The organism is Streptomyces sp. NPDC014991, assembly GCF_043080665.1.
Classification (GTDB): domain Bacteria; phylum Actinomycetota; class Actinomycetes; order Streptomycetales; family Streptomycetaceae; genus Streptomyces.
The window spans coordinates 338367-453709 of the sequence record NZ_JBIBVY010000003.1; the positions used below are offsets into that span (position 1 = coordinate 338367).

The following is a 115343-nucleotide window of genomic DNA, read 5'->3' on the forward strand; positions in this document are numbered from 1 at the left end:
CCGCCCCTGCCGGGGCGGCCCTCCGCGCTGCCGGGTCCCGCCGGTTCCGCCCGTGCACCTGTCCACAGAGATCCACGACCGTCCCCGTGGACCGCCCCGCCGCCGATCGGCGGCGCGTAGGGTCGGCAGCGAAGGTATCCGAAGGAAGGGGCCAGGCCATGGCGCAGGAAGTACGCGGCGTGATCGCACCGGGGAAGGACGAGCCCGTACGGCTCGAGACGATCGTGGTCCCGGATCCGGGGCCCGGCGAGGCCGTCGTAAGCATCCAGGCCTGCGGAGTCTGTCACACCGATCTGCACTACAAACAGGGCGGCATCTCGGACGACTTCCCCTTCCTGCTCGGCCACGAGGCCGCCGGTGTCGTGGAGTCGGTCGGTGAGGGCGTCACCGACCTCGCCCCCGGTGACTTCGTCATCCTCAACTGGCGTGCGGTGTGCGGGCAGTGCCGGGCCTGTCTGCGCGGCCGGCCCTGGTACTGCTTCGACACCCACAACGCGCGGCAGAGGATGACTCTCGCCGCCACCGGGCAGGAACTCTCCCCGGCACTCGGTATCGGCGCCTTCGCCGAGAAGACGCTCGTCGCGGCCGGCCAGTGCACCAAGGTCGACCCGTCCGTCTCCCCGGCGGTCGCCGGGCTGCTGGGCTGCGGGGTGATGGCCGGCATCGGCGCCGCCATCAACACCGGAGGCGTCGGCCGGGGCGACTCCGTCGCCGTCATCGGCTGCGGCGGCGTCGGCGGCGCGGCGATCGCCGGGGCGAACCTGGCCGGCGCGGCGAAGGTCATCGCCGTGGACATCGACGACCGCAAGCTGGACAAGGCCCGCACGCTCGGCGCCACCCACACCGTCAACTCCAAGGACACCGACCCGGTCGAGGCGATCCGCGAACTGACCTGGGGCTTCGGTGCCGATGTCGTCATCGAGGCCGTCGGCCGCCCCGAGACCTACCGACAGGCCTTCTACGCCCGCGACCTCGCCGGCACGGTCGTCCTCGTCGGCGTCCCCACCCCCGAGATGAAGCTCGAACTGCCCCTGCTGGACGTCTTCGGCCGCGGTGGCGCCCTGAAGTCGTCCTGGTACGGCGACTGCCTGCCCTCCCGCGACTTCCCCATGCTGATCGACCTCCACCTCCAGGGCCGGCTCCCGCTGGACGCGTTCGTCACGGAGACCATCCAGCTGGACGAGGTGGAGAAGGCGTTCGAACGGATGCATCACGGTGACGTGCTGCGCTCGGTGGTGGTGTTCTGATGGCCGCCCGCATCGAACGCGTCGTCACCGCGGGTCAGTTCACCCTGGACGACGGCACCTGGGACGTCGAGAACAACGTGTGGCTCGTCGGCGACGACCACGAGGTGATCGTCATCGACGCCGCCCACGACGCCGAGGCCGTCGTCCGCGCCGTCGGCGACCGCCGGCTCACCGCGATCGTGTGCACCCACGCCCACAACGACCACGTCAACGCGGCGCCGGAACTGGCCGACCGCACCGGCGCCGTCATCTGGCTGCACCCCGACGACCTGCCGTTGTGGAAGCTCACCCACCCCGACCGCGATCCCGACCGGCACCTCACCGACGGCCAGGTCATCGAGGCCGCCGGCGCCGACCTGACCGTCCTGCACACCCCCGGACACGCCCCGGGCGCCGTCTGCCTGTACGACCCGGGGCTCGGCACCGTGTTCACCGGCGACACTCTGTTCCAGGGCGGCCCGGGCGCCACCGGCCGTTCCTACTCCCACTTCCCGACGATCATCGACTCCATCCGGGACCGGCTCCTCACCCTCCCACCGGAGACGAAGGTCCTCACCGGCCACGGGGACGCCACGACCATCGGCGCGGAGGCATCCCACCTGGAGGAGTGGATCGCGCGCGGACACTGACGGGCACCGGACGAATTCCGGGCGCGGCACACGGGGGCGACCCTAGGATCACCCCATGACCACACAGACGACCGACACCCTCCACGGCGTACGGATCCTGCACTGCGCTCCCGACGGCCCGCTCCTCGACGGCGAGAGCGCGGCGCTCGACCTGATCGGTGACGCGTTCGGGCACGACGCACAGCTGGTCGCGGTACCCGTGGAGCGGATCGCCGACGACTTCTTCCGGCTGCGCTCCGGGGTCGCCGGCGCCGTCGTCCAGAAGTTCGTCAACTACCGGCTGCGCCTCGCCGTCCTCGGTGACATCTCCGGGCACGTCGCCGGAAGCACGGCCCTGCGCGACTTCGTGTACGAGTGCAACCAGGGCCGGCAGCTGTGGTTCCTCGCGGACGCCGCGGAACTCGAGGCACGACTCGGCGGCTGAAAGCAGACAGAAGATGTCCGGGTTCCCCGGAACAGTGGTGGACGACAGCAGTCGCACCGCACGGGAGGACGGACATGTCAGGACCGCTGGAAGGCAAGGTCGCGCTGGTCGCGGGGGCGACCCGGAGCGCCGGCCGGGGCATCGCCGTGGAACTCGGCGCGGCCGGCGCCACCGTCTACGCCACCGGCCGCAGCACCCGGGCGCGCCGTTCGGAGTACGACCGTCCCGAGACGATCGAGGACACCGCCGACCTCGTCACCGCGGCCGGCGGGCACGGCATCGCCGTACCGGCCGATCACCTGGAGTCGTCCGCCGTCCGCGATCTGGTGGCCCGGATCGCGGACGAGCAGGGCCGGCTGGACGTCCTCGTCAACGACATCTGGGGCGGCGAGAAGCTTTTCGAGTGGGACGCCCCGGTGTGGGAGCACGACCTCGACAACGGACTCAGGCTCCTCCGGCTCGGCGTCGAGACGCACCTCGTCACCAGCCACTTCGCGCTGCCGCTCCTGCTGCGGCACCCGGGCGGCCTGGTCGTGGAGGTGACCGACGGCACCGCCGAGTACAACCGGGACACCTACCGCATGAACCTCTTCTACGACCTCGCCAAGGCGTCCGTCCTGCGTATGGCCTTCGCTCTCGGCCACGAACTCGGCCCGCGGGGCGCCACCGCCGTGGCGCTCACCCCGGGCTGGCTGCGCTCCGAACACATGCTCGACCTCTTCGGTGTCCGTGAGGACAACTGGCGCGACGCAACGGCGCGGGAACCCCACTTCGCCATCTCCGAGAGCCCGTGCTTCACCGGCCGTGCCGTCGCCGCCCTGGCGACCGACCCCGACGTGGCCCGGTTCAACGGCCGGTCGCTCTCCAGCGGCGGCCTGGCCCGGGTGTACGGCTTCACCGACCTCGACGGCAGCCGTCCGGACGCCTGGCGGTACCTGGCCGAGGTGCAGGACGCGGGCAAGCCGGCGGACGTCACCGGATACCGGTGAAAGGCCGCCGCCGGAGCCGTACTGTCGGCCCATGAGTGATCCGACCCGCTTCGCAGGACACGCGATTCTCGTCACGGGCGCCGCCCGCGGCATCGGCGCCGCCGTCGTCCGGCGGCTGGCCGAGGAGGGCGGCCGGGTCCTGGTGACCGACCGGGACCTGCCCGAGGCCGAGCGGACCGCGGCGACAATGCGCCGACAGGGCCTGGCCGTCGAGGCGTTCGCCTGTGACGTGGCCGACCGCGCCGCCGTCGAGGCGGCCGTCGCCCGCGCCGTCACCGTGTTCGGCTCACTCGACGTCCTGGTCAACAGCGCCGCCCACTGCACCGCGGACGTCCCCTTGTTCGAGGACGAGACCGACGAGGCGTGGACACGCGACCTCGACGTCACGCTCACCGGTGCCTACCGCTGCTGCCGCGCCGCCCTGCCGCACCTCGCCGCCTCCGGCCGCGGTGCGATCGTGAGCGTCGGCTCCGTCAACGGCCTCCAGGACTTCGGCAACCACGCCTACAGCGCCGCCAAGGCCGGCCTCGGTTCCCTCACCCGGACCCTCGCCGGGCACGCCGCCGCGCGGGGTGTGCGGGTCAACCTCGTGGCACCGGGCACGGTCCGCACCTCGGCATGGGAAGGGCGCGACGACGAACTCGACGCCGTACGCCGCCTGTACCCGCTCGGCCGGGTCGGGGAGCCGCAGGACATCGCCGCCGCGGTCGCCTTCCTGGCCTCCCGCGACGCCGCCTGGATCACCGGGACCACCCTCGTGGTCGACGGCGGCCTCACCACCGTCAACGCCGGTTTCCACGCGGCCGTTCACCGGCCCTGACCGGCCCCGGGCCGCCGCCTCGTACCTCTGTACGGCCGTGCGGTGACGAAGTTCACCGTTTCGTCACAGGGTGACCGGAAACACAACCCTTGCCCGCCTGCCCGGGTCTAGTGGTGCGAGACCGTGGGAAATCGCCTGGGAAACACCCGGTGGAAACCCCGGGCGATCAAGAGGACAAGGGGAGGCCGTCATGGGGGACATACGCAGACGAGGCGCCGTCGCACTGGGCGTCACCGGACTGGTGGCGCCGCTCGCGCTCGCGCTCACCGCGGCACCGGCCCAGGCCGCGAGCTGCACCTCGCAGACGGGGCCGTACCAGAAGCAGGTGGAGAGGTTCCTGGGCCGGCCGGTCGACGGAAAGCAGTCCGCCGCCGACTGCAAGGCCGTCCAGGCCTTCCAGACCAAGCACGGCATCACGCCGAACATCGGCTACGCCGGGTCCGTCACCTGGGGCGTGATGGACCTCATGAACAAGCAGAAAGCCGTCGGGAACAAGCCGAACAAGGACGGCAAGTGCCCGGTGAACAAGGGCCGCATCGCCTGCGTGAACCTCACGCTCCAGCTCAGCTGGATCCAGGACGGTGCGAAGCTCGTCCACGGCCCGGTGCCGGTGCGCACCGGCCGCGACGGCTACGAGACCCGTACCGGTCTGAAGAAGATCTACTGGCGGGACATCGACCACGTCTCCAACCTCTACGACGTGCCGATGCCCTACAGCCAGTTCTTCAACGGCGGTCAGGCCTTCCACTCGGTGGGCCTGAGCATGTGGAACCCGCCGGGCTCGCACGGCTGCGTGAACATGACGCCGACGGAGGCCAAGGCGTACTGGTCACTGCTGAAGAACGGCGACGACGTCTTCGTCTACGGGCGCAAGCCGGGCACCTGAGCCGCGGCGGACCGCGCCGGCACCGGGCGCGCCCCCGGATCCCGGCGGGCGCGCCCGGTGGCGCGAGCGGGGACCCGGTATCGGAACCGATATGAAGTACCCCTTCCGGCCGACACCTTGACGTGATGAGCAACACGGTCCGTAATGTCCGTATTCGAGGTGCTTACACACGGCGCCTTCACGTCGACCGGCATATGCTTCACAGCATGTCCACCACTGTTGCAACCGCCTCCGAGCGATCGGCCGCGGAGGTCAACGAGGAGATCCGGGCCCTGTGGCGCCGGTCGGGCGGGACACTGAGCACCGAGCAGCGCGCGGAATACCAGCGCCTCGTGTTGGAGTGGGCCGCCGCGGCCCCGCCGTCGCACCGGGCGGCCTGACCGACCCCGCGCGCACCGCGCCGTACCGCCCAGGGCACCCGTGAGCGCACGGGTGCCCTTCTCGCAGCACCTCCGGCCCGGCACCGCACCGGGCCCCTCCCGCCCCGGCGTCACGCCGGGGCCCGGCCGGCGTCTCGTCAGCCCCACGTCGCCGAGTAGTACCGCCGGTACGCCTTGCGGTCCTGCTCGGACCGGATGAACCGGGTCGCGACCAGCGCGATCAGACTGCCCGCGATGACCAGCAGCCCGGGCCCGATGTTCCGGGTGTCCGTCAGCCGCGCCAGCAGGGTGCTGCCCTCGGACGTGCCCGTGACCGGCGCCGAAGTGCCCGGCGAGGCCGCGTTCGGAGCCATCGCGCCCTGCGCCGCGGAGGCCGACGGCGCGGGGGAGGGCGCCGCACTCGCACCGCCACCCGCACCGCCCGTGTCCTGCGCCGACACCAGCAGCCGTACACCGAGCGCCGTCAGCGCCTTGGTCACCGGCTGGAAGAACGTCGTCCCGCCCGCCGTGCAGTCCCCGTTGCCGCCCGAGGTGACCCCGAGCGCGATGCCCTCCGAGAACAGCGGGCCACCGCTGTCTCCCGGCTCGGCGCACACGGTGGTCTCGACGAGTCCGGTGACCGTGCCCTCCGGATAGTTGACGGTCGCGTTCAGCGCGGTGACCCGGCCGTCGCGCAGGCCGCTGGTGCTGCCGCTGCGGAACACCCGCTGCCCCACCGCCGGATCGGCCACCCCGGTGATCCGCACGCCCTTCCCGCCGCCGACCGCGACGATTCCGGCACCCGCGCCGGCCTTGCCGGAGGCGTACTGCACGAGCGAGAAGTCGCTGCCGGGAAAGACACTGTTCACGGTGCTGCCCAGCTGCCGGTCACCCTGGTTGTCGGCGAACCAGGTGGATCCGGCGGGCCCGCAGTGGCCGGCCGTGAGGATGAAGTCGGACCGCCCGTTGGTGACGTTGAACCCCGCCGAGCAGCGGCCGCCCGTCGACAGGATCGGCAGGGCGCCGTTCAGCCGCGTGGTGAACGCGCCCTTCGTACGCTCCATGTGCACGAAGCTCCCGATCCCCGCGGCCACCCGGGTCAGCCGGGACCAGTCGCCGGTGGACACCGTGCGGTCCGCCCGCACCACGACCCGGTTGGTCCGGTAGTCCACCGCCCAGGCCGTGCCCGGCACCCGCGGCGCCGAACCCAGCGACGCGGTGGCCGACTTCAGCTCGTTCATGCTGTGCGGCACGACCTTCGCCTCGGCCCCGGCCCGCCGCACCGCCCGCGCGGCCGCGTCGTCGGTCACCGCCACCACCGGACGCCCGTCGGCCCCGACCCAGCTGCCGGCCGTACGGGCGGTGCCGAGCCGCGCGACCAGAGCGGCTCCGGTGTCGCCGGTGCCGCCGGTGGCGCGAAGCACTCTGGCGGAGCCGGACGGTGTCTCGCTGGCCATGGCCGCCTGGGTGACCATCGTGCCCCCCAGGAGGAGTCCGCCGACCGCCGTCAGCCGTGTCAGTCGCCGGACGACCCGTCGTCGTGCGTGCCGCATACATGGCTCCCGAAGCCGAACCCGAACGCACGCCGCCCGTACCGGCAGCGCGGGACCCCCGGGTCGTCGGGGGCCCGCCCCTCCATACGGCGCCCGGGGCCACGGCGTTCACCACCACCGGCGAACTGCCCCCGCCCGCTCGGTGCTCGCGCCGCACCCCGCCGGCCGCGACGGCCTCCTCCGGCTGCCCGACAGCCCCCGCCGCAGACGGCCGCACCGCGACCCGACGGGGTTCTCCCCGAGCGGCCCCGACTCGTCACGGGCGATCTCCGGCAGGCGCGCCCCGAGCCGCCCCGTGCCACCCCCCGTCCCGTTTCCGCTCCCGTCCCGAACGCCTATCTTGGGCCTCATGACCAGCATCCCGCCCGGCACCCCCGGCGAGCCGGATCCGCTGCGCGCGCTCGGCCTGGAGCGGCTGCGACGCCGTACGAGCATGAAATGGCGCACCTACCCCGATGACGTGCTGCCGCTGTGGGTGGCGGAGATGGACGTGCCGCTCGCCGAGCCGGTCGTCCGTGCCGTCACCGACGCACTCGCCCTCGGCGACACCGGGTATCCGGCCGGCACCGCCTACGCCGAGGCCCTCGCGGCCTTCGCCGCCGAGCGGTGGAACTGGGACGGGCTCGCCGTCGAGCGCACCGCCATCGTGCCGGACGTGATGCTCGGCGTGGTCGAGATGCTCGGACTGGTCACCGGGCCCGGCGATCCGGTCATCGTCAACCCGCCGGTGTATCCGCCGTTCTTCCAGTTCGCCGAGCACATGGACCGCCGGGTGGTGCAGGCCCCGCTCGACGCCGGTGCGCGCATCGACCTGCCCGGTCTGGAGGAGGCGTTCCGGGAGGCGGCCGCCGGGCCCGGCCGGGCCGCGTACCTGCTGTGCAGCCCGCACAACCCCACCGGCACCGTACACACCGCGGCCGAGCTGACGGCCGTCGCCTCCCTCGCCGAGCGGTACGGCGTCCGGGTCGTCGCGGACGAGATCCACGCCCCGCTCGTCGCCCCCGGCGTCACCTTCGTGCCGTACCTCGGCGTGCCCGGCGCCGCCCGCGGTCTGTCCCTGATGTCGGCGTCCAAGGGATGGAACCTGGCCGGCCTCAAGGCCGCGCTGGCCGTCGCCGGACCGGAGGCCGCGGCCGACCTCGCGCGCCTGCCCGAGGAGGTGAGCCACGGCCCCAGCCACCTCGGCGTCATCGCGCACACCGCCGCCCTGCGCGACGGAGCCGCCTGGCTGGACGCCCTGCTGGCCGGACTCCTGGACAACCGGCGGCTGCTCACCGGGCTGCTCGCCGAGCACCTGCCCGCGATCCGCGCGTACCCCGCCGACGCGACCTGTCTGGTCTGGCTCGACTGCCGGGCCCTCGGCCTGGGCGACGACCCCGCCCAGGTCTTCCTCGACCGCGGCCGGGTGGCCCTCAGCTCCGGTCTTCCCTTCGGCACCGGCGGCGCCGGGCACGCACGCCTGAACCTGGCGACCTCCCCCGGGATCCTCACCGAGGCGGTACGGCGGATGGCGGCGGCTGTGCCCTGACCGGGCGCGCCCGCCGGCCCGCCGCCCTGTGGCCTCCCGGGGCGGCGGACGGACTCCTAGACTGCCGGGCATGGACGACACGCGGCTCGACCGGCTCGGCTCCGGCAAGTACCTGCTGGTGACCAGCTACCGCAAGAACGGCACTCCGGTCGCCACCCCGGTGTGGGTGGTCCGGGACGGCGACGCGCTCGGCGTGTGGACGGCCGCCGACAGCTGGAAGGTCAAGCGGATCCGGCGCCGCCCCGACGTCCTCGCCGGTCCCTGCGACGCACGCGGCAACCCCACGGGCGACCAGCTGCCGGCCACCGCCGAGATCACCCGCCCGGAGACCACCGACCGCTACCGCAGCCTCATCGCCCGCAAGTACGGCGTCCTCGGCCGGCTCACCCTGCTGGGCAGCCGGCTGCGGCGCGGCCGGGACGGCACGGTCGGCATCCGGGTGACCCTCGCCCGGTGAGGGCCACCCGGGACAGGCGTCCTACGACGCGTTCAGCACCGACCCCGTCAGCTCCGGACCACCGGGCCGGGGCTTCCCGGTCTCCGGGTCGAGCTGCCGGAACCGCACCGACTCCGCCGGCTCACGGATCCGGTCCTTCACCGTCGGCACGGTGATGTCGGCGCTGGTGCGCCCGGGCGCGATGTCCGCCCACAGGTACAGGCCGTCCACCCCGGACAGCGGGCGCGCGGGATCGGGCGACGCCCCGGCCGTGTCCCGCAGCCAGCGCGCCGGGACGTCCTTGGTGGACAGCTCGGGCGCGGTCGCCGGCGCGACGCCGAAGAACACGTTCATGTCCACGTCGACCGCCTCCGACAGGGACACCCGCCACTTCAGCGTCTGTCCCTCGGTCACCTTGCCGGCGACGGGCGTGACGGACACCGTGGGTGCCGGGTCGTCGTCGTGGACGGTGATCCCGCCCAGGTAGGAGCCGACGACCGCCCCCCGTACCGCCTTGACCAGCACGTCGTACGACACGTCGGTGCCGTACCGGGTGTTGCCCTTCACCTCGACCGGTACGTCGACGCCCTGACCGCCCGGACGGACCGTCACCAGGCGGTCCTCGGCCCTGCCGGTGGCGGGGTCGAAGACGTACACCCGGACCTGACCACTGCCACCCGTGCCCGTGACCTGGACGGGCACCCGGTAGGTGCGCACGCCCGTGTCACCCTCGTCCACGGTCGTCCGGCCGACGTCCACGCGCGGCAGCGCGTCGGTGCGCACCGCGGGCGTCCCGGGCCGCCAGCCCCACGCGTCCATCAGCCAGGCCCGCCCGGACGCCGAACGTGGCGTCAGCTCCAGGGACTTGACCGAACCCAGAGCGAGTCCGGCGCGGGTGGCCGCCGTCAGCGGCACCCGGATCTCCCGCGCCCAGTAGGAGGCGGTCCGTTCACTGCCCGGCAGCCCGTCCACGTGGACCCGGCCGAGCTTCGCCTTCCGGCCCGAGGAGTCGGTGAGGGACACGTCCAGCCGCGTACCCGTGGAGTTCGGCGGCACGAACAGCCGCAGCGCCAGCGCGTTCGACCCGGACAGGGACACCGGTTTCGCCGTACTCACCCGGACCGGGGCACCGGCGCGCGTCCAGTGCAGCGCGACCGCGTGCCGGCCGGACTCCCGGTCGGTCACCCACTGCGCGAAGTGCGGCGACTGCCCGCGCGCTCCCTGGTTCAGGCAGGCCTTGGCCGCGGTGGGCGACACCGCGTCGCACAGCCGGCCACCGGTCACGGACACGCCTGAGTCCGGCAGGAGACCGCCGCCCCGGCGGGCCCCCACCGCATGGCTCAGGATTCGCGCCGGGTCCGCCGACGGCGCCCGCTTCCCCGAGCCGTCCAGCAGCGGCCGCACGCGGTCGTCCCCGGCGAGGAACAGCCGCGCGGCGGCGGCGATGTACGTCGAACCGGCCCGGTGCTGCTGGTCCGCGGTCAGCCGGGTCGCGGCCCGCTTGCCGCACACCGGGTCGCGCCGCCCGGGGTCGTCGGAGAAGTCGTCCTCGGCGGGCGCCGCGGCCTGACCGGGCGTCCACTCGGAGTTGAAGAAGTTGTGGTTGGCGCCGATCACGTACACGGCGCTGTGCAGCGCGGTGCCGTTGCCGACCGCGCGCGTGCCGTCGACGTACACCTCGCCCTGGAGGTCGGACACGTCACCGTCGCAGCCCGGCAGGATCGTCACCGACGGCACGTCGGGCACCGGGTTCTGCCCGAAGACGGTCGGGCCGATCAGGACGGTGCCGCGGACCTTCCAGCGCACCGGCCCGTGGTAGCCGTCCCTGTCGGCGGGCGGTGGCGTGAGGCTGTCCAGAGCGGCCCGGTTGACGCCCTCGCCGCCCCGCGAGTGGCCGACCAGCAGCACTCGGGACAGGTCGGCGCGAGGCGCCTCGCGCACCACCGCCGGTGCCGTCGCGGGGTGTTCGGTCCAGTCGGCCCAGCGAGCCAGGTGCAGCCGCACCAGCGAGGACCGCGCCTGCGCGCCACCGTCCTCGGCGGCGAAGTCCTGCCCGTTGATCCCGTTGGCGGCGACCGACACGGTCAGGTAGCCCTGGGAGGCGAGGAGTCTCTGGTCCCGGAGGTAACCACGGTGACTGGGCACCGGCTTGGTGCCGCCCGGGCACGGCCAGTCACCGGTGGTGTCGTCGCGGCCCTTGTAGCAGACGGTGTGGCGGCCGTGCAGGAACAGGGCGAGCGGGCGCTTCCCGGAGGTGCCGACCGGCGCGACGACCACCGCGCGCATCTCCACCGGCTTCGAGAAGCCCGGCAGGCGGACCGACTTCAGCGTGTACTCGCCCGTCCTGGTGCGGTACGAGCCGGGCTTGCCCGGGTCCACGCCGTTCGCGGGGAGCGGGGCCGGCAGCCGTGGCGCGGACGCGGTCCCGGCGCGGTCCCGCGCGTCCAGCCGCCGTCCACCGGACCAGACTTCCAGCCCGCTCAGCCCCGGTGACCGCCGCCCGTCGAGCGGCAGCCGGAAGGTGCGCCCGTCCGTGCCCGGCCGAGGCACACCCAACAGGCGCCCGCCCGAACGGAATTCGACCCGCGCGTCACCCATCGGCACGGGCCGGTCCGACCGCCACACCAGCTGCGGCGCCGGACCCCGGCCGGCCAGCCGCCAGCCCGGCGGCAGCGGCCCGTCATCGGTGACCGCCGACGTTCCTCCTGACAGCCCCTGCCGGGGCTGGGCCACCGCCACCCCCGGGGATGCTCCCGCCACCGCGAGTAACGCGGCGGCGGCCACCCCTATGTGCCGGGCACGGAACACTTTTCCTCCTCGAACCCCTGCTTCGGGCGCCCGGGCCCGCCGGGACGCCCCTCGCCCCCGGAGGATGAACAGCGGCGGCTGCGGGTTGCCTGTGCGCGGGAGGTGATGGATCACATCAGGGACGGCGGGGCGCGCGAGTGTGTGCGGCGGGGTGCGGAGGCTACGGGTGCGGCGAGGGGCCGGAGGTGGTGACCACAGCTGCCGGTGCCGGGACGTGCTCACCGGCCGGCGGCCCGGGCGGCGTCCGGTGCCGGTGTGCGGCCGTCAGAAGGTCCGAGGGACGGGTGCCGTCAGGTCCAGGCCCGGTAGGGCTCGTCCAGCAGCTGGAAGACCGGTTCACCGCGCACCGGGTCCTTCGCCGTGGACAACCGGACCCGGTCCCCGCTGTGGATCCCGACCGGCGGGCCCATGACCCGGCCCCGTACGACGAACCCCTCGGCCATCTCAATCAGCGACACGTTGCGCGCCGCGGGCGTGTTGCGGTGCACCACGGTGGAGTGGCGGACCGTGCCGACGCCCTCGCTGCGCTCCGTGCGCAGTTCGCTGCCCTGGCACACCGGGCACAGCAGCCGGTGGTAGGTCGCCGTGCCGCACCAGGTGCAGCGCTGGAAGAGGATGGCGTCCTGGGAGTCCGGGGAGACGGGGTCGAGAACACCCGTCCCGGAACCGGCCGCCGCATGCGCGGTGCTTGCTGAGTGGTGGTACACGCTGGTCAACTCCCTGCGCTCGGCCGGAATGCCGTGTGCCCGGCGCGGACCGTGCACGCGGATGCGCGGTTGCCGTGCCACCGCGCACGCCGACAGGGTATGGCACTGAGTGTCACTCGTAAAGGCACTCCGTACCCAGAATTGTGGGCGGTGGCCGCGTCGGGGATCAGCGGCGGCCGAGCGCCGTCTCCAGTTCCTGCACCACCCGCCACAGCGGGGCGTCCCGGCGGGAGACCAGCACCACCACCTCGTCGGACTGTTCCACCCGCTCCCCGGCTCCCGCCGGTCCTGACCGGGCGGACACCGCCGGGGTGTCCGCCGGCCGGCCGTACGTCCGGTGCACGTAGCCCAGCGCGTGGTCCACCGCCGTGCCCGGATCGCCCGTGCCGTCCGACCGCAGCCAGGAGCGCAGCGCGTTGTTGTGCGCGGCGACCACCGCCGCCGCGATCACGTCGGCCCGCAGGGTCCCGTCGGGCCGCCCGGCGAACCGGCCGCGCAGATACTCGGCGAGCGCGCGCTCGTAGCGCCACACCACCGACAGCTCATAGGCACGCAGGCCCGGCACCTGCCGGGTGAGGCGGTACCGCTGCACGGAGAAGGTCGGGTTCTCGGCGTACATCCGCAGCACCAGCCGGGCCGCGTCGCACACCCGCCGCACCGGCTCGTGCTCCGGGCCGCCCGCGCCGAGGAAGGCGGTCATGTCGGCCAGGCAGCGCTCGTGGTCGGGGAAGACCACGTCCTCCTTGGAGGGGAAGTAGCGGAAGAACGAACGCCGGCCGACGCCGGCCAGGGCCACGATGTCGTCCACCGTGGTCTGCTCGTACCCGCGTTCCAGGAACAGCCGGAAGGCCGCCGCCACCAGGGCGTCCCGCATCGGCGGCTTCGCGGCCGGTGCCGCGCTGCTGGAGCTCATGAACGGGAACGTAGCACCCGGAACGCCTCCGTGACACTCGGTGCAGCACCAGCGGCTTTCCGGGGGAACTGAGTGCTTCTGTGGTGGGCGGCCGGCTCGTGGAGCACGGCCCCCGGGCGGCTGCCGGGGGCGATCTCGAACGCCCGCAGCCTGCGGCGTAACCTTTCTCCACCCCGCTGGCACCGGCCGCGCACCGCCCCGAGGAGATACCCCATGCCCGCCGCCCGCCCCCGCCTGCTCTACGTCACCGACCTGGCGTACCGGGCCCGCGGGCGCCGCTACTGCGACGAGGACATCCACCTCACCTCCCGGCTGCGCGCCCACTTCGACCTGGCCCTGTGCCACCCGCTGGACGCGGCGGCCCTGATGCCCGGCCACGACGCCGTCGTCGTCCGCAACAGCGGCCCCGTCCTCGGCTACCCGCGCGAGTACGACGCCTTCCGCGCCCGGGCGCTGGCCACCGGAGTCCGGGTGTACAACCCGCTCACCGGCAAGGCGGACATGGCCGGCAAGCAGTACCTCCTCGATCTGACCGCCGCCGGGTTCCCCGTCATCCCGACCGTCGACCGCGTCGAGGACCTGCACCGGCTGCCGCCCGCCGCGCGGTACGTGGTCAAGCCCCGGCTCGGCGCGGACTCCGTCGGCCTGCGGACCGTGTCCGCGAGCCGGATCGCCTCCGTCACCGCCGGCGACGTACTGATCCAGCCACGCGTCGACTTCGTCCACGAAGTGTCGTTCTACTACGTCGACGACGACTTCCAGTACGCCCTGTACGCCCCCGACCCCCGGCGCCGCTGGGAGTTGCGGCCCTACGCGGCGAAGGCCGCCGACCTGGAGTTCGCCCGGCGCTTCATCGACTGGAACGACCTCGGACACGGCATCCAGCGCGTCGACGCCTGCCGCACGGCCGACGGCGGCCTGCTCCTGGTCGAACTGGAGGACCTCAACCCCTACCTGTCCCTGGACGTGCTGCCGGAGGAGGACCGCGAGGCCTTCGTCACCGCGTTCACGGCGTCCCTCAACCGGTTCGTGCAGGGAGCGCCCAGCCCGGTCCGAGGGTGACCCGAGGTCCGTGCCGTTCGCGGGACGGGCACCCGGCGGGGGAGGGGCGGCCCTTGAACGGGTCCGCCGTGGGCGCCGTATCCGAGTGCGGGAACCGCGCGAGCCCCGTACCCGGGGGACGGAAGGAGAGCCAGGTGCCGACACCGCCCGACCCCGAACAGTCGCCGTCCCCACCGGCGTTGGAGCCCATCCGAGTGGTGCGGACCCGCCGCTTCGACGCCCTCGCCGAGCTGATGCGGGAGATCCGGCCGGACCCGGTGACGTACGAGCCCTCCGGTACGGCACCCGCCCCCCACCCGTCTCCCGCCGAGGAGGAGACCCGGGAACTCCCGCCCGTGCCCGCCGCCGGGCCCCCGAAGTCACCTGCCCGGGGCGCGTCCGGCCTCGGCCCGGTCCGGCCCCCGAAGTCACCCGCCCGGGGCGCGTCCGGCCTCGGCCCGGTCCGGCCCCCGAAGTCACCCGCCCGGGGCGCGTCCGGCCTCGGCCCGGGACCGCGCCGGGCCGCCGTCGCCGTGGCCGTCGCGGCAGCCGCCCTCGCCGGTTTCGGCTGTGCCCTGCTCCTCCCCGGCCGCCAGCAGGCCGCCGCGGCCCCGCCGGCCTTGCCGCCGAGCACTGCCTCCGCGCCCACCACGGCCACCCCACCCGCCACCGCGTCCGCCCCGCCCCCCGCCGCCACCGCGCCGGACCCCGACGGTCCCGGCACCCTCCGCCAGGGCGACACCGGCCCCCCGGTCACCGAACTGCAGCGGCGCCTGCTGCGCGTCCCGGACGTCTACCGCGACGGCACCACCAGCGGCACCTACGACCCCACACTCACCGAGGCCGTGGCCCGCTTCCAGCTCTGGTACGGGATCAGCGGCGACGAGAAGGGCGTCTACGGCGACGACACCCGCCGCGCACTGGAGTCACGGACCGGCGCCGGCGAGGAATCATGAGCGGCGCACCGGGAACAAGCAGCGACGGCCGCACCCGCGGGCGGCACGGGCCGCCTCGGTGAAGCGGGAACGGCGGGACGGCGGCGGAACGGCGTGGCGGACGGAGGTGCCGGGGTGGACCGGACGGATCGGGTGGACGAGGGTGCCCACGTGGACGACAGCGCCCGGACGGACCGGGACGGCCGGAGGGGCACGGGCGGTCAGGGGGACGCCGAGGGCCAGGGGGACGTGCAGGATTTCTTCGCGCGGCTGGATCCTGACATGTGCGTGGTGACAGCGGTCGCGGACGGCGAGCGGGCCGGCTGCCTGGTGGGCTTCGCCTCGCAGTGCTCCCTCCAGCCGCCCCGGTTCGCCGTGTGGCTGTCCAAGGCCAACCGCACCTACCGGGTGGCCCGGGCCGCGCAGTACCTCACCGTCCATCTGCTCACCCGCGACCAGCGTGACCTCGCGGAGCTGTTCGGCGGCGAGACGGGCGACGAGACCGACAAGTTCGCGCGGATCGCCTGGCGGGAGGGGCCCGGCGGCACCGCCGTCCTGGAGGACACGGCGGCCTGGCTCTCCGGCACCGTGCTCCACCGCACCGACGGCGGCGACCACGTGGGCTTCGTGCTGGACCCGGTCCAGTGGGGCACGGGACGGGAAGGACCGCTGCTGCGGCTCTCCCAGGCCGTCACCATCGAGGCCGGCCATCCCGCGGGCTGACGCCCCCGGAGCAGGGACGGTACGGCCGCGCCGTCGAACGACACGACTCAGGCCACCGTCGCGTCCTGCTCGTCCTCCACCGGCATGCGGATGTCGAGCACACACACGTCGTCCCGCCGCTCGTCCGCCAGCATCGTGGCGAGCAGTGCGTCCAGGGAGCCGGACTCGCCGAGGCCGTGGGCGCGCACCGCCTCGGCCAGCCGGTCGAAGCCCGCGTCGAGCCCCTCACCGGGACGCTCGACCAGACCGTCGGTGTACAGCAGCAGCCGGTCTCCGGGCTCCAGACGCAGCTCCGCCGACTCGTAGACGGGGGAGCCGGTCGCGCCGAGCAGCATGCCGCCGGGCCGGTCGAGGTAGCGCACCTCGCCCCGGCGCACCAGCAGCGGCGGCGGGTGCCCGGCCTGGGCCCAGGCCAGGACGCGCTCGCCGGGGTCGTAGCGGGCCAGGACCATGGTGGCGGTGCTCTGGCTGTCGCGGGAGTGCAACAGCAGCTGGTTGAGCCGTGCCAGTGCCCCGGTCAGCGAGGAACCGGTGCTGACCATGCCCTTCGCGGTGAACCGGAGCTGAGCCATGGTGGCCACGGCGCCGATGCCGTGGCCCGCCACGTCGCCGACCACGAACAGCGCGTCGTAGTCGGGCAGTTCGATGGCGCTGAACCAGTCACCGCCGACGTGGATCCCGGACTGCGCGGGCAGGTAGGCGACCTCGACGCGCAGCCCGGCCAGCTGCACCGGCTTGCTGGGCAGCGGCAGCAGGGCGTGCTGGAGCCGGGTCGCCAGCTCCCGCTCGGCCTGAAGGATGCCGCGCTGGAGCAGCATCGCGCGCTCGCTCTCCACCAGCGCCAGCTCCGCGCTGCGCTGCGCGGTGAGGTCCTGCACGAAGCCGTGCACCTCGACCGGGGTGCCGTCGGGTGCCGTGACGGCCTCCGCGACCATCCGCAGATGCCTGACGCCCGCGGACGTCTCGACGCGGAACGGCACGTCGAACGGGCGCGCGTGGCGGACGAGTCCGGCGATCGCGTGGGCCAGCGGGTCCGCGTCCTCCGGTACGGCCAGGCCGGGCAGCTTCTCCAGCCGGACCGGCGGCCGCCCGGGAGGACGGCCCAGCACGGTGTACGTCTGCGAGGCCCAGGTGATCTCCTGGGTGATCAGGTTCCAGTTGGCCCAGCCGAGATTGCCCAGCCGCTGCACGTCCGCCAGGCGCTGCTCCTGCCGGTCCGTCCCGTTGTGGCGCAGCCAGGTCACCACCAGGCCGCCGCCCAGCGGGGCCGCCCGTACCGAGAAGGTGGCGGTGACCGGCACGCCGTCGATGACGTCCCGGTAGGCGAAGGGCTCGCCCTCGAACGGCACCCCGGTCGCGAGCGCCCGGAGATAGCCCTGCCACAGCGGTTCCCCGGCGACCGACGGGTAGCTCTCCAGGATGTGGCTGCCGACCATGTCACGGCCGGTCCGGCCGAACACGTCGACCGCCCCGGGGGTGGCGGCGTCGATGCGGTAGTCCTCCACCTGGCCGGAGGCGTCCCGCAGCGGGGTCAGCAGGGTGACCGCGCCCGGCAGCGCGTCGAACACCGCCTGCACGGTCTGGGAGACGGTCTCGGCGGCATGCTCCCGCGGCCCGTCGAAGGCCCGCAGCCGGCCCGCGCCCAGCCGGGCCATGGCCCGCAGCAACTCCCGCTGGCGAGCCGTGAACGGACCATGGTGCCGGCGGAGCACGCCGAGGGCGACGGACGCCGCGTCCCCGGCCGGCACGGGCAGCCAGGCCCGGGAGGGCCAGTGCTCCGGGGGGTCGCCGATGAGCTGGTACCGCGCGCTGTCCGCGGCGGGATCCTCCAGCCAGCGCGGCTCCCCGGACCGGAGCGCGTCCAGCGCGGCGACCCCGGTCATCGGCGGTACGTGGCGCCACTGGACGGCGAGGGTGGCGTCGACACCGGCGTGCCCGATCAGCCCCAGCCCGCCCTCGGGCAGCCGCTCGTAGAGCAGCACCGCGTCGGCGCCCAGCTCGGGTGCGAGGTGTTCCAGGAGGCATTCGGCCAGTCCCTGCGGCGAACCGACCCGGACCAGGTCCCGGCCGGCGTGCCCGAGCACCTCCGCCAGGTCCACCGTGCCGGCGGGCGGGGGCGCCCAGGATCCGGCGTCGGCGGGCGGGGCGGGTTCCGTGGCGCTGCGCGGGGCCGGTTCCGTGGCGGCGGGCCGGTCCGGGCGCGGCAGGCTGCCCAGGGTGAGCCAGCACTGTTCGAGGAGGGTGCGGTTGCCGTCCTCGGCCCGCCGCGTCAGCTCCCTCTGAGCGGCGTCCGGCATGCACCCGGTGAGGGCCATCAGCACGCCCTTGGCCCGCTCCAGCACGGCGGAGGTCGCCGCCCGGTCCCGCAGCCGCTCCATCTCGGCACGCTGCCGGGCCACGACCTTGGCCAGCGCCGCCACATCGGCGCTGGTGCCGGGGTCCATGGGGGGCACGGGCTCGCTTGTCACGCGACGAGCATTGCACACCTGGGGCCGTTCGATCACTCGTCTGCCAGGTCCAGGTTTATATGACCGTCGTACAAGATTTCTGACCGTGGGAGCGGGCCGCGCGAAAGGGGGTGAACAGGCCCTGTGGAGGGGCGACGCAGGCACGCCGGCCCACGGCGACGGGAGGTCCAGCGGTGGGGATCAAGGGGTGGGCCGCCCCTGGGGCAGCGGGGCGAGCGGGCCGGGCGGGCTCGCGGAACCGGCGGACACGCGCCGCGGCGCGGGCAGGGCGCGGCGGCTCGGGCGGCGGCGCCGGCAGGATCCAGCGGAGGCAGGGCAGGGCAGGGCAGGGCAGGGCAGGGCAGGACGGGCCGGGACGGACGGGTCGGCTCAGGGCGGGGCGGCCGGAGCCGGAGGGCTCAGCGGCTCGTGCCGCGGCCGGCCAGTGCCTCGCTCACCACGCGGACGCTGCGGGCGATGTGCTGGAGCTGGAGGACCTCGGCCGCGTACATCTTGATCGTGTGCTCGATCACCGATTCCGGCAGCCCGAGCACCGGCAGTTCGGCCCGCGCGGTCTGGAGGGCGGTCCGGGCCACCCGGATCTCCTGCTGTACCTGGATCTGCGCGTGCCGGGCGAGCAGGACGGGGTGCCGGATGAGCGCCGGATAGCTGGAGTAGCGCGCGGGGATCAGTTCGCGCAGCCACTTGGCCGCCGAGCGTTCCCAGTCGTACGAGCCCGGCGTCTTGACCTGACAGGGCCAGTCGGGGCTGATGCGCGTGCTGGTCAGGGGCATGATCATCGCTTCCGGTGTGCGGCGTCGGGAGGTGGTCGACGGGTTCGGGGCGGCCACGGCCCAGGGGATGGCCGGGGCCGCCCCGGGCGCCTCGCGCAGGCGACGCGCCCCGGAACACCCCGGGCGCCGACATGGGTAGGGGACGGCGGCTGGGGTGTCCGTGCGGGGCCCCGGGTGTCGGTGCTGACCGTGCCCGGAGCCGGCCGGGTGCGATCCGTGAGCAGTATTTATATATGCGGTCCAGTTTGCAAGACGTATGAAAACATTCATGCGCGGTCTGTGGTGAATCATCCCTGTTCAGGAGGTGGGGGACCGCAAGATCTTCACGTATGTGCGGCACGCGCGGAAGGATCGGCCGCCGGAACAGCCCTTCGCGAAGGCTCGGCGCGGTGACAGCTCCCGCGGGAGCCCCGCTTGCCGCGCCAGCCTCCGCGGCGGGCCCGGTTCAGTCCCGGAGGAAGAACTGGTGGTGGTCCGAGAGCTGCTCGTACTTCTCCAGCCGGGCCTGCGTGCGCTCCGGATCGGCGTCGGTCATGGCCTGGAGCAGCGCGGCGGCCAGCACCCCGGGCGCGGAGTACGAGTCGAACACCAGCCGCGAACCGGTGCCGGTGGCGAACGCGACGTCGGCCTCGTCGGCCAGCGGTCCGAGCGCCAGGTCGGTCACCAGGGCCACCCGGAGACCGGCGCCGCGCGCCACCCTCAGGGCGTTGAGCGTCTCCTGCGAGTGACGGGGCATGGCGAAGGCCAGAACCCAGGTGCCGCCGGCCTCACGGGCCTGGAGCAGCGCGTCGAAGGCCACGCTGCCGCCCCGCGTCACCAGCCGCACGTCGGGGTGGATGCGGCGGGCGGCGTAGCCGAAGTACTCGGCGAGCGACACCGAGATGCGCAGGCCCAGCACGGTCAGCGGGGTGGACCGGGACAGCTCCCGGCCGACGTGGATCACCCGGTCGGGGTCCGCGAAGTCGCGCCGCAGGTTCTCCAGGTTCTGGATCTCGGCGTCGACGGCCGCCTGGAGCTCGTTGGCCCGGTTCTCCTCGCCGGGCCCGCCGGCCAGACCGCTGAGCGCGATCGACTGGAGCCTCTCCCGCAGTGCGGGGTAGCCGCTGAAACCGACGGCGGCGGCGAAGCGGGTGACGGACGGCTGGCTGACCCCGACCCGGTCGGCCAGCTCGGTGATCGGCAGGAACGCGGCCTCGGTGATGTGCTCGATCAGGTACTGGGCGATGCGCCGCTGCCCCGGCGACAGACGGGGGCCGTCGAACAGTTCCCGGAGCCGGGAGGTCGGGGAGGCCTCGGCCTCGGGCACGGTCTTGCCCGACGTGATCGCTGATGCCTGTGCGCGTGCCTGCTGCGGCGAGGGCACCGGTCGGCCTCCTTCGTCTGCCCGAACACTCAACATAGCTCACCGGCGCCGTGACCAGGGGGTTGAGTCAGCGGGCTCACCGTCGGAAGAGGCTGATGGAATGGCCGACCTCGCCGGCCGGACGGCTGCCGGCGATCAGCTCGGCGAGCCTCCCGCGCGCCTTGGCGACCGCGGAGTCGGACACCACCAGCAGTCCGTGCACCCGCTCCGACGGCACCCGGCGTGGATCGGCGGCGTGGATGCCGTAGTACGACGGCACTCCGCTGCCCTTGTACACCAGCCACACCCGCTCGCCCGGGTACCGCTGCCGGAGCCGGTCGGCGAGCCGGCCCAGGTCCTGTCCCCAGTCCACGTTGGAGTCGTGCAGCAGACGATGCGTGTGCACCGGGCCGCCGAAGGCCTCGTTCGCGTACGGCAGGTAGTACGGGAAGGCCCGCAGCGAACTCACCGCCGCGTAAAGGACGAGGGCACAGGTCAGCATTCCGCCCCAGCGGCTTCCCCGCCCCGGCTGCCGGTGCCCGTGCAGCGCGGGCAGGCAGCCCGCCGTCACCGCGAGGAACATCGGCATGAACAGGGCGTACCGGGTGCCGAAGTCCCGCGCCCCGGTCATCGCCACCGCCAGCAGGACGAGGGGCGGCAGCAGCAGGTACGGCGCAGCGGACCGCAGCCGCCGCACCGCCACGACCGCCACCGTGCCGGCCGCGCCCAGCGCCGCCAGCCCGAGGGGCGTCTTCACCAGCAGGGCGGCGGGCAGGTAGTACCAGAGCGAACCGGTGTAGACGTGCCCGAACAGGTAGCCCTGCCAGGGATAGTCCTCCAGCCCGAACTGCACCCGCATCCCCGCCCGGTACGCCTCGGGCACCGGCAGCAGGTCCACCAGCTGCCCGCGCAGCCCGTGGACGGCCGGGACGGGCTCGGCGGGCGTGAACCGCAGCCGGGGATCGACGGCCAGGTACGCGGCCCAGACGACGGCGAGCGCCACCAGCGCCACGACCGCGCCGCCCGCGAGCGCCGCCCCCACCGTCCGCCGCCGCCCCGTGAACCACGCAAGGACCGGCCGGGCCGGCCGGAAGCCCGGGAAGGCCGGGAAGAACCGGCGTGGGACCGGGCCGGACCCCGCGGCCGGAGCGGACCGGTGGGCGGCCACCACGGACACCGCCGCCAGGACCGTCAGCACCGGCACCGCCGGCAGCGCGCTCATCTTCGTCGCCACGGCCGCCCCGAGCGCGGCCCCGGCCGCCGGCAGGTACGGGACGGGCCGTCGCCGCGCCCGCCACACCAGCCAGGCCGACGTCAGCACGAACCCGGCCGCAGGCACGTCCAGGGTGGCCAGCGAACCGTGGGCGATCAGATCGGGCGAGAAGACGTACAGGGCGAGCGCCACCAGTCCACCCGCCGGCCCCGCCACCTCCCGGGCGAACGCGAAGGCGACCAGCCCGCACAACAGGGTCAGCGCGATCACCGGCAGCCGCGCCCACAGCATCACCCGCCAGGGATCGTTGCCCGACGCGTACAGCAGCCGCCGGCCCGCCTCCCCCTGGCCGCCGGTGTACGCCGGGTCGTAGTGCGGGTCCGCCACCGCCACCCCGGCCGCGATCAGGAGTTTCCCGAGCGGCGGATGCTCGGGGTTGTAGCGCACCCGGTGCGCGTGCAGGTAGTCGGTGGCCGTCGCCACGTACACGGGCTCGTCGATGGTCGGGGTCTGCTGAACGGCCGTGGTGATCATCGCCGCGGCCATCTGCGCCAGCAGCAGTACGACCAGGAGCGGCGTCAGCCGGCGCCCGTGCCGGCGCAGCCGTGCGTACCGGGCGGCCCCGGCCCGCCGTACCGGCTCCGCGGCCGGGGCCGGGGCCCCGGGAGTGAGGACCAGGTGCTGTTCGCGCGTCATCGTCCGCCCCACGGTGGCACCGGCCCGCGCGCCGGACCAGCGCCCGCGGGCCCGGTCACGGTCCTGCCGACGCACCGCTCCCGCCACCGCTGCACAAGTCGTACCGGCAGACCCTCTGCCGTACACACCGGTACGGCCCACGGCCCGTCGCGGTTCACCCCGCCCGACACGAACCGGCGGCACGACCGGGACCGGCAGGGCGTCTTCCGCGGTCGGGGCCGTCTACGGGGGGCACGCACGAGCCCGGTTCCTGACCGGCACGGCCGGGCGGGGCCGTCCCGGCCGGTAGCGGACCCGGCGGGGCCGTACGCGCGAGATGCTCACCCGTACGCCGCGGTCCGGCGCCGACGCCCGGGCGTCAGCTCGCCGGGGGCAGGGTGGTGGCCGGCAGCACCAGGTCCGCTCGCTCCCGGGTCGCCGCGACCAGGTCGGCGTTGCGCTGGTCCGTGCCCCGCACCCAGGCCACGGCCGCCTCGTGGTCCTTGCCGAACTCCTCGTGCCGGGCGATCAGCCGGCGCACCCGCTCGTCCTCGTCGGTGTCGCAGAACCAGACCTCGTCCAGGCACGGCCGCACCCGCCCCCACGCCCCCTCCCGCACCAGCAGGTAGTTGCCCTCGGTCACCACCAGCCGGGCGGCCGGCGGCACCGGGATCGCGCCCGCGACCGGCTGCTCCAGCACCCGCTCGAACGCCGGCGCGTACACCACCTCGGCGGTCTCCTCGCGCAGCCGCCGCAGCAGCGCCGCGTAACCGGCCGCGTCGAAGGTGTCCGGCGCGCCCTTGCGGTCCCGGCGGCCCAGCCGCTCCAGCTCGGCGTCGGCGAGATGGAAGCCGTCCATGGGCACCTGCACCGCCCACGGCGGGCCGTCGCCGTTGAGGGCGTCGACCAGGCGAGCGGCGAGCGTGGTCTTGCCCGCGCCCGGGCTGCCCGCGATGCCGAGCAGGGCGCGCCTCCCGCTCCCGGGCAGGGCGCGGGCACGGAGGAGGAGGTCGTCGAAGGTCAGGGACACGCGGGCAAGTGTCGCATCGCCCGTTCGGCAAACATGTGGCGTGCGCCACCCACTGGAGCGCTCCCGACGGGGAACAGTCCTGGGTATGACTCAGCTCGGTCTGCCCGACACCATCCAGGCCTGTCTCTTCGACCTCGACGGGGTCGTCACCAAGACGGCCGTCGTGCACGCGGCGGCCTGGAAGGAGACGTTCGACGCGTTGCTGCGCGCCTACGACGGCGAGCAGGGACGGCCGTTCGACGACGCCGACTACGACGAGTACGTCGACGGCCGCCCCCGCGCCGACGGCGTCCGCGCCTTCCTCGACTCGCGCGGTATCCACCTGCCCGAGGGCGGCCCGGGCGACCCTCCCGACGCCCGCACCGTCCACGGCGTCGGCAACCGCAAGAACGACCTGCTGCTGGAGAAGATCCGCACCGGCGGCGTCGAGGCGTACGAGGGCACCCTGCGGTACCTGGAGGCGGTCCGCGCCCGGGGGCTGCGCACCGCGATCGTCTCCTCCAGCGCGAACTGCCAGGACGTACTGCGCGCCGTCGGAGCCGAACACCTCTTCGACACGCGTATCGATGGCGTGGTCGCCGCCGAGCGGAACCTGCCGGGCAAGCCGCACCCCGACACGTTCCTCGCCGCCGCGCGTGACCTCGGCGTCGAGGCGTCCCGCGCCGCCGTCTTCGAGGACGCCCTGGCCGGTATGGACGCGGGCCGCGCCGGCGGCTTCGGATACGTCGTCGGCGTCGACCGGGTGGGCCAGACCGACGCGCTCTACAAGCACGGCGCCGACACCGTCGTGCGGGACCTCGCCGAGCTGGGAGGCAAGCAGTGATCACCGAGGGGGCCTACGCAGTCGAACCGTGGACCGTCCGGGAGACCACCCTCGACCTGGACGTCCTCGCCCAGAGCGAGTCGGTGTTCGCCCTGTCCAACGGGCACGTCGGCTGGCGCGGCAACCTCGACGAGGGCGAACCGCACGGCCTGCCCGGCAGCTATCTCAACGGCGTCCACGAGGTGCATCCGCTGCCCTACGCGGAGGCCGGCTACGGCTACCCCGAGTCCGGTCAGACCGTCATCAACGTCACCAACGGCAAGGTCCTGCGGCTGCTGGTGGACGACGAGCCGTTCGACCTGCGCTACGGCCGTCTCGTCGCCCACGAGCGCGTGCTGGACCTGCGCCGCGGTGTGCTGGAGCGGACCTGCGAGTGGATCTCGCCGGCCGGCTCCACCGTCCGGGTGCGCTCCACGCGGCTGGTGTCGCTGACCCAGCGGGCGGTGGCCGCGGTCGCGTACGAGGTGGAGGCCGTCGGCAGCCGCAGCCGGGTGGTGATCCAGTCGGAACTGGTCGCCAACGAGAGCCTGCCGCAGCCCGACGGCGACCCGCGCGCCGCGAGGGCGCTGAAGTCGCCGCTGGAACAGGAGGACGGCTTCGCCGCCGGCAACCGGCTGCGGCTGGTGCACCGCACCCGGCGCAGCGGCCTCAGGGTCGCCGTCGCCGCCGACCACGTCGTCACCGGCCCCGACCGCACCACCACCCGCAGCGAGAGCGGCATCGACGTCGCCCGGCTGACCGTCACCTCCGTGCTGGAGCCCGGACAGACGCTGCGGGTGGAGAAGTTGGTCGCCCACGGCTGGTCCGGCACCCGCTCGCTGCCCGCGATGGCCGACCAGGTCGACGCCGCGCTCGCCGCGGCCGGGCACGACGGCTGGCAGGGCCTGCTGAGCGACCAGCGGGCCTGCCTGGACGACTTCTGGGCCCGCGCCGACGTCGAGGTGGAGGGCGACGAGGAGATCCAGCAGGCCGTCCGCTTCGCCCTCTTCCACGTCCTCCAGGCCGGAGCCCGCGCCGAACAGCGCGCGATCCCCGCGAAGGGGCTCACCGGCTCCGGGTACGACGGGCACGCCTTCTGGGACACCGAGATGTTCGTGCTGCCCGTGCTCACCCACACCGCGCCCGCCGCCGTCGCCGAGGCGCTGCGCTGGCGGTACAACACCCTGGACGAGGCCCGCGAACGCGCGGCCCAGCTGGGGCTCGCCGGGGCCGCGTTCCCCTGGCGGACCATCGCCGGCCCCGAGGGCTCCGCGTACTGGCCGGCCGGCACCGCCGCCTTCCACGTGAACGCCGACGTGGCCGACGCCGTCGTCCGGTACGTCGAAGCCACCGGTGACACCGCCTTCGAGCGGGAGACCGGCGTGGAGCTGCTGGTGGAGACGGCCCGCTTGTGGCGATCGCTGGGCCACCACGACCGGCACGGCGTCTTCCACCTCGACGGCGTCACCGGCCCCGACGAGTACAGCGCGGTCGCCGACGACAACACGTACACCAACCTGATGGCCCGGCAGAACCTGCGCGCCGCCGCCGACGCCGTCGAACGCCACCCGCGCGAGGCCCGGCGGCTCGGCGTGGACGAGGAGGAGAGCGCTGCCTGGCGGGACGCCGCGGACACCATGCACCTCCCCTACAACGACGAACTCGCCGTTCACGAACAGCACGCCGGTTTCACCCGCTACCAGCGCTGGGACTTCGCCGGCACCCGCGCCGACCAGTACCCGCTGCTGCTCCACTTCCCCTACTTCGACCTGTACCGCAAACAGGTCGTCAAACAGGCCGACCTCGTGCTGGCCATGTACACCTGCGCGGACTACTTCGAGCGGGAGTACGACGAGGAGCAGATCGCCCGGAACTTCGCCTACTACGAGCCGCTCACCGTGCGCGACTCCTCACTGTCCGCCTGCTGCCAGGCCGTCATCGCCGCCCGGACCGGCCATCTGGACCTCGCGTACGCCTACACCACCGAGGCCGCGCTGATGGACCTGCACGACCTGGAGCACAACACCCGGGACGGACTGCACATCGCCTCCCTCGCGGGCACCTGGATGGCGCTGGTCGCGGGCTTCGGCGGCATGCGCCGCGACGGCGACGGGCCCCGGTTCGCGCCCCGCCTGCCCGAGCGGCTGAGCCGCCTCGCCTTCCACCTCCAGTTCCGCGGGCGCCGGCTGCGTGTGGAGATCGGCGCGGACAAGGCGACGTACGCGCTGCTGGACGGAGCGCCGTTGACCATCCGTCACCACGGGGAGTCACTGACGATCAGCACCGACGAACCGGCCGTCCGGGCCATACCGCCGATGGTCCGCCGCGCCGCCCCGGACCAGCCGGCCCACCGGGCACCGAACGGCGGCTGAGCCGGTCGGCTGCCCGCCGGGTGTGGGGGGCGTGCGCGTCCGTCGCCGGGTGCGGGGCGTCTGCGACCGGTCGCGCAGTTCCCCGCGCCCCTGGGAGCGTCCGGCCTGGGCCTGGTGGCGGGGGTGTGCCGCGTCGGTGCGGGACGTTCCGTGGACGGTTGCCCATTTCCGTGGTCCCGCCGCGGGCCCTGTGCCGGTAGGGCCCCGGTTTGTCAGCGTGTAGGGCCGTCGGCCGGATGGTCGTATCCGCCCCGCGCGGGCGGACGGACCGGGCTAGCTTGGCGGTGGCTTCCCGGTTCCCTGCCCGCCCCGTACGGGCCGGTGAGCCGTGGGGGAGCAGCGTGAGAAAGCTGTAGGCGAGAAGCGGTGATCCATGACCGGCAGCACGGACGCCCCGCACGCCGGCGCGCGCCGTGAGCGCCGCGCCACGTACCCGGCGACCGCCGGTGGTCGCACCCGGGTCCGCGCCACCGCCCCGCTCGCGGCTGTCGCCGCCGTCTTCACCCTCGCCCAACTGGCCTTCTTCGGCCCCGGCACGGGTCTCGGCTGGGACGAGACGGTCTACGTCAGCCAGGTCGCCGGCCACGCCCCGGCCTCCTTCTTCAGCGCCCCGCGCGCCCGGGGTGTCTCCCTGCTCGTCGCGCCGGTCGCCGCCTGGTCGTCCTCCACCGTCCTGCTGCGCATCTACCTCGCGGTCCTCTCCGGCCTCGCTCTCTACCTGGCGTTGCGCGCCTGGCGGAGCCTGTTCCCGGTCCGCGTCCTGGCGCTCGCCGGCGCCCTCTTCGCCTCGCTGTGGGTGACCTTGTTCTACGGCCCGCAGGCCATGCCCAACTACTGGGTCGCCGTGGGCGCGCTCACGGCCGTCGCCTGCTTCCTGCGCGCCGGGGCCGGCGGCGCCGGGACGGACCGGGCCGCCCTGGTGGGGCTGGCCGCGAGCGCGGCGCTCATGGCGTGGATGCGGCCGACGGACGCCGTCTGGACGGCCCTTGCGCTGCTCGTCCTCGGTGCGGTCCGACGCCACCGGCGGGCGCTGCTCGTGCTGCTGACCGGACTCGCCGCCGGCGCCGCCGAGTGGGTGATCGAGGCGTACGTGCGTTACGGCGGCCTGGCCCGGCGGCTGGCCGACGGCTCGGCGATCCAGGGCGGCCTCGGCTGGCACCTCGCCGTCGTCGACCAGCTGCGCAGCCTCGGCGGGCGGACCCTGTGCCGGCCGTGCACCGGCGGTCCGCCCCACCCGGCCCTCACCGTCTGGTGGTTCGTGCTGCCGCTGCTCGCCGCACTCGGCCTGGCCGTCGCCGTCCGCGCCCGGCGCACGGCGGCCACAGCCCTGCCGCTCGCCTGCGCGGCGACGGCCGCCTTCCCCTACCTGTTCCTGATCGGCTACGCGGCACCCCGCTTCCTGCTGCCCGCCTACGCGCTGCTCGCCGTCCCGGTCGCCGACGCGCTCGTTCACCTGACGACGCTTCCCCGCTCCTCCCGCCGCCCGGTCACCGTGACGCTGGTCTGCGCCGGGCTCGCCGCCCACCTCGCCGTACAGCTGGCGGTGCTCGTGCACACGGCCGGCAACACGGCCGCCGCCCACCGGACCTGGTCCCGCACCGCGGCCGAGCTGAACCGTCTCGGCGTACGCGCGCCCTGCCTGGTCACCGGCGAGGAAGCCCTCCCTGTCGCCTTCCAGGCCGGCTGCGCCTCGGCCGCCACGACCGGTCCCAACGCCAACGCCACGGACGACGGCATCACCCGCACCGCCCGGCGTCTGCCGGTCGCCACGCTGGTGCCCGCGGGCGGCTCGCCGCCCGGATACGCCCGCGCCTGGACGTCCGTGCCGCTGGGGGGCGTACGGCTGTACCACGTCGTACCCGGACCCCGCCGCTGACATCCGCCCCCGCCGCTGCCCCAGGCATGGGGCAGGCATGGGGAAGGACTGCCGCGCGCTTTACCGCACACGGGGTTGCATATGCCGCACGGACGGCACAAGGCTGGGTGGTGACCGCCCCTGGCTCCGCTCCGCTCCTCCCCGCCCCGCCGACGCCCAGCCCTCGGCCCGGCACCGCGTCCACGGCTTCCGACGCGGCCGGAGCGGATCAGGGGCGGCTCGGCCACGGCCCGGGTGACGATGGGGTTAATGATCCTCTTGCGGGTTACGCGGTGCAGGACCCGTGAACCGCGAAGGAGGCGACCATGAGCGACCAGTCCGAGCAGACCCCCATGGCGGACGACGCCTACCAGCCCACCGGAAGCAACGAGGAACAGGAGGACGCCGCACCCCTGGACCTTCAGGACGCGGTGGGCGAGCGCACCTACGACGACATCCTCGACGAGGGCTACTCCCCGCCCGAACGTCCCCTGGGCGTCACCAAGCACGGCATCACCGCCGCCGAGCAGCACGAGGGGGAGAGCCTGGACGAGCGGCTCGGCCAGGAGGTCCCGGACGTGACCCCGCCGGCCGGTGACGAGATCGGCGACCTGCCGGGCGGCGAGGGCGAGCCGGTCGACTCCGAGGCCGGAGACGCCCGCGCGGGCCGCCTGGTCGCCCCGGACGAGGGCGCCCACACCGACACGGTCAAGGAAGAGGTCGCCGAAGACGTGGGCATCGACGGCGGAGCGGCAGGCGCCGAAGAGGCGGCCGTCCACGTGATCCCGGACGACACCGTCCTGCCGGAGTGACCGCCGGCGCCCGCGACCGCCGGCACCCGGCCCCGGTCACGGCGCACGAGGCCTCACGCGCGCGACGGCGGTACCGGCCGGGCGTCCCCCCGCCCGGCCGGTACCGCCGTCCGTCTCTCTCGGGTTCCCCGGACCGCCCTAGGGCAGCAGCTTCTCGACGGCCGCGGAGCCCTCGGACTCCAGCTTCTGCCGCGCCCAGTCGAGGTTCTTTGGTGTGACGTCCCTGCCCGCCGCCATCACCAGATCCTCGGGGGTGACGTCCCTCGAGGGAGCGGAGTGGAGCAGGGCGTCCGGGGTGCGGACGTCGTCCGACGACGACCGGGACTCTTCGGGTGTGGATGTCGACATGATGCCTCCTCCTCGGTCCGGATGACCGCATCCGTGCCGGTGCCTCTCGAACGGGGCACCCTCCACCATTGCCCGCCGCGGCGCACCCTGCATCCGGAAAGCGCCGGGGGCGGCGAGGAAGCGCCTGCCCACGCCATGCGAGCCCACTCGCTCCTAAGCTGGATAACACCCGTGAGCGGGAGACGGCCGTGAGCGGGAAACACCCGTGAGCGGGACGACGCCCGCATCGCGGGACAAGGCCCGTACCGAACCGGGAGGCCGCCGATGGCCGAGACGCCGTTCCCCGAGGACACCGCCCTCGGCCGCCGCTACCTCCCCATCGCCGACCACGGACTCATCGGCGATCTGCGCAGTGTGGCCCTGGTCGGCACCGACGGCACGATCGACTGGTACTGCTGCCCGTCCTTCGACGCCCCGAGCGTCTTCGCGGCGATCCTGGACGCCGAGCGCGGCGGCCGGTTCGAGCTCGCCGCCACCGTGCCGGCCCGCACCAAACAGTTCTACTTCCCCGACACCAACGTGCTGATCACCCGGTTCTTCACCGAGGACGGCGTCGGCGAGGTGCAGGACTTCATGCCCGTCGGGACGGAGGGCTCCGGCGAGACCGGCCGGCACCGGCTCATCCGGCGTGTGGTCTGCGTCCGCGGCACCGTGCCCTTCCGGGCGCTGGTCGCCCCGCGCTTCGACTACGGAGCCGCCCCGCACACCCTGCGCACCCTGGACGGCATGGTCCTGTTCGAGTCGCCCGACCTGTCCCTGACGCTCACCTCCACCACGGCCCTGGAGTACGACGAACGGGACGCGTGGGCCGACTTCAAGCTCGACGAGGGCGATTCCGCGGTGTTCGCCCTGGACCAGGCCGGCGTCCGGATCGCCCCGCGCGGCTGCGCCCACGCCGAGGCCGAGCACGAGTTCACCGCCACCGTCGCCTACTGGCGGCGCTGGCTCCACCAGTCCCGCTACCGGGGCCGCTGGCGCGAGATGGTGCACCGCTCCGCGCTCACCCTCAAGCTCCTCACCTACGCCCCCACCGGCGCGATCATCGCCGCCCCCACCACCAGTCTGCCCGAACAGCTCGGCGGCGAGCGCAACTGGGACTACCGGTACGTGTGGGTGCGGGACGCCGCGTTCTGTGTGTACGCGCTGCTGCGGCTCGGCTTCAGTGGCGAGGCGGAGGCCTTCATGCGGTTCGTGACCACGCACATCAGCCCAGGCTGCGGCGACGGCACCGGCCCCTTGCAGATCATGTACGGCATCGACGGCCGCACCGACCTGCCCGAACGTGAGCTGCCGCACCTGGAGGGGCACCAGGGCTCCGCACCGGTCCGCGTCGGCAACGCCGCCGCCGGCCAGCTCCAGCTCGACATCTACGGCGCGCTGATCGACTCCATCTACCTCTACGACACGTGGGCCCAGCCCATCTCCAGCGGCCAGTGGGACGACGTGTGCCAGTTGGTCGACTGGGTCTGCGACCACTGGGACCAACCCGACGAGGGGGTGTGGGAGACCCGCGGCGGGCGCAAGAACTTCCTCTACTCGCGGCTGATGTGCTGGGTCGCGATCGAGCGGGCCATCCGCCTGGCCAACCGGCGCGGTCTGCCCGCCGACCTGACCCGCTGGCGGCAGGCCCGGGACACCGTCTACCGCCGGATCATGGACCGCGGCTGGTCCGAGCGCCGGGGCGCCTTCGTGCAGTACGAGGGCAGCGACGTCCTGGACGCCTCCCTGCTGATGATGCCGCTCGCCAAGTTCATCGCCCCCACCGACCCCAAGTGGCTGTCCACCCTGGACGCCCTCACCGACGACCTGGTCTCCGACTCCCTCGTCTACCGCTACGACCCGCAGGCCAGCCCCGACGGACTCCGCGGCGACGAGGGCACGTTCTCCATCTGCTCCTTCTGGTACGTCGAGGCGCTCGTCCGGGCCGGCCGCCTCGACGAGGCCCGCCTCGCCTTCGAGAAGATGCTCACCTACGCCAACCATCTCGGCCTGTACGCCGAGGAGATCGGCCGCACCGGCCGCCAACAGGGCAACTTCCCGCAGGCGTTCACCCATCTGTCCCTGATCAGCGCCGCGTTCAACCTGGACCGCGCCCTCGGCTGAACCCGGACGGCTGTCACCGCCGTGTCACAGCCCACTCGCGTCCCACAACCGCACCCCCCGTCCCCGTCCGGCTACAGCCCGGACGACGGCTACGCCAAGGGCTGGTCGGCGTACTACGCGGGCGGCCCCGAGGGCCTCGCCTACCGGGGCGACCTGCACGGCGGGCTCGGCTCGGCCTCCGGCGACAGCAACGCCGACGGCTACGACGACCTCGTCGTCGGCCGGCTGAGCACCGTCGACGAGGCCACCGGCGACGCGGACGCGCCCGGCGGACCGGTCGGCGTCCACTACGGACCGGCCGGCACACAGGGCCCGGGCACCGCCCCGCAGTGGTGGTCGCAGAACTCCCCGGGCGTCCCCGGCACCGCCGAGAAGGGCGACGCCTGGGGCAACGACCTCTCGGTCGCCGACGTGGACGGCGACGGTTACGCGGACGTCGCGGTCGGCGCGCCCGGCGAGGACATCGGCACCGTCACCGACGCGGGCGCGGTCTGGCTGCTGCGCGGCTCCCGTGAGGGCCTCACCGGCACCCACGCCCAGTCCTTCGACCAGAACACCCCGGGCATCCCGGGCACCGCCGAGGCGGACGACGCCTGGGGCGGCCAGGTGCGCCTGGTCGACACCGACGGCGACGGCCGCTCCGGGCTGGTGGCCGCCGCGCCCGGCGAGAACGCGGGCGACGGCGCGGTGTGGCTGCTGCCCGCGAGCGGCGACGGCTTGCTCGCCGACGGCTCCCGTTCCCACGGCGCCGCCGCTCTCGGCGGCGCCGCCCACGGTGCCCGCTTCGGCGCGGTGATCGACGAGTAGCCGACTGTCCGGATCGGGCGGTGTGTCCGCGGGGCGCCACGGGTACCCGGCAGCCCCGCAAGCCCAATCGCCCGCAGGGTCGACAGAGGGAGGAGACCCCGGATGACCAGCACCAGCGAGACCGGCGACGTCACCGGCACGCGCGACAAGGACTACAACCTGATCTGGTACGTCGAGGCGTGCCTGAGCAACGCACTGCGCCTCGAGCAGTACATCCAGGACGCCGAGCGGGAGAAGGACGACAAGGTCGCCGACCTGTTCCGCAAGGCCCAGGCCGACAGCCGCAAGGGTGCCGAGCTGGGCAAGCAGCTGCTGCGCTCGCGGCTGAGCGACGACTGACGCCACCGCCCCACCCGGGCGGCCGGGCCTGGTGACCCGGGCCGGGCGGACCGGGTCACCGGGCCCGGCGGACCGCGCCCGCGACCGTGCGCCGCGTCCGGACATGACCCCTGACGGCCATGCCGGCCGCGGCCACTTCCGCGTCACCCGCCCGCCGGGCCCCGCCGTACCCGTTCCGCGTTCTCCTGCCGGACGGCGCCCCTCCGCGGGGCCGGCCCGGTCAGCGCGGCGCGCTCACGGCAGTGGCTGTTCCGCCCAGATGACCTTGCCGTGCGGGGTGTAGCGGGTGCCCCAGCGTTCGACGAGCTGGGCGACCAGGAACAGGCCCCGGCCGCCCTCGTCGGTGGTCCCCGCGTACCGCAGATGCGGGGACGTCGTGCTGTGGTCGGAGACCTCGCAGATCAGCGTGCGCTCGCGCAGCAGCCGTACCCCGATCGGGCCGCGCCCGTAGCGGATGGCGTTGGTCACCAGCTCGCTCAGGACCAGCTCGGTCGTGAACGCCAGCTCCTCCAGGCCCCAGCCGGCCAGTTCCCGGGTCACCGAGGCCCGTACCTCGGACACGGCCGCCGGATCGGACGGCACCTGCCACTCCGCGACGCGGTCCCCGCCCAGCACCCGGGTACGGGCCACGATCAGCGCCACGTCGTCGCTCGGCCGGGCCGGAAGCCGGTCCAGCACCGTACGGCAGGTGTCCTCCGGTGACGCGCCCGGCGTACGGAGCAGGGCGTCGCGGAGCAGGTCGAGCCCCTCGTCGATGTCCCGTTCCCGGTCCTCCACCAGACCGTCGGTGTACAGCACCAGCCGGCTGTCCTCCGGCAGTTCCAGCTCCGCCGTCTCGAACGGCAGCCCGCCCAGGCCCAGTGGCGGACCCGCGGGCAGGTCGAGGAACTCCACGCTGCCGTCCGGGCGCGCCAGCGCGGGCGGCGGATGACCGGCCCGCGCCATGGAGCACCGCCGGGACACCGGATCGTAGATCGCGTACAGGCAGGTCGCGCCCGTGACCACGGCCGCACCCGTCGCCGGGGTCTCGTCCTGGTCGATCCGCCCGACCAGCTCGTCCAGCAGGGCGAGGAGTTCGTCGGGCGGCAGATCGAGCGAGGAGAAGTTGTGCACGGCCGTACGCAGCCGGCCCATGGTCGCCGCCGCGTGCAGCCCGTGCCCCACGACATCGCCGACGACGAGCGCCACCCGCGCGCCGGACAGCGGCAGCACGTCGAACCAGTCGCCGCCCACCCCGGACTGGGCCGGCAGATAGCGGTAGGCGATGTCGAGCGCCCCCTGCTCCGGCAGCGTCCGTGGCAGCAGGCTGCGCTGGAGGGTGACCGCCATGCTGTGCTCGCGGGTGTACCGGCGGGCGTTGTCGATCGACACCGCCGCCCGTGCCACCAGCTCCTCGGCGAGCGCCAGTTCCTCCGTGTCGAACGGCTGCGGCTTCTCCGACCGCCAGAAGTTGGCCAGCCCCAGCACCAGAGTGCCCGCCCGCAGCGGCACGGTGATCAGCGAGTGGATGCCGTACGCCAGGACCTGGTCGGTGCGCTCCAGGTCCTGCGCGCGCCAGCCGGGCGAGGCACGCAGCCGGGGCTCCACCACCGACTGGCCGGTGACCAGGCTGCGGGCCTGCGGTGAGGTGGGTACGAACCGGATCCGCTCGCCGACCGGGTACAGCGGGGCGTCCTTGCGGATGCCGGCACAGGCCGCGCGGCGCAGCGCCGTCCCCGGCCGCGGCTCCTCCCCGCTCAGCACCGCGTCGAACAGGTCCACCGTCGCGAAGTCCGCGAACCGGGGCACCGCCAGCTGCGCCAGTTCCTCCGCGGTACGCGTCACGTCCAGGCTGGTGCCGATGCCCACCCCGGCGTCGTACAGCATGTTCAGCCGCTCCCGGGCCACCTCCGCGCGGCCGGACACGGCGCGCAGCTCGGTGGAGTCGCGCAGCGTGGTCACGCTCCCGGCCGGGCCGCCGCGCAGGTCGGTGGGCCGTTGGTTGACCGCCAGCAGACGGTCCTTGACCAGGTGCACCTCGTCCGTGGCGATACGCCCGGAGGCCAGCAGTCCCGCCGTCTCGTCGTCCAGGCCCAGCTCCAGGACATGCCGGCGCTCGGCGTCCTCGGGCAGGTCCAGCAGGCGGTGCGCCTCGTCGTTGGCGAGCAGCAGCCGCCCGTCGCCGCCGACGATCAGCACGCCCTCCCGGACGGCGTGCAGCACCGCGTCGTGGTGCTCGTACATGCGGGTCATCTCGTACGGTCCCAGACCGCGGGTCTGGCGCAGCAGCCGCCGGCTGACCAGGGCGGTGCCCGCGGTGGCCAGCGCGAGCGCCGCTGCCGCCGCCGCGAGCAGCAACGGCAGCTGCTGGTCGGCGGCCCCGCCCACGTGCGCGGTGGTGACCCCGACGGACACCAGGCCGACCACCTTGCCCGCGGGGTCCCTGACCGGGACCACCACCTGCACCAGCGGGCCGATGGTGCCGAGGATGTGCTCGGTGACCGTGCGGCCGGCTAGGGCCGGGGCGATCGTGCCGACGAACTTCCTGCCGATGCGGTCGGTCCTGGGATGGGTGTAGCGGATGCCGTCGGTGTTCATCACGACCACGAAGTCCACGCCGGTCGCCTTGCGGGTGGCCTCGGCGCGTGGCTGGAGCAGGGCCGTGGGGTCGGGGGAGCGCAGGGCGGCGGCCGTGCCGGGCGCGTCGGCGAACGTCTCGGCCACGGCCAGGGAGCGGTTGGTGGCCTCGAGGTCGCTGTCGTGCCGCACCTGGAGGAGCTGCGCCACCACGGCCGAGAGGACCAGCAGCAGCACGATCACCACCTGGAGCAGGAACACCTGCCCGGCCACGCTGCGTCCCGACATCGCCGCCCGCAGCATCCCCGGCCGGGTGCGGTCCGTGTCGTTCCCGTCCCGCGGCGGGTCCTGCGGTGCGCGCGGGTGCCCGACAGAACGGGACGGCCGGGTCGCGGGCCGGCCGGGCAGTCGCACCATGCGCCATGTCTACACTGCCCGGCGCCCCCAGGCGAGACCGTCACCCGCGCTGCCCGCCGCTGACCGGGAATCGGCGGCCGGCGACCGACGTGTCCGGGGCGGCGGGGTGCGAGCGGGTCAGCCGTGCGGCATGGGCGGCGCGGCCGCGGGGGCCGGCCCGGCATGCGGTGCGGAAGCCGGGCGGCGGGCGGCGAGCAGGAGTGCCACGTCGTCGGGGCGGTCGGTGGCGTGCCGGGCGGTCGCCGTGAGCCGGTCGGCGACCCCGGACAGGGACCGCCTGCCGGACCGGCCGGCGCGGACGCCGGCCCGGGCGAGCGCCAGCCGGAGCGTGGCGATGCCGTCGTCGATGTCGGCGCCCGGCCGCTCCACGAGTCCGTCCGTGTACAGGGCGAGGATCGCGTCCGGCTCCAGCAGCACCTCGGTGACCGGGTACCGGGCGGCCGGATCCACCCCCAGGACGACACCGCCCGGTATGTCCAGCCGGCGGGTGCTGCCGTCGGGGGCGCGCAGCAGCGGCGGCGGATGGCCGGCGCGGGCGATCCTGGTCCGGCCGGTGAGAGGGTCGAGGCGCAGGTAGCAGCAGCTGGCGAACTGGCCCGGGTCCAGGTCGATCAGCAGGTGGTTGGTGCCGCTCAGCACCTCGTCCGGCGGCCAGTCGCCCAGCGCGAACGCGCGGACGGCGCTGCGCAGCTGCCCCATGGTGGCCGCCGCCTGCACCCCGTGCCCCTGCACATCGCCGATGACCAGTGCGAGCCCGTCCCCGGCCCCGACCACGTCGTACCAGTCACCGCCCACGTCCAGGCCCTGCGTACCGGGCAGATAGCGGCCCACGGTCTCCACCCTCGGGTGCGTCGACAGCCGGCGGGGCAGCAGGGCCTGCTGGAGACCGCGCGCCAGCGCCGCCTCGCTGTCGTAGCGCTGTGCCCGCTCCATCGCGTGCGCGATCAGCCCGGCGAGCGCGGTGAGGACCGTACGCTCTTCCGTGCTGAAGTCGCGCGAGCCCTCGAAGCCGAGGATGCAGGAGCCGACCGGCCGGCCGGAGGCGATCAGCGGCAGGAAGGCCCGGGCGCCCTCGTGGGCGTCGAGCGCGATGCCCGGGTAGGCGGCGGCCAGCTGCCGCATCGACTCGAAGAACAGCGGCCGGCCGGTGGTCAGGGTCTCCACGCCCGGCAGGTGGGCGTCCAGGCCGACCCCCTCGAACGAGGTGAGGAAACCCTGCGGGAAGCCTGTCTCCCAGGCCAGGTACAGGTGGCGCTCCTGAAGCAGGTAGATGGCCAGGCGCCGGCCGCCGAACGCGGGCAGCAGCTCCTGCATGACCACGGCCGACACCTGCCGGGCGGTCACCGCGTCGGTCAGCGCGATGGCGAGGGCGATCGGCCGGTACAGCGGCGCCAGCGAGTGACCGGCCACCACCGGGCCCTGAGGGACATGCGTCTCGGGGACCGTCGCCATCGCGGTCTCCATGCGGCTGGCCGGGACGAGTGTGCAGGTCAGCAGGTCCGCGCCGGGGTGCACCGACACGGCCAGCCACTCGTCCGCACCGGGCTCGTCCCGCTCGCCGGCCGGCCGCCGCGCGTGGAAGTGCACCGGGTCCTGGGCGAGCAGCGCGCCTCGCAGATGATCGTCGTACGGCGGCCCGGAGAGCCACGGCATCGCCTCCCACAGCGCGCGCCCGAGCAGCCACTCCCGCTCCCGGCCCGCGAACCGGGCCGCGGCCGGATTGGCGTACACGATCGACCCGAGCCGGTCCAGGCAGAACACGCCCTCCGGCAGCAGATCGGCCGCGCCGTCCGCGGAGGCTCCCGGGCCGAGGTCGAACACCACCCCGCGCACCGCATCGCACCCCGCCGTACCGGTACCGCCGCCGGACGCGGGCCACAGATCGAGCAGCCGCGGTGTGCCGGCCCCGGACCGCAGGTCCAGCGGCGTGCCCGGCGGTGCTCCGGCGGCGGCATCGCGCAGCGCGGCCAGGATCCGGTGCGTGTCTGCCGGGGCCACGGCGTCCGCGAGCGCCGCCTCCGTCCCCGCGAACTCGCCGGGACGCAGGCCGAGCAGCGCGTGCAACCGGTCGTCCGCACAGACCGCCCGTGTCACCGGGTCCCAGCTGAACCGTCCCGCGGCCGCCCGCGCGGGCCGGCTCGCGGGCGGCCGGACGCTCAGCGGCTCCGCGTCCCAGGCCACCGCGCTCTCGTCGCCGTCGGCCAGGGCCCGCAGACCGGTGCCGAGGCCATCGGCGAGCCGGGTGAGCAGGTCCTGGTCCAGGAGTCCGTCGAAGGTGTCCGCCACCGACGGGCGCAGCACCGTGAGGACGCCCAGCGGTTCGGTCCCGCCCGGCACCGGTACGTGCACCGAGCCGAACGGAAACGGCAGACCGGCCGCGAACTGCGGATACCGGCGCATGGTCTCCGTGGCGTTCGGCAGTACCACCGGCACACCGAGCCGGTAGGCGTCGGCGACCGGGAAGGGGCGGCCGACGTGCAGTCGCCACCAGGGCCGGAACAGCGGGCCGGGCAGTCCCACGAGTACCGCGAGGCGCAGCGTGCCCGGGGTGCGGGACCGCAGATACACGCCCGCCACCCGGGCGTCGGCCGCCCCGAGCGCGCCGGTCGAGGCGTCGGCCAGCAACGCGGCCAGCCGGGCCCGCGTACGGACCGCCCGCTCGCCGCTCCCAGCCATCGGCCTACCCCGTCCCGTGCGCCTCCGGATGGATGACATGGATGACACAGCAAGAATGCGCCACCAGGCACGCGGAACGCACCTGGGCGGGGGAGGGAGCCGGGGCCGGAGCGGACCGCGCCGGCGGGGCGCCGCTGCGCGTTCCGGCGTACGTACCGCGTTCCTGCGCGTCGCCCGGTGGTCTCACACCTGTGCCCCGCCCGAGTGGCGGCGCCGAGAAGCCACTCCTAGTAATGGACTCCGTGACGCCGCAACCGCACACGGGGCCAGGTGCGCGGTCGCGCCCTTCCCCTGGAGCCGAGATGACCATGCGCTCTTCGTCCTCCCGTCCCGACGACTTGCTGATACCTCCGGCACCGGCCACCACCGGCGTTCCCAGGCTCGCCCCCCGTCTGGTGACACGGCCGCCACGTCCCCCCGGGGAGCCGCCCCGCGCGGAGGACTCCGCGCACGGCTCCGCGTACGGCGACCTCCTGCGCGACCTGGTCCACGCGGCCGTCGCCGACCGTCCGCTGGAGGACGTCGTCCGGCTCATCACCCTGCTGGAAGAGTCACCCGAGCACGCCCGGACCACGGCCGACGCGCTGCGTGCGGTCGGGGTGGACCGGTCCGTGGAGGATGTCACCCGGCTGGTGACGCTGCTGACCGAGCCGCCCAGGGGGAACGACAGCGCCGACGAGGCGATCCGGGCGGCCGCGGAGCACCGCTCCCTGGAGGACGTCTCCCGGCTTATGCAGCTGCTGAACCGCGCTCCGGTGGAACCCCGCTGCGGGGAGGCGGCCGTGCGGGCGGTGGCCGAGCACCGGCCCGTCGAGGAACTCGCCGAGCTGATCGGCCGTCTGGCCGCGGACCGCGGGAGGCGGGAACGCCCGCTGCCCGAGCCTGCGCCTCCCGGGGCCGCCGCCCCGCGGCCCACGCCCGGCACCGAGGCACCGGTTTCCGAGCCCGAGGGACCCGGCCGACCCGCCGCCGACGACAGTCCGGCCGATGAGCGCGCCGCGAGGGATCGAACCGCGGGGGATCGGACAGCGGGGCATCAGGCGGCTGGTGATCAGGCGGCTGGGCACCGGACGGCGGGGGAGCGGTCGTCGAGGAAGGACTTGGTCGGGAAGCAGGCGGCCAGGGAGCGGTGGGACAGGAAACGTGCCGGGTACGGCCGGGGGCCGGGGTCCCAGGCGTGGGCCGCCCGTGGCGCCGCACCACTGGTGCTGCTGTGCGGGGCGGCTCACGCCCCGCGCTACTGGGCCGGCCTGCCTCAGGGCGTACTCGGGGCCACGCTGCTCGCCTCGGCGCTGTGCGGGCTGCTGGCGCTGGCCATGACCGCGCGGGCGGCGCCGGCCCGGCTCGTCGCGGCGACGGCCGCGGCCGGTGTCACGGCGGCGCTCGCCGCGGGACAGGCGCTCGGCGGACGCCTCGGCGTGCCCGACCCGGCCCGTCTGGAGGCGGCGACGCTCGCGCCGCCCTCGATCGCCGGCCTGACAGCCGCGACGGCCGCACTCGCCGCACTGACGGTCGTGCTGACCACCCTGACCGCGGGCAGCAGTCGCCTGGTGGACGGGGGCCGTTGAGCCGGCCCCGGGCGCCAGGGCCGGTCCACCCCCGCACCATCCACGGCACCGCGAGCCCCGGTCACCCCGCCGGTCAGGGTTCGGACGGGCCGGGTGGCAGTGGTCGGGCTGCGCGCAGGCTGCGCAGCGCGAGGAGCAGGACGCCGATGTCGTCCAGGTAGACGGGGTCGGGCAACAGGTCGGTGGGCAGCACCAGATACGCGACCGCCCCCCAGAACACCCAGCGCGGTCCCGTCGGCAGCCCGGCCCGCCGCAGCGACCGCCGGGTCCGTACCAGCCGGACGAGCAGAGCGACGGCGAGGGCGAGCAGCGCCGCCGCGGCGACGGCCGCGACGACCAGCACGGTGCCGGACGTGTCCATGCGCACTCCTTCCGCCTCCTTCCGCCCCTTCTGCCCGTCCGATGCCGGGCTAAGCCAACCGGCCGTCCGAGCCACCGGAACCGCCGGAGCCGCTGGAGGCACCAGCGCCGGCGCCGTCCGCCACCGTGCCGTCCGCCGTACCGCCGGCCGGAGCCTCGTCCGGGGAGGCGCCCGCGGTGGACTCCGGCCGCTGGCGGCCCTTGGCCGTGAACCTCAGCCGCTCGAACGTCCTTGTCAACTGGTGCAGCGCGACCGGCGTCCGCGCGGTGGGCCGCTGCTGCTGCGGCAGGGCGGCCGCGGGGACGTCCCGGTAGGCGGACAACGCCTCCAGCGCCTGCTCGGCGGCCTGCTTGTACAGATCCCGGGACTTCGTCATCGCCTCCAGCGCCTCGGCGTACATGGCGACGAGCCGCCGCTCGCGCTCCAGTTCCTCCCTGACGGTCCTCAGGGTCCAGTTGTCGCGCAGGTCGGTCAGCGCCTCCTCGGCGCCCTGCGGCATGGGCCGGGGCTGGGCGGTGAAATGCCGTAGCGCCGCGATGAGTTCGACCGGCTCCGAACCGTCCAGGAACACGTTGCGCACGCTGTGTTCCCGGCCGTCGTAGTCCTTGGGTGCCGGGTCGGGGGGCAGCAGCACCGCACCACCGCGCGGCACCTCGACGCCGAGGTCCTTGAGCGCCCAGTTGACGGCCCGCAGCTGCTGCGGCGCGGCCCGGTGCTCCACCACGCGGTCCCGCAGGCCGGGGGGCAGCAGCCGGGTCAGGGGCAGTCTGCCCCGCTCGTCCGGCGTCATCGCCTCGTGCACGACCAGGTTGACGCACCAGGCCTCGCGGGCCGCCTCCCGCAGCCGGCGGCGCATCTCCTTGTCGTCCGGAGGCAGCGCGTTGGGTTGCCGGAAGCGCAGGCCGGGGACCGTGGCGTGATGGTCCCAGGAGTCGTCGGTCCCGTCCGCGCCGCCCCCGGGCCAGAACAACGTCGCGGGCGAGGGCCATGTGTCGTCCCACGGGCGTTCCGCCTCCGCGACGAGCCGCCACTCGTGGTCCTGCGGCCGGCTCGGATGCGGTACGAGGGTGAGCCGGGCCCGAACCGTCACCGTGGCGCCGGCCCGCCAGCGGGCCTCGAAGACCCGCCTGGCCGGGTCCTCGCCGGCGGGTGGCTCGGCGAAGTCGTCGATGTCCCCGCTCTCCTTGCGCCGGTGCAGGATGCGGCGGACGACGTCCTCGGGGTCGGGGCCGGTGTGGCGGCCCCGGGCCGCCCAGACGGATTGCGGGATGGTGGCGCGGTCGCCGGCGGAGTTCGACATGAGCCAATCTGCTGATGGGGGCGGGTGCGCCTCCCAGTATCACCGCTCGCCCCGGCGGTACGTCGGCCGGGGCCCGGCGCCGCGCGCCCGGATGGAGGTGCGCCCGCGCACGGGGTGCGCGCCGTGCGCCCGGGATGCGCGCGGTACGCGTCACACGACCGTGGCGCACCCGTGCCGCGCCACCGTGCACGGCGTCGACAATGGTCCGGCGAACGGGGCCCGCCCGACCATCCGCTCAGGGGCGGGCCCCGTTCACCCCGCCGGGGCTCAGTGCGGGAACACCCGGGGCTGCCGCTGCCGGGGCACCTCGTCGTGGAACGCGGCGACGACCGAGCTGATCTGACGCATGAGGACGGTGCCCTCCAGCCGGCCGAGACAGGGATCGGCGTGCGCCAGGGCGGGCAGGTCGACACAGAGGTACAGCGCCATCAGCGGGTTGACGAACAGCTCGCTGCCGCGCGTGCGTTCGGTGAACCGCACGTCGCCGAAGTCTCCGCGCCCGGCTACGGCGACGGATCCGTGCACGATGCTCGGACGGCTCGTGTGGCAGCGCTGGGCGTGCGCCACCGCGTCGAGGTAGGCGGCGCCCTCCGCGCTGTCGCGGGGCAGCGAGAACGCGCCCAGGCAGCCGCCGTCGCGGTCCAGGGCGGCCAGGTTCTCCAGGACCAAAGAGTGGTTGACGCCGCGTCCACTCCGAAGCCCAGGCAGGCCACCAGCCGCTGCGGGACCTCCGTGAGCCCGGCGACGGCGGCCAGGATCGCCATGTCCTCCTCGGGGGTGCCCGGACCGTGTTCGTCGCCGCGCATCAGGATGTCGGTGCCGCCGTCCACCAGCACGACCGCGTCCACCCCGCCCAGGTGCGCGAGGAGCGCCCGGTAGGCGGCGCGCAGCGGCTCCACGCCGGTGAGGGGGAAGGCGTACACGGTGTCGGGCAGGTCCTGGGACCGCAGCCACCGGGCGAGCGCGCGCCCGGGGAAGCAGTCGCCGCGCAGCGGGGTGTCCGGGCGGACGGCGGCGACGTCCTCCGCGACCCAGCTGTCCGGGCCGAGGCCGTACCGGTCGGCGAAGGACAGGTCGGCCAGCGACACGTCCTTGCCGGCCGATCGCGGCGCGAGGGCGAGGGGCAGCCCCGCGCAGACGTCGAAGCCGCCGCCGGCCCCGGCGACGAGCACGCGACGGGCCTCGCGCAGGCGGCCGAAGAGGGCGGGCTCGGACAGGGAGAACACCGCAGGACCCTGACAGGGCCGTTACCGGGGGCCGGCGGACTTTTCCCGGGCTCCGCCCCGCCCGCCCACCCCGACCGTCCGCCGGGCTCTCGCGCGTCCCTCGGGCCGCGGCATCCGCCGGCCGGCGCGGGAGCGGCGGGGACCCGCGCGGCCCCTTCGCCCGGCGGCTGCCGTCGGTGCCGTCGCGGGAGCGGTCCGCCGTCCGGCCGGGGGCCGGACGGCGCGGGGGCCGGTGCGCCGGCCCCGATGAACCCGGCCGGGTGCGGCCTTACGCGCCGCTGGCCCGCAGCATGTCCTCACGCTCGACGATCTTCACCCGCTCGCGGCTCTGCGGCTCGCCCAGGGCGCGCTCGGCGGCGTCCAGCCGGTACCAGCCCTCCCAGGTGGTGAAGCGGACGTCGCGCTCGGTGAGGAAGGCGTCGACGGCCTCCGGCTCGGGCGTGGCCGGGGTGTCCAGGCGGCCGTTCGCGTAGTCGTCCAGGAGGTTGGCCACGGTCTCGTTGGCGTCGCCCTTGGTGTGGCCGATCAGACCGACGGGGCCGCGCCGGATCCAGCCGGTGACGTAGGCGGACGGCAGAGGGGTGCCGCCTTCCTCGATCACCCGGCCGCCCTTGTCGGGGACGGTGCCGGAGTCGATGTCCCAGGGCAGCTTGGGCAGCTTCTCGGAGAGGTAGCCGACCGCGCGGTAGACCGCCGTGACGTCCCAGTCCTTGAACTCGCCGGTGCCCTTGACGTTGCCGGTGCCGTCCAGGGTGGTGCGCTCGGTGCGCAGGCCGACGACCCTGCCGTCCTCGCCGAGGATCTCCGCCGGCGACTCGAAGAAGTGCAGGAACAGCTTGTGCGGGCGGTTGCCGACGTCCCGGATCGCCCAGTTCTCCAGGGTCTTGGCGACCATGTCGGCCTGCTTGTTGCCACGGCGGGTCTCGATCGAGCCCTCGTCGTAGTCGATGTCCTCGGGGTCGACGATGACCTCGATGTTCGGGGAGTGGTCCAGCTCGCGCAGCTCCATCGGGCTGAACTTCGCCTGCGCCGGGCCACGGCGGCCGAACACGTGGATCTCCACGGCCTTGTTGGCCTTGAGACCGTCATAGACGTTCGGCGGGATCTCGGTCGGCAGCAACTCGTCGGCGGTCTTGGCCAGGATGCGGGCGACGTCGAGGGCGACGTTGCCGACACCGAGCACGGCGACCTTCTCGGCCTCCAGCGGCCAGGTGCGCGGGACGTCCGGGTGGCCGTCGTACCAGGAGACGAAGTCGGCGGCGCCGTAGGAGCCGTCCAGTTCGATGCCGGGTATCGACAGGTCACGGTCGGCCATGGCGCCGGTGGAGAAGATCACCGCGTCGTAGAAGGCGCGCAGGTCGTCCAGGCTGATGTCGGTCGGGTAGTCGACGTTGCCGAACAGGCGGATCTGCGGCTTGTCGAGCACCTGGTGCAGGGCGGTGATGATGCCCTTGATGCGCGGGTGGTCGGGCGCGACGCCGTACCGGATCAGGCCGAACGGGGCGGGCATTCGCTCGAAGAGGTCGATGGACACACCGGGGTCGGCGGCCACCTCGGACTTGAGCAGGGCATCGGCGGCGTAGATCCCGGCGGGGCCGGCTCCGACGATGGCTACCCGCAGGGGGCGCGGCATGATCAGGTTCCCTTCGAGTGTGAACGGCGACTCGAACAGGAAGCCTAAACTAAGGCAGACCTAACCAGGTACAGGGGTCCGGCCTATGACCTCATAAGGCGATCTTATGGGGTGTCGAGGCCCGGCTTATGGGCCGGGTACCGAAGACCCGACCCACCCGTCACTCCGGGTCACGCGGGCCGGACGACGCGGTGGATCGCCGCCTCCCCGGCCCCGTAGACCGACTCCTCGCGGATGGTCGACCCCGGCCCCGGGGCGTGCACCATCATCCCGTCACCGACGTAGAGACCCACATGCCGGTCGTCGTCGAAGAAGAGCACGAGGTCACCCGGTTCCGCACCGGCCACCGCGACGGGGGTGCCCGCCAGGGCCTGCTCGTGCGCCGCGCGCGGCAGCATGACTCCGGCGGCCCTCCACGCGGCCTGGACGAGGCTGGAGCAGTCGTACGAACCCGGCCCGGTCGCGCCCCATACGCACGGCCTCCCGACCTGCGCCCGAGCGAACGCGATCGCCTTGGCGGCGCGCAGGGCCCGGGAGCCGGTGCCGATGCCGGCGACGCCGACGGACGTGGATGCGGCCGGGTGGGGGTACGAGCCCGTGTCCGCTGCGGAGGTGGCCGGGTACGCGTACGAGCCCGTGTCCGCTGCGGAGGTGGCCGGGTACGCGTACGAGCCCGTGTCCGCTGCGGAGGCGGACGTCGTCATGCCGGGGGCCGTCATGGCCGGGTAACTGCTCGTGCCGGCCGCCGGGAATGCCGCGACGGGGAGAGCGTCGGCGGTCTGCGTCACGGCGGGCGCCGCCATGGCCGGAACGTCGGGCACGGCCGCCGCTGACGGCGTCTCGGGCAACGGCGGAACACCGGGCGCCGCCGTTGACGTGGCCCAGTGAGGCGGCTGGGCGCCGGTGTTCCACCCTGCCTGCGTGAACGCGGGCCGGACGGGGTCGGTGGTCAGCGCGGGTCGGGAGGTGTACCGGGTGAGCAGGTCGCGGGCCGCGGTGAGTTTGCGCCGGCTGTCAGCCTTGGACACGGTGGGGGAGGGGCGACCCGGCGCGGCGCCGGGCAGCGGTCTGGGGATCTGGACCGGGTTCGCCTGGGCGGTGGGCGGCGCGGCGGCCGGGAGCAGGGCCGTCCCGGCGGCGCCGACACCGGCCGGCGCCTGCTCCGCGAAGTCCGGCAGGCCCACCGAGCCGCCTGCCATCGCCAGTTCGGGCATACTCCGGCCGGTCGCTTCGACGGTCATCAAGTCGAGGTGACCGAGCTGGCGTTGAGGCAGTGCCGTGTTGGGCAGTTCCTGTCCGCCTTCCAGCATCGCCGCCGACCGGCCTACCGCACCGACCGCCACCGGCCCGCCCGTCGCGTGCCCGCCGCCCGGCACGCCGGTGCCCTCGGCCGACCACGGATTGCCGGCGGATCCACCCGTCAGCTCGCCCAGCGCCTGCCCGCCGCCCGGCTGGACCCCCGAACTCCCCACCGGCAACGCGCCGATCGCGCCTCCCGCCCCCCGCTCCAACGCCCTGGGCGGGTGGGCCGAGGGCCCCGGGGGCAAGGCCTCCCGAACGCCGCCTGCCAGGTCACCGTCCCCGTCGCGGCCCTGGGGACGCGTCGGGACGGTCGGGCGGTCGGGCAAACGGTCGGGGGGCAGTAGGGCGGGGACGGTCGGGCCGAGCTTGGCACGGGCCGCGTCGAACCACTGCCGGGCCATCGTGTCCAGCGCCGGCTCCGGGCGCCGGCCCGTCCGCTTGGCCAACGGGACGCCCCGCGAACGCCGCTGGGCGGCCATGGCCCGGGTCGCGTTGAAGTTCCCGGTCGCGTTCTCGGCCTGGTCATAGAGCGACTCGATCCGTTGGCGAACCTCGTCGCGGCTCTCCGGCGCCATGGAAGACGTGCTCCTTCCTCGCCCCGCAGGGCAGTTGGGCCGCTCGCCGGTACCGAGCCGGCCGGGCCGAGCGTCAACCTAGCCAACGTGTGTACCTCGTGTGAAGGTTGAGGCGTGGAATGTCCGATACGTATTTGTGATGTTCGCGATGACGTTCGAGTGGGAAAAGGCGGGTCTCATGGTTTCCTGTGAGACTCCGGTGAATCTGCGATTCCGTTGAACGCGACGGCCTCGCCCTCCGTATGAAGCCGGGGAACTCCATGCCCGACCGGCGAGCACACACAGGGGACGACCTTGGTACGCAACAGGCGCAGACGTCCGACCGGCGCACGACGCGCGACTCTCGCGGCGCTCGCCCTGATGCTGGGCGGAGCCGGCTTGGCCGCGGCGAACGTCTACGCCTCGGCCGGCGAGGGCTGGGGCGACGGATCCGGCACGGACTCCACCGGACGCGTGCTGTCCACGGGCATGGCGACGATCGACTGCCCCGATGTCGGCAGCCGGCTGACGGCTGTCCCGGACGCGGCGCGCCCGGACGTCGACCGTGAACTCGCCCTGCTCGACCAGCAGACCGCGGCGGCTTACCGGCAACTCCAGCAGTGGGGAAGCGGCGGTGGCCAGGACACCGGATCCACCACGGACGCGATCACGAATCCGCTGAAGGAGAAGCGGTCCGCCTCCATCGGACGCATCACCGACGCCCTCGGCCGGGCGGGGGAGCACCCGCGGGGCCTGGACGACCTGGCCGCCTGCACCTTGCGCCCCGGCGACACCGGCCGGCCCACGGCCGGCCCGAGCGGTACCGGCCAGGGGCAGGACGGTACCGGGCAGGGCCAGGGGGAGGGTCAGGGCCAGAACGGGGCCGGTCAGGCCGGCAACGGGCCCGTCGTCTCCGACTACGCGGACATCACCGCCGTACAACCCGACGCGGCCGCCACGCCCCCAGGGGCCGACGCCTCGCGCGGCACCTTCACCTCCGACTGCGGCGTCAACGCCAACGGCCTGTTCAACTCGGACAACGTCATCGTCGCCCCCGGCGTCTCCAACGGCGCCCACCACTTCCACGACTACGTCGGCAACCAGGGCAACAACGCCTTCGCCGGCGACGACGACCTGGCGAAGGCCGCCACGAGCTGTGTCGACCAGGGCGACAGGTCCACGTACTACTGGCCGGTGCTGCGCCTGCAGAACGGCAGGCAGGAGCGGGACGCGGGCGCCCCGGGCGGCGGTACGGAGGGCAACGCCGGCCAGATCGTCACCCCCAAGGCGGTGACGCTGACGTTCGTCGGCAACCCGCGTGACAAGGTCACCGCCATGCCGCGCCTGCTGCGCATCATCACCGGCGACGCCAAGGCCTTCGTCAACGGTCCCGGCAACGCCAACGCGTCCTGGAGCTGCACCGGTTACGAGAACCGGCAGCTGAAGGACAAGTATCCGCTGTGTCCGCAGGGCAGCGACGTGGTGCGCACCTTCCGGTTCCAGAGCTGCTGGGACGGCCGCAACACCGACAGCGCCAACCACCGCACCCACGTCGCCTTCGCGACCGTCGACGGTTCGTGCCCGGCCGGTTTCCGCCCCATACCGCAGCTGGTGCAGCGCATCGTCTACGGCGTCGCCGCACCGAGCCTCGCGGACGGCGGCCGTACGGTCCCCCTGTTCGCGGTGGACTCCTTCCCCGAGCAGCTGCACAAGCCCGTCACCGACCACGGTGACTTCATCAACGTCTTCGACGAGGACCTGATGCGCGAGATGGTCGACTGCATCAACTCCGGCCGCGCGTGCGGCCCGTCCGGAGAAGGCGGCGGCAGCGGAGGTGACGGCGACAGCGGCACCGGCACCGGCGGTGACGGTGCGACCGAGGCGCCCGCGACGCCCACGGCGGATCCCGGCGGCCCGGGTGTGACCGCGGCGCCCACGGCGACCTCCGGGTCCCCGGCGACCGCCGCCCCCGGTCACGGCACCACGGCCGAACCCGGCGGGAATCCCGCCACCGAACCCGGCGAGGGCCCCGCCACCGAACCCGGCGGGGATCCCGCCACGGAGCCCGGCGGAAGCGCCACCTCCGCGCCGAGGCCGTCGGCCTCCCGTCCCGCCGAGGCGCCGAGGACCGAGGCGACCACCGCGCCGGCCCGCACCACCAAGCAGGACGGGGCAGGTGCCGCCGGCGGAGACGGCCGGGCGGGCGGGGCCGCTCCGGCCGGTTCCACCCCTTCCCGTTCCACGTCGGCCCGGCCGGCCCCGTCCGCGCCCGCGTCCTCGGCGTCGGACCGGGCCACCGCCGCCGCGTACGTCCCGCCCGTGACCGCCCAGACCCCGCCCCGAGCGGCCGGGGGCGGTCTGGCGGAGACCGGGGCCCAGCTGTGGCCCGCGGCCCTCGGCACGCTGCTCGCCCTGTCGGGCCTGTTCATGCTGATCCGCGCCCGCCGCCTGCCCTACTGACCCCGGCCACCCACGGCGAGCGGCACCTGACGACACCGGTCCGGCAGCCCCTACGGCGGCCCCCCTCCACCCCGAGGGGGCCGCCGCGCCACACGCTCACCAATTCTCTTGTGAGAGCGCTCCCAACGCGTCCAGGATGCCGGTGTGTCTTCTCTCCCTCCGCATCCCGCACCCGCGATCCGCCCCTACCGCCCCGCCGACCGCGAAGCCGTGGCCGACGTCTGTGTCCGCACGGCGCACAACGGTGGCGACTCCCGGTCGGTCTACCCCGACCTGAGGCTCATGCCGGCGCTCTTCGCCGAGCCGTACGTCCACTTCGACCCGGACCTCGCCTTCGTGCTGGACGACGGAACGGGCCGGGCGGTGGGTTACATCGTCGGGACCGCGGACACCGAGGCCTTCGTCAGGGACTTCCGGCAGGCCTGGATCCCCCGGCTGGCCGGCCGCTATCCCGAGCCCACCGCGCCGCCCCGCACGCCCACCGAGGAGATGGTCCACCTCCTGCACCGGCCGGAGCGGATGCTCGTACCCGAACTCGCCGGCTATCCCGCCCATCTGCACATCGACCTGCTGCCGGACTGGCAGCGGCGGGGCTACGGCCGCGGGTTGCTGCACGCCTTCCTGGCCGCCCTGTGCGGGCGGGGCGTGCGGGCGGTCCATCTCGGCATGGTCACCGCCAACACGGCCGCCCGCGCGTTCTACGACCGGCTCGGATTCCACGTGATCCCGGTCGCGGACGCCGGCCCCCTCACCTACCTGGGACGGGAAACGGCCGTGCACTGAGCGCGCCGCGGGACGACGCGGCCCTCAGGCGAGTTCGAGGGTCCGCTTCGCGAGGTCGTAGGCGGGCCGCATCTCCTCGTGCTCCTGGGTGTCCATGCCGCCGAGGTGCAGGACGACCGGCCCGTCGGGCGTGCTGACCGCGAAGGCGCTCTCCTTCTTGGTCTCCTCCAGCAGTTTGCTGGTGTAGAGGTACTCCACCTCCACGGCGGAGACGCCACCGCCGGTCGTGAAGGAGTGGTACTTCGCCTTGCTGACGTCGTCCTCCGCGGCGACGAACGCGCGCAGCACGCCGCCGGCGTCGGCATCGCCCGTCCTGCCGGTCCACACGCGCAGGAAGCCGATGTTTCCGGCGGGCTTGGCGTCGATCTCGCAGGCCGCGGTGACCGGCCCCTGCCGGAGGAGGCTGTCGGCGAGCGCCCCGCCGAGGTCGTCGTCGGGCTTCTCCGACGCCTCGGACAGCTCTTTCCGGGCGTCGATCGACTTGGCCTTCCAGTGCCGGGCGATGTCGAACGTGACGGGCAGTTCGCAGGCGGAACCCGTGGCGCCGATCGTGTCGCCGCCCGGACTCGTCCTGGCCGGCGCCGACGCCGGCGTGCCGGAGGTGCCGGGCCGGCCCTTGCCGCCCGTCCCGCCCGACCCGGCGCATCCGCCGAGCGCCGTCGCCAGCAGGGCCGTCCCCACCGCCATGCCCACCGCTGTGCTCCGCACGATCCCCATGACCCCCACCTTGACCTGCACCTGCGTCTCCCCACTGTTCGGCGGGTCACTGTAGCCGAGCGGCCGGACAGCGGCCCGCCGGATGAGCGCCGGAGCCCTTGCTGACAACAAGTCGACATTACCCAACCGTGACCTCCATGAGGCTACCGCCGGTAACTTACTCAGAAGTAAGGTCCGTGCCAGCCACTCCGGAACCCCCTGCCCCACCCTGCCGCCCAGGAGGTCCGCCATGTCCGTGCGCACCCGTGTGCCCGCAGCCCTCGCGATCGCCGTCGCCGCCTGCCTCGGCGCCCAGACCGCCGCCGCACTCCCCGCCGAAGCCACGGACACCGTCGTGTCCCGCGGCGTCACCATCCCCGCCTTCTACACCCCGCCCAGCGCGCTGCCCGCCGCCGACGGTGCCCTCGTCCGCAGCGAGCGGCTGCCGCTAGCGCTGAGCCTGCCGGGCCTCGACGGACCCCTGCCCGGCCGCGCCACCCGGCTGATGTACAAGTCGACCGACTCCGCGGGGCAGCCGGTCGCGGTGACCGGTGCCTACCTGGAACCGGCCGCCGCGTGGAAGCACGGCGGACCACGCCCACTGGTCGCGCTGGCCCCCGGCACGATGGGCCAGGGCGACCAGTGCGCCGCCTCACTCGGCCTCGAACACCCGCTGACCCTCAACGGCCGTACGGTGTCCGTCGGTTACGAAGACCTGGCGATCTACCGCCTGCTCGCCGAGGGGGTGGCCGTCGTCGTCACCGACTACGCCGGACTCGGCACGACCGACAGACTGCACACGTACGTGAACCGGCTCGACGGCGCCCACGCCGTGCTGGACGCGGTCCGCGCGGCACGGAACCTGGAGGGCGCCTCGGTCACGGAGGCCTCGCCCGTCGGGCTGTACGGCTACAGCCAGGGGGGCGGTGCGACCGCCGCCGCGGCCGAACTCCAGCCGTCCTACGCCCCCGACATCACCCTGGCCGGCACCTACTCCGGGGCACCGCCCGCCGATCTCGCCAAGGTGACCGAGGCGATCGACGGCAGCGACCTGGCCGGCGCCCTCGGCTGGGCGGTCAACGGCTTCCTCGAGTCCGACCCGGCGCTCAGGCCGATCGCCGACAGGCACCTGAACGCGGCGGGCAGGGCCGCGCTGGCCGACCTGTCCACGATGTGCGTCGGCGACGCGATCCTCTCCTACAACTCCGCGCACAGCACCGCCTGGACGACCGACGGGTCCTCCCTCGCCGACGTCGTCGCAGCCGAGCCCGCACTGCGGGACTTCCTCGACCGCCAGCGCATCGGCACGGCGAGGCCCACCGGTCCGGTCCGGGTGGCGACGGGGATCAACGACGACCTCGTCCCGCACGCGCAGGCCCGACGGCTGGCCGTCGACTGGTGCCGCAAGGGCGCCGACGTCACCTATGTGCCCGTCGCCGCAGCCCCCTTGGGCCGTGCCCTGCTCAACCACTTCGCGCCGCTGCTGGCCGACCAGGGCGACGCCGTCGACTGGCTCACCGACCGGCTCGCGGGCCGGCCCGCCGGCTCCACCTGCCGGTTGCTGCCCCTGCAGCCCTGACCGGCGTCACGGCGCCGCGCGCCGGGCGTGCAGGAACAGGTGAGGCTCCGGTACGGCGTCGGGGTGGGCCGGGGTGAACACGGCGTGGTCCTCGGCCAGTACCGTCAGGCCCGCCCGGGTCACCAGGTCCCTGAAGGCGCCGGCGGCGAAGCTCGTCACCCGTACCGGCTGCCCCATGAAGAACCCCGCGACGTCCTCCACGTCGAGGGGGACGGTGGCCAGTGCGGCCAGTCCGCCGGGCCGCACGGCGCGGGCCAGCTTCGCCACGACGGCGGCCTGCTCGGCGCGGGACATCTGGAGCAGCGGGAAGTACGCGCACACGGCGTCGAACGACGCCTCGTCCAGAGGCAGTTCACGGATGTCGGCGAGGCGGAAGTCCGCCGCGGGCACCTGCCGGGCGGCCAGCTCCGTCATCACCGGGGAGACATCCACGCCCAGCACCCGGTGCCCGGCCTCCGTGAGGGTCTGCGCGGTCGGCCGTCCCGTCCCGCTGCCCACGTCCAGCACCCTGCCGCCCGGTTCCAGCCGCTCCAGCAGCCACCGCAGCGACGACCGGTGCGGCTCGGACGCGGCGAACGCCTCCTCGTAGGCGACACCCAGCGCGTCGAAGACCTCGGCGGCCGGTGCCGGGCGATCGTCCTTCGCCACCACGTCCCCTTCCGTCGCCGAGTGCGGGCTGCCGGACACCGTCCTACCCCCGGCGGGTGTCCGTGACGCCTGCCGGCACCCGGGCGTTTGCGAGCAGCGGCAGGCGCACGGCAGGGTGCGGGGCGTGCCTACCTTGCTGATCGTCCATCACACGCCGTCACCGAACTGCCAGGCGCTGCTCGAAGCCGTGGTGGCGGGCGCGACGACACCCGAGATCGAGGGCGTCCGCGTCGTGCGCCGGGCAGCCCTGTCCGCCACGGTTTCCGACGTGCTCGAAGCCGACGGCTACCTGCTCGGCACGCCCGCGAACCTGGGCTACATGTCCGGCGCCCTGAAACACTTCTTCGACCAGATCTACTACCCCTGTCTGGACGAGACCCGGGGCCGGCCGTTCGGCTACTACGTCCACGGCGGCAACGACGTCACCGGAGCCGTCCGCGCCGTCGAGGCCGTCACCACCGGTCTCGCCTGGCGCCGGGCGGCCGACGCGGTGACCGTCACCGGTGAGCCGGGCAAGGGCGACACGCAGGCGTGCTGGGAGTTGGGAGCCACGCTCGCGGCGGGCCTGATGCCGGACGGCTGAGGTGTGTCCGGCGCCGGCCGCGCGGCCGGTGGAGTGATCCTCGTGCGGTTGCGCACCGTGACCGGCGTGGGCCGGAGCGCGCCGTCAAGCCGCTCTGTTAGTCCTGTTCGTGTGTTCATAGGACTATCAGGGAGGTGCTGGCGTGGCCCACGGGGCACGTCTCGCCGTGGTCCTGCCGCTGCTCGCGGCCGTGTCCGGCGGACCGGTCGACCGCGCCGTCGCCGACGGTGCGGGAAGCCACGGGCTCGCCCTGGAGGTCGACGTCGACACCCGGCCGGGTACCGGGGCGACCCACCCCGGCATCCGCGTCGGCCACCCGCTGGTGAAGACGTACCGACTGGTCAACCGCACCGGAGCCGACCTGTACGACGTACGGCTGAACGACCCGGGGCTGCCGGACGCCAGGATCCGCTGCCCCGGCGGCGACGACCACCTGCCGATGCTCCGCGGCCTGGACTCGGCCACCTGCACCGCCTGGGCCACCGCCCGCGAGGGCACCTGGATCGCCGACGTCACGGCCGTCGGCCGCATCCCCTCCCTCGGCCGGCAGTCCTGGGCCACAGCCCGGTCCGGATACGCCGGCGTCGGCGGCCGGCCGGCGCTGTCCGAGACGATCGAGACCCAGGTGGAGGTACCGGGCCGGCCGCTGGCCCCCGGCCCGGTCACCGTGCTCTACGACGTGTCCAACACCGGCAACCGCACGGTGTTCGACCTCCGGCTCACCGATCCCGTGCTCCAGCCGCCCGGCATCGTCTGCCCGGCCGGCGACGACACCGTCCCGAGCCTCGAACCCGGGGACTCCGTGCGCTGCCGGGCGACCGTGGAACGGCCCCCCGGCCAGTACTTCAGTGAGGGGCACCTGACCGGGACCGACCGGCTCAGCACCCTCCGGCCCGACGGCTGCCCGAAGCGGCCGCCGCTGCTGACGGCCGACGCGTCGGGCTCGTTCACGCTGTACCCGCCCCCGCCACCACCGCTCCCGGTACCACCGCCCCCCGCCCCGGCACCCTCCGCACCCCCCGCGATCCCCCCTGCCGCTCCTCCGCCCCCGGCCCCGCCCGCCGTCCCCGCTCCGCCCCCGGCGCCCCCGGTCCTGCCCGTGCCCCCCGGCGTCACCTTCCCCCCACCACCACCCCTGCCACCCCCCGGCGGGCCCGCGCCCGTACCCGGCGTCCTCGCTCCCGGCACGGCGCCGGGTACGGCCGCGGGCCCGTCGGGGGCCGCTGCGGGGGTTGGGGCTGGGGGTGCCGTAGCTGGGGCCGCGGCCGGAGCGGCGGCGGGTGTGGGTACGGCTGCAGGGGCGGGGGCTGGGGCTGGGGCTGGGGCGGGGGCTGGAGCTGCGGCCGTGGCTGGGGCCGGAGCGGCGGCAGGTGCGGGTGCGGGAGCGGGTACGGCTGCAGGGGCAGGGGCTGGAGCTGGGGCTGGGGCAGGTGCTGGAGTTGCGGCTGGTGCTGGTGCTGGTGCTGGTGCTGGAGTTGCGGCTGGTGCTGGTGCTGGGGCAGGTGCCGCTGCCGGAGGTGGGGTTGGGGTAGGCGCCGGGGCTGGAGCGGCCGGTGCGGGTTTCGGGGCGGGAGGTGCCGGGGCAGGGGGTGCCGGTGCCGGTGCCGGTGCCGGTGCCGGGGCGGGTGCCGGAGCGGGAGGTGCCGCACCCGGAGCGGGTGCGGGTGCCGGGGCAGGGGGTGCCGGTGCCGGGGCGGGTGCTGGAGCGGGAGGTGCCGCACCCGGAGCGGGTGCCGCGGCGGGTGCCGGGGCAGGAGGTGCCGCAGCGGGGGCGGGTGCGGGTGCCGGGGCGGGAGCTGGTGGTGCTGCTGGTGCGGGCGGCGCGGGGGCGGTTGGCGTTGCAGCGGGCCCGGGCGCGGGCGCGGGCGCCGGTGCGGCAGCCGCAGGAGGAGCGGCGGCGGCCGGTGGCGGGGCGACGGCGGCCGGTGGCGGGGCGGCGGCCGGTGGCGGAGGCGCCACCGGAACCGGGGCCGCCGGCGCGGGAACGGGCGCAGCCGCCGGGGCAGGGACGGGCGCCGCGGCCGGCGCGGGTGCTGCCGCCGGGGCAGGAGAGGGCGCCACGGCCGGTGGGGGTGCTGCCGCCGGGGCAGGAGAGGGCGCCACGGCCGGTGGGGGCGGGGCCACCGGCGGTGAGGGCACCGGAGGCGAAGCAACCGGGGGCGAAGCAGCCGGCGGCCAGTCGACAGGCGGTCAGCAGACAGAGGGCCGGTCCACCGGTGGCGAGGCGACCACCGGTCAGGGAACCACCGGTCAGGGAACCACCGGTCAGGGAACCACCGGTCAGGCGACCGTGCCGGGCCAGCCACCGGGGCGGAACTCCCGGACCCCTCCCCGGCGGTCGGGCAACCCGTCCATCATGTCCCGCTTCATCAGGCCCGGCGGCGGTCCGACCGGGCTCGGCCTGCTCGCCGTGCTGTTCCTGATGCTGATCCCCGCCGCCCTCGCCGCCGCCCTCCTGGGGTCCCGGCGCATCGGCCCGTGACCGGCCGCACCATGAACCCCGCTGCCCGCCACCCGACGCCCAGCCCCCCCACTCACCCAGCCACCCCGCCGCAGAACACCGACAGGAGACCGAGTCGATGATCGAGATCTTCGCCGTCGTGCTGGGGATCGCCGTGGTCGCCGCAGGCATCGTGGTGATCCGGCATCACTACTGGCCCCCCGCCCCGGACGCGGAACCTCGTGAGGACGTCGCCGAGTACATCTCCATGATGGTCGGCGTGCTCTACGCCCTGGTGCTCGGTCTGTCGATGGTGTCCGTGTGGGAGTCCCGTTCGGGCGCCGAGGGCCACGTGCAGGCGGAGGCGAGCGCCGCCCACCAGATCCGCCTGCTGGCCGCCGGGCTACCGGCCGCGCAGGCGGAACAGACGCGCGGTGCCGTCGACCTGTACGTGCACACCGTCGTGTCCGCCGAGTGGCCCGCCATGACGAACGGGCAGCCACCGGGCCGGCGCGGCTGGGACCTGCTGAACGACCTCCGGGCCGCGAGCCAGGTCCCCGTCGACGCCACCCCGGCCCAGCAGGCCACGCTCCAGGAGTCCCTGGCCCAGCTCAGCACCCTGGACGACGCCCGGCGCGGCCGGGAGGCCGACGTCGGCAACAGTCTGTCGCCGGTGCTGTGGTTCGGGCTGATCGTCGGCGGTGTGCTGACCGTCGCCTTCATGTTCATGTTCGGGGTGCGCAGGAGCCTCACCCATGTGGTGATGGTGATGGGCCTGACGGGTCTCATCACCTTCACCGTGCTGTTGGTCTACCAGCTCAACCACCCCTTCAACGGCATGTTCGCCGTCGACTCCACCGCCTTCTCCCGCTACTTCCCCGGCGCATGAACACGAGCCGGCCCGTCAGCCTCGTCAGCCCCGTCAGCGCCTCCGCGGTGACCGCCGCCCCGCGGCCTCCGTGGTCAGCCGGCCGGTGAGCCGTCGTTCGTCCGGCCAGCGCACGTCGTACGCCCAGCCCCAGCGCTCGAACCGGGCGATGAGCCAGGCCGTGAGATCCGGCTGGCCCGCCAGGCCGCCGTGCCGGGCACTGCCGGGGTCGGCGTGATGGAGGTTGTGCCAGCCCTCGCCGAAGGTCAGCAGCGCCACCCACGGCACGTCCCGGGACTGGTCGCGGGTGCGGTAGTGCCGGGCACCGAAGGCGTGCGCGACGGAGTTGACCGACCAGGTGACATGGTGGACGACGGCGTACCGGACGAGGCTCGCCCAGAAGAACGTGACCAGCGCGCGGTGCCAGTCGTGGGAGACCGCCAGGACCAGAGCGGGCGGCAGGCCGAGGGAGACGGCGATGATCACCGGATAGCAGCGGTCCAGGCGGCGCACGTCCGGGTCGGCGAGCAGATCGGGCGCGTAGCGCGGATGGTGGGAGCGGACGGGCGAGGAGGAGAACCAGCCGACCTGGGCGTGCCACAGTCCCTTGGCCAGAGCCCGCCGGCTGGTGCCGAACGCCCACGGCGAGTGCGGGTCGCCCTCCTGGTCGGCGTACTGGTGGTGGCGGCGGTGTTCGGCCACCCACAGGGTCACCGGGCCCTCCAGGGCGAGGCCGCCCGCGACACCGAGCGCGATCCGCAGCGGCCGTTTCGCCCGGAACGACAGATGGGTGAAGTGCCGGTGGTAGCCGGCGGTGACGCCCATGATGGACAGCGCGTACATCCCGGCGCCGAGGACCGCGTCGTACCAGCGTGGCCCCCAGCCGCCGGCCAGGGCGGCCGGGACCGCCAGCGCCAGGACGGCGAGGGGGCCCACCACGAGGGTGAGCAGGTAGCCGGTGCGCAGCGGGCGGCCCACCGGGACGGTGTCCGGAAGCGGGGACCGCAGGCCCTCCGGGCGTTCGGCGGACGTGGTCACGACACGCCCTCCGCCGCCAGATGGGGGACCGGGGCCGTCGGGGGAGTGCAGGGGGTCATGTGCGGCGATTATGCGGCAGTCGTACGACCTCACGGTCAAGACTCGGCGGGCCGCACGGCACCCGTACGCATCCTCTACCTGGATGGATGAAGGTGCGGGCCCGCTCGCCCTGGCCGACGATGAGGGCGAGGCCGCGCCCGCCGACGCGGCCCCGCCCCTGTCCCCACGTCGTCGAGTCGAGGGAGCGTCGGATGCGAGCGGACGGCACCGCACCCGGACGGCCCGTGCCGGACGGTCAGGACGTCCAGGAACTGCTGCGACGGTGCGCGCGGGAGGTGGTCGACGTCGCCGAGGGCATCCGCGCGGTGTCCGCACGCACCAGTACCGTCCTGTTCTCCCCGGACCTGGCCGCCTCCGCGCGCCGGCGCCCCCGCACCGGCCTCGCCGCCCGCTGGGCACTGCTGCGCGCCCTCACCAACAGGCAGGGCCTGGGCGGCTCGGCCATCACGGCCCCCAAGGGCATGGGCCACGTGCTGGGCGCGGCCGGGGAGGTGCTGGGCCGGGAGAGCCTGGCGGCGCTGGTGGCCGTCGGCTCGCTGCGGCTGAGGATCGCCGCCGTGCTCATCGACCACCCCGAGTTCGAACGCGATCCGGGCATGCGCCGGCTGACGGAGGCCGTCACCGCCGACCGGGACCTGGAATCGGTGCGGGCGCTGCGCGCGCTGTTCCGGGACCAGGGAGCCCAGCGCGCCCTGTCCGGGCTGGCCCCGCTGTTGGCCGAACTCCTGGCCATCCGCGCCCTGCTGGACGAGGACCCGCAGAACGACGAGACCGGCTGGGCGCTGGCCGGTGGCCGTGCGCTGTCCGCCGACCCGCTGCACGGTGTCAGCGCCGCCCGTCTCGCGAACCTGGACAGGGGCGAGGGCGCCGCCGAGGCGGTCGAGCTGACCGACCAGGAGAGACAGGTCATCGCGCCGGAAGGCTCCTTCCTCGGTTTCCTGCGCAACATCGAGATGCTCTCCACCGACGGGCGGATCCTCGTGCAGAACGTGCGCGGCCCGGACGGTGTCGTCCGCTACGTCGTCCAGGCGCCCGGCATGGCACCGGGCCGCCCCCGCAACGACTCCCCGCAGGACTTCGTCGGCGCCTGGCGCAACCTGTTCCTGACGGACTCGCCGTACACCCGCTCGATCCTCCTCGCCCTGGACGACTACGGCATCCCGCGCGGCGCCGACCTCGCGCTGATCGGGCACAGCGAGGGCGGGATCGCCCTGATGAACCTCGCCCAGGACGAGGAGTTCTGCCGCACCTACCGGGTCACCCACGTCGTCGCCGTCGGCTCCCCGATCGACAGCAAGAGACCCGCCGACCCGCGCACCTGGGTCGCCAGCATCACCAACCAGCACGACATCGTGCCCGTCCTCGACGGGCGCGGCGCGGGCTCCGCCTTCGACCCGCACCCCGACTGGTACGAGGTCGACTACATCGGGCCCGGCCACGAGTTCCCGCTCTGCCACATGATCCACGAGTACATCGAGCACCTCAGGACCGTGATCCCCGACGCCCGGGAGCGCATCGACGACGCGCTCGCCCCGTACCGGGGACCCGTCGTGCGTACCCAGGCCTACCAGCTCAAGGACCGCGCCAACCCGCCCGAGGGCTACCCCTTCCTCACCCTGCCCACCGCCTCCGTGCCCACCGCGGCCGGCCCGGTCGACGTACCCGTGCGCTACTACGACTCCTCCGCCGCCCACCTGTGCTTCCCCGTCGACGCCGGTACGGCCCGGAGCCTGCTGCCCGACGTCACCTGGCTGACACCCAGCCGGCTGGGCCGGCGGGCCATGGCGGTGCTCTCGCTGTACGAGCACCGCTGCACCACGATCGGCCCGTACACCGAGATCGTCCTCTCCCTGCTGGTGGACGACCTGTGGCGGCCCAGCCCCTACGACGTCGCCCTGGACCTGCTGCGCCGCGTCGATCTGCGCCGGACCGGCCGCTACGTCCTCTCCATCGCCGTGACCAGCGAGGAGGCCCGGGTCGTCGCGCAGGAGATCTGGGGTCAGCCCGCGCTGCGGGTGACCGCCGAGGCCGACCTGATGGGCCGGGAGATCCGCGCCGGTTCCCCGGACCTCGGCGTCACCGTCGACGGCCGCCTCGGCCGTGGCGTGCCCTGCCCCGAGGCCGACTGGATCCTCTACGGCCGCCGGGGCGAGAGCACGGTCCGTACCCTGGTCCGGGCCCACGGCAGGCTCCGTCTGCACCGCGGCGGCGGGATCGGGCTGCGGCTGGACACCGCGGCGGCCGAGCCCTTCGCCGGGCAGCTGCGCCGGCTCGGTGCCGACACGGCCCGGCCGCTGTTCGTCCTGACCTGCCCCCAGTTCATGCTGCACCGCAGCGCCGGCGCCCTCCTTCCGCGCTGAGCCCCCCGCACACCCGCCGACCGGGAGTACGCCATGGTGACCGAGTCCCCCGGAGTGACGTCGTACGACACCCGACTCCTCGACCGCGCCGCTACGCTGCGGTCGGACGCCGAGCTGATGGAGGAGTACGCGCGGCGGCTGCGGGCCACCGCCGCCACGCTCGGTGACTGTCCGGCGGCACCGGAGTGGAGCCGTCCCACCCTGGAGCAGCAGGCCGCCGCCTGCATCACGGCGGCGCAGCAACTGCGCACCGCCGCAGCAGCGTTGCTCGCGCACGTCCGAGCCGGAGACTGAACGCGCCCGGCACCCGTGAGGCGGCCCCGGCCGGCTCAGCGGGCCGGGGGCCGGACGTCCGCCGCGCTCCTGCCGAGCGACACGAGGTGACGCGTCCTGTCCTCAGGCAGGTTGCGGTGCACCAGGTCGGAGAAGCAGCGCGTCTCGCGGACGATCCGCAGGCCCTCCGGGGAGAAGGTGTCGGGCGTGAACAGGCGTGGCGCCAGCAGCGGGTTGTTCAGCGCCTCGGAGAACGCGTCGACGGAGATGACGCGTTCGAGCAGCCGCCCGAAGATGGCACCGGGTTCCGGCTCCTCGGCGAACAGCCCGACGTACAGGTCGATCGCGTCGACGTCGCCGTACACGTCGAGCAGCGCCTCCTGGATCCGCGGGTCGCCGGAGATCTGCCGCGGGTCGGTGACCCGGGGGAAGCCGTAGTAGGAGCGGTAGTCGTTGTACGAGGCCAGCCGCAGGTCGCGGCCCACGGCGACGCTGTGCGCCTCCAGCGGCAGGAGCAGCTCGTCGGTGTTGAACAGCCCCACCTGGCCCGCGGGTTGCCGGGACAGGTCCTCGAACAGCGGGCCGAGGCCCCGGTCCAGGACCAGCTGCCCGTTGGCGACGGTCCGCTCCAGCGGCACCTCGCGGCCGCCGAGACGGTACGTGGACGGGACGAGGCTGTGCCAGCGGTAGACCAGGCTGAACTCGATCGTCGCCCAGTTCTCGCGGTGCCACACCCCGCGGTCGGTGCGGACGGGATCGAGGACGAACGCGAAGTGGTACGGCGTGATGTGGTTGATGTACTCCTCCAGCATCACCCGGATCATCATCACGATCAGGGTGTTGCGGGTGGTCTGGAAGACGCGTTCGTCGTCCCAGTCCGGATGCGCGTCGGCGAGTACGCCGGCGACCCGGTTGTGCTCGCGCAGGAAGAGGACGTTCATCGCCATCGGCCCGATGTGCGCGTGCGCGCGTTCCCCGCCCCACGCGAACAGCGTGTCCACGTACGTCTCCGGCACCTCCTCGAACCGGACGGGTCTGATCGCCCGGAACTCCTCCGTGATCCGCCCGCCCTCGCACAGGGCGGGCGGGAACTCGGCCCCGCCGATGATCCGGCTCTTCATCCGGCCGCCCTCGAAGGTGCGCAGGCAGGCGGTGACCTCCTCGCGGTCGCCGTACAGCTGGGACATGTCCAGGGTGTGCGGCGAGTCGGTGCGGCGCGGGTCGCCGGTGGCGGCGTGGCCGCGCAGGAAGCCGTCGGTGAACCACTGCGCGAACGCCGGCAGCAGCGCGGTGGACCGGGTGCAGCAGCGGCCCTCGCCCTCCCGCCGGAACAGCTCGGCGACCTTCTCGGGCGCGGGCAGGTCCTTCGGCACCGAGGCCACCGGCGGCAGGTGCCGGCCCACCCAGGAGCGGTCGGTCAGGGAGTCCCAGGAGGTGTACGGGGCCTTGGTGCTCAGCGGGTTGGGACGCGGCGGCGCCTTGAGCACGGCCAGGTCGGTGAGGGTGGAGTTGAGCCTGCGGTGCAGCCACCTGCTGCGCTGGGCGGCCTGCCAGGCCGGGCCGAAATGAGTCAGCAGATGGGTCTCGAAGCGGTTGCGCACGCCGTCGCGGGACCTGTCCCTGACCCCGGTCCGCGGCACGGTCCGGGCCCGGGCTGAGCGAGACGTGACGGTCATGGGTCGTCCTCCGGTCGGTCGCGGGTCGCATGCCCGTGTGCGGATCCTGGTGTCGGCTCGCGGTCTCGTGTCCCGGTGTGCAGGTCCTGTGTGAGGCCGTGATGCCGTGTTCCGGTGTGCGGGTCCGGTCGGCTGTTCGTGGTGCCGTGTCCCGGTGTCAGGCCGTGGTGCCGTGTCCCGGTGCCAGGTCCTGGCTCACGGCGGTGCGCCCGGACCGCACCCGGTAGTGCTGCGGGAACGGGGTGCCCGCGTAGTCCAGGGCGCGCTCACCGCCGGGCAGCGGGCGGACACCGGGGCGCAGCAGCACGCGCCGTACCAGTTCCGGCACGATCACCTGCGCCGCGTACCGGCCGACGCAGTCGTGGGCGCCGTGACCGAGGACCAGGTTGTGCGCGGGCGGGCGTCCGGGCCGGAACTCGGCAGGCGCGTCCACGACCTCCTCGTCGAACATCGCCGACGCGAAACAGGCCAGCACCACGCTCTTGGCGGGGATCACCGTCTGCCGAGGCGTGCCCGCGGCCAGCACGTGCCCGCGCACACACAACCGGGGTGTGACCGGCACGAACGGGTGGAAGCGCAGTGCCTCCCACACATAGGCGTCGAAGCGGGCCGCATCGCCCGCGCCCGCCGCCCGCTCCGCCTCGGCCAGCACGCCGGGACGCACGGCGAGTTCCTTCAGCGCGGTGGCGGTGCACTGGGTGGCGTTCTGCTGGAAGCCCGACAGATAGCCGACGAGGTTGGCGTTGACCCGCTCGTCGTCGAAGCCGTACTCGGCGGGCAGCCGGGTGCGCAGCATCCGGCCGAGGACGTCGTCGGCGCCCTCCCCGGGGTCCTCGGCCCGGCGGCGCTTGATCAACTCGGCGACGTGGTCGTGCAGTTCGCGGCCGGCGGCCACACCGGACGCGTGGACCTCCGGGTCGCGGCCGGGGTTCACGGCGAACGCCCACTGCATCCGGCGGGTGCAGGAGTGCAGCGTCTCCTCGTCGATGCCGGCGAAGCCCAGATAGGCGGCGGCGACCCGGGCGGCGGCCACGCGTGCGTAGTCCTGGACGAGGTCGAAGGTGTCCGCGTCACCGGCGGTCGCCTCGTCCAGCACCGCGTCGGCGATCCGCGCGGTCAGCTCCCGTACCCGCGGCGCGTCCTCGGCGGCCAGCATCACCTGCCCGTACCCGCGCTCGCGCCAGTGCACGTCGCCGCCGTCCCTGGCGAGGATGAACGGTGCTCCGAGCACGTCCTCCAGCGCCGGTCCGAACACCCCCACGGTGAAGGTACCGGGCGCCGACAGCACCTCCAGGACGTCGGGGTGCCGGGTGACGAACACGCCGACGGGCGTGCTGAACACCGGCCGGTGCGCCCGCAGCTCGGCGAAGAGGGCCGCCTTGCCGGTCGCCATGGCCTCCCGCAGCAGGGCCACCCGCTGCGGAACGTCGTCCTCCGCGATCGCGTCGTACGCGGCGAGAAAGTCCATGGCGGCCATTCAGCCACCGGCCGGCGGCCACCGCACCCCGGACAGGCATTCGGGGCAGCGCGGCGCGCACGCCGGCGCCACCCCCGTCATGATCGTCCCAGGGGCCCTACGGCGGAGAGGAGCGCCCGATGCTGTCCGCATGGGCCGGGGCCCTGGTGCCCGTCTTCAGCGACACGACCGTGAGCGGCGCCGGCCACCTGGCGCAGCCGCCCGGCACCGGCTACGTCCTCGCCGCCAACCACACCTCCTTCTTCGACCCGGTTCTCCTCATCGGCACCCTGCACCGGCTCGGCCCGCACCCCGCCGTTCTGGCCACCGCCGGACTGCGGCGGATCCCGCTGCTGGGCCCGGCCCTCACCCGGGAGGGCTACGTGCCGGTGCACCGGGGCGGCCGCCGCGCCCCGGACGCCCTGCGGCACGCCGCCGACGCCCTCACCGCGGGCCGCGGCGTGCTGATCCACCCCGAGGGCGGCCTGCCCCGCTAGCGTGCCGCGCACGACCGCCCGCCCGGACGGCTGAAGTCCGGTGTCGTCCGGCTCGCCCTGTCCACCGGCGCCCCCGTCATCCCCGTCGGGCTCGCGGGCGCCCGCCGCGTCGCCTCCGGCGGCCGCGCCAAACAGCTCGCGGGCTGGGCGACCGCCCCCGTGCGCCGCCCCCGCGTCCACGTGCACATCGGCCCTCCCGTCCGGCTGGACACGTCCGACCGGCCCCTGGACGACCTGGAGACCGCGCTCGCCCGCGCCTGGGCCGGCGCGGTCCACGCCCTGGACGGAAGGGCCGGCAGGGCCGGCGCACCCGGCGGGAAGGGCCGGTAACCCGCCCGGCGGCACTGAACCTGCAGCGACCCGCGCCCGCGTCGACCGGCCCGACCCGATTCGCGCATCCGGGTGGTAGCGGCCCCGATGCTGGGCCGATCGAGTTGCCGTGGCCCGCAACAGCCCTTCGCCGCACGGATAATCACGCCTCATGCAGCAGGTCAGAGCAGGCGTACGACGGGCCCCGGTCGCGGTCACCGGGCTGGGCCTCGTCACCCCGGCGGGCATCGGCAAGGACGCGGCCTGGACGGGCCTGTGCGCCGGGCAGTCCACCGCCGCGGCCGACCCCGGACTGGACGGGCTGCCCGTGGCCTTCTCCTGCCAGGTGCCCGGCCTGGACGCGGCCGGCCTGCTCGGGCACCGGCTCGCCCGCCGGCTCGACCGGTTCACGACCTTCGCGCTGCTCGCCGCCCGCGAAGCCGTCGCCGACGCCCGGCTCGGCCCGGACGGCTGGGACGGGGCCCGCGTCGGCGTGGTGATGGGAGTCGGCACCGGGTCCATGCAGGGCTGGCAGGCCGAGTTCGACCGGCTCGCCGACCACACCCCCCAGCGCGTCTCCCCGCTCGCGCTGCCCCGCAGCGTGCCCAACATGGCCGCCGCCGAGATCGCCCTGGACCTCGGCGCGCTCGGCCCCAACATGGTCGTCAGCACCGCCTGCGCCTCCGGCACCAGCGCGATCGGCCTCGCCCGGGACTGGCTGCTGTCCGGCCGGTGCGACGTCGTCCTCGCCGGCGGCAGCGAGTCGGCCCGGCTGCGGATGACCGCCGCCTGCTTCGCCCAGATGCGCGCCCTCTCGCGCCGCTCCGCCGCCCCGCACGCCGCCTCCCGCCCCTTCGAGCGCGACCGTGACGGCTTCGTCCTCGGCGAGGGTGCAGCCGTCCTCGTCCTGGAACGCACCGAGGACGCCCGCGCCCGGGGCGTACGGCCCACGGCGCTGCTCGCCGGGTTCGGAGCCTCCTGCGACGCCCACCACTTCATCGCCCCCCACCCCGACGGCGAGGGCGCCGCGCGCGCCGTGAGCGGCGCCCTCGCCGATGCCGGCCTGGCCCCCGAGGACATCGACCACGTCAACGCGCACGGCACCGCCACCCCGCAGGGCGACGCAGCCGAGCACAACGCGCTGCACCGGGTCTTCCACCGGCCCCCGCCCGTCACCGCCGTCAAGGGCACCATCGGGCACGCCATCGGCGGGGCCGGAGCCATCGAGGCGGCCTGCACCGTCCTCACCCTGCGCCACCAGCTGATCCCGCCCACCGCCAACCTGGACACCCTCGACCCGTCGCTGGACCTGGACGTCGTCGCCAAGGCACCCCGTGCGCACCGCATACGAGCCGCCGTCAGCAACTCCTTCGGCTTCGGCGGCCAGAACGCCGTCCTCGCCTTCATCGCCGTCGGCTAGGGTCTTTCGTTCGGATCGGGCCGGATCAGGGAGCGGGTCCTGGTGCCGTGCATCGCAAGGCGGAGGAGGGCGCCGTGGCGGCGCCATGGCAACCGACGACAACGCGGCGAGGCGCGGCACCAGGACCCGCGAGCCCGGCATGATCCGAACGAGAGGGCCCAGGCCGCCGCCCCGGCCGAGAAAGGTCGCCATGTCACCGGAGATCTCCGACTCCCCGCTGCCGGCGACCGGCGGCCGGTCCTGCCCCAGCGGCGCACATGGTCAGCGGACTGGGCATCAACCTCCGCTTCCACCGGCACGTCACCCACGACTCGTTCAAGGCCGGACGGCCGCTGCGCGTCCTCCTCGCCCTGCCCGGCGGCCTCGCCGTGCAGGGGCCCCTCCGCACCGGGCGCGTCGGTGAGCGGCCGTACGAAGAGGCTGTGGGTGGCCTCCTCCGTGAAACCGTTACGCCGCATCAGCACGGCGGAGGCGGTGTTACGGCGCTCGACGTCCGTGACCACGCACGCCGCGCCGGCCACGGCCAGCAGCGCACAGCACCCTTCACCAGCCGGTAGGCCACCCGCTGGTGCCCGGGGTCGACGGCGATCCACTCCGGGTAGCCCCAGTCGGCGCCCCGGCGGCCCGGTCACCGTCGAGCAGCACCAGACAGCTGGGTCCGCCGAGTCCAGATGCCGCGCGACGGCCGACAGCGGCCAGCCGGTGTAGGGCATGGCATCGGTGTCGTACACAAGGTGACCGAGATCCAGAACGCCGGCCAGGTGCTCGAACCCGAGCGGCCGGAGCACCAGTTCGGCGAGGGCGGGAGCGGTGGGCGCGTCAAGGGACACCGGGCCGGTGTGCGGGGCGGGTTGCGCTGCCGGTGCGGCGGGAGGCGGCGGGGTGTGAGCCGGCCTGGCGTTGGGGGCGTCGGCCACGGGATTCCCTTCGCGGGGCGGCATTTCGCAGCGTAGGTCTGCTTCGACAGCCAGGCGCTACGGCCAGAGCGGGGCCGTTCCGGCCAACGGGACCGTCCGCCCGTCCCGGCCGGATTCGGGCCGTCCCCTTCCATGCCGGCCGGATGAGGCCGCCCGCTTCCGCGCCGGCGCCGGGACCGCCCGTCCGTCCCGGCCGCTGCGCGCGGCTTCGATGCCGGCCCGTGCCGGTCGGCGGGGCTGTCCGTGCGTCTGGGCCGGGTGGGAGCCGTTCGCTTTGGTTCCGGTCGGTGGGGCGGTCCGCCCGTCCCCGACCGGTGGGGCCGCCCCCGTCCACGCTGGCCGACGGGCTTGCCCGTCCTCGGCCGGCGCCGGGACGGCCCGTCCGTCCCGGCCGCTTCGCGCGGACCCGGGCCGGCCCGTGGTCAGTGGCAGCGGGCGGCCGTCGGTGTGTCGTGTCGGTGCCAGACGCTGGTGATCACGCGGCCGTCCGGGAGCGTGTGGCGGGGCGGGCCCTCGTCCGGGACGAAGCCGGCGCGGGCCAGGGCGCGGCGGCTCGCGGTGTTCCCGGTCTCCGCCCCGGCCCGTACCGTGGCCAGCCCGACATGACTGTGGGCCAGTTCGGCGCCCGCGCGGAACAGCTCCGCCCCCAGCCCCTGGCCGCGGCAGCCCGGCGCCAGCCAGCCGCCCATCTCGCCCGTCCGGTGCTCCAGTTCGAGCGCACCGGCGTAACTGAGGTCGGACCTGCGCACGCACACCAGCAGAAGGGGGTCGTCCGGGCCGGGTGCGTACGGCTCGGCCAGGCCGCGGGGGATCCGGCGGCCGTCGTCCCCGGCCGGCCGCCACGCCAGCAGGGCCCGGCGGGTGTCGGGGCCGGGTACCACCTCGTCCGCCTGGGTGCCGAGCCACCGCTGCGCCTCGGCGTCCGCGCTCGCGGCGAGTGCCGCGACCACGTCCAGCCGGGTCCGGGGCGTGAACAGCAGCAGGCGCTCGGTGGCCAGGACGTGCCGGCCGGGCGCGCACCGTCCCGGCACGGGCAGTCCGCGGGTGGCCGGGCCCCGGCGGAACAGCGACCAGACCATGGAACCCCCGGTGCGACGGCACACACGGCGGAACCGGACCCCGTACGGGCCACGCGCCGCCGCGGGTGCGGACGATCCGCACCGGCGGTGAATCTAGCGGGTCGGGGGAGGGATGCCGTGCTGGTGGGGTGTGTTGCGGGCCGCAGGCGGTGGCGGTGGCGGTGGCGGTGTCTGTGCGGAGCGGGGCGTGGCTCAGCCGGGCTGTTCCTGGGAGCCGGGCCTCGGGCGGGTGCGGGTCCAGGACGGGTCGGCGGCCGGGACGGGGGCGGGGATGGGGGCGGTGTGGTGCATCGGGGTCCTTCGGACGAGTGGGGACGGTCCGCGGGCGTGTGTGGGGGGTGTGGGGGTCAGGCGCGGCCGGACGGCAGGTCCGCCCAGACGACGCGGGCGCGCCGGCCGGGGACCGCCGTCACTCCCCAGTCGTGGCTCAGCGTGCCGACCAGGAGGAGGCCGCGCCCGTGCGGGTCGTCGGGACCGGGACGGCGGACCGCCGGCAGGGCCGGGCCGCCGGCCTGGTCCTCGACCTCGATCCGTACCCGGTCCGCCGCGGCGAGCAGCCGGCAGCCGATCCACTCACCGGCCGCGTGTACGAGGGCGTTCGTGACCAGCTCGGAGACCACCAGGACCACGTCGTCCCGGGCGTCCTCCGGCACGCCCCAGGCGGTCAGCAGGTCCCGTACGACGTGGCGGGCGGTGCCCACGGCCGCCGGCACGGCCGGCAGATCGAAGGCGGCGGTGCCGCGGTGGGCCGGTGCCTGCGGATCGCAGGCGGCGGTGGCGGGGAGGGGGGCCCCGGAGGCGAGCCGGTCGGGGCCGTCGGGCCCGGGGAGTCGACCGGGGCGCTCGCCCCCGGGGCCGGGGATGCCGGCCGGGGCGGGCAGCCGGCACAGGGACTGCCCGCCGTCCGGTATCCGGCAGGGGGGTGCCTCGGTGTCCGCCGCCCGGTGCTCGGGCGGTGCCGCGGACAGGAGCAACGGCGCCTGATGCCAGGGAAGCCGGCCCGGTCCGCGGTCGTCGGACGGTCGGGGGAGGGAGGGCGGAGCCATCGCCGTGCGCCTTTCGTGGCCTCGCTTGCCGGGGGTGTGTCACCGTCGGCCCGGCCACGGAGCGGTGGGCGGCACACCGCCTCCCTGAAGGCCGTGGTGCGGCCCGTCTCCCCCAAGCCGGCCGCGCCGCCCGCTCCTTGGTCGACCGGAGGGGTGGGGCCACTCTGGCACCTGCCAACGACACCCCGCAACCAGCAAGTTGAAATTTGCAAGTGGCCAAGTGCATGCTGCATCCGTCAGAACGTGATCGAATGGGCAGGAAGACCGATCACGGACGACAGTGATCCGGGCACCGACGAGGGGGTGGGCGTGACCGCGGAGACCGACTGGGGCGGCGCCCCTTCCGTGCTGCGCATGATTCTCGGCCGACAGCTGGAGGAACTGCGTACCCGGGCCGGACTCGGCTACGCCGAGGCGGGGGCGGCGATCGGGGTGAGCCACTCCACGATCCGCCGCATGGAGGCGGCGAAGGTGGCCCGGCTGCGGCTGGCGGACGCCGAGAAGCTCCTCCAGGTCTACGGGGTCACCGACCAGGAGGAGATCGACACCTTCCTCCAGTCCGTGCGCGAGGCCAACAAGCGCGGCTGGTGGCACACCTACCGCGATGTCATGCCCGACTGGTTCGCCGCCTACCTGAGCCTGGAACAGGCGGCCCACCAGATCCGTGTGTACGAGAACCAGTTCGTGCACGACCTGCTCCAGACCCGGGACTACGCGCGCGCCCTGCTCGCCGCGGCCAACCCGCACGCGTCCGCCGAGGCCACCGAACACCGGGTCGCGCTGCGCATGCGCCGCCAGGAGCTGCTCGCCCGGCCGGCACCACCGCGGCTGTGGGTGGTGATGGACGAGACCGTGCTGCGCTGGCCGGTCGGCGGCCCCGAGGTGATGCGCGCGCAGATCGACCACCTCATCGAGGTCAGCCGGCTGCCCCAGGTCACCGTGCAGCTCATGCCGTTCCGCAACGGACACCATCCCGCGCTGCGGGCCGGTGCCTTCCACCTGTTCCGCTTCCGGGCCCGCGAACTGCCCGACGTCGCCTACCTCAGCGGACTCGTCGGGGCGACCTACCTCGACAAGGCCGAGGACGTAGTGGTGTACCGGGAGGCCCTGGACCGGCTGGGCGCACAGGCCGCGCCCCCGCGGACGACCGAGGCCCTGCTCGGCGCGCTGCGCAAGGAACTGTGATCCGACCCGTGACGAGATTCCCCGCCCCCCGCAGATCCACCGACCGAATGGGAGACACGGCGTTGCCCGACAACGGATGGCCTGCCGACCGGATCGACACCGAGAACGCCCACTCGGCCCGGATCTACGACTACATACTCGGCGGCAAGGACTACTACCCCGCCGACCAGGAGGCCGGTGACGCCATGTCCCGGGAGTGGCCCGCGCTCCCGGTGCACATGCGTGCCAACCGCGACTTCATGACCCGTGCCGTGCGCTGGCTCGCCGAGGAGGCGGGCGTGCGCCAGTTCCTGGACGTCGGCACCGGCATCCCCACCTCGCCCAACCTGCACGAGATCGCCCAGGCCGTGGCCCCCGGGTCCCGGGTCGTGTACGCCGACAACGACCCGATCGTCCTCACCCTCTCCCAGGGCCTGCTCGTGAGCGCCCCGGAGGGCCGGACCTCGTACATCGAGGCCGACTTCCGTGACCCGTCGGCCATCCTGGACGCCCCCGAGCTGCGCGAGACCCTGGACCTGAGCAGGCCGGTCGCCCTCACCGTCATCGCGATCGTCCACTTCATGCTGGACGAGGACGACGCGGTCGGTGTCGTCCGCCGGCTGCTGGAGCCGCTGCCGTCCGGCAGTTACCTGGCGATGTCCATCGGCACCGCCGAGTTCGCGCCCGAGGAGGTGGGCCGCGTCGCCCGCGAGTACGCGGCCCGCAACATGCCGATGCGGCTGCGCACCCTCGAAGAGGCACAGGCGTTCTTCGAGGGCCTGGAACTGGTCGAACCGGGCATCGTCCAGGTGCACAAGTGGCACCCCGACGGCACCGGCGAGAAGGGCATCCGGGACGAGGACATCGCGATGTACGGCGCGGTAGCCCGCAAGCCGTGACAGACCCGGGGCCGGGGTCCGACCCACCTCCCGGACCCCGGCCCCGCTCCGCCCGCACGACGGGCCGGGCGGGCGCCCGGCCGACACCGTGAGCCCCCCCGCACGCCACCCGCGTCACCCGGCACGCGCCGACCGCCGCCCTGTCTGCCGCCGCCGCGCCGACCGCCGCCCTGTCTGCCGCCGCGCCGACCGTCCCCGGCGCGGTCGCGGTCGCCCTCCGGCGGGCCGGTGGGGCCGCGGGAGATGACCGAAACCGACGGGTGAGCGGCGGAACCGGACGGCGGGAAAAGAGGTCTTAAGGTCCGTCGACGGCCGGGATCGATCCGGTCGCGAAGAATCCGGGGGAAAGAGACACATGTCCATCCGCAGCCGTAAGACCCTCCTCACCGCCGTGGCGCTCACCGCCGGCCTCACCCTGGCCGCTGTGACGCCCGCACTCGCGGGGGCGAGCGCCGGCCACACCGCCCGTGCCGCCGCCGTGTCGTCCGTACAGGGCGACCCGCGCAGCGCCACCCAGCACGTGGCCGACTTCTACGGCGCCTACATCGACGCCGTCTGGGCCACCGACGACCCCACGGCCACCGCGAGCGCGAAGGCCCTGCGCGGTTTCCACCTCTCCGCCGCGGCCAAGAAGGCGGTCGCCGCCTACGAGAAGAAGGAGCACGCCGACGGCATCCTGTTCGCGCAGAACGTGCCGCTGAAGTGGAAGGTGGCCTACACCGGTTCGGGCGCCGGCCACGCCACCAGCCGGGTCACCCTCACCTGGAGTGGCGGGGCGCACCCCACGGTCAGCCGGATCGACGTCCAGTCGGACCTGAAGACCCTGAAGATCACCGGCCTGAAGCCGGTCGGCTGACCGGCGGCACCGGGCGTGCGGCCCCGCCCCGCCCCATTCGGGGCGGGCTCCACGCCCACCGCACCGGGTCAGCCGCGACCGTGCGGGAAGAAGGGCCGCGGCAGCGGCATGCCACGAGCGGCCATGATCTGCCGGACCCGGTCCGGGTAGTCGGTGATGATGCCGTCGACCCCCAGGTCCATCAGCGCCATCACCGTCGCCGGGTCGTCACAGGTCCACGGGACCACCTTCAGTCCGCGGGCGTGCGCCCCCGTGACCATCGCCGCGTCGGTGTAGAACCGGAATCCTGGGTCGCCGACCTTTCCGGTCTGCGGGAAGCCGTAGTTGGGCGACAGGGTCGTGACGCCGGGAAGGGTCGCCGCCGCCCGGACGAAGTCCCCGCCGTAGTCGTCCGCGTCGATCCCGCCCAGCCACGGGGACGCGCCCGGTTCGCCGACCTCCAGGAAGTCGTGATTGGTCAGCGCCACCAGCGGCCACCTCGGCGCCAGCCGGTGCATCACCCGCAGCGCGCCCCAGTCGAAGGACTGGACGGTGGCCTGACGCTCGATGCCCGAGCGGTGGATCTCCTCGTACACGCTGCGGACGAACACCTCGCGCGGCGCGGTCTGTTCGGGTGCGCCGGCCTCCACCTTGGTCTCGATGTTCAGCGTGACCTGCCGTGCGTGGTAGCGCTTCACCAGGTCGAGGACGTCCCTCAGCTCCACCATCCGGAAGCCCTTGACGACCTCCTGCCCGGGGAAGCCCGGCAACTGCCGGTAGCCGCAGTCCAGCGTGCGGACCTGGGCCAGCGTCAGGTCCTTGACGTACTTGCCGACGTACGGGTACATCGGGTCGCCGGGCGCGATCGGGCCGGTGTCCCGGCACTTGACGCCGCTGACCTGCCGGTCGTGATCGACCACGACCCTCAGGTCCCGGGTCACCTGGGTGTCCAGCTCCAGGGTGGACACGCCCAGCCGCATCGCCTTGCCGAAGCCCTCCAGGGACTCCTCGGTCGTCAGACCGAGGCCGCCACGGTGAGCCTGGAGGTCGAAGCGCCCCGCCAAAGGATCGCCCGGCAGGGCCCGCGCGGCCACCGGGGACAGCAGCGCCGGCACGAGGGCCAGACCGGCGAGCAGACGCCCTACGGGCAGGCGTCGTACGGGCAGGCGTCGTAAGGGCATCGGGAACCTCACTGCGGTCGGGACGCACACACGGTGTCCGCCGTCGGTCACGGGGCGAAGCGCGCGCCGCGGATTCTCGCAACACCGGGGCGGGCGGACCACCCCCTCGGGACGAACGCCGGCGCAAGGGGAGTTGAACGCGGGCCCTCAGCCGTGCCGGGCCGTGCCGCCGCCGTGGCCGTGGGGCCGGCGGCGTTCGACGGGCGTGCGGTGCAGGGCGATGAGCGCGGCGTCGTCACCGAGGCGCCCGCCGGCATGGGCGAGCAGATCACGCCGCAGATGGTGCATCAGTGCCTCGGGGCTGACATCGGTCCAGCGCGCGACCCGGTCGGCGAGGGGATAGAACCGGCCACGGTCGTCCCGCGCCTCCACGACCCCGTCGGTGTACAGCAACAGGGTGTCGCCCGGCTCGAAGGAGAAGACGTCCAGCGTGTACTCGTCACCGGCGTGCACCCCGAGCGGCGGCGACGGGTGCAGGCCCGGGACCGTGACGACGTGACCGGGGCTCAGCAGCAGCGGCGGCGGGTGGCCGCAGCTGGTCATCCGGGTCACCGGGTCCCGGTCCGGGATCTCCACGAGCAGTGCGGTGGCGAACCGTTCGCCGGCCTCGTCCGGAGGGTCGAGCTCGGCCGCGTAGCGGGTGACGCTCTGGTCCAGGGCGCCGGCCAGTTCGGCCAGCGGGAGGTGCCGGTGGGCGCTCTCCCGGAAGGCACCGAGCAGCAGGGCCGCTTCCCCGATGGCGGACAGGCCCTTGCCGCGGACGTCACCGATCAGGACGCGGACCGCGCCGCCGGACCGGGTCGTCGCGTACAGGTCTCCGCCGATCTGTGCCTCGTCCTCCGCGGCCAGGTACAGCGAGGCGATCCGCAGCGGGCCGATCTGCTCGGGCAGCGGCCACATCAGGACGTGCTGCGCGGCCTCGGCGACCGTGCGGACCTGGGCCAGCTGGGCCTGCCGCCGCTCGCGCAGGGCGCTGTAGAGAACCGTGAGCACCACGAGGATCGTGAGGGTGATGATCTGCACGATGTGGTTCGTGGTGCCGAGCCCGCCGTGGGTGATGCCGATGACGATCTGGGCGGCCACCGCGAGCGCCCCGATGCCGGCGGTGGTCCGGGGCCCGGCGAAGGAAGGGGTGAGCGCGGGCGCGATCACCAGCGCGGGCCCGAGGTGTACGTCGTCGGGGGCCCGCATGTCCACCAGCGTGATCACCACGATGAGCGCGACCGGGAGCAGCAGCAGTGCGTGGACCGACTGCCACGGTCGCCGCGGACCCGCGCGCCCGAGCCGGGATGCCATGCCTACCAGCGTGCTCCCGGGCCGTTCGGGCGGCCACCCGCCACCGGGCGAGCGGACCGGGCGGACACCGGTCACCTCTTCCTCGGGCAGTTCCTCGCCGCGGAGACCCCGGTGCTCGCGGCGGAGGGCTGAACCTTCCGGCGGTGCCGTGTCGGTGCCGGCGCGCCGGGTACCCGTACGACCCCCGGAACCGATCAGGCCGGCCCGGGGCGAGAGGCGCCGAACGGAGAGGTCATGACGCACAACGGGGAGGAAGCCGTGCCCGTCCGGCGACCGGAGGCCTCCGGACTCCGGCTTGCCGTGGACGGACCGGACCAGCAGGCCGCGCCCGCGCCGGAGCCGGCGGACCTGCCGCACGACCGCAGCCAGGCGATCCTGGAGGCCGCCAAGCAGATCGGCGCCCTCCTCAAACGGGCGGGCCACCCCTTCGCGCTGGCCGGGAGCGTGGCCGTCTACGCCCACGGCGGCAGCCGCTACCTCCAGCACGACGCCGACTTCTGCGTGCTGCCCGACGACGCCGACGCGGTGGCCGCCAGCATCCGGGAGGCCGGCCTCGCCGTGCTCACCCCGCCGGAGGACTGGCTGCTGAAGACCACCTGTCACGGGCAGAACGTCGACATCATCTTCTCGCTGGCCCACCGGCCCGTCACACGGGAGATGCTCGACCGGGCCCATGTGCTGCCGGTCGACTCGGTACTCATGCCCGTGCTGTCCCCGACCGACCTGATCCGCAGTCTGATCAGCGCCTTCTCGGAGCACTACTGCGACTTCGGGTCGGTACTGCCGGTGGCCCGCGCCGTCCGCGAGAAGGTCGACTGGGATGAGGTCCGCGCGGCCTGCGGCGACCAGCCCATGGCAGCCGCGTTCCTCTTCCTCCTCGAACGGCTGAACGTGATCGACGCCCAGGAGGGGCAGCCATGACCGAGACCAGCCCGCCCCCGCCGACGGCGGGGAACCTGGACTACCGCGTCGCCCATCTCGCCGAACACCTGGCCTCCGGAAACCTCGGGGAACTCGGCGTCCGGCTCGAGATGCGCGGCGACGCCGTCCTGCTGACGGGCACCGTGCCGTCCACCCAGTGCCGGGACGAGATCCTTCAGCTGGCCCGCGAGGAACTGGCGGGGCACCCGGTCCACTGCGACCTGCTCGTCGCCGGCACCACCTCGCCCGACCACGGAGAGGACCTGACATGATCCGCGTCGCGGCCGTCGGGGACATCCACATGGGTTCCGAGAGCCAGGGCGCCCTGCGACCCTCCTTCGAGACGCTGCCGGAGTGCGCCGACGTCCTGCTGCTCGCCGGCGACCTCACCAGGCACGGCACACCGGAGGAGGCCGCCGTCGTCGCCCGGGAGATCAAGGACCTCGGGGTGCCCGTCGTCGCCGTACTCGGCAACCACGACCACCACGACGAGCGGCCCGAGGAGGTCAGCGCGATCCTGCGGGACGCGGGCGCGCACGTCCTGGAGGGGCAGGCCACCGTCGTCGGCGCCGACGGCGCGAGGATCGGGGTCGCCGGGACCAAGGGCTTCGGCGGCGGCTTCGTCGGGCGCTGCGCCGGGGAGTTCGGTGAACCCCTGATGAAGGAGTTCGTCCGTTACACCCGCCGGTGCGCCGACGGTCTGCACGACGCACTGAAGGACCTGGAGCAGCAGGACTGCGACGTACGCATCGCGCTGACCCACTTCTCGCCCGTACCGGACACCCTCGCCGGGGAGCCGCTGGAGATCTATCCGTTCCTCGGCAGCTACCTGCTCGCGGAGGCCATCGACACCGGCGGCGCCGACCTCGCCGTGCACGGCCACGCCCACGCCGGCACCGAGCACGGGATGACCAGCGGCGGAGTGCGCGTGCGCAATGTCGCCCAGCCGGTCATCGGCCAGGCCTTCCATGTGTACCACCTGCCCGGCCGGCAGGCGTGACGCGGGGCTGACACCGGTACGGCCGCCCGGCGTGACCCTGGCCCCGCACACGTCCGGCCGTCCGGCGTGCACCCGTACGGCCGCCCGGCGCGCCCCGGGCCGTGGCCGATCAGGACCGCCGTGCCCGCCGTGCCCGCCGTGCCCAGCGACTCCCGGCCGGTCACGCCGCCGTCCCGCACAGCCGGCGTCACCGGCACCGGTTCGCCGCGTCGGCGCACCAGCAGGCCACGCCGGCAGAACCGGCGACGATCAGAATCCGCCGGCGACCAGGGCGCCGCGCGCCCCGGCCCACTCCGTCAGCCGGCCGGCAGCCGGGCGGCTCCACGCACCCCGCGGCGCCCCGCACCCGCCGGGTCAGCGGTTGACCGTCCGCATCCCCGCCTCGTCGTACCGCTCGCCGGCCGCCTCCGGCAGTTCGGCGTCGATGCGGGACAGGTCCTCCTTCGTCAGCTCGATGCCGGCCGCGGCGGCGTTCTGCTCCAGGTAGGTACGCCGCTTGGTGCCCGGGATCGGCACCAGGTCCTCGCCCTGGGCCAGCACCCAGGCGATGGCCAGCTGGGCCGGGGTCACGCCCTTCTCCGCGGCGATCTCCTTCACCTTCGCCGCCAGCCGCAGGTTCGCCTCCAGATTGGTGTCCGTGAAGCGCGGGTTGGTGCGGCGGAAGTCGTTCTCGTCCAGCTCCTCCGGCGAGGAGAAGCGGCCGGCGAGGAAGCCGCGGCCCAGCGGCGAGTACGGCACGAAGCCGATGCCCAGCTCACGGCAGGCCGGCAGCACCTCGGCCTCCACGTCCCGCGACCACAGCGAGTACTCGCTCTGCACCGCGGTGACCGGGTGCACGGCGTGGGCGCGCCGGATGGTCTCCGCGCTCGCCTCGCTCAGCCCGATGTACCGCACCTTGCCCTCGGCGACCAGCTCGCCCAGCGCGCCGGCCGTCTCCTCGATGGGCACGTTCGGGTCGACCCGGTGCTGGTAGTACAGGTCGATGTGGTCGGTGCCGAGCCGCTGGAGCGAGCCGTGGACCGAGCTGCGGACGTGCTCGGCCGAGCCGTCCTGCCGGCCGACCGTGCTCATGTCGCCGGGGACGGCGTCGTCCATCCGGTAGTTGAACTTCGTGGCGATCACGTAGTCGTCGCGATGCCCCCTGACCGCCTCGCCGACGAGCGACTCGTTGGTGAGCGGACCGTACATCTGCGCGGTGTCGAGGAAGTCGACACCGAGGTCGAGGGCCCGCCGGATGGTCGCGATCCCCTCCTCCCGGTCGGCGGAGCCGTAGAAGGCGGACATCCCCATGCACCCGAGCCCGATGGCCGATACCTGGAGGTCCCCTAGCCTGCGCTTCTGCATGGGAGATCCCTTCCTGCACACTCGATGGTCGTTTCCGCACGGCACGAGGGCCTGCCTTCCTCCATCTAGCGACGGATTCCGGCAGCCGGCATCCCGTGTGGGACACCGGGTGCTAACGCCTCTCCCGTACCGGCTGTCCGCGACGCTACGAGCTGGAGTCCGCTCGAAGTCAAGCCCGCTCCGTGCCGGGCCGGGGGTTGAGCCGCACGGGCAGCTCGAACAGGTCGTTCTGCGTGACGACCGGCTTGTTGCGCAGCTCCGTGGCGGGGACCGCCAGGTCCAGGCCGGGGAAGCGGGCGTACAGGGCCGGCAGGGCGACCCCCGCCTCCAGGCGGGACAGCGCGGCACCCGGGCACACGTGCGGGCCGTGCCCGAAGGAGATGTGACGGGTCGACGGCTCACGGGTGATGTCGAACTCCCCGGCGGTCGGGCCGTGCGCCCGCTCGTCGCGGCCGATCGCGCCGTACGACACGATGAGCGCGTCCCCGGCCGGGATCACCCGGTCGCCGACCGGTACGTCCTCGGTCGCGAACCGGATCAGGACGTGGGAGGTCGGGGTCGCGTATCGCAGGGTCTCCTCGATCACCGCCGGCCAGTCGGCCTCACCGGAGAGCACCAGGGCCCGCTGCTCGGGGTGGGTGGAGAGGCCCACGACGGCGTTGACGATCAGCGAGATGGTCGTCTCGTGGCCCGCCGCCACCATCAGCTGGAGCGTGGAGACGATCTCCTCGTCGGTGAGGCGGTCGCCGTCCTGCGCGGCGAGGATCAGCGCGCTGGTCAGGTCGTCGCCCGGCTGGGCCCGCTTCGCCGCCACCGTCTCCGCCATGATCCCCGCCAGCTCGGTGAGGGTCGCCACGACCTCCTGCGGCGGGGTCTGCGTGGAGAAGAACCTCTCGAACAGCACCTTCAGCCGGGGCAGCCGCGCCTCGTCGATGCCCATGAGGTCGGCGATGACGTACATGGGCAGCGGATAGGCGAACGCCGCCTTCAGGTCGACGGTCGAGCCGTCCGTGGGCAGCGCGTCCAGCAGGTCCTGGGTCAGCTTCTCGATCCGCCGGCGCATCCGCTCCACCCGGCGCGGGGTGAGCGCCTGCGCGACCAGGGTGCGCAGCCGGCGGTGGTCGGCGCCGTCCACCGTGAGCATGGAGCGGCCGGGGTTGGCCAGGCCGATCAGCGGCCAGTCCGCGGGAATCTCGCCCCGCTGCCAGGCACCCCACACGTCGATGTCCTTCACCAGCCGCGGATCGGTGAGCAGCGCCTTCGCCTCGGCGTGGCGGGTGACGGCCCACACGGGGACGCCGCCGGGCAGTTCGACGGCGGCGAGCGGGCCGGCCGCACGCAGCGCCGCGCTCTCGGCGTCCAGGTCGGTGACGAAGGGATCGAGGGCGATACGGGGTGCTTCGGTACCGGTCGTCATCGTGACGTGCCTCCCAGGGCGGGGTCGGGGTACTGCGCCTGTCCCGGTGGCGATCCCCGGACCCCCGGCGGAACAGCGGGCCGGCCGAGGCGGCGCGGGATCACAGAGCGGGTACGGGGGTGAACCGGACGGGCAGCCGCGTCAGACCCCCGAGCCAGGGCGAGGGCCGGCGGGTGAGGGACTCGGCGGGCACCGCGAGGTCGATGTCCGGCAGCCGGTCCAGGACCACCTCGATGCCGGTCCGCGCGATCACCTCGGCGATCTCCTGCGCGGGGAACGGACAGCGGTGCTCACCGTGGCCGAAGGAGAAGTGCGCGTTGTTGCCGCCGGTCAGTGCGGAGGTGTCGGTGCGCACCTGCGGATCGGAGTTGGCGCCCTGGAGACCGAGCAGCAGCAGGTCGCCGGCCCGGACGCGCCGGCCGCCGAGGTGTGTGTCCCGGGCGGCCCACCGGCCCGCCACGTTCTGGGTGGGCGTGTCCTCCCACAGCACCTCGTTCATCGCCTCGGCGACGCTGTGCCGCCCGCCGAACAGCGAGGCGGCGAACCGGTCGTCGGTGAGCATCAGCCGCAGCGAGTTGCCGATCCAGTCGGCGGTCGGCTGGTGGCCGGCCGCCATCATCACCATCAGGTCCTGCATGATCTCGTCGTCGCTGAACCCACCGTCGTCGGCGAGCATCCGGGAGACCACGTCGTCGGCGGGCTCCTTCGTCCTCTCCGCGAGCAACCGGCCCATGGAGGAGGCCAGATGGGCCTGACCGGCCAGGGCCCGCTCCCGTCCGTCGATCATGTCGTTCAGGGCGGTGACCAGCCCCGGGCCGTCCTCGTCGGGGAAGCCGTACAGCCGGGCCAGGACCCGTACCGGCAGCAGCATCGCGTACTGCGCGATCAGATCGGCCTCGCCCTCGGCGCACAGCGCGTCGATCAGCTCGTCCGCGAAACGCTCGGCGTGCCCCCGCAGTTCGGACGGGTCGACCGCCTCCAGCGCGTTGCCGACCATCGCCGCGCGCTGCCGGTGCCGTTCACCGACGGTGTAGAGGATCGAGGGCTGCCTGCGGCCGATCATCGGCAGCAGCGGCCAGTCCTCGGGGATGTCCTCCCACTGGTTCCACAGGTCGGAGTCCCGGCTGAACAGCGCCGGATCACCGGTCACCTGGTGCAGTTCCCGGTAGCCGAGGACCAGCCAGGCCGGTACGTCACCGTCGAGCAGCACCGGTACGACGGAGCCGTGATCGCGCCGCATCTCCCGGTAGAGACGGGCGGGTTCGGTCTGGAACCGGGGTCCGCTGAGCGGGACGGCGTCGGGGGTGGTCACACGAACTCCTGTCGGGGCAGGCCCGCCCGCGCGGACGGGTCGGCGTACCGGTTCTTCACGTGCTGCACCAGCGTGATCAGCACCTGCTTGCCCGACTCCCGGGAACGGGCGTCGCAGTCGAGGAGCGGCACCTGTGGATCCAGGTCGAGGGCCTCGCGGACGTCCGCACCGGCGCGGACCGGACCGCCGAAGTCGTTGCAGGCCACGATGAACGGCGTGCCGTGGTGCTCCAGCCGGTCGATCGCGTACCAGGAGTCGTCGATGCGGCGGGTGTCCACCAGCACGACCGCGCCGAGCGTGCCGGAGAACAGCCGGTCCCACAGGAACCAGAACCGTTCCTGGCCGGGCGCGCCGAACAGGTACAGCACGTTGCGCGCGTCCAGGGTGATCCGGCCGAAGTCGAAGGCGACCGTGGTGGCGGACTTGCCGCGCACCTGGCGGATGTCGTCCACCGTCTCACCGGCCTGGGTCATCGTCTCCTCCGTGGTGAGGGGACGGATCTCGCTGACCGAGCGGACCAGCGTGGTCTTGCCGACGCCGAACCCGCCCACGACCACGATCTTGAAACCCTGGTCGGCGGAGGCACCCAACGGGGTGCGGGCGTCAGAGGTTGCGGAGTCCAACGAGCACCTGCTCCAGGATGTCGGGGTCGGTTATGGCCGGCCGGTGCGGATGACGTGCGCTGACGCGGCCCGCCGCGAGCAGGTCGCACAGCAGCACCCGGGTGATGCTCACGGGCAGCCGCAGCTCGGCGGCGATCTCCACGACCGAGGTGGGGGACCGGGTCAGCTTCAGGATCGCCACGTGCTCCGACTGCATGCCGGCGACCGGCTCCGACTCGGCGACCACGAGGGTGACCAGGTCGAAGGGGGTGTCGGGGCCGGTCCCGCTGCGCCCCTGGGTGAGGGTGTACAGCCGGTCGGGGGCGTCGTCCCGGCCCGGCCGGTTCATGCCCGGACGGCTCATGAGGTACGGGGCGGAGCGGTCAGGTAGGCGCCGAGCTGCTCGACCAGTTCGCTCATGTTGTGGCCGACGACGCCGGCGTCCGCGTCCTCCGCGGCGATCACGGCCAGATGGGCGCCCGTGCCCGCCTCCACGATGAACAGCACACCGCCGTAGAACTCCGCCATCGCGGAGCGCACGCCCCCGCTCCCGTCGCCGAACTCCACGGACGCGCCGTGCGACAGCGACTGGATGCCGGCCGCGATCGCCGCGAGCTGGTCGGCCTGGTCGACGCTCAGCTCCGGCGTCCGGCACAGCTTCAGCCCGTCCCGGGACAGCACGAGCGCGTGCCGGGCACCCGGGGTCCTCTCCAGCAGGCCTTCCAGGAGCCAGGTGAGCTTGTCGTCGGCGGTGGTCGGGCCGGTCATGAGGTGGAGTCGCCTTCCGGGTGCTGGTGCTGGTGCTGGTGCTCGTGCGGGTGCGGGTGTTCGTGTGGATGGGCGGAGGTGGTGGGGGAGCCGGGGTCGGCGGTGCCCTGCGGGCAATCGCCGGCCGGACGGGCGCCGGGCACGGGACGCTGAGGGGGTACGGCGGCCCGGTCGTCCGACGCCACCGAGTGCGCGGAGCCGGAGGCGTGGTGGTCCTGCGCCGGCGGTGGTGCGTGGTCGGCCGGCGCGGAGCCGGAGGCGTGGTGGTCCTGGGGCCGGTCCGCGGTGCCGTCGTCCTGTGCCGGGCCCTGGGGCGCGGGTGCGGAGGTGGCCGGTGCGGGGCCGGGCCGGCTGGTGCCGGGTGCGGACGGCCGTACCGCCTGGCGGAAGCTGCTGAAGCGGGCGGCGCGGGTCCTGCCCTCGTCCGCGCCCGGTGCGGTGCGGGCTCCGGCGGTGCCGTGCGCCGTCCGGGCGCGTTCCGCCTTGGCGAGCGTACGGCCCCGGCGCCGCCTGGGCAGCCCGGCCGGGCCCTCCCGCGGCGGCGCGGGGGACTCGTGGACCGGCGGGGCGTCCACGGCGGCCGGCGCCTGCGCCCGCACGGGCGCGCCGGTCTCCTGGCGTGGGACCGGGACGACCGGTGTGGCCGGGGCGGGGCCGGTGAGGATGTCCTGGGGGATGAGCAGCAGCACGCCCGTGCCACCCCGCGCCGACGGCCGGAACGACACCTTCAGGCCGTGCTTGCGGGCCAGCCGGCCGACCACGGCCAGCCCCAGCCGGGTGCCGGTCAGACCGCCCAGCTCCGAGACGTCACCGGAGACCGCCCGCTCGGCGCGGCGCAGCTGCACCTCGCCCATCACCAGCCCGCTGTCCTCCACGGAGACGATCGCGCCGGCCGGCACCTCCTCCACGTAGACGTGGACCTCCGCGTTGGGCGGCGAGAAGTTCGCGGCGTTGTCGAGGAGTTCGGCGAGGGCGTGCATCACCCCCTCGGCGGCATGCCCGGCGACGGCGGCCTCGCTGACCGAGTGCACCCGCACCCGCCGGTACCCGGCGATCCGGCCCATCGCGCCGCGCAGGATGGACTCCATGCCGATCGGCCGCGCCCACCGGCGGCCCGACCGGGCGCCGGTGAGGACGGCGATGGAGTCGGCGAGCCGGCCGGCCTGTGCGGTGCGGTGATCGAGCTGGAGCAGGTCGGCGATTACGTCCTCGTCGGTGTGCCGTTCCTCCATCGCCCGCAGGTCGGCGAGCGTGGCCGTGGCGAGGGCCTGCATCCGGGCGGCGGCGTTGGAGGTCGCGGAGACCGCGGCGGCCCGCTCCCGGCGGGCACGGTCCAACTCCCCCGACAGCCGGGCGTTCTCCTGTCCGAGCCGGTTCAGCTCCCGCGCGGTCTCCTCCTCCCGGCGTGCGCGTTCGGCCGCGAACGACTCGGTGAACTCGGTCCGCTGCCGCGCGAGTTCGTCGATGAGGCGCTGCTGTTCCTGGCGGGCCTCCTCGGTCGCGCGGGCCTGCTGCTGGAGCAGTCGCCCGATGTCCTGGGTGGCGCCCTCCAGCCTGCGCCGGGCGTCCCGCGCGGTCCGCAGGGCGTGCGCGGCCGTGGCCACCGCCGCGCTGAGCACGACCGCAGCCGTGCCGGCGCCCCAGGCGAGCGGGGCGCGCACCGAGCCGGGAGCCACCGCCACGGCCGTACAGACCACGAGCGCCGACAGCACCCCCGTCACGGCGAGGGCGGTGACGAACGTGCGGAGGGAAGGTCGTTCGCCGGGATGGGTGGGCGCGGTCATCGGTCCGGCCTGGTCCTCGCGGCAGATGCGGGCAGTGGGTCTGGGAGACGTGCGGTCGGGAGGTGCGCGGCTGGTGAGTGGTGCCACCAGTGGTGAACTGGCGGTCACTATACGAGAATTCGTGATCGAAACAGAAAGGTTCCCTGTCTGTTCCAGGAACTTGACGGTCACGGAGGTGTGTTCACCGTGCACAGGACGGTTCGGACGTGTTCCGGCCACCCGTACGGGCCCGTCCGGCGGTTCTTGACGCCCGCTTCGCCGCTCGCTGAACTGTCATCGGCCGACCCCCGGGGTGACGGGGGTAGGGGGACAGGGGCGGGTCGGCCAGGGGAGATCCGTACATCTGTACGATGGCGCCTGAAACGGACGCAGGACGGACAAACCCCCCTCGCCCCGCCGGACCACCGGGAGCGAGGTGAAAGGGGCGATGGAGATGACGGGGGAAGCGAAGGCGATGGGCTGCCGTGCCTCATGACCACTGAACCGCACGCCGGACGGTCCCGCTCGCGGCTCGTGCGGCTCGCCCGGGTCACCGGGCGCACGCTGCGGGGCGAGTGGCAGGCCATCGTCGTCGACCCCGTGCGGCAGCTCGCCCGGCGCGGACTGTCCGGGCTGCTGCTGGCGTTCGTCGCCGCGTTCGGCGTCGTCTTCTTCCACGACATAGCCCAGCACCCCACCGGAGCGGTGTGGGTGCGGCGGCTCGGCGGCGTCGAGGCCGACCTGCCGCTGTGGCTGTCCCTGCTGCGCACCCCCATATCGCTGTACGTCCCCGCCCTCGATCTGCCGGTGTGGGCGGGCATCACCCAGCTGTTCCTCGCCTTCGCCTGGGCCGAACTGACCCTCGGCCGGGCCCGCACCCTGGCGATCGCCTACGCCACCACCCTGGCCGGCACCCTCACCGCCCGCCTGATGATCGCGCTGGGCCCCGGCTGGTGGGGGTTCGGACTGCCCCCCGCGGCCGGGCACGTCCTCGACACCGGCCCCTCCGCGGCCGTCGTGGGCCTGTTCACCTATCTCGCGGTGGTCCGGCGCGCGCCGGTGGTGTTCACGATGACCGGCGGCTCGATGGTGTGGGAGTCCGTCGCCGTGCCCAACCTGGCCGGCCGCGAACACCTGGTCGCGGTGGGCGGAGCGATCGTCCTCGGGCTCCTGCACGGCCGCGGCGGGCGGTTGCGCGCCGTCGTACGGTCCCTGGCCGCCCACGCGGCGGACCGCTCACCCGCCACGCTGACGCGAACGGCCCCCACTCCCGCCCGCGGCCCCGACCCCGCTCCGCCCGGCCCCCGCTGCGCGCCGGCCCGCACCGTGCCGTCCCCCGCACCCCCGCCCGCCACCGCCGACCGTCCCCTGCCGACCCGGCCGAAGGTTCCGTCGCCGTTCCTCGACCGCTAGGCCCTCTCGTTCGGATCATGCCGGGCTCGCGGGTCCTGGCACCGCGCCTCGCCGCGTTGTCGTCGGTTGCCATGGCTCCGCCATGGCGCCCTCCTCCGCCTTGCGATGCACGGCACCAGGACCCGCTCCCTGATCCGGCCCGATCCGAACGAAAGACCCTAGGCCCTCTCGTTCGGATCATGCCGGGCTCGCGGGTCCGGCCTGATCCGAACGAAAGACCCCAGCCGGCACGACCCGAGGTCACCGGGTGCTGTTCCGGGCCGCGGGCTGCTGTACTGGTGACGTGGTGGCCGCCCTCGGCGGGGCCGGGCCGGCGCGCCCGTGTGGCGTCGCCCACCCCGTCGATGTGACGGTTTTCGCACCTCGACCCGCGCGGACACCCCCTAGGGTGGCCGCGAGATACGGCAGGCGTGGCCGACACCAGGGTGTTCGTCGCCGGCAGGCAGCTGAAGGGAATCCAGGATGTTCCGCAAGGTGCTGGTCGCCAACCGTGGAGAGATCGCGATCCGCGCGTTCCGGGCGGGCTTCGAACTGGGCGCGCGCACCGTCGCCGTCTTCCCGCACGAGGACCGCAACTCGCTGCACCGGCTGAAGGCCGACGAGGCCTACGAGATCGGGGAGCCGGGGCATCCCGTACGGGCCTACCTCTCCGTGGAGGAGATCGTGGCCGCCGCCCGCCGGGCCGGCGCCGACGCCGTCTACCCGGGATACGGCTTCCTGTCCGAGAACCCCGAACTGGCCCGCGCCTGCGAGGAGGCGGGCATCACGTTCGTCGGCCCGGACGCGGCCACGCTGGAGCTGACCGGCAACAAGGCCCGCGCGGTCGCCGCCGCCCGCGCCGCCGGAGTGCCCGTGCTCGGCTCCTCCGCACCCTCCGACGACGTGGACGAACTGGTGCGCGCCGCCGATGAGATCGGCTTCCCCGTCTTCGTCAAGGCGGTCGCGGGCGGCGGCGGACGCGGCATGCGCCGCGTCGCGGAGCCGGCCCAGCTGCGCGAGTCCATCGAGGCCGCCTCCCGCGAGGCCGCCTCCGCGTTCGGCGACCCGACCGTCTTCCTGGAGAAGGCCGTCGTCGACCCGCGCCACATCGAGGTGCAGATCCTCGCCGACGCCGAGGGCAACGTCATCCACCTGTACGAGCGGGACTGCTCGGTGCAGCGCCGCCACCAGAAGGTCATCGAGCTGGCCCCGGCCCCCAACCTGGACCCCGCCCTGCGCGACCGGATCTGCGCCGACGCCGTCCGCTTCGCCCGCGAGATCGGCTACCGCAACGCCGGCACCGTGGAGTTCCTCCTCGACCGCGACGGCAACCACGTCTTCATCGAGATGAATCCGCGCATCCAGGTCGAGCACACCGTGACCGAGGAGGTCACCGACGTCGACCTGGTCCAGGCGCAGCTCCGGATCGCCGCCGGCGAGACCCTCGCCGGTCTCGGCCTCGCCCAGGACACCATCACCCTGCGCGGCGCCGCCCTCCAGTGCCGTATCACCACCGAGGACCCCGCCAACGGCTTCCGCCCGGACACCGGCCGGATCAGCGCCTACCGCTCGCCGGGCGGCTCCGGGATCCGGCTCGACGGCGGCACCACCCACGCCGGTACGGAGATCAGCGCGCACTTCGACTCGATGCTGGTCAAGCTCACCTGCCGGGGCCGGGACTTCCAGGCCGCGATCGGCCGGGCCCGGCGCGCGGTCGCCGAGTTCCGCATCCGTGGCGTGGCCACCAACATTCCCTTCCTCCAGGCCGTCCTCGACGACCCCGACTTCCGGGCGGGCCGGGTCACCACCTCCTTCATCGAGGAGCGCCCGCACCTGCTGACCTCCCGCTCCTCCGCCGACCGCGGCACCAAGCTGCTCACCTACCTCGCCGACGTCACCGTCAACAAGCCGCACGGCGCCCGGCCCGACGTGCTCGACCCGCTGACCAAGCTGCCGCCGCTGCCCGCGGGCGAGCCGCCCGCCGGATCGCGGCAGCGCCTCGTGGAACTCGGCCCCGAGGGCTTCGCCCGGCACCTGCGCCGGTCCCCGACGATCGGTGTCACCGACACCACCTTCCGCGACGCCCACCAGTCCCTGCTCGCCACCCGGGTGCGCACCAAGGACCTCCTCGCCGTCGCCCCCGTCGTCGCCCGCACCCTGCCCGAGCTGCTCTCCCTGGAGTGCTGGGGCGGCGCCACCTACGACGTCGCGCTGCGCTTCCTCGCCGAGGACCCCTGGGAGCGGCTGGCCGCCCTGCGCGAGGCCGTTCCCAACATCTGCCTCCAGATGCTGCTGCGCGGCCGAAACACGGTCGGCTACACCCCGTACCCGACCGAGGTCACCGACGCCTTCGTGCAGGAGGCCGCCGCCACCGGCATCGACATCTTCCGCATCTTCGACGCCCTCAACGACGTCGGCCAGATGCGGCCCGCCATCGACGCCGTACGGGAGACGGGCACGGCCATCGCCGAGGTCGCCCTCTGCTACACCGCCGACCTCAACGACCCGGCCGAGCGGCTCTACACCCTCGACTACTACCTGCGCCTCGCCGAGCAGATCGTCGACGCCGGTGCCCATGTCCTCGCCGTCAAGGACATGGCCGGCCTGCTGCGCGCCCCGGCCGCCGCCAAACTGGTCTCGGCGCTGCGCCGCGAGTTCGACCTGCCGGTGCACCTGCACACCCACGACACGGCGGGCGGCCAGCTCGCCACCTACCTCGCAGCGATCCAGGCGGGCGCCGACGCGGTGGACGGTGCCGTGGCATCCATGGCCGGTACGACCTCGCAGCCGTCGCTGTCCGCGATCGTCGCCGCCACCGACCACTCCGAGCGGCCCACCGGCCTGGACCTCCAGGCCGTCGGCGACCTGGAGCCGTACTGGGAGGGCGTCCGGAAGATCTACGCCCCCTTCGAGGCGGGCCTCGCCTCGCCGACCGGCCGCGTCTACCACCACGAGATCCCCGGCGGCCAGCTGTCCAACCTGCGCACCCAGGCCGTCGCCCTCGGCCTCGGCGACCGCTTCGAGGACATCGAGGCGATGTACGCCGCCGCCGACCGCATCCTCGGCCGGCTGGTCAAGGTCACCCCGTCCTCCAAGGTGGTCGGCGACCTGGCCCTGCACCTGGTCGGCGCCGGTGTCTCCCCGGACGCCTTCGAGTCGACCCCCGACCGGTTCGACATCCCCGACTCGGTGATCGGCTTCCTCCGCGGCGAGCTGGGCACCCCGCCCGGCGGCTGGCCGGAGCCGTTCCGCACCAAGGCGCTCCAGGGCCGGGCCGCGTCCAGGCCCGTCCCCGAGCTGTCCGCCGAGGACCGCGACGGACTGGCCAAGGACTGCCGGGCCACCCTCAACCGGCTGCTGTTCCCCGGTCCGACCCGGGAGTTCGACACGCACCGGCAGACCTTCGGCGACACCAGCGTGCTGGACAGCAAGGCGTTCTTCTACGGCCTGCGCCCGGGCAAGGAGTACGCCGTCGACCTGGAGCCCGGCGTCCGGCTGCTGATCGAGCTGCAGGCGGTCGGCGAGGCCGACGAGCGCGGTCTGCGCACCGTGATGTCCACGCTCAACGGCCAGCTGCGGCCCATCCAGGTCCGCGACCGGGCCGCCGCCTCGGACGTCCCCGTGACGGAGAAGGCCGACCGCGGCGACCCCGGCCACGTCGCGGCACCCTTCGCCGGTGTGGTGACCCTCGCCGTCACCGAGGGCGACGAGGTGGCCGCCGGTGCCACAATCGCCACCATCGAGGCGATGAAGATGGAGGCCACGATCACCGCCCCGAAGGCGGGCCGGGTGTCCCGCCTGGCCATCAACCGCATCCAGCAGGTGGAGGGCGGCGACCTCCTCGCCGAACTGACCTGACCTGCCCGGACCCGATGCCGCCCAGCGGCATCGGGTACCGGGTCCGACGGGCACGGCGCCGGGGCGGCGGTGGTGTGTGCCGCTGGCCGGTCAGCGGTGGTCGACGAGGTGGCGCAGGCGGGCGAGGAGCAGGTTGGGGTCGCGCCGGGTGACGTACGCGGCACTCGGCACGTACACGGTCCGGCCGCGCACGGCCACGGCGGTCGGGTTGGACAGCCCGTCCTGTGCGGTGAGCACGGTCGTGACCGTGCCGTCCGGGCGGACCAGGACGACCCTGCTGCCGGCGTTCAGCGCGGCCAGCACGCTCCTGCCCTGCCCGGGGAAGGCGAAGTCGTCGATGCCGTCGAGCCCGGTGGCGCGCGTCTCGACCGGTCCGGCGGAGCCGTCCGGGCCGACGGGGACACGCAGCAGTGTGCCCCGGTCGGTGTTGGACACCCAGACGGCACCGCGTTGCACCTTGACGCCGTTGGCGCCGAAGCCCGAGGCGGGTGGCGCGGGGAGCGGGGTCAGCGCCGTGTCCGTCGCCCAGTCCGTGGCCGTACCCCCGGTCTGCGGGACGCTCCAGACGGTGCCGTGCACCGAGTCGGCCGCGTACAGCACGCCCCGGCGTTCGTCGAGGGCCAGCCCGTTGGGCAGCCCGTCGGTCGGCAGGGCCGCGATCCGCTGCGGGGCGCCACCGGTGGGGGAGAGGCGCCAGATGCCGGTGGCGCTGGTGCCGGTCGCGTAGTTGACGTACAGCGTGCCGTCGTGGGCGCGCGCGATGCCGGTGACGACGGCGCTGTGCACGAGCGGCGTCGCCGGGTCCGCCACGGCGGGCAGGGTGGCGAGGATCCGGGTCTGTCCTTCGGGGGTGACGTGGGCGACCTGCCGGGCCAGGGCGAGGGTCAGGTCGGCGGAGCCGTCGGGTTCGAGGGCGATGTTCTCGGGCGTCTGCCGGGCGGCCGGGTCGAAGTGGGCGACGACGCGCGCGGCGGTGACGACCGGGTCGGTGCCGGGTGCGGGCGCCGCGGCGACCAGGCCGAGCGCGAGCACGGCCGTGGCGGTACCGGCCAGGCGGGGGAGCGGGGGCATGTGACCTCTTTTCGGTCGGCGCGCGGGGCGCCGCGTTGCGGGGTCACACCACCATGAGGGGGTGCGGGTGGCCGGTGACGGGAGCCGGGGCCGGGACGTCGCCCGCGCGGCCCACCTCCCGGTGCCGGACGCGGCGCGCCCGGGTGACGGCAGGCCGGGTCAGTCCCAGAGCGGGTAGGTCATGACCCGCTGGAAGCCCTCCGGGAGGGCGCCGGTGTAGGTCAGGCTCATCCGCGTGTAGTGCCGGACGCCGGGGTCCTTCTTCCAGGGCTGGGGGTCCTCCAGCCGCACGGTCACCGGGTAGCGCTGGAACGTGCCGGCCGCGCAGTAGGGCTTGCAGTCGTTGAGCAGGTTCACGCCCGCCGCGGTCGCCACCTGACCGCTCCACCGCGACCAGTGCAGTCCGGTGAGGCGGCTGTTGCCGTCGCCGCAGGCCAGGATGAAGTCGGCGGGGCGGACGGTGCGGTGCCACAGGCAGTCGACGAGGACCGGCCGCGGCTGCGCGGCCGGCCGGTGCGCCGCGGGCGGCGGACTGGCCGAGGCCGTCGTCATGGCCGCTGTCAGCAGGACGCCTGCCGCGAGGGTGACCGTCGTTCCCATCACTGTTGCGCGCATGGCCGCTCCCGCCCGTCGTGCTGTGTCCGACCGCGTGCACTCGACGCTACGACCGTCCCGCCGTTTGCACCAGTCCCGCAGGTGGGAGCGGGTGCCGGTGGTGTTCCGACGCCCCGCCCCATGAGCGGGACACATCAAGACGCGATAAGTCGCGTGAGGCGTCGGGCCGGGTCGAGCGGGTCAGGCCGTCAGCAGGCGCCCTCGTCCTGCCAGGCGCCCCACTCCGAGGCGCCGGGCACCTCGTTCTGGGTCCACCACTTGGCCTTCCAGTTGTGCTTGTTGTACGAGACCTCGTTCCCGGCCGTGTAGACCGCTGTCGCGTTCCAGGCGGTCCTGCACGAGGTCGGGGTGGGGGTCGGAGTCGGGGTGGGCGTGGGGGTCGGGGTGGGGGTGCTGCTCGGCGGGGTGGCGCCGGCGAACTTCACCGAGTACTTGGCGAAGTCCCAGGAGTTCTGCGCCACGCTGGAGCAGGTCCCGGACGTACGGCCGCCGTTGTCGGCCGGGGTGCACGGCCGGTCACGGTTCAGCGACCAGAACGTGAACCGGTCCATGTTGTGGCTCGTCGCGTAGTCCAGCACGGTCTGGAAGTCGGCCTGGCTGAAGTACTCGCCGGTGTCGCTGCGGCCGTTCATGCCCGAGAAGCCCTCGTGGGCGTAGGCGGTCGCCTGGTTCCAGCCGAAGGTGGACTGGAGAACGGAGTTGAAGTTGGTGAGCGCGCTGGTCTGGCTCGCCGCTCCGTTGAAGCCGCCGTCGAACGGCATGATGGAGAAGTTGTTCGGGGTGAACCCCTGCGACTTGGCCTCCAGCAGCATCTGCTTGCCGAACCAGCCGGTGCCGTCCGCGGTGCCGGCCGTGGTCACGGAGATGTACAGCCCCGGGTTGTTCTGCTGGAGGATCTTGGCGGCGCCGATCTCGTTCCTGATCGCCGCGGTGTTCTCGTACTCCGGTTCCTCCAGGTCGAAGTCGATGGCGTGCAGCCCGTACTTGGTGATGACCTGCTGGTAGGCCGCCGCCGTGGAGGCCGCGTCCGAGCAGGCCTGGCCGAGCTTGGTGCCGCCGTAGCCGCCGATGGAGACGGAGACGTCACCGCCCTTGGCGCGGATGGTGTTGATCACCGACTGTACGGCCGTGTCCGAGGAGACGGACGACGTGCCGCCCCAAGTGGGCGTGCAGCCCCCGCCGTCGGGGGCGAGGACGAAGGCCAGCTGGAAGGCCTTCAGGCCGGTGGCGTCCATGATGGCGGCCGGGTCCGGCGGCTCGTTGTCCGTCGGCATCAGATAGGGGGCGGCGGCGTACCAGCGGTTGCTGAGCGCGGTCGTCGCGCCCGAGGCGCTGCCCGCGACCAGTGCGGTGCTGCCGGCGGCGGCGAGCGTGACGGCTGCCGCCGCGCCCAGACATGCCCGAAGACGTCTCATGCGTGCCTCCAGAGGGTGGGGACCCGGGAACGGGGAGCCCCACCCTCGGGGAGTGGTCGCGGCCACGTCAATAAGTTGGACTAGACCAACTTGCTCTTTGGACTAGACCATACGATTTCTTTACCTCCGGTCGACCAGCCGCACCGTGAACCCGTGGTCGAGCGGCAGCCTCGCCGTGGTGAGGGTCGTGACATGACCGCCGGCGTCGTAGGACCAGGCGCCGCGCGGCAGTTGACGCCCGTCGAGCAGGACCCGGGCGGGTGGCGTGCCGCCGTGCACGGTGAACCGGTACGACCGGGCGGCCACCTTGCCCGCGTAGGCACCCCTGCTCGCCCCGACCGTCACGGTGGTGCCCCGGGCGTCCGCGCGCACCGACACCCGCTGGGTGGCCGCGGAACCCCTGGCGAAGTCACGGGTCACGCCGTCGTCCTCGTACAGCGTGTAGTGGCTGGTACGGTGCGCGGCCGGGTACAGGTCCCAGTCCAGCTCGTGCCGGTCGCGGGTCTGCCAACTCGTCGTCCCTTTCGGCCACATGGGCACGATCGCGCCCTCGCGCACGAAGAGCGGAAGGGTGTCCAGGGGCGCGTGGTAGCCGTCGACCGTGGTCGGGCCCCGGTAGGTGCGGCCGGTCCAGTAGTCGGTCCAGGTGCCCTTCGGCAGGTAGATCCCGTCGCGGGTTTCGGAGTTCTCGTAGACCGGCGCGACGAGGAAGTCCGGCCCGGACAGGAACTCGTACGCCGCCTGCGCGCCGAGCGTGCCGGGGTCGTCCGGGTACTCCAGCCACAGCGGGCGCACCGCGCCCACACCCGTCCGCGCCGCCTGGGCGGACAGGGTGTACATGTACGGCAGCAGCCGCTCCTTCAGCTGGAGGTAGGCGCGGTTGACGGAGGTGTACGGCTCGCCGTCGCGCCAGGGCTGCTGGTCGGCGGGCTTGCCGGTGGTGATGTCGGTGGCCCAGCCGTCCATCGTCATGACGGCCGGCAGGAACGCCTTCCACTGGAGGTCGCGGGTGTACATGGTGGCGTCGTGACGGTAGATGCTGCCCACGTCACCGGTGTCGTAGGCGATGCCGGACAGGGTCGCCCCGGCGTACGTCGGGATCTGCCAGCGGATGTAGTCCCAGGACAGCTTCTGGTCGCCGCTCCACAGCACCCCGCAGCGCTGGGCCCCCGCCCAGGACACCGGCAGCCACACGAAGCCGCGGGCGTCGCTGTTGTCCTCGATCCCCCGCTTCGCCGCGTCGCAGGCGTCCAGTGCGAACCGGTAGCCGTTGCCCACCCAGGCCACGTCCAGCTTGGCCACCCGCTGGCCGGCCCGGACCTGTTCGGCGAGTGCCCCGATGCCGTCCTGGGTCCACAGCCCGAGCTGGGCGTGGTGGGACCGCAGGCCCTTCCCCGTCTGTTCCAGGTTCTCGTACCCGCAGCCGTACCCGTCGTTGACCAGCATCCAGCCGAGCGGCATCCCGTTCGAGGTGTAGCCGTCGGCGGTCTTCAGCGCGTCCAGGGTGTGTCGTTCGCCCCGGTTGGCGTTGTGCAGGTAGCAGTCGGAGTCGCCCGGCTCCAGGCCGTACACCGGTGGCATGAAGGGCTTGCCCACCAGCGACGTGTACTTGCCGATGACCTGCCGGGCGTCACCGAGGAAGTAATAGGCGTCCAGGCGTCGTTCCTGGTGGCCCGTGGTGACCGGCGAGCCGAAGGTGTAGACGCCCGGTGCGAAGGTGTTGCGGAGGACGCCGTAGCCCGCGCTGGAGAGGTAGAACGGCTGGGAGTTGTTGTAGCCGCCCTCGTTCCAGTCGAAGCTGTTCGCGACGTGGATGGTCCGCCCGCGGTGCGAGAAGCTGCCGTTCTGCTCGCCGCCGCCGAAGAACTGCTCGTCCGCGCCCCGCACCAGACTCTGCCGCATCCCGCCGGTCGACCAGCGCAGCGGCTTGTCCTCCTGCCAGATCCGGGTGCGGTTGTCGGGCTCGTACAGCCCGAACCGCAGCGGCTTCTTGTACACGCGCAACACCGCTTCGGGCGACCGGATGCCGTAGTAGCCGCCCGCGTCGAAGGACGAGGTGCGCCGCTGCCGGGTCTGCTGTCCGCGCACGATGGCGGTGCCGGCCGGGTCACTCAGCGAGCCCGACGGATCCGCCTGAAGGCGTAGTCGACCACCCGTCAGGAAGTCGGCCCGGGCCGTGAGCCGCCCGGCTGCGACGGTGTAGCGGCCGTCGCCGCCCGAGAAGGAGGTGAGGTCACCGGCGTCCGCCGTGGCCGGCAGGTAGGCGGTGCCCGTGAAGGAGTTGTCGTGCACGTCGTACGGCACCACCACGACGTGGTACGTCCCTGACGCCCGCGGGATCACCGTGGCCTCGGGGTCGGCGGTGCCCGCGCCGGACGCCACCTGCCTGCCGTGGTCGTCGTAGACGTACAGGTCGAAGTCGTCCGAGGGGCGCTCCCATCCGACCGACAGCGGGACGCCGCCCTCGGGGTTGTCCTCCCAGTAGCCGTCCGGCACCGAGACGGTCAGGTCGAAACGGTCACAGACCTCGCTCTCGGGGTCGTCGGCGGCGCCGGGGCACTTCTCGGGCCCGGCGCCGGTGCCCTTGGCGTAGACCGGGCTCCGCCAGGTGACGCTGCTGTGGCCCGGGTCCAGCACCGCGCCGGACGCGGTGCCGGTGGCGTGGGCGGGGGCCGGAACGGCCGGCGCGGTCCCGGCCAGGACGGTCGCCAGCCCCAGCGGTATCCAGGCCGGCCACGGCACACGGTGTCGGAGTCTTCGCACGGCGGAACAGCTCCCCTCGCACCTTCGCGGACTGACTGTTCTACGCGACGCTGCTCGGAAACGCTCGGAATGGGCGTTGATCGAGCAACTTCACGCACGCAGCGTCGGGGTCGCCCCAGGTTCATGTCAATACCGCGGTGCCGCGCCGCACCCCCGCGGCGGACCCTCGGTCGCCTGAGGCACCCTTGACAGACTGCGTACTGTTTCGTCAGGTTCGAGCCATGTCCTACGGTTCGGGATCCCGGCCGGGGAACGGGCACGCGCGGTGGGGAGCGGGGGCCCGGCAACACTGGCAGGACGCGCCCGGCGCGTCATGGGGGGAGGGGTCGCATGCGATCCGTGAGCCATGGTCCACACGCCTCACCGGCCCGTGCGACCGATGTGGAGATCACCGTCCACAGACCCGGTGAACTGACGCCCGACCTGCGTGGGGCCTGGCACCGGGCGATGGACGAGTCACCGGAGTACGCCAACCCGTTCCTCGCACCGGAGTTCGCCACCGGGGTCGGCCGGTTCCGGCCCGGGGTGCGGGTGGCGGTGCTGCGCGAGAGCGGGGAGCCGGTCGGCTTCCTCCCCTACCAGCGGGGGCCGCTGGGAACCGGCCGGGCCGTCGGGCTCGGCCTGTCCGACTGCCAGGCCCTCGTGCACCGGCCCGGAGTCACCTGGAACGTGCGGCAACTGCTGCGGGCCTGCGGGCTCAGCATCTTCGAGTTCGACCATCTCGTACGGGAACAGACGCCGTTCGAGCCCCATGTCACCGGCACCTTCGCCTCACCGGTGATCGATGTGAAACCCGGCGACGGCACCTACGCGCAGTGGCTGCGCGGGGCGTACCCCGGGCTGGCCAAGACGACACTGAAGAAGGAACGCCGGCTCGGCCGGGACGTCGGCGAGGTCAGGTTCGTCTTCGACGAACGCGACCCGGAGGTATTGCGCACCCTCATGCGGTGGAAGTCCGCGCAGTACCGGAGAACCGGCCGCATGGACCGGTTCTCCCGGCCGTGGATCGTCGGCCTGGTGGACCACCTGTTCCGCGTCCGCGAGGAGCACTTCACGGGGGTGCTGTCCGTGCTCTACGCGGGCGACCGGCCGGTCGCGGCCCACTTCGGACCCCGGTCGGGCACCGTACTGGCCGCCTGGTTCACCGCCTACGATCCCGGACTCCCCTCCTATTCGCCCGGCTTGATGATGCACCTGCGGACCGCCGAGGCCGCCGCCCGGCACGGGGTCGCCCTGGTGGACCTGGGGCGCGGCGACAAGGAGTACAAGGACTGGCTCAAGACCCGCGAACTCCGGGTCGGCGAGGGCTTCGCCGCCCGCCCCCACCCCGTCGCGCTGGCCCGGCGCCTGTGGCGACGCCCCGTACGCGGTCTGCGGAACACGGTGCTGGCCCACCCGGGGCTGCGCGAACCGGCCGACCGCCTGCTGAGAACAGCGGGCACCTTGCGGATGCGCGCCCACTGACCCACCGCAGCCGGAACCGGACCGGGCTGAGCGGACCACGGGGCCCGCCCGGGCCACGGGCCCAGCCACGCCTGTGCGCCACCGACCGGCCGGACCGGCGACGGCGGGCACCGCCCGTCGGCACCGTGCCGGGAGGACGGAGCCGCGACGCACGGTGTCCCCGCCACTCCGCCATGCGGCCGGATCCCCCTGCCCGGGAGCGCCCGGCACGCCGTCACGCGGACGGAGCCGCGACGCGCAGGGTCGTCGTCGGGGGCGGGGTCGTCGTGTCGGTGGTGCCGGTGATGTCCGTCCACCAGTCGGCGCCGTCCTCGACGTAGCGCAGCAGCACACCCTCGCGGATCGCCCAGGGGCAGACGACGGCCCGGGGCAGGCCCATCAGCTTCAGCGCCGTGTGCCCGACGACCGCCCCGGCCAGGCTCTGCGCGGCGCGCGGCGCGGAGATGCCGGGCAGCTGGGCCCGCTCGGCGGCCGGCAGCGAGGCGAGCGCGTGCACCGCCTCGCGCAGATCCCGGCAGGCCAGCTCACGTTCGACGAACGGGCCGTACCGCCCGGGTGCGGCCCCGCACAGCCGGGCCAGCTGCTGGAACGTACGGGAGGTGACGGCAGCGGTGCGTGGCCGCTCCCAGCGGATGCGTGAGGCGACGTCCCGCAGCTCGTGGCGGATCCGGCGGCGCAGCTCCTTCAGCTCGCCCGGTTCCGGCGGGTCCTGGACGCCCAGGTACTCCCGGGTCAGCCGGCTCGCGCCGAGCGGCAGGGAGGCGGCGAAGTCGGGCAGCCGTCCCCTGCCGAACGCCACCTCCAGCGAGCCGCCGCCGATGTCGAGCAGTGCGAGCGGGCCCGCCTTCCAGCCCAGCCAGCGGCGGGCCGCCAGGAAGGTCAGCTCGGCCTCGGTCTCACCCGGCATCGTGCACATGCGGATCCCGGTACCGGACGCCACCCGTCGCAGGACGTCCGCCCGGTTCGGAGCGTTGCGTACCACGGTGGTCGCGAAAGCCAGCGGGCCCGCGGCACGCCACCTGCGAGCCGTGGCGCCTGCCGCGGCCACCGCCTTCACCAGCTGTTCCACGGCCTCGTCGGCTATGGTGCCGTCCGCGCCGGCATGCTCGCACAGGCGCAGCTTCCACTTGACGGTGTGCACCGGCAGCGGAACACCACCCTCCACGTCTGCGATCACCAACCGCACCGTGTTCGATCCCGCGTCCACCACACTCACCCGCATTACCGACGAGTACCCGTTCAACCGCCGGTCATCCGTCCCACGGGCGGCGCGCCGGTGCACAGCAACCGCGGCGCGCGCCTCAGGATCGGCTCGCGCGGCCGTCCGACACGGCCCGTGCCGCGTGATGCGCACGACCCCGGACGTGCGCGCCCGCCCCGCGACGGCGCGCGCCCGCACCCCGCGCCCCCCTGCCCGAGCCCACCCGGCGCTGGCCGAATCGTGGCCCCGTGAACCCCGCCGGGCCGGCCGGCGGCCTTGGATGGTCGTCCACTGCCGGCGCGGGAACGGCAGGCGAGGGAGCGGATGCGATGAGGGTACTGGTGATCGGCGGTGGCATCGCGGGTACCGCGACCGCGCTCGGCCTGCACAAGACCGGACACGACGTCACGGTGTTCGAGGCGCACCCGGACACGGCCGAGGACATCGGCGCCTTCCTGACCCTGGCGAGCAACGGCATGCGAGCCCTGGCCCAGCTGGACGCCACGGACGCCGTCACGGCCGTCGGTTTTCCGCTGACTTCGCTGCGGCTGCTGGACGACCGGGGAGCCGAGGTGATGCGCGGACCGCTCGGCGAGGCCGGCGAGCCCGGCCTGCGCTACCGCTGTCTGCGCCGCGGCGAGCTGAACGCGGCCCTCCAGAGCGAGGCGGTCCGGCGCGGGATCCGGCTGCGCCACGGCGCGCGGCTGGTGTCCCTGACGGACGGCCCGAACGACGTCACCGCCCGTTCGCCGGTGGGGACACCGCCACGGGAGACCTGCTCGTCGGCGCCGACGGTCTGAACTCGGCCGTGCGCCGGCTCCTCGCGCCCGGCGTCCGGCCCGTGTACGCGGGCCAGCTGGTCTACTACGGCTACGGCCGCACCGGGCCGGTGCCCGCCACGGCCGGGGCGATCACCATGGTGCGGGGCGCCGGGACCGCCTTCGGGTACGCGGTCTCGCCCGCCGGGGAGACGTACTGGTTCGCCCGCGCCGGCGGCGACCCGCTGCCCGCCGGCGCGACGGCCGGACCGTCCGCCGCACTGCGCGCGCAGCTGCTGCCGTTGCTGCGCGAGGACGACACGCCCGCCGCCGGTCTCGTCGAGGCCTGCGAGAGCATCATGGTCACCAACGCCACCGAGCTGCCGCTGGGCACCACCTGGCGGACGGGCCGGGTGCTGCTCGTCGGCGACGCGGCCCACGCGGCCTCGCCGGCGACCGGCCAGGGCGCCTCGATGGCCCTGGAGGACGCCGTCGTCCTCGCCAAGGCGCTGCGTGACCTGCCCGACCCGCCGGCCGCCCTTGCCGGGTACGAGCGGCTCCGCCGCCCGCGGGTGGAGCACAACATCACCGTCAGCGGCGGTCTCTCCCGCGGCACCCGCACCCCGTCCCGGCCGGCTGCCGCCACGGCCCGCCGCGCGGAACCGGACGAGGAGCTGATCCGCCAACTGGCCTGGGACGAACCCCTGTCGTGACCGGCAGCCCACCGGCGCCCCCACCGGCACCGGCAGGCGGAAGCGGTGCCGGAGATCGACACCAGCAGGCCGTCCCACGGCCAGGCGCCCGGCGGTCCGGAGACGGCCGCGCGGACGGTGGCGGACCATCGCGCTGTTTGCGACCCGGCCCGTGCCGCGGGCCCGGTCGCGTATCCGGTCGACGCCCCCTGTCCGTCGAGGACCGGCGGAAGCACACGGCACGCAGTGGCAGGCGTTCGGCGGCCTGAAGCGGCTGCACAACCCGTCTCGTCCCGGGCCGGGGCACCGTCGGCGGTTCCGGGGTACGCCGGCGTCCGACGCGGTGGTCGCGGCACGGTAGTTGAAGGATGTGGCGTCCGAAGGCTTGTGGCCGGCTTGACTCATCACTTAAATCAAAACATGAACTAAGCCGTGGGTCAGCCGCTTGACCCCCGAGCCGTCTGGAGCCGCCGCATGAGACTGAGATCCCTGGGCATCGCGCTGACCGCCATGGCAGCGCTGACAGCCCTCCCCGCCACGCATCCCTCGGCCGCCGCGGCCGAAACCCCCCTGTCCCAGGGCAGGACGGCCACCGCGTCGTCCGAGGAGAACAACGGCACCACCGCCGCCCTGGCCGTCGACGGCGACACCGGGACCCGCTGGTCCTCGGCCGCCGGCGACGACCAGTGGTTCCAGGTCGACCTGGGCGGCACGGCCACCGTCACCCGGGTGGTGCTGAACTGGGAGGCCGCCTACGGCAAGGACTACAAGGTCCAGATATCCGGCAACGGGAGCGCCTGGACCGACCTGAGGTCCGTCACCGGTTCCGACGGCGGCGTCGACACGCTCGACGTGTCCGGGCAGGGCCGCTACGTACGCATGCTCGGCGTGCACCGGGCCACCACGTACGGCTACTCCCTGTGGGAGTTCCAGGTGTTCGGCAGCACGAGCGGCAGCGGGACCGGCTGCGGCACCGCCAACGCCGCCCAGGGCAGGACCGCCACCGCCTCCTCCACCGAGAACGCCGGCACGCCCGCCTCCGCCGCCTTCGACGGCAGCACCACGACCCGCTGGTCCAGCCAGGCGGCCGACCCGCAGTGGCTCCAGGTCGACCTCGGCTCCGTCCAGGACCTGTGCAAGGTCGACCTCAACTGGGAGGCCGCCTACGGCAAGGAGTTCCAGATCCAGGCCTCCGCCGACGGGCAGAGCTGGAACACCCTCAGGACCGTCACCGGTGCCACCGGCGGCACGGCCTCGTACGACGTCAGCGGCTCGGGCCGGTACGTCCGGATCCTCGGCACCGCACGCGGCACCGGCTACGGATACTCCCTGTGGGAGGTCGCCGTGCACACCGGCTCCACCGGCGTCCCGCCGGTCCAGGGCGGCGGCGACCTCGGCCCCAACGTCATCGTCGTCGACCCCTCCACCCCCAACCTCCAGCAGAAGTTCGACGACGTCTTCGCCAAGCAGGAGTCGGCCCAGTTCGGCACCGGCCGCTACCAGTTCCTGCTCAAGCCCGGCACGTACAACGGGATCAACGCCCAGATCGGCTTCTACACCTCGGTCTCCGGGCTCGGGCTGAACCCCGACGACACCCGGATCAACGGTGACGTCACCGTGGACGCGGGCTGGTTCAACGGCAACGCCACCCAGAACTTCTGGCGTTCGGCGGAGAACCTCGCCATCAGGCCGTCGAACGGCACCGACCGCTGGGCGGTCGCCCAGGCGGCGCCGTTCCGCCGCATCCACGTCCAGGGCGGCCTCAACCTCGCCCCGAACGGCTACGGCTGGGCCTCCGGCGGCTACATCGCGGACTCGAAGGTCGACGGTACGGTGGGCCCGTACTCCCAGCAGCAGTGGTACACCCGCGACAGTTCGGTCGGCGGCTGGAGCAACGGCGTGTGGAACATGACGTTCTCCGGCGTCCAGGGCGCCCCGGCGACCGACTTCGACAACGGCCCGTACACCACGCTGGACACCACCCCCGTCTCCCGGGAGAAGCCCTTCCTCTACCTCGACGGCTCCGCCTACAAGGTGTTCGTGCCGGCCAAGCGCACCGGCGCCCGGGGCGTCTCGTGGCCGGCCGACGCCGGCACGTCCCTCCCGCTCGACCAGTTCTACGTCGTCAAGCCGGGCGCCACGGCCGCCACCATCAACGCGGCCCTCGCCCAGGGCCTCAACCTGCTGTTCACGCCCGGCGTGTACCACCTCGACCGGACCCTCGACGTCACCCGAGCCGACACGGTCGTCCTCGGGCTCGGTCTCGCCACCCTGGTGCCGGACAACGGCGTCGACGCGATGCACGTCGCCGACGTCGACGGGGTCAGGCTCGCCGGATTCCTGATCGACGCCGGTCCGGTCAACTCCGACACGCTCCTGCGGATCGGCACGCCCGGCTCCACCGCGGACCACTCCGCCGATCCCACCACCATGCAGGACGTGTTCGTCCGCATCGGCGGCGCCGGTCCAGGCCTCGCCACCAACTCGGTCGTGGTGAACAGCAACAACGTCATCATCGACCACACCTGGCTCTGGCGCGCCGACCACGGCAGCGGCGTCGGCTGGAACACCAACCGCGCCGACTACGGCCTGCGAGTCAACGGCAACGACGTCCTCGCCACCGGCCTGTTCGTCGAGCACTTCAACAAGTACGACGTCCACTGGTCCGGAGAACGAGGCCGGACCATCTTCTTCCAGAACGAGAAGGCGTACGACGCCCCGAACGCCGCCGCCGTCACCCACGACGGCATCACCGGCTACGCCGCCTACAAGGTCGCCGACACCGTCACCACCCACGAGGCCTGGGGACTGGGCAGCTACTGCAACTACACGGCCGATCCGTCGATCGTCCAGGCCCACGGCTTCCAGGTGCCCACCACCTCCGGCATCCGGATGCACGACCTGCTGGTGATCTCACTCGGCGGCCAGGGCCAGTACGCCCACGTCGTCAACAGCACCGGCGCACCCACCTCGGGAACCAGTACCGTCCCGTCCAAGGTGACGTCCTTCCCGTAGGCCGCCCCGCGTCCCGGGTGGCGTCCGCGCCCCGCCCGGGACGCCCGTCAGCCGTCGGACAGGGACTCGTGCGGATTGCGCCCGAACGCCTGCCGGTAGAGGGAGGCGAAGCGGCCCGGGTGGTGGAAACCCCAGCGGGCCGCGATCGAGGCGACCGTGGCCCCGGCGCCGGGGTCGGCGTTCAGCAGGTCCTGACGGGCGTGCGCGAGCCGCACCCGGCGCAGATGGGCGAGCGGTGTCGTGTCCAGATGCCGGCGGAAGGCGTACTGGAGCGCGCGCACGGTCACATGGGCCGCGGCGGCGATGTCCGCGACCGTGACCGGCTGGTCCGCGTGGTCGTCGATGTAGGCGAGCGCGCGGCGCAGCATCGCCGGATGCGCGTCGTGGCGATCGGCTGCGGTCGGCTCCTCCAGTGCCGTGCTGGGGAAGGCGGCCAGGACGCTCGCCGCCAGGTGCTGGGCGGCCGTGACCGCGATCAGCGGCTGGTCCGCGATCTGCGGGTCGGACAGCACATGGTCACGCAGATGGGCGATCGTACCGCCCAGATGGCGGGCCGCCGCGACCGAGCGTGGCCGGTGGCCGGTCAGCCGTACCGGCGGCGAGCCTGCCGGGCCCGCGGCCACTTGGGTGAGCAGCGCCGGATCCAGCATGGTGATGTTGTAGCGGGCGTTGCGGATCCGCCCCGTGAACGGCAGGTCCGGCGGCGCCAACAGCACCACGTCACCCGGTCCGAAGGAGTCCTCCACCCCCTGGAAGCCGTGGTCCCGCACGGTTCCCTCGTGCACGACGCACACGCAGATCCGGCCCAGCGGTGACACCGAGTAGCTCATCTCGAAATCCAGCGCGAGTTCGTCGACGCTCACCGACGACAGGGCGGCGCGGTGGATCCGGGCGTGGTGGGAGCCGGGGGTACCGCTGGCGATGCGCATCCTGGCGTAGGCCTGACTGAGGAAGTCCTCCGTCAGATCCAGGTCGTCGCTGTCGAAAGTGAGCGATTCCATGCCGCCCACTTGCCCCTGTATTTCCTATTCATGTATCCCCTGACCAGCAGTTTTTCGTTTTCTGTACGGCGTTACGCCATGTTGTTCGCTTGGCGGCTGTTTGGGACAGGGCCTGCTGCGCAGGGTGATCGCATGATCGGATGTGACGAGCAGGCGGACCAGCTGGACGCGCTCCGGAAGGAGGTCGGCCAGCTGCGCCAGGCCCTTGTCTCGCACGCGCTGGTCGACCAGGCGATCGGCGTGGTCATCGCCGTGGCCGGTCTGCGCCCGCAGCAGGGATGGGATGTTCTGAAGCACGTGTCGCAGCACACCAACACCAAGATGCGGGAGGTGGCACGCTGCTTGGTGGAGTGGCCGTCCTCCGGCCGGCTGCCGGAGGAGATCCGCCGGGCGCTGTCCGCCGCCGTGCGGCACGTGCGCGACGCCGCCGACGGGCCGGGCGAGGAACGCGAGGTACGGCGCGCCGTGCAGGCCTGAGCGGACCTCACCGCGGCCCGCCGCCGCGGCACACGGGCGTACGACGGTCAGGCAGCGGCCCGGCGCACGCCCTCCCACGCGCGTCCGCGCAGGTCCGCGTCGCGCAGCACGTCCACGGCCGTACAGGCCAGCGCCTCCACCACCGCCGGCAGGACCCGGCGGGCCCGCTCCGACGCCGCCGCCCGGGCGAACTCCGGCGTGTGGTCGGATCCGTCGGCGCCCATGACCGCGACGAACGGGTGGATGGCGGGCACCCGGCCGCTGACGTTGCCGATGTCGGAAGAACCCAGGTAGATACCGGGAACGGGCGCGGTGAGGGTGATCCCGGCGCGGTCCAGATGCCCGGCGAACCGTGCGGACAGCACCGTGCTGTCCCGGAAGTGCTCGTACCGCACGCTCGCCCGTTCCACCGTGACGGTCGTGCCGGTCGCCAGTGCCACCCCCTCGGCGGCCGTGCGCAGTTGTGCCGCCAGGTCGTCCAGAGCGGAGGTCGTGAGCGCGCGCAGGCCGAAGCGGCCCTCCGCGAACTCGGGGACGATGTTCGTGGCCGTACCACCGTGGGTGACGATGCCCTGGACGTGGGACCCCTCCGGCAGCCGCCGGCCGAGCGCCGAGACCACGTTGAACAGCTCGATCAGCGCCGCGAGCGCGTCTATCCCCTCCGTCGGGTCGCCCGTCGGATGCGCGGCCCGGCCCCGCAAGGCCACCAGGTACTGCTCCTGGGCGGTCAGCGGCGCCCGCGCCCAGTCGTACACCCCGGGGTGGAACATCAGGGCGGCGTCCACCTCGTCGAAGACCCCGGCCTCCACCTCCAGGGCCTTGCCGCCCCCGCCCTCCTCGGCCGGCGTCCCCACCGCGAGGACCGTGCCCTCGTCGCCGTCCAGCACCGCCTCCGTCACCAGGGCCGCCCCGAGGCCGGCCGCGGCGATCAGGTTGTGCCCACAGGCGTGTCCCAGCCCGGGCAGGGCGTCGTATTCCAGGGGGAACGCCACCACCGGCCGGCCCCGGCCCGAGCGTGCCGTGAACGCGGTCGGCAGGCCCGCGGTGCCCCGTCGCACCTCGAACCCCGCGCGTTCCAGCTCGCCCGTGAGCAGCGCCGCCGCCCGGTGCTCAGCGAACGCGGTCTCCGGGTCGGCGTGCAGCGCGGACGCCACGGCCCACAGCGCGTCCGCGCGCCGCGCGACCTCCTCCCGGACCTGGTGGTACAGCGGCACAGTTCCTCCTGCGGCTCGGCGGGGTGTGCTCCGTGCCGGAGCGGGTTCCACCGAACGGCCCTACGACACCGGTCCCATGGGTTTGGGGCACGGTGGCGGTGCAACCCGGTGGACGCGGCACCCACCGGCTCAGGAGGACAGCCATGGATCACTCGCGCGTACCCGTCCTGGAAGCTCTGCAGGAGTTCCGGCGACGCGGAGACGTGGTGTTCGGGCCACCCGGGCACAGGCAGGGCCGCGGGGCCGACCCCCGTGTCGCCGAGATCCTCGGCATCGACGTCTTCCGCTCCGACGTGCTCAGCCTCAACGGGCTGGACGACCGCCGCCAGTCCCAGGGCGTGCTGGAGCAGGCACAGGAACTGATGGCGGACGCGGTCGGTGCCGAACACGCCTTCTTCTCCACCTGCGGCAGCTCCCTGTCCGTCAAGACGGCGATGCTGTCGGTCGCGGGCCCCGGTGAGAAGCTGCTGCTCTCCCGCAACGCGCACAAGGCGGTCATCGCCGCGGTGATCATCAACGGCGTGGAGCCCGTCTGGGTGCACCCCAAGTACGACGCCGAACGACACCTGGCCCACCCGCCGGAGGCCGATGACGTCCGCGACCGGCTGCGCGAGCACCCGGACGCCAAGGGCATGCTGCTCGTCACCCCCACCGACTGGGGAACCTGCGCCGACATCCGCGCGGTGGCCGACGCCTGCCATGCGTTCGACGTGCCGCTCATCGTCGACGAGGCCTGGGGCGCCCATCTGCCCTTCCACCCGGACCTGCCCGTCTGGGGCATGGACGCCGGCGCCGACCTGGTCGTCACCAGCGTCCACAAGATGGGCGGCGCCATCGAGCAGAGTTCGGTGTTCCACCTCCAGCACGACCGGGTCTCACCCACCGTGCTCGAGCAGCGCGAGGACCTTCTCGGCACCACCAGCGCCTCCAGCCTCGTCTACGCCACCCTCGACGGCTGGCGGCGGCAGATGGTCGAACAGGGGCGTGACCTCCTCGACGACGCCTGGCACCGCGCCGAGCGCATCCGGGCCCGGCTGCGCGAGATGCCCGGGCTGCGGGTGATGGGCGGTGAGATCATCGACGAGGGCCTGGCCGCCGAGTACGACCCCTTGAAGATCGTCGTCGATGTACGGGAGCTGGGCATCAGCGGCATGCAGGCGGCCGAATGGCTGCGCGCCAACCGCCACGTCGACGTGGGCGGCTCGGACAGCTGCCGCATGAGCGCCTCCATCACCCACTCCGACGACGACGAGACCGAGAAGGTGCTCCTGGACGCCGTGGGCTCGCTGGTCGAGCATGCCGACTCCATCGAGCGGCGGCCCGCCGTGCACCTGCCCGCACCCCACGTCCTGGAACTCGAACAGGCGGTCCTGCCCCGCGACGCGTTCTTCGGCCCGGCCGAACAGGTGCCCGCCGAACAGGCCGTGGGCCGGATCGCCGCCGAGATGATCAGCCCCTACCCGCCGGGCGTGCCGGTCGTGGCGCCGGGCGAGGTGATCACCTCGGAGGTCCTCGACTACCTGCGCAGCGGAGTCGCCCACGGCTTCCTCATCTCCGACGCGGCGGACCCGGCCCTGGAGACCGTGCGGGTCACGGCACGCCCGTGACCCGCCGGCCCCCGGGCCCGTACCCGCCCGTCCCGGACTGCGGGGACCGCCCGCGGCGCCTATGGTGGCGTACGCGGGCGGAGCGGTGCGCGCCCGTCCGGGGCCAGAAGGCCCGCCCGCCGGTGAACGCGTCGCCGTCGGGCAGGCACGTGGCCCCGCTGACGGTCCCCGGGTCCGGACCAGTACGTCCGGCGGGCCCGCCGTCCCGGCAACTCGACAGGAGACGGCCCGACTTCACCCCGACCGGAGATCCTCGCGATCGCCGGTTTCGGACGCCCCGGCCCGGGGACCCCGTCCGGGGGGCCGTGGTCCGCCGCGGCCCCTTCCCCTGACTTCCCCCCGCCGGTACCTGCTGCCGGCCGCGTGACCCGGCCCCGACCACCGCGCACCGGACACCCGCCCGCCCCGTCTGCGGCGGGCCCGTCCGTGACCAGTGAAGGAATTGGTGTTGATGAGCGAGACGAACCCCCTGAAGCGGGCGGCGGACAAGGTGACCGACGTCCTCCAGAGCGGGCCCAAGGGCCCGGAGGACGGCATCCCCGGCAAGCCGGCTCCCGAGTCGCCGCCGGTCGCCGAGCCGACCGCGCCCCGCGAGCCGCTGCCTCCCAAGCCCGACCAGGGCGGCCCGGCAACCGTCTCGCCGACCGGGCAGCCGACCGGCGCCGACCAGGCGCGGACGGCCCAGAGCGGCAGCTACCTGACCGACGCCCAGGGCACCCGGCTGTACGACACCGACCACTCGCTCAAGGCGGGCCCCCGCGGCCCGGTGCTCCTCCAGGACCACCACCTGCGCGAGAAAGTCATGCACTTCGACCACGAGCGCATCCCCGAGCGTGTGGTCCACGCCCGCGGCGCCGGCGCACACGGCGTGTTCCGCAGCTACGGCACCGCGGCCAACGTGACCAAGGCGGCGTTCCTCGCCGAGGACGTCGAGACACCGGTGTTCGTCCGCTTCTCCACCGTGCTCGGCTCCCGGGGCTCCGCGGACACCGTCCGGGACACCCGCGGCTTCGCGACGAAGTTCTACACCAGCGAGGGCGTCTTCGACCTGGTCGGCAACAACATCCCGGTGTTCTTCATCCAGGACGCGATCAAGTTCCCGGACGTCATCCACGCCGGCAAACCGCACCCCGACCGGGAGATCCCGCAGGCCCAGAGCGCCCACGACACCTTCTGGGACTTCGTCACCCTGCACACCGAGGCCACCCACCACACCCTGTGGAACATGTCCGACCGGGGCATCCCCCGCTCGTACCGCACCATGGAGGGCTTCGGCGTCCACACCTTCCGCCTGGTCAACGCCGCCGGCGAGACGACCCTGGTGAAGTTCCACTGGAAGCCGAAGCTGGGCGTGCACTCCCTGGTGTGGGAGGAGGCGCAGATCGCGGGCGGAGTCGACCCCGACTTCCACCGCCGTGACCTCTACGACGCCATCGAGGCGGGCGCCCACCCCGAGTGGGAGTTCGGCATCCAGACCTTCCCCGACACCCCCGACCAGACCTTCGAGGGCATCGACCTGCTGGACCCGACCAACATCGTGCCCGAGGAACTCGCCCCCGTGCAGCCCATCGGGCTGCTCACGCTGAACCGCAACCCGACGAACTTCTTCGCCGAGACCGAACAGGTCGCCTTCCACGTCGGCCACCTCGTCCCCGGTATCGACATCACCGACGACCCACTGCTCGCCGGCCGTCTCTTCTCCTACCTCGACACCCAGATCACCCGTCTGGGCGGCCCCAACTTCCCGCAGATCCCGATCAACCGGCCGCACGCCCCCGTCAACGACATGCTGCGCGACGGCTTCCACCAGACGGCCGTACACCGGGGGGTCGCCCCCTACCGGCCCAACTCCCTCGACGGCGGCTGCCCGTTCACCGCTGGTGCGGACATGGGCGCGTACGTCGAGACGCCCGTACGGGTCCCGGAGGCCACCAAGGTCCGCGAGGCCCCCGAGTCGTTCGGCGACCACTTCAGCCAGCCCCGCCGGTTCTGGCTCAGCATGAGCCCGGTCGAGCGCGAGCACATCATCGGCGCCTACACCTTCGAACTCGCCAAGTGCTACGAACAGGCCATCCGGGAGAGGGCGTTGCAGACCCTGGCGAACATCGACCCGGAGCTGTGCGCGGGCGTCGCCGCCGGCCTCGGGCTGCCCGCCCCCGAGGCCACCGTGCCCCTGGCCGACGTCGAGCCCAGTCCCGCCCTCTCCCAGGTGGGCCGGACCTGGCCAGCCGACGGCCGGATCATCGGCATCCTCACCGGCCCCGACGGCGACCTCGACGGCGTCCGCGCCGTACGCCAGGAGGTGCTGGACGGCGGCATGGTCCCGCTGGTCGTCGCACCCGCCGGCGGCACCCTCGGCCACGGCGACGGCGCCCTGACCGTCCAGCGGACCTACGCCACCGCCCGCTCCGTGGAGTTCGACGCCCTCCTGGTGGCCGGCACGCCCGGAGTGGGCGCCGACGCCTACGGCGCCCGCGACGCCAAGGCGGGCCGGCCCACCGTCCAGCAGGCCACCCCCGACCCCCGCGTCGGACTGCTGCTGGCGGAGGCGTACCGGCACGGCAAGGCCATCGGCGCCACCAGCGGCGGGGAGAGCGCCCTGGAAGCGGTCGGTATCCCTCTCGACGCGCCCGGCGTGGTGACCGGCGACACCGTCGCCGCCGTGTTCCAGCAGCTCACCCACCTGCTCGGCGGCCACCGGGTCTGGGAACGGTTCCCGTCCGCCGCCTGACCGGCCGCCGGCCCCTCGCGTGACTACGGGCCCGCCCGCGGGTCACCGAGGGGCCGGACGCGGCGGCACACCGGGCATCACCGGGCCCCGCGACAGCACCGGTCAGTCCCGCGTGGCGTCCTGAGTGGTGCGGCACAGCAACAGGCAGATGTCGTCGTCGTGCTCGGAGTCGTGCAGCATCGGCTTCAGCACGGAGTCGGCCGCCGCGTCCAGGTCCTCCAGCTCCAGTGGGCCGAGCGCGCCCATCGCCTGGGCCAGCCGGTCGATGCCCGCGTCGATCCCCGCGGACCGCCGCTCCACCAGACCGTCCGTGTACAGCGCGAGGGTGGACCCCGCCGGCAACTCGACGGTGCACTCCTCGTACTCGTACGGCATCGGCACGCCCAGCATGATCCCGGGTCTGGCGTCCAGCACCCGCACCTCACCCCCGGGTCCGCGCGCGACGGCGGGCGGATGCCCGGCCGCCGCCCAGACCACCTCGGTCCCGCCGGGAGTGAACCGGGCGATCGCGCACGTCGCGTACAGCTCCGGCTCCTGGTGACGCAGCATCCGGTGCAGCAGGGTCAGGATCCGCGCCGGGCCGTTGCCCTCGACGGCGTAGGCGCGCAGCGCGGTGCGCAGCTGGCCCATGATGACCGCCGCGCGCAGCCCGTGCCCCGTCACGTCACCTATCACCGTCAGCACACTGCCGTCGGGCTGCGGGAACGCGTCGTACCAGTCGCCGCCGATGTTCAGCCCGTGCGTCGCCGGCAGATAGCGTGCGGCCAGCGCCAGCCCCGCGGTGTCGGGCAGCTCGGTGAGCTGGGCCCGCTGGAGGGCCTCGGCGACGTCCCGGTGCTGCTCGTAGGCACGGGCGTTCTCCAGGGCGATGCCCGCACGCCGGGCCAGTTCCAGCAGCATCACGGTGGTGTCCGCGTCGAAGCGGTCGCCCGGCGCGGCCAGCGTCAGCACGCCCCGCACGGTGCGCGCGCCGAGCGGCAGGCACAGCAGCGGCCGGTCCGGGGACAGCGCCGAGGCCGGCAGGTCGTCCACCCCCGGCAACCCGCCGGGGTGGGCGCCCGCGTGCTGCGGGCGGCCGGTACGGGCCGCGGTCACCGTGGCCGCCGCCCGCGCGCCCGGCGGAGCCCCCTCGTCGTCCACGAGCCAGATGTCCACGTGCCGGGCGTACTCCGGGACCAGCAGACCGGGCAGCCGGCGCAGGATGTCCTCGTGGTCGAGGGAGGCGTTGAGGACCGCGCTGGCATCGGCCAGGAAGGTCAGCAGCCTGCGGGCGTTCTCCGCCTCCGCGCGTGCCGCCCGCTCGGCCTCCAGGTGCTCACGCTGCGCCAGCGCCGCGGCCTCCAGCTCGGCGTGCAGTGCCAGGACACCCTGGTTGGTCTGGTGCAGTTCCTCCCGGTGGAACCGGACCAGCTCCTCCGTCTCCTCCAGATGCGCCAGCAGGCCGGCGGCGGCCTCGTCGGCGTCCAGCAGTGCCTCGGCGAGCCCGGCCTCACCCGGCCCGGGCAGCGGTCCGGCCACGGGCACGGGGCAGGCGAGGGTGCGCTGCCAGGGCTCCGGCCCGTCGAGGACGACCCGCAGCCCCCCGCCCGGCCCGGCGGACTCGGCGGTCACCGTCAGCTCCGTACGTCCCTCACCGAGGCCGCGGCGCAGCCGGGTGCCGAACGCGGCCAGGAAGCGGGCGCGGTCGAGCGCGGGCACGCCGGCGTCGGCCGTGAGCCGCGCCAGCAGGGCGCGGACGCGGGCGGCGTCGGCGGCGGAGGCGATGGTCCACGAGTCAGAGGCGGCTGTCATGGGGGCTGGTCCGGCGGTCGGGGGCCAGTACGGCCACACTGGTGTCGTCGCGAGCGGGGCGGGCGGGGCTGCCCGCTTCACGCAGGATCGCCGCGGCCACCACCGACGGGTCGTGGGCGAGCAGCCGGGGGTCCTCCGGCGGCGTCCAGCGGCTGGGCAGCCCGTCACTGTGCAGCACGAGGATGCTGTCCGGGCGCCACGGCAGCCGGCGCACGGGGACGCGCGCCGGGAAGTACGCCCCGACGATCCCCGGATGGGAGAGGTGCGACGTCCAGCTGACCCCGGTACGCACCCGGGCGGAGACGTTCCCGACGCCGGCGAGGGACAGCTCGGCCCGGTCCGTGTCCACCTGCGCCACCGTCACCGCCGCGCCCCGGGTGGGCCGCAGCGCCACGTGCAGCCGGCGCAGGATCTCCGCCGGCGGCAGGTGCGCGGCGCGGCGCAGTTCCGCCACCGCAGCCGTGGACGCGTGGGCGGCCTTCGGTCCGTGCCCGAGACCGTCGGCGAGCAGCAGGGTCACCAGGCCGCCGGAGCGCACCCAGCCCCAGGCGTCACCGCACTGCTCCGCCTGGGAGAGCGCGGTCGTGATCCCGCCCGCCGGCACCTGCGCCTGCGCGGTCCCGCGCGCGCGGGGCTCCGGGTCGATCCGGGCCGCCGTCACCGTCCCGCGGCCCGGCAGGCTGTACAGATGGAAGGCGTTCGCGCTGCGCGCACAGCTGCCCAGGCCCGCGCCGAGCGAGCCGGCGGCGGTGGAGTAACCGTCCCGCAGGGCCGTGCCGGCGTCCGCGAGGCCCGGCCCGTGGTCCAGCGAGAACATCTGGACCGACGTGCCCGCGCCGGCCGGCGGCGCCACGAGGTTCACCACCATCCGGCCCCCGCCCGCGTGCCTGAGCAGGTTGGTGGCCAGCTCGGTGGCGACCAGCTCCGCGGCGGCGGTGCGCGGTGCGGCGAGGCCCGCCTCCGCGCACGCCTCCTGGGTCGCTGTCCGGGCGTCCCGGACGCGCGTGGAGTCGTGCACCGGGATCTCCCACACCCGGCTCATCCCAGCACCGGACGTGACGAGGGAACCTGCGTCACCCAGGCGACGGCCGTGACGGTCGTGCCCCGGCCGGGTGCGGTGTCGACACTGAACTCGTGCACCAGCCGTTTCGCTCCGCTCAGGCCGAGTCCCAGGCCGCCGCCGGAGGTATAGCCGTCGGTCATGGCCAGCTCCAGGTCGCGGATGCCGGGACCGCTGTCGATGAAACGCATCCGCAGCCCCCGGCTACGGCCGTTGTCCAGCGGCGTGATCTCCGCCCGGCCGCCACCGCCGTGCACCAGCGTGTTGCGGGCCAGCTCGCTCGCCGCCGTGACCAGCTTGGTCTGCTGCACCAGACCGAAACCGAGCTTCGCCGCGCGCTGCCGCACCTCCTGCCGGACCCAGGCCAGATCCGCGTCCGAGTCGATGGGCAGACTCGTCGCGGGCGCCTGGCCGGACACCTGCATCAGCTCCCCCTCTGGGACAGCAGTTCCATGGCACGGTCGACATCCAGGGCGGTGACCAGCCCGGGCAGCGTGAGCCCCAGCTCGACCAGGGTGATCGCCACCGCGGGCCGCATACCGGCGAGCACCGTACGGGCCGCCAGCAGCCGGGCCGTGGAGGCGATCTCCGCGAGCACCCGGCCGAGGAAGGAGTCGACGATGTCCACGCCGGAGATGTCGAGCACCACGCCGGTCACCCGGCTCGTGGCGATGCGGCTGGTGATGTCGTGCTGGAGCTGTTCGGCCATGCCGTCGTGCAGCTCGCCCTGGAGGGAGACGAGCAGGACGTCGCCCAGGGCGAGCACCGGGACCTGGGGCGAGTGACGAGGAACGGGCTGGTTCACCGGGCGCTCGCAGCCGCGTCCGAACGGGACACCTCTATGCCCTGGCGGCCCAGCGCGTAGGCCAGCGCGTCGGCCAGCGAGGCCCGGGTGAGCACCGATCCCAGGTCGATGCCGAGCTGCACGATGGTCTGCGCGATGGCCGGGCGGATCCCGGAGACGATGCACTCGGCACCCATCAGCCGTGCCGCGGCGACCGTCTTCATCAGGTGCTGCGCGACGAGCGAGTCGACGGTCGGCACCCCGGTGATGTCGAGAATGGCGTAGCGGGCGCGCTGGTCGACTATGGCCTCCAGCAGTGACTCCATCACCACCTGGCTGCGCGCGCTGTCCAGCGTCCCGATCAGCGGTACGGCGACCGTGCCCTCCCACAACTTGATGACCGGGGTGGCCACTTCGAGCAACTGCTGACGCTGCCGCTCGATCAGCTCCGCGTTCGCGTCCAGCGCCGTCTCCATCACCACCAGGCGCAGCGTTCCCATCAGCAGGGTCAGCGCCAGCACACTCTCCTGAGCGTGCGGGGCGGCGGGGTCGGCGAACTCCTCGCGCAGCAGCTCGACCGCGGGTGCGCGCAGCACGGCCACCTCGTCGGCGATCTGTGCCGGGGTCGATCCGGTGCGCGTCCGGTAGTGGGTCATCCGGCCCAACTGGTCACGCACCGACGCGTACCCGGGCGCCTCGATGTCCTCCAGCCGGCCGCTGACGGCCACCTCGGACAGCGCGTCCACCACGGCCTTGCACGCCTCGACCGCCTCGTCGCGGGAGACGGTGAAGACCGAGCGGAACAAGGGGGCGTCGGCCCAGCGCTGGGCGATCTGCTCCCTGCGCCGTTCCAGGAAGGCGCTCACCACCTGCGGCGCCGATGTGGCCACGTCCTGCTCCGGCACTCTCATCCTCTCCTCTCACACAGCCGGGTGCCGACGCCGGTCGGCCGGCTCCCCCGAGCCGATCATTGCCGACCGACCACCGTAGCCCTCGGTGTCCGACCCGGCCAAACCCCGGGGCGGCCACGGGACCCGTCCTCCCTCGGCACCGGCAGCGGCGGTATCGGGACGTCGTTCCGGCCGCCGTCACGCGCGCACGCCGTCGCTCAGTGAGCCGGCGATCGTCCCCCCGCCCCCGGACGGGGAAGGGAGCGGTGACCGGGGCGCGCCCTGGCATGGGACAGCACGGACCGGCGGTGGACAGGGGCGGCGGCGGGCGGGCCGGCTCCCGGCCCCCGGCTCCGTCCGGTGTGTTTCCCGCGCACGTCGAACGGCTCCTTCGGTGTGGTCGAGCGGTGCCGGCCCGTCGGTGTGTGCCGCCGGGCCGGCGTCGGGAGCCGCTTACCCCGAAACCCGCCGGGCTCTCCCTGCTGTTGCCGACGTCACCCGCGCGTACGACCGGCTCCCGGCCGCCCGGACGGGACCAGCACGGAGGAAGGGGACAACTCGGCGAACGGCGCCCCGGGGGGCACCGGGCGCGACCCGGGGTGGTGACGCCGTCAGTCACCCGCCGGCGCCGCCGCCTCCCGGCGGGTCGGGTGCCGGTACCGCCTCCGGCTGTCGAAGGGGAGCGGCATCCGGTTGCGGTGGCGGGATCGTCCGCGGGCGCCGGGCCGGCCGGCGGCGCAGCAGCAGCCGTCTCGCCGGGCGCTCCACCCCCTCGTACAGCGCCCAGGACAGGGCGAGCGCCACGGCGAACGCGGCCGTGGTGACGGCCATACCGGCCAGGACACCGAAGCGCGGCTTCGTGCCCAGCACGCTCGTGGCGGCCCGCAGCACCAGCAGGTGGATCATGTAGAAGGCGAACGACAGCTCCCCGAGCCGCACCATTGGCCGGTGCCGCCACAGGGACGGCAGCCCGCGCAGGTCCGCGACCGCCGCCGCGGGGATCAGCAGGGCGAACCCGGCGATGGTGCACACGGTGGCGGAATAGCCGGGTGTGACCTGCGGGACGAGGAAGTAGCCGATGACCGCGAGGGCGAGCGACGCCTCCAGCCCCGGCCCGCGCCAGCGGCCCAGCAGCACCAGCCGCGCGGTGACCGCGCCGAGCACGAACTCGGGCAGCCGCGCGGCGGGGAACGAGTAGACCGACCGGGTCCACCAGTGGTGGGCCTCGGCCCAGGCCAGCACCATGACCGCGGCCACCGACAGCGCGCCCAGCGCGGTCGAGCCGCGTGCGCCGAGCCGGCGCAGCAGCAGGATCAGCGCGGGGAAGGCGGCGTAGAAGAACGCCTCACAGGCCAGTGACCAGCTGACCGGGTTCAGGGTCTGCCACCACGGGCGCCACCAGGAGTGCAGCAGCAGCGCGTTGGCGAGGGTCTGGTGCGCGGTCGGCCGCGCCTGGTGCGTGAGCGTGTACGCCATGAGGAATGCGACGGCGAGGGTGGCCAGGTGCACCGGGTAGATACGGGCGATGCGCCGCCGCCAGAAGGCGAGGGCGCGGTCGCCGGGCCGCGCGGACCAGGTCAGTACGAATCCGGACAGCAGGAAGAAGAACGACACACCGGTGGCTCCGGCGCCGAACCCCCAGGACACCAGGCGGCCACCGGTACCGCCGAAGTAGCCGAAGTTGTGCACGTGCAGTCCGAACACCAGCAACGCCGCCATCCAGCGCAGGCCGGTGAGCGAGGGCAGGGAGGGCTGGGCGGCCGGTGAGGAGAGCCGGACGGCCGGGGCGCCGCTGCCGACGGGCGGCGTCCGGCTCGTCCGGGTCGTCGCCGTGGTCATCACATCACCTGCCGCAGGGAATTCGCGTGGGGCATGAAGGGGACCTTTGCCCGGCCACCCGTGGCCCATCACGCCGCGCGCCGAACTTCACACGGCTGCCGGACGACAGACCACCGTGCGGGCCACGGACGACGGGACCGGCCGCACCCAGAGCGAGGACGCCCACCGCGGGGTCGGGCGCCCCGGACACCCACTGCCCGCCTCCGTGTCAGCCGCCGCGCAGTCGTTCCACCCGCGCGGCGGCCGTCCCGGACCGGCGTCGGGCCTCGCGGGCGGCCCGGTCGGCCTGGCGCACCCGCTCCCGCGCCTCCTGCTCACCGGCCCGCGCCCGCCGCTCCTCCTCCTCGGCCTGCCGCAGCCGCCCGCGCAGCGCACGGACCTGTTCCGCCGCCTCGGCCACCCGGACACCGGCCTCCCGCGCCGCCCGCCCGGCGGCACCGGCCTCCGCCTCCCGTGCGCGCAGCTCCCGCTCGGCCTCCCCGGCC

Annotated in this window: 91 protein-coding genes and 4 pseudogenes (1 of these 95 only partly in view); 47 read left to right on the plus strand and 48 right to left on the minus strand. The window is 74.0% G+C overall.

Going from position 1 to position 115343, the window contains the following annotated elements:
- Positions 1-158: 158 nt before the first annotated feature.
- The 7 genes from ACF1BE_RS07880 to ACF1BE_RS07910 all read left to right on the plus strand — a co-directional run bounded on the left by ACF1BE_RS07880 (position 159) and on the right by ACF1BE_RS07910 (position 5375).
- Complete coding sequence (locus ACF1BE_RS07880; protein WP_392198085.1) at positions 159-1247, plus strand: S-(hydroxymethyl)mycothiol dehydrogenase; 1089 nt, start codon at positions 159-161, stop codon at positions 1245-1247.
- Positions 1247-1876 carry an MBL fold metallo-hydrolase gene (locus tag ACF1BE_RS07885; protein ID WP_392198086.1) on the plus strand — a complete coding sequence of 210 codons (630 nt, stop codon included), beginning with the start codon at positions 1247-1249 and terminating at the stop codon, positions 1874-1876. Before ACF1BE_RS07880 ends, ACF1BE_RS07885 begins: the two co-directional genes overlap by 1 nt.
- 55 nt (positions 1877-1931) lie before the next feature.
- Entirely contained in the window at positions 1932-2300 is a 369-nt protein-coding gene (locus ACF1BE_RS07890) for a DUF4180 domain-containing protein (RefSeq protein WP_392198087.1), read from the plus strand.
- Positions 2301-2374: 74 nt separating this feature from the next.
- Positions 2375-3289, plus strand: a complete 915-nt coding sequence (locus ACF1BE_RS07895; protein WP_392198088.1) for an SDR family oxidoreductase — start codon at positions 2375-2377, stop codon at positions 3287-3289.
- Between the two features lie 31 nt (positions 3290-3320).
- On the plus strand, positions 3321-4109 hold the full coding sequence (locus tag ACF1BE_RS07900) for an SDR family NAD(P)-dependent oxidoreductase (protein ID WP_392198089.1): 789 nt from the start codon (positions 3321-3323) through the stop codon (positions 4107-4109).
- A gap of 190 nt (positions 4110-4299) precedes the next feature.
- Positions 4300-4995, plus strand: a complete 696-nt coding sequence (locus ACF1BE_RS07905) for a L,D-transpeptidase family protein (protein WP_392198090.1) — start codon at positions 4300-4302, stop codon at positions 4993-4995.
- Between the two features lie 194 nt (positions 4996-5189).
- Entirely contained in the window at positions 5190-5375 is a 186-nt protein-coding gene (locus ACF1BE_RS07910; RefSeq protein WP_392198233.1) for a hypothetical protein, read from the plus strand.
- A gap of 137 nt (positions 5376-5512) precedes the next feature.
- Here the strand turns inward: ACF1BE_RS07910 and ACF1BE_RS07915 are convergent, their stop codons facing one another.
- Positions 5513-6907, minus strand: coding sequence for a S1 family peptidase (locus ACF1BE_RS07915; RefSeq protein ID WP_392198091.1), 1395 nt, complete (start codon positions 6905-6907; stop codon positions 5513-5515).
- Positions 6908-7256: 349 nt separating this feature from the next.
- On the opposite strand from ACF1BE_RS07915, the gene ACF1BE_RS07920 reads away from it, so the two are divergent.
- Together ACF1BE_RS07920 and ACF1BE_RS07925 are read left to right on the plus strand one after the other, a co-directional pair.
- Positions 7257-8435: a MalY/PatB family protein gene (locus ACF1BE_RS07920; protein ID WP_392198092.1), complete on the plus strand. Its 1179-nt coding sequence runs from the start codon at positions 7257-7259 to the stop codon at positions 8433-8435.
- 70 nt (positions 8436-8505) lie between these two features.
- Entirely contained in the window at positions 8506-8892 is a 387-nt protein-coding gene (locus ACF1BE_RS07925; protein ID WP_392198093.1) for a PPOX class F420-dependent oxidoreductase, read from the plus strand.
- 21 nt (positions 8893-8913) lie between these two features.
- On the opposite strand, the gene ACF1BE_RS07930 is transcribed toward ACF1BE_RS07925, so the two are convergent.
- From ACF1BE_RS07930 to ACF1BE_RS07940, 3 genes are all read right to left on the minus strand, one after another.
- Positions 8914-11679 carry an alpha/beta hydrolase family protein gene (locus ACF1BE_RS07930; RefSeq protein ID WP_392198094.1) on the minus strand — a complete coding sequence of 922 codons (2766 nt, stop codon included), beginning with the start codon at positions 11677-11679 and terminating at the stop codon, positions 8914-8916.
- 290 nt (positions 11680-11969) lie between these two features.
- A complete protein-coding gene (locus tag ACF1BE_RS07935; protein WP_392198234.1) occupies positions 11970-12386 on the minus strand; it encodes a Zn-ribbon domain-containing OB-fold protein in 417 nt (138 codons plus the stop codon).
- Positions 12387-12552: 166 nt separating this feature from the next.
- Positions 12553-13299: a TetR family transcriptional regulator gene (locus tag ACF1BE_RS07940; RefSeq protein ID WP_392198095.1), complete on the minus strand. Its 747-nt coding sequence runs from the start codon at positions 13297-13299 to the stop codon at positions 12553-12555.
- A gap of 213 nt (positions 13300-13512) precedes the next feature.
- Here ACF1BE_RS07940 and ACF1BE_RS07945 point away from each other — a divergent pair, with 213 nt between their 5' ends.
- The 3 genes from ACF1BE_RS07945 (at position 13513) to ACF1BE_RS07955 (ending at position 15998) form a co-directional block, all read left to right on the plus strand.
- A complete protein-coding gene (locus tag ACF1BE_RS07945; protein WP_392198096.1) occupies positions 13513-14361 on the plus strand; it encodes a hypothetical protein in 849 nt (282 codons plus the stop codon).
- 134 nt (positions 14362-14495) lie between these two features.
- The gene (locus ACF1BE_RS07950; protein WP_392198097.1) at positions 14496-15296 is read left to right on the plus strand and encodes a peptidoglycan-binding protein; all 801 of its coding nucleotides are present in this window, start codon (positions 14496-14498) and stop codon (positions 15294-15296) included.
- 261 nt (positions 15297-15557) lie between these two features.
- Positions 15558-15998, plus strand: a complete 441-nt coding sequence (locus ACF1BE_RS07955) for a flavin reductase family protein (RefSeq protein ID WP_392198235.1) — start codon at positions 15558-15560, stop codon at positions 15996-15998.
- A gap of 47 nt (positions 15999-16045) precedes the next feature.
- Here ACF1BE_RS07955 and ACF1BE_RS07960 read toward each other — a convergent pair whose 3' ends face one another.
- From ACF1BE_RS07960 to ACF1BE_RS07980, 5 genes are all read right to left on the minus strand, one after another.
- On the minus strand, positions 16046-18442 hold the full coding sequence (locus tag ACF1BE_RS07960) for a SpoIIE family protein phosphatase (protein ID WP_392198236.1): 2397 nt from the start codon (positions 18440-18442) through the stop codon (positions 16046-16048).
- A gap of 422 nt (positions 18443-18864) precedes the next feature.
- Positions 18865-19245 carry a hypothetical protein gene (locus ACF1BE_RS07965; RefSeq protein ID WP_356822797.1) on the minus strand — a complete coding sequence of 127 codons (381 nt, stop codon included), beginning with the start codon at positions 19243-19245 and terminating at the stop codon, positions 18865-18867.
- Between the two features lie 439 nt (positions 19246-19684).
- On the minus strand, positions 19685-20602 hold the full coding sequence (locus ACF1BE_RS07970; protein WP_392198098.1) for a MurR/RpiR family transcriptional regulator: 918 nt from the start codon (positions 20600-20602) through the stop codon (positions 19685-19687).
- A gap of 76 nt (positions 20603-20678) precedes the next feature.
- The gene (locus ACF1BE_RS07975) at positions 20679-22490 is read right to left on the minus strand and encodes a phospholipid carrier-dependent glycosyltransferase (RefSeq protein ID WP_392198099.1); all 1812 of its coding nucleotides are present in this window, start codon (positions 22488-22490) and stop codon (positions 20679-20681) included.
- Positions 22491-22848: 358 nt separating this feature from the next.
- The gene (locus ACF1BE_RS07980) at positions 22849-23499 is read right to left on the minus strand and encodes a nucleoside/nucleotide kinase family protein (protein WP_392198100.1); all 651 of its coding nucleotides are present in this window, start codon (positions 23497-23499) and stop codon (positions 22849-22851) included.
- Positions 23500-23584: 85 nt separating this feature from the next.
- On the opposite strand from ACF1BE_RS07980, the gene ACF1BE_RS07985 reads away from it, so the two are divergent.
- The 4 genes from ACF1BE_RS07985 to ACF1BE_RS08000 all read left to right on the plus strand — a co-directional run bounded on the left by ACF1BE_RS07985 (position 23585) and on the right by ACF1BE_RS08000 (position 29340).
- Positions 23585-24322, plus strand: coding sequence for an HAD family hydrolase (locus ACF1BE_RS07985; RefSeq protein WP_392198101.1), 738 nt, complete (start codon positions 23585-23587; stop codon positions 24320-24322).
- The gene (locus tag ACF1BE_RS07990) at positions 24319-26673 is read left to right on the plus strand and encodes a glycoside hydrolase family 65 protein (RefSeq protein WP_392198102.1); all 2355 of its coding nucleotides are present in this window, start codon (positions 24319-24321) and stop codon (positions 26671-26673) included. The genes ACF1BE_RS07985 and ACF1BE_RS07990 overlap by 4 nt, the downstream gene beginning before the upstream one ends.
- Positions 26674-27046: 373 nt before the next feature.
- Positions 27047-28549, plus strand: coding sequence for a hypothetical protein (locus tag ACF1BE_RS07995; RefSeq protein WP_392198103.1), 1503 nt, complete (start codon positions 27047-27049; stop codon positions 28547-28549).
- Between the two features lie 305 nt (positions 28550-28854).
- Complete coding sequence (locus ACF1BE_RS08000) at positions 28855-29340, plus strand: DUF5709 domain-containing protein (RefSeq protein ID WP_392198104.1); 486 nt, start codon at positions 28855-28857, stop codon at positions 29338-29340.
- Positions 29341-29478: 138 nt separating this feature from the next.
- On the opposite strand, the gene ACF1BE_RS08005 is transcribed toward ACF1BE_RS08000, so the two are convergent.
- On the minus strand, positions 29479-29688 hold the full coding sequence (locus ACF1BE_RS08005; protein WP_392198105.1) for a hypothetical protein: 210 nt from the start codon (positions 29686-29688) through the stop codon (positions 29479-29481).
- A gap of 264 nt (positions 29689-29952) precedes the next feature.
- On the opposite strand from ACF1BE_RS08005, the gene ACF1BE_RS08010 reads away from it, so the two are divergent.
- From ACF1BE_RS08010 to ACF1BE_RS08020, 3 genes and pseudogenes are all read left to right on the plus strand, one after another.
- On the plus strand, positions 29953-31791 hold the full coding sequence (locus ACF1BE_RS08010; RefSeq protein WP_392198106.1) for a glycoside hydrolase family 15 protein: 1839 nt from the start codon (positions 29953-29955) through the stop codon (positions 31789-31791).
- A 66-nt stretch (positions 31792-31857) separates the two neighbouring features.
- A pseudogene (locus ACF1BE_RS08015) lies at positions 31858-32598 on the plus strand (FG-GAP repeat protein); the annotation flags it as partial.
- 102 nt (positions 32599-32700) lie between these two features.
- Positions 32701-32937: a hypothetical protein gene (locus ACF1BE_RS08020; protein ID WP_392198107.1), complete on the plus strand. Its 237-nt coding sequence runs from the start codon at positions 32701-32703 to the stop codon at positions 32935-32937.
- A gap of 234 nt (positions 32938-33171) precedes the next feature.
- Here ACF1BE_RS08020 and ACF1BE_RS08025 read toward each other — a convergent pair whose 3' ends face one another.
- Positions 33172-35796: a SpoIIE family protein phosphatase gene (locus tag ACF1BE_RS08025; RefSeq protein WP_392198237.1), complete on the minus strand. Its 2625-nt coding sequence runs from the start codon at positions 35794-35796 to the stop codon at positions 33172-33174.
- 231 nt (positions 35797-36027) lie between these two features.
- On the minus strand, positions 36028-38586 hold the full coding sequence (locus ACF1BE_RS08030; RefSeq protein ID WP_392198108.1) for a SpoIIE family protein phosphatase: 2559 nt from the start codon (positions 38584-38586) through the stop codon (positions 36028-36030).
- A 302-nt stretch (positions 38587-38888) separates the two neighbouring features.
- Between ACF1BE_RS08030 and ACF1BE_RS08035 the strand changes: the two genes are divergently transcribed.
- Positions 38889-40154 (plus strand): hypothetical protein, encoded by a 1266-nt coding sequence (locus tag ACF1BE_RS08035; protein ID WP_392198109.1) that lies wholly within the window; start codon positions 38889-38891, stop codon positions 40152-40154.
- 73 nt (positions 40155-40227) lie between these two features.
- On the opposite strand, the gene ACF1BE_RS08040 is transcribed toward ACF1BE_RS08035, so the two are convergent.
- From ACF1BE_RS08040 to ACF1BE_RS08060, 5 genes and pseudogenes are all read right to left on the minus strand, one after another.
- Positions 40228-40515, minus strand: coding sequence for a DUF1232 domain-containing protein (locus tag ACF1BE_RS08040; RefSeq protein WP_392198110.1), 288 nt, complete (start codon positions 40513-40515; stop codon positions 40228-40230).
- 49 nt (positions 40516-40564) lie between these two features.
- Positions 40565-41815, minus strand: a complete 1251-nt coding sequence (locus tag ACF1BE_RS08045) for a hypothetical protein (protein WP_392198111.1) — start codon at positions 41813-41815, stop codon at positions 40565-40567.
- A 267-nt stretch (positions 41816-42082) separates the two neighbouring features.
- Positions 42083-43041: pseudogene (locus tag ACF1BE_RS08050) on the minus strand (DUF1152 domain-containing protein).
- A 268-nt stretch (positions 43042-43309) separates the two neighbouring features.
- Positions 43310-44674 (minus strand): FAD-dependent oxidoreductase, encoded by a 1365-nt coding sequence (locus tag ACF1BE_RS08055; protein ID WP_392198112.1) that lies wholly within the window; start codon positions 44672-44674, stop codon positions 43310-43312.
- A 170-nt stretch (positions 44675-44844) separates the two neighbouring features.
- Positions 44845-46551: an NlpC/P60 family protein gene (locus ACF1BE_RS08060; RefSeq protein WP_392198113.1), complete on the minus strand. Its 1707-nt coding sequence runs from the start codon at positions 46549-46551 to the stop codon at positions 44845-44847.
- A gap of 360 nt (positions 46552-46911) precedes the next feature.
- On the opposite strand from ACF1BE_RS08060, the gene ACF1BE_RS08065 reads away from it, so the two are divergent.
- Both ACF1BE_RS08065 and ACF1BE_RS08070 read left to right on the plus strand, forming a co-directional pair.
- Positions 46912-48990 carry a DUF1996 domain-containing protein gene (locus ACF1BE_RS08065; RefSeq protein ID WP_392198238.1) on the plus strand — a complete coding sequence of 693 codons (2079 nt, stop codon included), beginning with the start codon at positions 46912-46914 and terminating at the stop codon, positions 48988-48990.
- 144 nt (positions 48991-49134) lie between these two features.
- On the plus strand, positions 49135-49773 hold the full coding sequence (locus ACF1BE_RS08070; RefSeq protein ID WP_392198114.1) for a GNAT family N-acetyltransferase: 639 nt from the start codon (positions 49135-49137) through the stop codon (positions 49771-49773).
- Between the two features lie 24 nt (positions 49774-49797).
- Here ACF1BE_RS08070 and ACF1BE_RS08075 read toward each other — a convergent pair whose 3' ends face one another.
- Positions 49798-50490 (minus strand): lipoprotein, encoded by a 693-nt coding sequence (locus ACF1BE_RS08075; protein WP_392198115.1) that lies wholly within the window; start codon positions 50488-50490, stop codon positions 49798-49800.
- Between the two features lie 229 nt (positions 50491-50719).
- Here ACF1BE_RS08075 and ACF1BE_RS08080 point away from each other — a divergent pair, with 229 nt between their 5' ends.
- Positions 50720-52048 (plus strand): lipase family protein, encoded by a 1329-nt coding sequence (locus ACF1BE_RS08080; protein ID WP_392198116.1) that lies wholly within the window; start codon positions 50720-50722, stop codon positions 52046-52048.
- Positions 52049-52054: 6 nt separating this feature from the next.
- On the opposite strand, the gene ACF1BE_RS08085 is transcribed toward ACF1BE_RS08080, so the two are convergent.
- The gene (locus tag ACF1BE_RS08085) at positions 52055-52696 is read right to left on the minus strand and encodes a class I SAM-dependent methyltransferase (protein WP_392198117.1); all 642 of its coding nucleotides are present in this window, start codon (positions 52694-52696) and stop codon (positions 52055-52057) included.
- A gap of 124 nt (positions 52697-52820) precedes the next feature.
- On the opposite strand from ACF1BE_RS08085, the gene ACF1BE_RS08090 reads away from it, so the two are divergent.
- Positions 52821-53279, plus strand: coding sequence for a flavodoxin family protein (locus tag ACF1BE_RS08090; protein WP_392198118.1), 459 nt, complete (start codon positions 52821-52823; stop codon positions 53277-53279).
- 115 nt (positions 53280-53394) lie between these two features.
- On the opposite strand, the gene ACF1BE_RS08095 is transcribed toward ACF1BE_RS08090, so the two are convergent.
- Positions 53395-53574 (minus strand): hypothetical protein, encoded by a 180-nt coding sequence (locus tag ACF1BE_RS08095; RefSeq protein ID WP_392198119.1) that lies wholly within the window; start codon positions 53572-53574, stop codon positions 53395-53397.
- A gap of 985 nt (positions 53575-54559) precedes the next feature.
- On the opposite strand from ACF1BE_RS08095, the gene ACF1BE_RS08100 reads away from it, so the two are divergent.
- The 3 genes from ACF1BE_RS08100 to ACF1BE_RS08110 all read left to right on the plus strand — a co-directional run bounded on the left by ACF1BE_RS08100 (position 54560) and on the right by ACF1BE_RS08110 (position 56608).
- Positions 54560-54811, plus strand: coding sequence for a hypothetical protein (locus ACF1BE_RS08100; protein ID WP_392198120.1), 252 nt, complete (start codon positions 54560-54562; stop codon positions 54809-54811).
- 824 nt (positions 54812-55635) lie between these two features.
- Positions 55636-55761 (plus strand): hypothetical protein, encoded by a 126-nt coding sequence (locus ACF1BE_RS08105; RefSeq protein ID WP_392198121.1) that lies wholly within the window; start codon positions 55636-55638, stop codon positions 55759-55761.
- Between the two features lie 97 nt (positions 55762-55858).
- Entirely contained in the window at positions 55859-56608 is a 750-nt protein-coding gene (locus ACF1BE_RS08110) for a hypothetical protein (RefSeq protein ID WP_392198122.1), read from the plus strand.
- A gap of 33 nt (positions 56609-56641) precedes the next feature.
- Here the strand turns inward: ACF1BE_RS08110 and ACF1BE_RS08115 are convergent, their stop codons facing one another.
- Positions 56642-57625 carry an acyl-CoA desaturase gene (locus ACF1BE_RS08115; protein WP_392198123.1) on the minus strand — a complete coding sequence of 328 codons (984 nt, stop codon included), beginning with the start codon at positions 57623-57625 and terminating at the stop codon, positions 56642-56644.
- A gap of 251 nt (positions 57626-57876) precedes the next feature.
- Between ACF1BE_RS08115 and ACF1BE_RS08120 the strand changes: the two genes are divergently transcribed.
- Together ACF1BE_RS08120 and ACF1BE_RS08125 are read left to right on the plus strand one after the other, a co-directional pair.
- Positions 57877-60045 (plus strand): hypothetical protein, encoded by a 2169-nt coding sequence (locus tag ACF1BE_RS08120; RefSeq protein WP_392198124.1) that lies wholly within the window; start codon positions 57877-57879, stop codon positions 60043-60045.
- Positions 60046-60078: 33 nt separating this feature from the next.
- Positions 60079-60339, plus strand: coding sequence for a hypothetical protein (locus tag ACF1BE_RS08125; RefSeq protein WP_392198125.1), 261 nt, complete (start codon positions 60079-60081; stop codon positions 60337-60339).
- Between the two features lie 35 nt (positions 60340-60374).
- On the opposite strand, the gene ACF1BE_RS08130 is transcribed toward ACF1BE_RS08125, so the two are convergent.
- On the minus strand, positions 60375-61994 hold the full coding sequence (locus tag ACF1BE_RS08130; RefSeq protein ID WP_392198126.1) for a peroxidase family protein: 1620 nt from the start codon (positions 61992-61994) through the stop codon (positions 60375-60377).
- Between the two features lie 157 nt (positions 61995-62151).
- Positions 62152-63462, minus strand: a complete 1311-nt coding sequence (locus tag ACF1BE_RS08135) for a cytochrome P450 (protein WP_392198127.1) — start codon at positions 63460-63462, stop codon at positions 62152-62154.
- Positions 63463-63590: 128 nt separating this feature from the next.
- Between ACF1BE_RS08135 and ACF1BE_RS08140 the strand changes: the two genes are divergently transcribed.
- The 4 genes and pseudogenes from ACF1BE_RS08140 to ACF1BE_RS08155 all read left to right on the plus strand — a co-directional run.
- Positions 63591-63947: a lysophospholipid acyltransferase family protein gene (locus tag ACF1BE_RS08140; RefSeq protein ID WP_392198128.1), complete on the plus strand. Its 357-nt coding sequence runs from the start codon at positions 63591-63593 to the stop codon at positions 63945-63947.
- Between the two features lie 159 nt (positions 63948-64106).
- Positions 64107-64277: a hypothetical protein gene (locus ACF1BE_RS08145; protein WP_392198129.1), complete on the plus strand. Its 171-nt coding sequence runs from the start codon at positions 64107-64109 to the stop codon at positions 64275-64277.
- 151 nt (positions 64278-64428) lie between these two features.
- Positions 64429-65676, plus strand: coding sequence for a beta-ketoacyl-[acyl-carrier-protein] synthase family protein (locus ACF1BE_RS08150; protein WP_392198130.1), 1248 nt, complete (start codon positions 64429-64431; stop codon positions 65674-65676).
- A gap of 272 nt (positions 65677-65948) precedes the next feature.
- Positions 65949-66059 (plus strand): annotated as a pseudogene (locus tag ACF1BE_RS08155) (acyl-CoA desaturase); the annotation flags it as partial.
- Between the two features lie 956 nt (positions 66060-67015).
- Here the strand turns inward: ACF1BE_RS08155 and ACF1BE_RS08160 are convergent.
- The gene (locus tag ACF1BE_RS08160) at positions 67016-67672 is read right to left on the minus strand and encodes a GNAT family N-acetyltransferase (protein ID WP_392198131.1); all 657 of its coding nucleotides are present in this window, start codon (positions 67670-67672) and stop codon (positions 67016-67018) included.
- A gap of 347 nt (positions 67673-68019) precedes the next feature.
- Positions 68020-68718: an ATP-binding protein gene (locus ACF1BE_RS08165; RefSeq protein ID WP_392198132.1), complete on the minus strand. Its 699-nt coding sequence runs from the start codon at positions 68716-68718 to the stop codon at positions 68020-68022.
- A 309-nt stretch (positions 68719-69027) separates the two neighbouring features.
- On the opposite strand from ACF1BE_RS08165, the gene ACF1BE_RS08170 reads away from it, so the two are divergent.
- The 3 genes from ACF1BE_RS08170 (at position 69028) to ACF1BE_RS08180 (ending at position 71637) form a co-directional block, all read left to right on the plus strand.
- The gene (locus ACF1BE_RS08170; protein WP_392198133.1) at positions 69028-69903 is read left to right on the plus strand and encodes a helix-turn-helix domain-containing protein; all 876 of its coding nucleotides are present in this window, start codon (positions 69028-69030) and stop codon (positions 69901-69903) included.
- Between the two features lie 62 nt (positions 69904-69965).
- Positions 69966-70781 carry an SAM-dependent methyltransferase gene (locus ACF1BE_RS08175; protein ID WP_392198134.1) on the plus strand — a complete coding sequence of 272 codons (816 nt, stop codon included), beginning with the start codon at positions 69966-69968 and terminating at the stop codon, positions 70779-70781.
- Positions 70782-71136: 355 nt separating this feature from the next.
- Positions 71137-71637 (plus strand): hypothetical protein, encoded by a 501-nt coding sequence (locus ACF1BE_RS08180; RefSeq protein WP_392198135.1) that lies wholly within the window; start codon positions 71137-71139, stop codon positions 71635-71637.
- Positions 71638-71705: 68 nt separating this feature from the next.
- Here ACF1BE_RS08180 and ACF1BE_RS08185 read toward each other — a convergent pair whose 3' ends face one another.
- The gene (locus ACF1BE_RS08185) at positions 71706-72797 is read right to left on the minus strand and encodes a glycerophosphodiester phosphodiesterase family protein (protein WP_392198136.1); all 1092 of its coding nucleotides are present in this window, start codon (positions 72795-72797) and stop codon (positions 71706-71708) included.
- A 147-nt stretch (positions 72798-72944) separates the two neighbouring features.
- Complete coding sequence (locus ACF1BE_RS08190; protein ID WP_392198137.1) at positions 72945-74093, minus strand: PP2C family protein-serine/threonine phosphatase; 1149 nt, start codon at positions 74091-74093, stop codon at positions 72945-72947.
- Positions 74094-74327: 234 nt separating this feature from the next.
- Between ACF1BE_RS08190 and ACF1BE_RS08195 the strand changes: the two genes are divergently transcribed.
- From ACF1BE_RS08195 to ACF1BE_RS08205, 3 genes are read left to right on the plus strand one after another with little or no spacing between them, the layout of a single operon-like run.
- Complete coding sequence (locus ACF1BE_RS08195) at positions 74328-75014, plus strand: hypothetical protein (RefSeq protein WP_392198138.1); 687 nt, start codon at positions 74328-74330, stop codon at positions 75012-75014.
- On the plus strand, positions 75011-75286 hold the full coding sequence (locus ACF1BE_RS08200; protein WP_356822724.1) for a BON domain-containing protein: 276 nt from the start codon (positions 75011-75013) through the stop codon (positions 75284-75286). The genes ACF1BE_RS08195 and ACF1BE_RS08200 overlap by 4 nt, the downstream gene beginning before the upstream one ends.
- Positions 75283-76014 carry a metallophosphoesterase gene (locus tag ACF1BE_RS08205; protein ID WP_392198139.1) on the plus strand — a complete coding sequence of 244 codons (732 nt, stop codon included), beginning with the start codon at positions 75283-75285 and terminating at the stop codon, positions 76012-76014. The genes ACF1BE_RS08200 and ACF1BE_RS08205 overlap by 4 nt, the downstream gene beginning before the upstream one ends.
- A gap of 354 nt (positions 76015-76368) precedes the next feature.
- On the opposite strand, the gene ACF1BE_RS08210 is transcribed toward ACF1BE_RS08205, so the two are convergent.
- From ACF1BE_RS08210 to ACF1BE_RS08240, 7 genes are all read right to left on the minus strand, one after another.
- Positions 76369-77358 (minus strand): aldo/keto reductase, encoded by a 990-nt coding sequence (locus ACF1BE_RS08210; protein ID WP_392198140.1) that lies wholly within the window; start codon positions 77356-77358, stop codon positions 76369-76371.
- 169 nt (positions 77359-77527) lie between these two features.
- Positions 77528-78775 (minus strand): cytochrome P450, encoded by a 1248-nt coding sequence (locus ACF1BE_RS08215; protein WP_392198141.1) that lies wholly within the window; start codon positions 78773-78775, stop codon positions 77528-77530.
- 100 nt (positions 78776-78875) lie between these two features.
- Positions 78876-80087 carry a cytochrome P450 gene (locus tag ACF1BE_RS08220; protein WP_392198142.1) on the minus strand — a complete coding sequence of 404 codons (1212 nt, stop codon included), beginning with the start codon at positions 80085-80087 and terminating at the stop codon, positions 78876-78878.
- Positions 80084-80710, minus strand: a complete 627-nt coding sequence (locus ACF1BE_RS08225) for an ATP/GTP-binding protein (protein ID WP_392198143.1) — start codon at positions 80708-80710, stop codon at positions 80084-80086. The genes ACF1BE_RS08220 and ACF1BE_RS08225 overlap by 4 nt, the downstream gene beginning before the upstream one ends.
- Positions 80691-81038, minus strand: coding sequence for a DUF742 domain-containing protein (locus ACF1BE_RS08230; protein WP_356822701.1), 348 nt, complete (start codon positions 81036-81038; stop codon positions 80691-80693). The genes ACF1BE_RS08225 and ACF1BE_RS08230 overlap by 20 nt, the downstream gene beginning before the upstream one ends.
- An 11-nt stretch (positions 81039-81049) precedes the next feature.
- The gene (locus ACF1BE_RS08235; protein ID WP_392198144.1) at positions 81050-81457 is read right to left on the minus strand and encodes a roadblock/LC7 domain-containing protein; all 408 of its coding nucleotides are present in this window, start codon (positions 81455-81457) and stop codon (positions 81050-81052) included.
- A complete protein-coding gene (locus ACF1BE_RS08240; protein ID WP_392198145.1) occupies positions 81454-83241 on the minus strand; it encodes an ATP-binding protein in 1788 nt (595 codons plus the stop codon). The genes ACF1BE_RS08235 and ACF1BE_RS08240 overlap by 4 nt, the downstream gene beginning before the upstream one ends.
- Before the next feature lie 471 nt (positions 83242-83712).
- On the opposite strand from ACF1BE_RS08240, the gene ACF1BE_RS08245 reads away from it, so the two are divergent.
- Both ACF1BE_RS08245 and ACF1BE_RS08250 read left to right on the plus strand, forming a co-directional pair.
- Positions 83713-84633, plus strand: a complete 921-nt coding sequence (locus ACF1BE_RS08245) for a hypothetical protein (RefSeq protein ID WP_392198146.1) — start codon at positions 83713-83715, stop codon at positions 84631-84633.
- A 462-nt stretch (positions 84634-85095) separates the two neighbouring features.
- Complete coding sequence (locus ACF1BE_RS08250) at positions 85096-88470, plus strand: pyruvate carboxylase (protein ID WP_392198147.1); 3375 nt, start codon at positions 85096-85098, stop codon at positions 88468-88470.
- A 90-nt stretch (positions 88471-88560) separates the two neighbouring features.
- Here the strand turns inward: ACF1BE_RS08250 and ACF1BE_RS08255 are convergent, their stop codons facing one another.
- The 4 genes from ACF1BE_RS08255 to ACF1BE_RS08270 form a co-directional block, all read right to left on the minus strand.
- Positions 88561-89541: an SMP-30/gluconolactonase/LRE family protein gene (locus ACF1BE_RS08255; RefSeq protein WP_392198148.1), complete on the minus strand. Its 981-nt coding sequence runs from the start codon at positions 89539-89541 to the stop codon at positions 88561-88563.
- Between the two features lie 159 nt (positions 89542-89700).
- On the minus strand, positions 89701-90156 hold the full coding sequence (locus tag ACF1BE_RS08260; protein WP_392198149.1) for a hypothetical protein: 456 nt from the start codon (positions 90154-90156) through the stop codon (positions 89701-89703).
- Between the two features lie 188 nt (positions 90157-90344).
- Positions 90345-91571 (minus strand): chitinase, encoded by a 1227-nt coding sequence (locus ACF1BE_RS08265; protein ID WP_392198150.1) that lies wholly within the window; start codon positions 91569-91571, stop codon positions 90345-90347.
- Positions 91572-91691: 120 nt separating this feature from the next.
- Positions 91692-93863, minus strand: a complete 2172-nt coding sequence (locus ACF1BE_RS08270; protein ID WP_392198239.1) for a TIM-barrel domain-containing protein — start codon at positions 93861-93863, stop codon at positions 91692-91694.
- A gap of 852 nt (positions 93864-94715) precedes the next feature.
- Here ACF1BE_RS08270 and ACF1BE_RS08275 point away from each other — a divergent pair.
- Positions 94716-95798 carry a GNAT family N-acetyltransferase gene (locus ACF1BE_RS08275; RefSeq protein ID WP_392198240.1) on the plus strand — a complete coding sequence of 361 codons (1083 nt, stop codon included), beginning with the start codon at positions 94716-94718 and terminating at the stop codon, positions 95796-95798.
- Between the two features lie 214 nt (positions 95799-96012).
- On the opposite strand, the gene ACF1BE_RS08280 is transcribed toward ACF1BE_RS08275, so the two are convergent.
- Positions 96013-97020 (minus strand): Ppx/GppA family phosphatase, encoded by a 1008-nt coding sequence (locus ACF1BE_RS08280; protein ID WP_392198151.1) that lies wholly within the window; start codon positions 97018-97020, stop codon positions 96013-96015.
- A 308-nt stretch (positions 97021-97328) separates the two neighbouring features.
- Between ACF1BE_RS08280 and ACF1BE_RS08285 the strand changes: the two are divergent.
- Together ACF1BE_RS08285 and ACF1BE_RS08290 are read left to right on the plus strand one after the other, a co-directional pair.
- A pseudogene (locus ACF1BE_RS08285) lies at positions 97329-98470 on the plus strand (FAD-dependent oxidoreductase).
- A gap of 453 nt (positions 98471-98923) precedes the next feature.
- Positions 98924-101464 carry a discoidin domain-containing protein gene (locus ACF1BE_RS08290; protein WP_392198152.1) on the plus strand — a complete coding sequence of 847 codons (2541 nt, stop codon included), beginning with the start codon at positions 98924-98926 and terminating at the stop codon, positions 101462-101464.
- Between the two features lie 47 nt (positions 101465-101511).
- Here ACF1BE_RS08290 and ACF1BE_RS08295 read toward each other — a convergent pair whose 3' ends face one another.
- Positions 101512-102465 (minus strand): helix-turn-helix domain-containing protein, encoded by a 954-nt coding sequence (locus ACF1BE_RS08295; protein ID WP_392198153.1) that lies wholly within the window; start codon positions 102463-102465, stop codon positions 101512-101514.
- 132 nt (positions 102466-102597) lie between these two features.
- Between ACF1BE_RS08295 and ACF1BE_RS08300 the strand changes: the two genes are divergently transcribed.
- Positions 102598-102942, plus strand: a complete 345-nt coding sequence (locus ACF1BE_RS08300; RefSeq protein ID WP_392198154.1) for an ANTAR domain-containing protein — start codon at positions 102598-102600, stop codon at positions 102940-102942.
- A 47-nt stretch (positions 102943-102989) separates the two neighbouring features.
- On the opposite strand, the gene ACF1BE_RS08305 is transcribed toward ACF1BE_RS08300, so the two are convergent.
- Positions 102990-104156: an amidohydrolase gene (locus ACF1BE_RS08305; protein WP_392198155.1), complete on the minus strand. Its 1167-nt coding sequence runs from the start codon at positions 104154-104156 to the stop codon at positions 102990-102992.
- Between the two features lie 143 nt (positions 104157-104299).
- Between ACF1BE_RS08305 and ACF1BE_RS08310 the strand changes: the two genes are divergently transcribed.
- A complete protein-coding gene (locus ACF1BE_RS08310; protein ID WP_392198156.1) occupies positions 104300-105763 on the plus strand; it encodes an aminotransferase class I/II-fold pyridoxal phosphate-dependent enzyme in 1464 nt (487 codons plus the stop codon).
- Between the two features lie 451 nt (positions 105764-106214).
- A complete protein-coding gene (locus ACF1BE_RS08315) occupies positions 106215-108494 on the plus strand; it encodes a catalase (protein ID WP_392198157.1) in 2280 nt (759 codons plus the stop codon).
- Between the two features lie 102 nt (positions 108495-108596).
- Here the strand turns inward: ACF1BE_RS08315 and ACF1BE_RS08320 are convergent, their stop codons facing one another.
- The 7 genes from ACF1BE_RS08320 to ACF1BE_RS08350 form a co-directional block, all read right to left on the minus strand.
- A complete protein-coding gene (locus ACF1BE_RS08320; RefSeq protein ID WP_392198158.1) occupies positions 108597-110285 on the minus strand; it encodes a PP2C family protein-serine/threonine phosphatase in 1689 nt (562 codons plus the stop codon).
- The gene (locus ACF1BE_RS08325) at positions 110269-111327 is read right to left on the minus strand and encodes a SpoIIE family protein phosphatase (RefSeq protein ID WP_392198159.1); all 1059 of its coding nucleotides are present in this window, start codon (positions 111325-111327) and stop codon (positions 110269-110271) included. The genes ACF1BE_RS08320 and ACF1BE_RS08325 overlap by 17 nt, the downstream gene beginning before the upstream one ends.
- Complete coding sequence (locus tag ACF1BE_RS08330) at positions 111324-111770, minus strand: anti-sigma regulatory factor (protein ID WP_392198160.1); 447 nt, start codon at positions 111768-111770, stop codon at positions 111324-111326. The genes ACF1BE_RS08325 and ACF1BE_RS08330 overlap by 4 nt, the downstream gene beginning before the upstream one ends.
- The gene (locus tag ACF1BE_RS08335; protein WP_392198161.1) at positions 111770-112150 is read right to left on the minus strand and encodes an STAS domain-containing protein; all 381 of its coding nucleotides are present in this window, start codon (positions 112148-112150) and stop codon (positions 111770-111772) included. Before ACF1BE_RS08335 ends, ACF1BE_RS08330 begins: the two co-directional genes overlap by 1 nt.
- Positions 112147-113040 carry an STAS domain-containing protein gene (locus ACF1BE_RS08340; protein ID WP_392198162.1) on the minus strand — a complete coding sequence of 298 codons (894 nt, stop codon included), beginning with the start codon at positions 113038-113040 and terminating at the stop codon, positions 112147-112149. The genes ACF1BE_RS08335 and ACF1BE_RS08340 overlap by 4 nt, the downstream gene beginning before the upstream one ends.
- Before the next feature lie 594 nt (positions 113041-113634).
- A complete protein-coding gene (locus ACF1BE_RS08345; protein ID WP_392198163.1) occupies positions 113635-114858 on the minus strand; it encodes an acyltransferase family protein in 1224 nt (407 codons plus the stop codon).
- A 208-nt stretch (positions 114859-115066) separates the two neighbouring features.
- A protein-coding gene (locus ACF1BE_RS08350) for a hypothetical protein (RefSeq protein ID WP_392198164.1) crosses the window boundary here: on the minus strand, positions 115067-115343 show its 3' end. It continues 680 nt past the right edge of the window; only the last 277 of its 957 coding nucleotides appear in the window; its start codon lies beyond the right edge, outside the window; its stop codon occupies positions 115067-115069.

What these genes read in the sequence shown, in the direction of transcription:
- ACF1BE_RS07885 (WP_392198086.1), top strand. Translation starts at nt 1,247, where the DNA reads ATGGCCGCCCGCATCGAACGCGTCGTCACCGCGGGTCAGTTCACCCTG.
- ACF1BE_RS08240 (WP_392198145.1), bottom strand. Translation starts at nt 83,241, where the DNA reads ATGACCGCGCCCACCCATCCCGGCGAACGACCTTCCCTCCGCACGTTC.
- ACF1BE_RS08165 (WP_392198132.1), bottom strand. Translation starts at nt 68,718, where the DNA reads ATGGCTCCGCCCTCCCTCCCCCGACCGTCCGACGACCGCGGACCGGGC.
- ACF1BE_RS08330 (WP_392198160.1), bottom strand. Translation starts at nt 111,770, where the DNA reads ATGCAGGTGTCCGGCCAGGCGCCCGCGACGAGTCTGCCCATCGACTCG.
- ACF1BE_RS08345 (WP_392198163.1), bottom strand. Translation starts at nt 114,858, where the DNA reads ATGACCACGGCGACGACCCGGACGAGCCGGACGCCGCCCGTCGGCAGC.
- ACF1BE_RS07955 (WP_392198235.1), top strand. Translation starts at nt 15,558, where the DNA reads ATGTGCGTGGTGACAGCGGTCGCGGACGGCGAGCGGGCCGGCTGCCTG.
- ACF1BE_RS08125 (WP_392198125.1), top strand. Translation starts at nt 60,079, where the DNA reads ATGGTGACCGAGTCCCCCGGAGTGACGTCGTACGACACCCGACTCCTC.
- ACF1BE_RS08055 (WP_392198112.1), bottom strand. Translation starts at nt 44,674, where the DNA reads ATGCCGCGCCCCCTGCGGGTAGCCATCGTCGGAGCCGGCCCCGCCGGG.
- ACF1BE_RS07915 (WP_392198091.1), bottom strand. Translation starts at nt 6,907, where the DNA reads ATGCGGCACGCACGACGACGGGTCGTCCGGCGACTGACACGGCTGACG.
- ACF1BE_RS08310 (WP_392198156.1), top strand. Translation starts at nt 104,300, where the DNA reads ATGGATCACTCGCGCGTACCCGTCCTGGAAGCTCTGCAGGAGTTCCGG.
- ACF1BE_RS08005 (WP_392198105.1), bottom strand. Translation starts at nt 29,688, where the DNA reads ATGTCGACATCCACACCCGAAGAGTCCCGGTCGTCGTCGGACGACGTC.
- ACF1BE_RS07925 (WP_392198093.1), top strand. Translation starts at nt 8,506, where the DNA reads ATGGACGACACGCGGCTCGACCGGCTCGGCTCCGGCAAGTACCTGCTG.
- ACF1BE_RS08190 (WP_392198137.1), bottom strand. Translation starts at nt 74,093, where the DNA reads ATGGCATCCCGGCTCGGGCGCGCGGGTCCGCGGCGACCGTGGCAGTCG.
- ACF1BE_RS08290 (WP_392198152.1), top strand. Translation starts at nt 98,924, where the DNA reads ATGAGACTGAGATCCCTGGGCATCGCGCTGACCGCCATGGCAGCGCTG.
- ACF1BE_RS08140 (WP_392198128.1), top strand. Translation starts at nt 63,591, where the DNA reads ATGCTGTCCGCATGGGCCGGGGCCCTGGTGCCCGTCTTCAGCGACACG.
- ACF1BE_RS08020 (WP_392198107.1), top strand. Translation starts at nt 32,701, where the DNA reads ATGACCAGCACCAGCGAGACCGGCGACGTCACCGGCACGCGCGACAAG.
- ACF1BE_RS08025 (WP_392198237.1), bottom strand. Translation starts at nt 35,796, where the DNA reads ATGCTGCGGGCGGCGATGTCGGGACGCAGCGTGGCCGGGCAGGTGTTC.
- ACF1BE_RS08250 (WP_392198147.1), top strand. Translation starts at nt 85,096, where the DNA reads ATGTTCCGCAAGGTGCTGGTCGCCAACCGTGGAGAGATCGCGATCCGC.
- ACF1BE_RS07995 (WP_392198103.1), top strand. Translation starts at nt 27,047, where the DNA reads ATGACCGGCAGCACGGACGCCCCGCACGCCGGCGCGCGCCGTGAGCGC.
- ACF1BE_RS08035 (WP_392198109.1), top strand. Translation starts at nt 38,889, where the DNA reads ATGACCATGCGCTCTTCGTCCTCCCGTCCCGACGACTTGCTGATACCT.
- ACF1BE_RS08130 (WP_392198126.1), bottom strand. Translation starts at nt 61,994, where the DNA reads ATGACCGTCACGTCTCGCTCAGCCCGGGCCCGGACCGTGCCGCGGACC.
- ACF1BE_RS08200 (WP_356822724.1), top strand. Translation starts at nt 75,011, where the DNA reads ATGACCGAGACCAGCCCGCCCCCGCCGACGGCGGGGAACCTGGACTAC.
- ACF1BE_RS07880 (WP_392198085.1), top strand. Translation starts at nt 159, where the DNA reads ATGGCGCAGGAAGTACGCGGCGTGATCGCACCGGGGAAGGACGAGCCC.
- ACF1BE_RS07940 (WP_392198095.1), bottom strand. Translation starts at nt 13,299, where the DNA reads ATGAGCTCCAGCAGCGCGGCACCGGCCGCGAAGCCGCCGATGCGGGAC.
- ACF1BE_RS08260 (WP_392198149.1), bottom strand. Translation starts at nt 90,156, where the DNA reads ATGCGCGCAACAGTGATGGGAACGACGGTCACCCTCGCGGCAGGCGTC.
- ACF1BE_RS08080 (WP_392198116.1), top strand. Translation starts at nt 50,720, where the DNA reads ATGTCCGTGCGCACCCGTGTGCCCGCAGCCCTCGCGATCGCCGTCGCC.
- ACF1BE_RS07975 (WP_392198099.1), bottom strand. Translation starts at nt 22,490, where the DNA reads ATGACGCGCGAACAGCACCTGGTCCTCACTCCCGGGGCCCCGGCCCCG.
- ACF1BE_RS08105 (WP_392198121.1), top strand. Translation starts at nt 55,636, where the DNA reads ATGTCCCGCTTCATCAGGCCCGGCGGCGGTCCGACCGGGCTCGGCCTG.
- ACF1BE_RS08300 (WP_392198154.1), top strand. Translation starts at nt 102,598, where the DNA reads ATGATCGGATGTGACGAGCAGGCGGACCAGCTGGACGCGCTCCGGAAG.
- ACF1BE_RS08235 (WP_392198144.1), bottom strand. Translation starts at nt 81,457, where the DNA reads ATGACCGGCCCGACCACCGCCGACGACAAGCTCACCTGGCTCCTGGAA.
- ACF1BE_RS08045 (WP_392198111.1), bottom strand. Translation starts at nt 41,815, where the DNA reads ATGTCGAACTCCGCCGGCGACCGCGCCACCATCCCGCAATCCGTCTGG.
- ACF1BE_RS08215 (WP_392198141.1), bottom strand. Translation starts at nt 78,775, where the DNA reads ATGACGACCGGTACCGAAGCACCCCGTATCGCCCTCGATCCCTTCGTC.
- ACF1BE_RS07905 (WP_392198090.1), top strand. Translation starts at nt 4,300, where the DNA reads ATGGGGGACATACGCAGACGAGGCGCCGTCGCACTGGGCGTCACCGGA.
- ACF1BE_RS08185 (WP_392198136.1), bottom strand. Translation starts at nt 72,797, where the DNA reads ATGCCCTTACGACGCCTGCCCGTACGACGCCTGCCCGTAGGGCGTCTG.
- ACF1BE_RS07890 (WP_392198087.1), top strand. Translation starts at nt 1,932, where the DNA reads ATGACCACACAGACGACCGACACCCTCCACGGCGTACGGATCCTGCAC.
- ACF1BE_RS07900 (WP_392198089.1), top strand. Translation starts at nt 3,321, where the DNA reads ATGAGTGATCCGACCCGCTTCGCAGGACACGCGATTCTCGTCACGGGC.
- ACF1BE_RS08110 (WP_392198122.1), top strand. Translation starts at nt 55,859, where the DNA reads ATGATCGAGATCTTCGCCGTCGTGCTGGGGATCGCCGTGGTCGCCGCA.
- ACF1BE_RS08010 (WP_392198106.1), top strand. Translation starts at nt 29,953, where the DNA reads ATGGCCGAGACGCCGTTCCCCGAGGACACCGCCCTCGGCCGCCGCTAC.
- ACF1BE_RS08245 (WP_392198146.1), top strand. Translation starts at nt 83,713, where the DNA reads ATGACCACTGAACCGCACGCCGGACGGTCCCGCTCGCGGCTCGTGCGG.
- ACF1BE_RS08000 (WP_392198104.1), top strand. Translation starts at nt 28,855, where the DNA reads ATGAGCGACCAGTCCGAGCAGACCCCCATGGCGGACGACGCCTACCAG.
- ACF1BE_RS08315 (WP_392198157.1), top strand. Translation starts at nt 106,215, where the DNA reads ATGAGCGAGACGAACCCCCTGAAGCGGGCGGCGGACAAGGTGACCGAC.
- ACF1BE_RS08320 (WP_392198158.1), bottom strand. Translation starts at nt 110,285, where the DNA reads ATGACAGCCGCCTCTGACTCGTGGACCATCGCCTCCGCCGCCGACGCC.
- ACF1BE_RS08060 (WP_392198113.1), bottom strand. Translation starts at nt 46,551, where the DNA reads ATGGCGCCGGAGAGCCGCGACGAGGTTCGCCAACGGATCGAGTCGCTC.
- ACF1BE_RS08340 (WP_392198162.1), bottom strand. Translation starts at nt 113,040, where the DNA reads ATGAGAGTGCCGGAGCAGGACGTGGCCACATCGGCGCCGCAGGTGGTG.
- ACF1BE_RS08075 (WP_392198115.1), bottom strand. Translation starts at nt 50,490, where the DNA reads ATGGGGATCGTGCGGAGCACAGCGGTGGGCATGGCGGTGGGGACGGCC.
- ACF1BE_RS07985 (WP_392198101.1), top strand. Translation starts at nt 23,585, where the DNA reads ATGACTCAGCTCGGTCTGCCCGACACCATCCAGGCCTGTCTCTTCGAC.
- ACF1BE_RS08210 (WP_392198140.1), bottom strand. Translation starts at nt 77,358, where the DNA reads ATGCAGAAGCGCAGGCTAGGGGACCTCCAGGTATCGGCCATCGGGCTC.
- ACF1BE_RS08030 (WP_392198108.1), bottom strand. Translation starts at nt 38,586, where the DNA reads ATGGCTGGGAGCGGCGAGCGGGCGGTCCGTACGCGGGCCCGGCTGGCC.
- ACF1BE_RS08120 (WP_392198124.1), top strand. Translation starts at nt 57,877, where the DNA reads ATGCGAGCGGACGGCACCGCACCCGGACGGCCCGTGCCGGACGGTCAG.
- ACF1BE_RS08295 (WP_392198153.1), bottom strand. Translation starts at nt 102,465, where the DNA reads ATGGAATCGCTCACTTTCGACAGCGACGACCTGGATCTGACGGAGGAC.
- ACF1BE_RS08180 (WP_392198135.1), top strand. Translation starts at nt 71,137, where the DNA reads ATGTCCATCCGCAGCCGTAAGACCCTCCTCACCGCCGTGGCGCTCACC.
- ACF1BE_RS08065 (WP_392198238.1), top strand. Translation starts at nt 46,912, where the DNA reads ATGCTGGGCGGAGCCGGCTTGGCCGCGGCGAACGTCTACGCCTCGGCC.
- ACF1BE_RS08195 (WP_392198138.1), top strand. Translation starts at nt 74,328, where the DNA reads ATGACGCACAACGGGGAGGAAGCCGTGCCCGTCCGGCGACCGGAGGCC.
- ACF1BE_RS08150 (WP_392198130.1), top strand. Translation starts at nt 64,429, where the DNA reads ATGCAGCAGGTCAGAGCAGGCGTACGACGGGCCCCGGTCGCGGTCACC.
- ACF1BE_RS07920 (WP_392198092.1), top strand. Translation starts at nt 7,257, where the DNA reads ATGACCAGCATCCCGCCCGGCACCCCCGGCGAGCCGGATCCGCTGCGC.
- ACF1BE_RS08280 (WP_392198151.1), bottom strand. Translation starts at nt 97,020, where the DNA reads ATGCGGGTGAGTGTGGTGGACGCGGGATCGAACACGGTGCGGTTGGTG.
- ACF1BE_RS08230 (WP_356822701.1), bottom strand. Translation starts at nt 81,038, where the DNA reads ATGAACCGGCCGGGCCGGGACGACGCCCCCGACCGGCTGTACACCCTC.
- ACF1BE_RS07910 (WP_392198233.1), top strand. Translation starts at nt 5,190, where the DNA reads ATGCTTCACAGCATGTCCACCACTGTTGCAACCGCCTCCGAGCGATCG.
- ACF1BE_RS07945 (WP_392198096.1), top strand. Translation starts at nt 13,513, where the DNA reads ATGCCCGCCGCCCGCCCCCGCCTGCTCTACGTCACCGACCTGGCGTAC.
- ACF1BE_RS08325 (WP_392198159.1), bottom strand. Translation starts at nt 111,327, where the DNA reads ATGAGCCGGGTGTGGGAGATCCCGGTGCACGACTCCACGCGCGTCCGG.
- ACF1BE_RS07960 (WP_392198236.1), bottom strand. Translation starts at nt 18,442, where the DNA reads ATGGACCCCGGCACCAGCGCCGATGTGGCGGCGCTGGCCAAGGTCGTG.
- ACF1BE_RS08160 (WP_392198131.1), bottom strand. Translation starts at nt 67,672, where the DNA reads ATGGTCTGGTCGCTGTTCCGCCGGGGCCCGGCCACCCGCGGACTGCCC.
- ACF1BE_RS07895 (WP_392198088.1), top strand. Translation starts at nt 2,375, where the DNA reads ATGTCAGGACCGCTGGAAGGCAAGGTCGCGCTGGTCGCGGGGGCGACC.
- ACF1BE_RS08040 (WP_392198110.1), bottom strand. Translation starts at nt 40,515, where the DNA reads ATGGACACGTCCGGCACCGTGCTGGTCGTCGCGGCCGTCGCCGCGGCG.
- ACF1BE_RS08255 (WP_392198148.1), bottom strand. Translation starts at nt 89,541, where the DNA reads ATGCCCCCGCTCCCCCGCCTGGCCGGTACCGCCACGGCCGTGCTCGCG.
- ACF1BE_RS08135 (WP_392198127.1), bottom strand. Translation starts at nt 63,462, where the DNA reads ATGGACTTTCTCGCCGCGTACGACGCGATCGCGGAGGACGACGTTCCG.
- ACF1BE_RS07965 (WP_356822797.1), bottom strand. Translation starts at nt 19,245, where the DNA reads ATGATCATGCCCCTGACCAGCACGCGCATCAGCCCCGACTGGCCCTGT.
- ACF1BE_RS08205 (WP_392198139.1), top strand. Translation starts at nt 75,283, where the DNA reads ATGATCCGCGTCGCGGCCGTCGGGGACATCCACATGGGTTCCGAGAGC.
- ACF1BE_RS08265 (WP_392198150.1), bottom strand. Translation starts at nt 91,571, where the DNA reads ATGAGACGTCTTCGGGCATGTCTGGGCGCGGCGGCAGCCGTCACGCTC.